Origin of the sequence: Sporosarcina cascadiensis (genome assembly GCF_009650995.1) — a bacterium.
Classification (GTDB): Bacteria; Bacillota; Bacilli; order Bacillales_A; family Planococcaceae; genus Sporosarcina; species Sporosarcina cascadiensis.
In genome coordinates this window covers 115,343-230,685 of record NZ_WHVV01000004.1, presented here as the reverse complement: position 1 = coordinate 230,685, position 115,343 = coordinate 115,343, and the positions used below count along the sequence as shown (strand labels likewise).

Genomic DNA, 115,343 nt, shown 5'->3' with positions numbered 1-115,343 from the left:
GGAGAGAATCAGTAGAAAACGAAAAATCCAGCTTTTTGAAGAGATTGTCCGTGTATTGCAGGAAAGTATCGATGCAGGGGGCAGCACGATTTCAGATTATCGTTCAGTGAATGGCAACGCAGGCACCATGCAGAACCGCCTGCATATGTACGGTAAAAAAGTTTGTACAGCTTGCGGAAAGCCTACAAGAAGCATACAGATAGCGGGAAGATCTTCTGTTTATTGCCCCGCCTGTCAAAAATAAGGGGTGGAAGATATGATCATTGGACTGACTGGCAGTATTGCGAGCGGAAAAAGTACGGTCGCAAACATGCTGCGTGATAAGGGTTACCCTATTGTTGATGCAGATGTTATTGCACGTGAAGTAGTTGAACCTGGTTCCCGTTTACTGGATGAAATTCAATCTGTGTTCGGCAAAGAAGTCATTCGGGAAGATGGTTCGCTTAATCGCGAGAAGCTTGGAAATGTGGTATTTGGTGATGAGAATAAGCGCCGCCGGCTGAATGAATTGATGCATCCCGCTATCCGCGGAGAAATGGTCAGACAAAAAGAACAATATATAGAACAGGGCTTCTCAACGGTCATTATGGACATTCCATTGTTGTTTGAAAGTAAACTACATTCGTATGTTGAAAAGATTCTGGTGGTCTCTGTTAGAAAGGAACTGCAAAAACAGAGGCTGATGGCCCGTAACAAGCTGAGTGATGAGGAAGCTGACGCACGAATCGCATCACAGCTCGACTTGGAGATCAAAGAACAGGGCGCAGATGCAGTCATCCATAACAATGGAACAATAGAAGAAACAGAGCAGCAATTAAACAGGATTCTTGCTAGTTGGCATGCGTAACCGATTCAAGAAATAACACATTGAGAAAATGCAGTGTCCCCGGAATGCGTGTAAATTCAACATAATTACTGTTCAGAAAATTTATTTTTTAAAATAAACTCCTAATAGTGTTGGCTTAGTCGTAATATATGTTATACTAATTAACGATAAAAGATAATAAGTATAACATACATGCAGGAGGATCCCTTTCATGACTACTACAATTGCAATTAACGGACTCGGCCGTATTGGACGGATGGTATTCCGTCAGATTATCAAGGAAGACGATGTTAATTTAGTTGCTGTAAACGCGACATATCCAGCTGAAACGATTGCTCACCTATTAAAATACGATTCTACTCACGGAGTGTTTGACGGCGATATTCAAGCCGAAGAAAATGCAATTATTGTAGACGGTAAACGTGTACAGCTGATCACGCAGCGTGATCCTTCAAAATTGCCGTGGAAAGAGCTCGGTGTTGATATTGTGATCGAATCAACAGGTGTTTTCAATTCACGCGAAAAGGCTGCACTTCACCTAGAATCGGGCGCTAAAAAAGTGATCTTGACAGCACCTGGTAAAAATGAAGATATTACGATTGTACTTGGCGTTAATGATGACAAACTAGATGTGGAAAAGCACAGTGTGATTTCGAATGCCAGCTGTACAACAAACTGTCTGGCGCCTGTGGCAAAAGTATTGAACGATGAGTTCGGTATTGTCAATGGCTTGATGACAACTGTACATGCTTATACGAATGATCAGAAAAACTTGGATAACCCACATAAAGACTTGCGTCGTGCTCGTTCATGTGGTGAATCTATTATTCCTACTTCCACTGGTGCGGCGAAAGCATTGTCCCTGGTGCTTCCAGAATTGGAAGGCAAGATTCACGGCCTAGCGCTGCGTATCCCCACTCCCAACGTTTCTCTTGTAGATTTAGTAGTGGATGTAGAACGTGACGTTTCAGTCGAAGAAGTGAACAATGCATTTTTAAAAGCTTCCAACGGATCCTTAAAAGGAATCGTTCGCTTCACAACAGAACCACTTGTATCAATCGACTTTAATACGACGACGGAATCTGCGACAGTTGACGGTCTTTCAACAATGGTGATGGGCGACCGGAAAATCAAAGTCCTTGCCTGGTATGATAACGAATGGGGCTACTCGGCACGGGTTGTTCAACTGACTAGAAAAGTAGCAGCTGCATTAAATAATAAAGTAATTTCCTAATAGCGCAACTACGCACTTCACCTTGAACGGTGAAGTGCTTTTCATTGTCCTCATATTGTTGTGCGGAGAGTTTCTGTTATAATGAACTTACCTAATAAGATTGCGGAGGAACCGACTATGTTATGTCCAGCTTGCCATTACAATGGAACACGTGTGATCGATTCACGTCCGGCGGAAGAAAACCGATCGATTCGCAGAAGACGTGAGTGCGAAAAATGCAGTTATCGTTTCACGACATTTGAAAAAGTAGAACATTCCCCGTTGATTGTAGTGAAAAAAGATTCAACACGAGAAGAATTCAGCAGTGACAAATTACTTCGTGGTTTAATCCGGGCATGCGAAAAACGTGCAGTGCCTGTCGAAAAACTGAAAGAAATTGTAGTTTCGATAGAAAAAGAGCTAAGAAGCTCGGGTGTTGTCGAAATCGAATCTGATCAAGTAGGGGAAATGGTAATGGAACGTCTTGTAGATGTGGATGAAGTTGCTTATGTGAGATTTGCTTCTGTCTACCGGCATTACAAAGATATCACGATTTTTATTGATGAATTACAGCGCTTGCAAAGCAGGAAAGACCGACGAGAGTAGGGATGATTTCCCTTCTCTGACCGTTGAAGGAGGCGATTGTCAACATGCTTTACACAGAACTGCAGCCTGTCGATTCCTTCCGGGTGAAGCTGACGCATCCCTTTTCAGCGTACGACCGGCAGATGATTACATTATTTTATCAGCCGCTGATCGGTTCAGAAGCCGTCAGCTTATTTCTGACGCTTTGGACAGATGCAGAAAATCAGGAGCCGCAAGAACATTCCCATTATTATTTGATGAATGTTCTTTCGTTTCCGCTGCAGAGGATTTTTCAAGCAAGAATTTCATTGGAAGCGATCGGGCTGCTTCGTACATATAAGAAACGCGATGAAAATGAAGCGCGTTCTTTTCTTTATGAATTGCTGCCGCCTTTAGATGCACCTTCCTATTTCAATGATCCATTGTTATCTACTTTTTTATTCAGTAAAATTGGAGAGAAGCCTTATCGTCAGCTGCGCAGCAGATTTCTGGCCGAAACGATTGAAGAACAGGAATATACTGATATTTCCCGTACATTTCTAGATGTATTCCAGCCTGCCAGAGGAGATCAGCAGGCTGTAGAAATCACCGCGGGGAGTCAATTTAAAGGCAAAACAACAGCGGATGGCATCCCTTTTCAGCAATATGATTTCAACTTTGAGTTATTTTACGCGGGACTTTCAGAACAGATGATGCCGAGAACTTCACTTCGGAGCATTTCCCAGGAAATGATTGCAAAATTGGCCTTTTTATATTCGCTTAATCCGCTTGACATGCAAAGTGTTGTCATGATGTCAATGGATGACAATCATACAGTGTCAGAAGAACGACTGAAAAGAGCAGCTTCTGAATTTTATAAAATGAACCGTTCAAAAAAGCCGCCAAAATTACAGACATCTTTCATCACAACCAAATCGAAAGAGTCTTCAAAGTCAGCTATGAGCAAGGAAGAAGAGTACCTTCATTATTTAGAGAACATCTCTCCGAAAGAGATGCTGCGTGATATGAATAACGGAAAAGAGCCTTTTGAAGTGGATCTTAAATTGGCGGAGACACTGATTATAACCCATGAACTGCCAGTGGGAGTAGTGAATGTCCTATTTCAGTATTTAAAGATTCGTAATGACGGAAAAATCACCAAAGGGTATGCTGAACGCATCGCTTCTCACTGGGCTTCAAAAGGTGTGCTGGATGCGAAAACGGCGATGAGGTTATCAAGAGAAGAGCATGATCAGTATCTGGCATGGAAAACGGAAGGTAAAAAGACTTCGAATAGAAAGCAAAAAACGACTAGAGAAGAACAAGTGCCCGAGTGGTTTTCTAAACGCAGTGAAAACAAGAAAAATCCGGAAGTGCCAGCTGATTTTGATGTAGAAGAAGAACGCCGCAAATTAATGAAAGAACTGGGCATAGAAGAAAACGAGGTGAAGTAAAATGGAACGAATTGGGGATGCCATGAAGCGAGTGGTGAATGCACCTTCATTGGCGTCGCGATATGATGAACTGCGTACAGAAGTACTTGAAGATCCTGCAGTGCAGCAGTTCATAAGCGAACATGCTGATGAGATTAACACAGAAGTGGTGAACCGCAGTTTAGGGAAACTGTATGAATTCACGACAGCCTCGCATAAATGCGACCGCTGCCCAAATCTTGGCGGCTGTATTAATGTTATGAAAGGTTTCGAACCGAAGTTAGTCATTTCGCAGCGCTTGATTGATTTAGATTACATTGTCTGTCCGACCAAGCAGCTTGACGATGAACGTCGAAATGTCTCGAAAATGGTCAACAGCATGTATATGCCGAAAGAGGTTATGGAAGCCCGGCTGTCAAATGTCGACTTTATTTCTGAAGACAGTCGTGTACGGGTGATGAGGGCTGCGAAAGATTTCCTGAATACGATAGATTCGACAGGGGAAGTACCGGATCGGGGATTTTATTTATATGGTGATTTCGGAATCGGAAAGTCTTTTATTTTGGGCGCCTTGGCCAATGAACTGGCTACACGCCAAGTACAGACGGTTGTTGTCTATGTACCGGAATTTCTGCGCGAAATGAAGCAGTCTATTCAAAATCAGACACTTGATGAAAAAGTGAATTTCGTTAAAAAAGCGCCTGTTCTTATGCTTGATGATATCGGGGCAGAAACGATGTCTACATGGACTCGGGACGAAGTGCTGGGTACGATTCTGCAATACCGTATGGCTGAAAAACTGCCTGTTTTCTTCACATCCAATTTCGATTACAACCAACTGGAACATCATCTGACCACTTCTCAGCGCGGAGAAAAAGAACCAATTAAAGCCGCGAGAATAATGGAGAGGATACGTATGGTCAGCCTGCCTTTCAAGCTGGGCGGGCAAAGCTGGCGTGATTGATCGGCTGTCTGGGATAATTCCAGCTAATTTGTGAAATGAAAGAAATAAGAAAATATGCTTGCATTTTCACGCAGAGTTTTCTATAATATGACTCAGTTCAATATAAAATTATCGAAATGCATCGAAGAGGACAATACTGAATTTTTCACCTTCCAGAGAGCAGGGGCACGGCTGAAACCCTTGCAGGCAGAAAATTACATTTACCGCCTCCGAGCAGCGTCAGTGAATTCAAGTAGCTGATGACGGTAACGGCCCGTTAGCCGATCGAAAGCTTCGTCTCTCCGAGTATTAGCGGACAGAAGGAAGAAGGGTGGAACCACGAGCTCAAGCCTCGTCCCTTTAGGGATGAGGCTTTTTTGCGTTCAAATTTTTAATTTTAAATAGGAGAGGGAGTTATACAGATGGCAGAAAACATTCATTTAACATTTCCAGATGGAGCAGTAAAAGAGTTTCCAAACGGTACAACAACTGAAGACATAGCTGGATCTATCAGCCCGGGGCTGCGTAAAAGCGCGCTAGCAGGAAAAATTGGAGATCAGCTGATCGACTTGAAGACACCGATTCATGAAGACGGGGAGATTAGTATTGTCACACCGACTTCTGATGAGGCTTTGGAAATTCTGCGACACAGTACGGCTCACCTGTTAGCACAGGCTGTTAAACGTAAATTCCCGGATGCAAAACTGGGAATCGGTCCGGTTATCCAAAACGGATTTTATTATGACATCGATTCACCGACGCCAATCACTGCGGAAGATTTACCTGAGCTGGAAAAAGAAATGAAGCGAATTATCGGTGAAAACTTACCGATTATCCGTCATGACGTTTCCCGTGAAGAAGCAAAAAAACGTTTTAAAGAAATTGATGACGAATACAAGCTTGAACTGCTTGAAGCTATTCCTGAAGGTGAACAAGTTTCAATCTATGAACAGGGTGAATTTTTTGACCTGTGCCGCGGCATTCACGTACCGTCAACAGGCAAGCTGAAAGAATTCAAATTGCTCAGTATCGCCGGTGCTTATTGGAGAGGGAACTCAGACAATAAAATGCTTCAGCGTATTTATGGTACAGCGTTCTTCAAGAAAGATGAACTGAAAGAGCAGTTGCACTTATTAGAAGAAGCGAAAGAACGGGATCACCGGAAAATCGGCAAGGAGCTTAATCTATTCACTAACTCCCAGAAGGTCGGACAGGGCTTGCCGCTCTGGCTGCCAAAAGGCGCAACGATCCGCCGTGTTGTTGAGCGCTACATTGTAGATAAAGAAGAAAAGCTGGGCTATCAGCACGTGTACACTCCGGTTCTCGGAAGCGTAGAATTGTATAAGACATCAGGTCACTGGGATCACTATCAGGACGGTATGTTCCCGGCAATGAGCATGGATAACGAAGATTTGGTTTTACGTCCGATGAACTGCCCGCATCACATGATGATTTATAAAAATGGCATCCACTCTTATCGTAACTTGCCGCTCCGCATAGCAGAACTCGGAACAATGCACCGTTACGAAATGTCAGGAGCTCTCTCCGGTCTTCAGCGGGTACGTGGTATGACGTTGAACGATGCTCATATTTTCGTCCGTCCAGACCAGATTAAAGAAGAGTTGAAGCGTGTAATTTTATTAATTATTGAAGTTTATAAAGACTTCAACATTAAGGATTATTCATTCCGCCTGTCATACAGGGACCCTGAAGATACAAAGAAATATTTTGATGATGATGAAATGTGGGAACGTGCACAGTTTATGCTGAAAGAAGCAATGGATGAGCTAGAACTTCCATATACAGAAGTAGAAGGCGAGGCGGCGTTCTACGGACCGAAGCTTGATGTACAGGTTAAGACAGCAATCGGTATGGAAGAGACTCTTTCTACTGCACAGCTGGACTTCCTGCTTCCTGAACGCTTTGATCTGACTTATATTGGGGAAGACGGAAAACAGCACCGTCCGGTCGTTATTCACCGCGGCGTAGTTTCTACTATGGAACGTTTTGTTGCCTTCTTAATTGAAGAATATAAAGGAGCATTCCCGACTTGGCTTGCACCTGTTCAGGTAGAAGTGATTCCGGTATCACCTGATGTGCATTTTGATTACGCCGAGCAAGTGAAAGAGAATTTAACGCTTGCAGGTTTCCGAGTTGACGTAGACAGCCGTGATGAAAAGCTTGGCTACAAAATCCGTGAAGCACAAGTTCAAAAAGTACCTTATATGCTTGTTCTTGGAGACAAAGAAGTCGAGGCAGGCGAAGTGAACGTCCGCAAATACGGAGAACAAAAATCGGAAGTCATGTCATTTGATGCGTTTTTAGAATTGATTCAAGAAGATGTGAAGAAGTAAGAGAATCGAACTCTTTTGAAGTAAAACGCGTAGCTATTAATAGCTGCGCGTTTTAACTTGAAGCGGTAAATTTGTTAGAATTATATAAAACAGTTGCTAAAGTTTAAATAATGCGGTATACTTATAAAGTTGAATTATTTCAAACATAAAAAGTGCTTATAACAACTTAGAGATTTCAAGTTGTTGACACTCAGTTCAATACATGATAGAGTAAATAAGGTTAACTGAATACAGTTTGTGGTATAAGAAGAGGCTACCCGCTTCTCACCTGATCGACGCAATGAAGTTGTTGGCAGGTTGGCACATAAGTGAATTACTATGCGTAACTGCATAGATTACTTACGCGGGTAGACAAATATCATTTGTCTACTTTTTTTATTTCGTAAAATGGATGGACCTATGGGAACCTAAAGTCGAGTCTTTCGACATACCCAAAACGTGTATTCACGAGACAATATTCGGAGGTGGATTACTATTAGCAAAGACATGTACGTAAATGACGGTATCCGAGCACGTGAGCTGCGCTTAATTGATCACAATGGTGAACAACTCGGTATCAAAACACGTAATGAAGCTTTAGAAATTGCTGCTCGAGTGAACCTGGACCTTGTTCTTGTCGCTCCACAAGCGAAGCCCCCAGTAGCTCGTGTTATGGACTATGGAAAGTTCAAGTTCGAACAGCAAAAGAAAGAGCGTGAAGTTCGTAAAAATCAGAAGATCATCAATATGAAAGAAGTTCGGCTTAGCCCGACAATTGATGAACACGATTTCCAGACGAAACTTCGCAATGGAGTTAAATTCCTGGAACACGGGGATAAGGTAAAAGCTTCTATTCGTTTCCGTGGACGTGCAATTACGCACAAAGAAATCGGACAACGAGTGCTCGATCGCTTTGCAGAAGCCTGCAAAGAAGTCGCAACTGTTGAAGTTAAGCCGAAAATGGAAGGCCGGAGCATGTTCTTAATACTTGCACCGCTTGCCGAAAAACAGTAACACGAACAATTTAGGAGGAACAGAACATGCCAAAAATGAAAACTCACCGCGGTTCCGCGAAACGTTTCAAAAGAACTGGATCTGGTAAATTAAAGCGTGGCCGTGCTTACACAAGTCACCTTTTTGCTAACAAATCTACGAAGGCTAAACGTCACCTACGTAAGTCTTCACTAGTTTCTTCAGGCGATTACAAGCGTATTCGTGAAATGCTAACAAACATGAAGTAATATCGGTAGAAAACTCGGCAACGAATTCTATCAACACACACTTACAGGATAAGCAGGAGGTAATGCACTATGCCACGCGTAAAAGGTGGAACAGTCACGCGCAAGCGTCATAAAAAAGTATTAAAACTAGCAAAAGGCTACTTTGGTTCAAAACATAGACTTTATAAGGTTGCTAACCAACAGGTAATGAAATCTTATAACTATGCATACCGTGACCGTCGTCAAAAGAAACGTGATTTCCGTAAACTATGGATTACACGCATCAACGCGGCAGCACGTATGAACGGTCTTTCATACAGCACATTAATGCACGGCTTGAAAGTAGCTGGCATCGATGTGAACCGTAAAATGCTTGCAGATCTTGCAGTTACAGATGCACAAGCATTTGCACAACTTGCAGAAACTGCAAAAAAGTCGGTTGCAAAATAAGATGAACTAAAATTACCGCTGTTGTTTTCATTCTTATATGAAACGACAGCGGTTTTTTCGTATGGGAGGAGTGAATCATTTGGCACAGACACTGATGATTTATATGGCGATCCTATCTATTTGGGCATTTGCATCGATGGGCTACGATAAGAATCAGGCGAAGAAAAGAAGGCAGCGTGTTCCCGAACGCAATCTTTGGCTTCTTGCGATACTCGGCGGGGGAGTCGGTTCGTATTTAGGTATGCAAGTTTTCCGCCACAAAACAAGAAAGACGGGATTCCGAATCGGTTTCTTACTGCTCGCTATGGCTGACATTGTGCTGATACTTGTTGCTTTAGGTGTTCGCCTGCCGAGTACCATAACTTATTAAAAAAGGAAACAGCCTGGATAAGCTATTTCCTCTCTGCACTATTCTGATTTCATAAGCTGCTCAATAGGATTCTTCCAATTGATCTCCGCATGGGGATAATTAGTTTTCACTTCAGATTCCAAGAAATGAAAATCTTCCTTGGTCATTCCTTGAAGTTTTGCTTCATTTTTCACCCAGATGAAAATGGAGACTACATCAAAAGAATCCGTTGTTGTGCCTAAATATTTTTCACCTTCAAACATGGCACCTTTATAGGTGATGAAGAAGTTTTTGCGGATATTTTTCACATCGTCAAAAAAATAATATTGCTCTTTTTCATATGCTTCATCCAATTTCCGCTTGGCATCTGTCAAATAGCGGATACCAGCATAAAACAGGTAAATCACCAGTGCGATGATGAATACGCGAATCAATAAAACCATGAAATCAACTCCTGCAAAGATATATTACACTACTTTACGGGCGAGCAATGCAAAAGGTTTCATTTAATAGCAAACAATCGGAGGGATTTTTGAAATGAAATTAAATCAGTTATTCGAAATGCAGCGGGCATTAGATACATACATACAGAAAAATCATCAGCCAGCCGAAACTTTTGATGAAAGAGGGTTGGCGCTGGCGGTCGAATTAGCGGAATTGGCCAATGAAACAAGATGTTTTAAATTTTGGAGCACAAAAGGTCCTTCAGAAGAACTTGTTATTTTAGAAGAATATGTGGATTCCATTCATTTTCTGCTATCATTGGGGATTGAAAAGGGTTTTGACGGTTTGGAAGAATGGCCGGCCGTTGCAGTAGATGAACAGAATCTAACGAAGTTATTTCTAAAAACAGGCCGTTCCATCTATACTTTTTTAGATGATCTGTCGTTTGAAAACTATCAAACGATTTGGGTAATGTACGGAGCGCTGGCAAAACAGCTGGGCTTTACTGAAGAACAAATTATCCAGGCTTATATAGATAAAAATGAAGAAAATTATGACCGGCAGAAAAATGGATACTGACGGACAGTACCCTGTTTGATATATTGCAGGTTTGATGATAAAATTATTTTCAACGTTGAATAATTTGATTTTAAAGTTAATTGGCAAAAGGGCTTTCTACATAATATTATTTAGGAAGAATGGTCATATGGGAGGGATTTCATTGAACGAATGGAGCAAGGACGATTTTGGGTTGCGATTGAAAGCATTAAGAGAACGAAGAGGACTGTCAATGATGGCTTTTGGTGCGGCGATTGGAACATCTGCAAGTCGGATTAAAGATTGGGAGCGGGGTAAAAATGCGCCGTCTGCAGCCTGGATTGCAAAAATATCCGAACGCTTTTCGGTTTCAACAGACGAATTAATTATGGGTGAAGTGACCTTTACTCCTTATATAAAAACAACTGGAAATACAGTGGAATCCCTGTATGATCGACTTCGTGAGACAATGAATGTGGAAGAAGCCGGCAAGTGGCCTACTGAAAGCGACCAAATGTATGCAGACATTGATTCACATAATAAAGAACGTTACCGCAGCGGGAAAGGCCGGCGACTCGCTGAAAAAGAATTGTTGGAACTTGTCATCAGACTGCCTAAAAAAGACGTGCTGGAATTAGTAGAGCTGGCTAAATATAAAAGACGAAATATATGACACAATGGGCATTTCGCTCATTGTGTTTTTTCAAGTATACAGATAATACAGAGTATGAAAAAGGTTCAATATACGATATGATAGTAGCGTATATAATCGCAGGGAGGATGAGTTGATTGAAGGCATTCGTTCATGAGAATGGTGAATTGAGGTTTACAGATATCGCAGAACCTAAAGCAGCTGAAGGTGAAGTCATTGTAGCTTTAAAAGCAGCAGGCTTAAACAGACGTGATACCAATATTCCGAGACGCAGGGGAGACGTGAAGGACCCACTCGTGCTGGGTTCTGACGGAGCCGGCATAATAGAATCTGTAGGTGAAGGAGTTAAGAATTGGAATGTCGGTGATGAAGTGATCATCAATCCGTCGCTTCGCTGGTTTGAAAAGAGTCATGCTCCTTCAGTAGATTTTGATATTTTGGGCATGCCGGATCATGGTACATTTGCAGAGAAAATATGCATTTCTGCTGAACAGCTGGAGAAGAAACCAGCCTATCTAACATGGGATGAGTCAGCTGTCATTGCGTTGGCGGGACTGACGGGATATCGGGCACTTGTCACGAAAGGACAAATCAAAGAAGGGCAGACTGTATTTATTCCGGGAGCCGGCAGCGGAGTGGCTACGTTTATCATTCAATTCGCTAAACAAATCGGTGCCCGCGTCATCGTCTCATCAAGAAGTGAAGAAAAGAGAGATCATGCCGTTACTATTGGAGCAGATCTGGCAATCGATACAAATGGCGACTGGCAGGAAGAATTGAAAAATGAAAGTATAGATCTTGTCATTGAGAGTGTGGGAAGAGCTACTTTTAACCGGTCACTTGATGTGCTGAAGCCGGGAGGACACATCGTAGTCTTCGGCGCAACAACAGAGGATACGGTGGATCTGAATTTGCGTGAGTTCTTTTATGGACAGTATACTCTGCTTGGGACGACTATGGGGAGTAGGGAAGAATTGCGTGAAATGCTTTCATTTATTGAGGAGTATAAAATCCATCCGGTCATTGATTCTGTCCTGCCTCTTTCGAAAACAGAAGAGGCGTTTTCAAAGTTGGGCGATAGTGTTCAATTTGGAAAAATCGTTTTACAGACAGAACAATGAAGTTCAGATTTGAACGGAAAGGCAGTGGAAGAAGTGACTGAGCAAGTAAAGATTATGTCAGACTTAGAAATTGCTTCTGGAGCAAAGATGCTACCAATTGAGGAAATTGCTGAAAGATCCGGTATACCTTCAGAGGCCCTGGAGTTATACGGGAAGTATAAAGCAAAACTGAATGTAGACTTGATTCCCAAAAGTACGAATCAGGCAAAAGTGATTCTGGTTACAGCAACAAGCCCGACCCCTGCCGGAGAAGGCAAATCTACGGTCACTGTCGGATTGGGCGATGCGCTGTCCCGTCTCGGCAACAAGACGATGATTACATTGCGTGAACCTTCATTAGGACCTGTTATGGGAGTAAAAGGCGGTGCAACAGGCGGCGGATTCTCTCAAGTCCTGCCGATGGAAGATATTAATTTGCATTTCACCGGAGATCTTCATGCCATTACAACAGCAAATAATGCGCTGAGTGCGATGATTGACAATCACTTACATCAAGGTAATTTGTTAAATATTGATCCTCGCCGTATTACCTGGAAACGTGTCATGGATATGAATGACCGTGCTTTGCGCCATGTAACTATTGGGCTGGGCGGACCTTCTCAAGGTGTCCCGAGAGAAGAAGGTTTTGATATTACAGTTGCTTCAGAAATTATGGCTATATTCTGCTTGGCATCAGATTTACAGAACCTGAAAGAACGCTTGGCTGACATTGTGATTGGCTACACATATGATAAAGAGGCTATTACGGTAAGGGATCTAAAAGTAGAAGGTGCTCTTGCTTTATTGCTGAAGGATGCCTTCAAGCCAAACCTCGTACAGACTATGGAAGGCACGCCTGCATTGATTCATGGCGGCCCGTTCGCAAATATTGCCCATGGCTGCAACTCGCTGATTGCAACAAACACTGCTAGAAGTTTAGCGGATTTTGTTGTCACTGAAGCAGGCTTTGGTTCAGATTTAGGCGCCGAGAAGTTCATGGATATCAAAGCGCGGATAGGGAAGTTCCAGCCGGCTGCAGTTGTATTGGTCACTACGATCCGTGCGCTGAAGATGCATGGCGGTGTTGCTAAAACTGAGCTGAAACAGGAAAATACGGCGGCAGTGGAACATGGCCTTGTGAACTTGGAAAAGCATGTGGAAACAGTGCGTGCGTTTGGCGTGCAGCCGGTTGTGGCGTTAAATCACTTCATTACAGACTCAGAGAGCGAACTGCAAATGGTTCAGCAATGGTGTGAGTCCAATCAAGTGAAAATAGCTTTGACAGATGTATGGGGAAATGGCGGGGCAGGCGGCGAGCAATTGGCGAAGGAAGTATTAAAAGCGATTGAAGAGCCCTGTAACTTTGCCCCGATTTATGATGTAGAGCAATCTGTGGAAGAGAAGATTACAGCGATCGTACAGAAAGTTTATGGCGGGCTCGGCGTTATCTTTACAGATCAGGCAATGAAAGATCTTGCTGAGATTGAAAAGAATGGCTGGGACTTATTGCCTGTATGTATGGCGAAAACACAATATTCATTTTCGGATGACCCCAAAAAGCTTGGAAAACCCACTGATTTCATGATTACTGTCCGAAAAATCCTGCCTAAGTTAGGCGCAGGATTCCTTGTCTGTTTAACAGGTGACATCATGACTATGCCGGGCTTGCCGAAACAACCTGCAGCATTAAATATGGATATAGATGAAAAAGGCAATGCAAAAGGTCTTATGTAAAATAGAGTAAAAAGCAAAGGGTTTTTAAACCTCTTTGCTTTTTTTTATGTAAATAAATCAAATTGGTGACAGTTGTAGAGAGTATCATTAGTAGGGGTTCCATGGAACTATACCTATGTTATAATCATAATATGTTTTCATAACTATAGGATAGTAAAGAGAGGTGAAGTGAACTGGATAAGTATTTTCGCACCAAGTTAACCATCATCCTCATTTCATTTACACTATTCCTGTCACTCATTATCGTCGTCGCAGATTATCATAAGCTGAAAATGAATGTGAATGCTAATTTAGAGAGACAGATTCAAGTGGCGGAAGATGAAATCATCACCAGTCTATCAACCATCGATAAAATCTATAACATTCTGGATGTGGACCGCGCTGCTATTATGGAAACCTACTCGCAGAAATTATTAGAAAAGTATGAGCAAAATAATGATTTTTCAACTTGGAACTATAAGCAGCTTGAAAAAGAAAGCGGAATGCAAATATTTATTATTAACGCGAAAAATGAAATTATAGAAAGCAGTTACCAAGATGATGTTGGATTAAACTTTGACGAATGCTGTAAAAACTTTGGAAAACTGCTGACTGAGCGTCGTCAGAGCGGAATTTTTTCTCATGATGCACTTGACGTTCAGCAGAATACCGGAGAATTTAAGAAATTCACCTATATGCCGACTCCGGATGGTGAATACCTGATTGAACTGGCTTATAATTTGGAAGATAAAATAGAATTCCAGGAATTTAATTTCATCGATACGACTTTGCGTCTCGAAGAGGAAAATGATCAGATTAAATCTATTAATGTCTATACGTCGCTTGGTTTATTGCTTGGAGACAGGCAATCGGAGCGGGAAGAAAAAATAGCACCGTCTCGTGAGGCTGTTTTTAAGGAAGCTTTCAGGGATTTCGAAGTAAAAGAAAAGATTTCCAAGGAAAACGGGCAGGTTTTGACTTATCGGTACATACCCTATAGAGCCGAGAAAGCAGAAGGGCTATCGACAAACAGAGTTGTAGAAATCGCATACTATGATGTACCTGTTGCCGGTGTTCTTGTTTCTTACAGAAATGAATTTATCTATCAAATTATCGCGATAAGTATGGTAACGATTATTCTTTCGATAATTATTGCACGTATGATTTCAAGGCCGGTTCATTTGGCTTTCCATGATGTGCTGACAGGCTTGAAGAACCGCGCTGCATTTGAGGATTCTGCAGTTGAATGGCTGCGCCGTAAGAAAGGGCCGCTGCAGTTTATGATTATTGATTTGGACAATTTCAAGTTGGTAAACGACTCTTTAGGGCATGGAGAAGGAGACCGGCTCCTCAGGCAGGCAGCTAAAATTATTGAAAAAGAAAGCGGCAGTGAAAATCTGTCTGCACGAATAGGCGGAGATGAATTTGTCGTTTTATTCTCCAGGCTGACTGAGGAAGAAGTGAAGGAGCGTGCTGAAAACATGCTCGGGTCAATGAGAGACTGCTTTAGTTATTTGGAGAAAGATGATATTCACTTATCGATCAGCATAGGAATAGCGATTGCGGATACGAAAGATACGATGCATACACTCTATCATAAAGCAGATGTAGCCTTGTATCACTCTAAGAAAAAAGGAAAGGATCAATATTCCTTGTACCATTATTTAGAGACCTGAAAAACGGTTATATGTGATGACTTTTTTCGTCTAATATTAAATGGTTCGTTTTTTAACAGACATTGCTTAATTGAATCAATAATATCCTGGACGTGTCAATGTAAGCATGTAACTCCTCCTAAACCGTTCACACGGTGTTTATCCCTTCATTTTCCAGCAAAACAAGGTGGAAAGAAAGTTTTTAAGATAAATCTGCTTCATAAATTGCCCCACTCCTATTAAATGAGGTAGGATAGAGGAAGCAAACTCTTTACAGAGCGGGAAGAAGGAGAAATTGAATGAATATAGTAAACGGCAAAGCACAAGAATTAGTAGATCCAACAGGAATTATCGAAGGTCAGAGATATGAATTTCTTTTGACAGTTAAACTGGATGAAGAAGACGAATTATTCAATGAAGACGGCACGGGACTGAAAGTGCTTTATTCGGTCAGAGACGGCCAGCGTAAAATGCTTACATACCAATTTTACGAATTGGCAACGGACAGTGTTTACGACGTGGAATGGGACGATGAAGAAAAGGCTGCAGTAGAGCAGTACTGCCTGACAAATTTTCCGGAGATGTAAAACAAAATAGATGTTTTTATTCACTAAATAGTAGATAATATAATTGGAATATATGCAGTAATCTCAGTAGTTTCACATTAATGAATTAGTTATAGGAGTGTTTTACATGAATGAAGAAATAGTGGATATCACGATTATCGGCGGCGGACCGACGGGATTATTCTCATCTTTCTATGCTGGTATGCGTGAAATGTCTGTAAAAATTATCGATAGTCTGCCACAGCTCGGCGGACAATTGATTGAGCTGTATCCGGATAAATATATCTATGATGTAGGAGGCTTCCCGAAGATTCTGGCAAAGGATCTTGTGGCGAACTTAGTTACACAGGCGCATTATGCCAAACCGGAAATTATCTTGGGAGAAGCAGCGGTTTCTGTAGAGAAGAAAGACGATTATTTCATCTTGACTACGGATAAAGGACAGCATCTCACACGTACAATATTATTGACTGCAGGAATCGGGGCATTCCAGCCGCGTAAAATCGGTTTGAAAGAAGAGCCTGTTTTTGAAGGAAAGACACTGCACTATGGCATTAAGGACCTTTCTTTGTTTAAGGATCAGAATATCCTCGTCTGCGGCGGAGGCGACTCTGCACTAGATTGGGCTCTGATGCTTGAAGATATCGCTTCCCAAGTGACACTCGTTCATCGCAGAGAACGTTTTACAGCTCATGAAACGAGCGTCAATCAGCTTCATAATTCATCGGTCAATGTATTGACTTCACATACTGTGAGCGAAATTCACGGCGACGGTGAAAAAATTGAGAAATTAATTCTGACTGAAAAAGGCGGGGACACAAAAGAGTTTGAAGTAGATCATGTAGTGGTGAACTACGGCAACATTTCTTCTCTCGGTCCGTTGAAAGAGTGGGGGCTGGAGATGGAGCGCAACTCGATTGTCGTTAATTCACGTATGGAAACCAACATCCCGGGCATTTTCGCAGCAGGCGATGTAACAACATATGACGGGAAAGTGAAATTGATTGCGGTTGGTATGGGAGAAGCGCCGATTGCGATTAGTCACGCTAAATCATTTATCGATCCAAAAGCAAAACTTCAGCCTTTGCACAGTACAAGTGTATTTGGCTAATATGAAAAGAAACGGCCTGTATGACTTGTTCATGCAGGCTTTTTTATATGCAAAATCAGTCTGAAGTTCATATAAATGAAACCCTTTATAACTAATCACGTATAGTAAGTAACGAGTTTCTAATACAGGGAGGGAATTAAATGAAGCAGCTGTATATCAAGCAAAAAGTATTCAGCATGGCGGGGAAATTTACAGTGAAAGATCAGAATGAACAGGATGTCTATTATGTAGAGGGGAGCTGGATGAAGTTTCCTAAAACTTTTTCGATAATGGATACGCAAATGAATGAAGTGGGACTGATCACCAAAAAAACGTTCAGTTTTCTGCCGACCTTTTTCGTTGAAGCAGAAGGGCAGGAGACAGTGACAATCAAAAAGCAATTTACTTTCTTAAAATCTGCTTACTCCATTGACGCGGCGGGGATTGAAGTTAGAGGCAACTGGTGGGATATGAACTTTGATGTTACACAAAACGGGGAAGTCATCGGGACAGTAGATAAGCAATGGTTTACATGGGGAGACAGTTATCAGATACAAATTATGAAGGAGGAAATGGAAACATTGATCGTAGCTTTAGTAGTGGCGATTGATTGTGCGAAAGCCGATCAGGCTGCATCCAGTTCTGCAGCTTCGATGTAAGGGCAGATTATGCAGATGAATAGAATGGGAATTGCTCGAAGAAACGGTGTACGGGTGGATATTCTAGTCAGAGTGCATCAGTGCCGGAAGTTCGTACATACTACGGTTGATAAGAGTCCAGGAGGGATCATTTTGAAAAAGGCTGTCTTTCTTGACCGGGACGGGGTCATCAATGAAGTTTTGACCGATCGGGTTAAATTTGTAAACCGTCCGGAACAGTTGTTTTTTCTGCCTGATACAGCAAAAGCAATCCGGATGCTGAATCAAGTGTTTGATTATGTATTTGTTGTCACCAATCAAGGCGGCGTAGGCTTGGGATTTATGAAAGAAAAAGAGTTACAGAAAATTCACAGCCATATGATTGCAGAACTTCGAAAAGAAGGCGCTGAAATCAAGGAAGCCGTTTATTGTCCGCATAAACCGAAATCAGGCTGCGCATGCAGGAAACCGAACAGTAAGCTCATTGAAGATCTTGCTGACAAATATGATGTGGAACTTGCTTCTTCTTATATGGTGGGGGATACGGACACGGATATTTTAGCCGGGAAAAAAGCTGGAGCCAGAACCGTATTCATTGGAAACAGTGATCCGCTTGCCGACGCAGTGTATCCTGATCTCCTAAGTGCAGCTGAATGGATTTTGAATGACAGTATGTGAAAAGGGGTTCGGTGATCTAAAATGAAACTGATCGGCAGACTTCCTTTTAATTGATTGATCTGCAGTTCGAGAGGGTAAAGGCTAGCAGGTGTACAATGCGAGGAGGATGGCAATGCCAGTACAAATTAAGCGGGCTTATGAGAAAGCTGATAAAAAAGACGGCATGCGAATTCTGGTGGATAGAATCTGGCCACGCGGTGTCAGTAAGGAAGAGGCGGAGTTGGATGAATGGCTGAAAGAAGTGGGTCCGAGCAAGGAACTTCGTAAATGGTTTAACCATGACGCCAATAAATATGAGCAATTTAAAAAGAAATATAAGCAGGAACTGAAAGAAAACAGCACACAGCAAGAAGAACTCGAAAAGCTGAAGGAATGGACAAAAGAACATAATAAAAATCTGACGCTTATATTCGGCGCGAAAGAAGAAAAGTACAACCAGGCAGCTGTCTTAAAGGAAATACTGGATCATCAGTAAACTTCCTAGCGAAAGGCAAGAAAGAGAAATCCCCTGCGCCTCACTGTACAGGGGATTTCTGTTTTATTGTTCTATCTTTACTGGATCAGCGACTTTAACTAGCTGCTTACCTAAATTTATTCCTTCGAAAAGACCAAGAAACGCTTCCGGAATTTTCTCGAAACCATTGACGATTGTCTCTTCATATTGCAGTTTTCCTTCTGAAAGCCACTTGCCTAATTCAGCTCCGGCAGTGCTGAAATCTGCTGAATAGTCACCAACCGTGAAGCCTTTCATTAACGCGCTTGTTTTGATCATTGCGGAATGAGGACGCGGGCCGAGGTCTTTTTCTGTCTTATTATAACCAGATATCGCTCCGCATAATGCAATACGCGCGTGGTTATTCAACAGTTCGAATACTGCATCTGTCACTTCGCCGCCAACATTATCAAAATATATATCAATTCCGTCAGCTGCTGCAGCTTTCAAGTCATCACGGAAACTGTCTTTTTTATAATTTACGGCTTCATCAAATCCCAGATCATTTTTCAGATAATCAATTTTTTCTTGTGAACCTGCAATCCCGATGATTTTCGCGCCTTTCATCTTGGCGATTTGACCGACAACTGAACCGACTGCTCCGGCTGCTCCCGATACTGCGACCGTTTCCCCTGCCTGCGGTTTACCAATATCCAACAAACCAAAATAAGCTGTCAGTCCGGTCATACCTAAAATGCCTAAATGTGCAGTAATCGGTGCTGCAGCAGGATCGATTTTACGAATGTCTTTCTCGGCGGCTGCAGTGTATTCAGCCCAATTCAGATTTCCTACAACAAAGTCTCCCGGTTTGAAAGAATCTGAATTAGATTCAATCACTTGGCCGACCACTCCGCCAACAATTACTTCGTGTAGTTTAAATGGCGGTATATATGATTTTACATCTTGCATACGTCCGCGCATATAAGGATCAACTGATACGTAAAGTGTCCGGACGAGCACTTCATTTTCATTGATTGAAGGCATCGGTCTATCGACAAAATCAAATGTTTCCATTGTCGGAAGTCCTTTTGGACGGTTTGCTAAATGAATTTCCTGCTGTGTTGGCTGTGTCATGTGAATTCCTCCAGTTTTCTTCGTATTCTTATCTTCAAGCTGTATACAGTAACAAGCACTCACTAAAAGTAAGTAGGTATTAAGGTTACTATTAGTAAGTTTCAATGTCAATCAGAAGGCACTTTACTGAAAAAACGTCCGTTGTGACTTCTTACTGGTCAGGATACATAATCTTTCCTGCAAATAAAATAATATCTGCCTCCTGCTCTCGGATAGTCAGGAAAAATGGACGATCGGCTCGCAATTTAAATGTCTCTGCGGGTGCAGATGCCTCAGATACTCCGACAGAAGTCACTGCAGCGGCTTCTGTGCCGTCTTCGTCGACCGACAGAAAGGTTTTCTGTTTTACTTCGCTTACAAACAGCGATTTGTTTTCCACAGTGAGTTTGCCAAGCTCTGCCTGATCACTAAATGCGCGCTGCATTCCCAATTCACTGAGCAGGCTGTTCAACACGGCTTCATATTCAAGTTCAAATTTAGGCAGTTGCACTGTTCCTGTCTGTTCCTCAAATGTCTCCATCCACATACGATGCTTTTCAGACGTCCAAGAATTCAAAAATGCATTGATATCGCTATTTTCTTTCGGTACATAAATATCCATAGTCATTTCACCTTTTCCATAAGGAAGTGATACTGCCTGGAATTCATCGTTTTCCATATAAGGCACAGTCTCCTGTAAACTCATAAACGGAACAGTCGCTTCGGAACCATCTTCCAGATGAAAGTTTCCATCAGCAGTGGCTGCTGGACTGAACGGGTAAGTCCAGTTTGCTTTAAAATATACGGCATTCATCAGGTACATTACCAAATTCCCTGGCAGCTGTGGTTCGACAATATCCTCAATTTTACCGTTAGTTGAATCCGATACCCATTGATTGATGCGTTCTGCAGATTTTCGTTTGCTGACATCAATTTCTTCGGCAGATCCCAAATAATAGTCATGAATTAGACGTTTAAAATCGTCTTGCAGTGTGTAGTTGTCATTAATCCACAAAGAATTAGCGATATGAACGGTTGTATCTTCATCCAGATTCTGAAGTCGGCCAAGCAGCGATGCATTTGCCCGGTTCAGTTCGACCGGTGACATTTCATTCGCCTGTATCGCCTGGACTATACCTTCACGTGTTTCTCCTTCAGCTCCGTTCTGCAACATGGACACGGCCATAAAGAGACTTACCGGTGACACGAATACATTCCCGTCGTCATTTGGTTCGGCATGCAAGTTCAGTTCCCGGGCAAGCTTCAGGGATGGATCAGATAACTTTTCAAAATCTCTTTCTTCAAATGAACCGGTGACCTCTTTCTGGTTTTTATTTTGATCTGCTCCTCTGCCGCAGGAGACAACTAAGAGCACTGCTAGAAGAAAGACGGAAAGAATCAATTTATAGGACATAAATTTCAGCTCCTTTACCCAGTTGTCGAATGATCGTGAAAGAAGTTACATAAACGGGTCAATAGATTTGCAAATGATTACGAAAATAGTAGACATTTTCTGAAAGGCGCCGTACAGTAGACTTATAAACAGACTGAAAAAGTCTTAGCTGTAAAGGAGCTAAATGGATGAAAAAGATATTGGTTGTGGAAGATGAACAATCCATTGTCACGCTTTTGCAATACAATTTAGAGCAAGCCGGGTATCAAGTGTACGTGGCACGTGACGGAAATACAGCAGTCTCCATGACATTATCGGAAAAACCTGATCTGCTGCTTCTCGATATTATGCTGCCGGGAATGGATGGGATGGATGTCTGCAAAACGCTGCGTCAGGAGAAAGTGCATACACCGATTTTGATGCTGACAGCCAAAGGTGATGAATTCGATAAAGTTCTGGGACTTGAACTAGGAGCTGATGATTATCTGACCAAACCTTTCAGTCCGCGGGAAGTCATGGCCCGTGTGAAAGCAATCCTCCGACGAATCGAACTGCAGGATTCGCTCTCCGTAAAAGAACCAGAAGAGCAAGTCGAAGTCAGGGCAGGGAAGCTCGTTATTTATCCTGAAAAAGTAGAAGCTTTCATGCAAGAAAAATTATTAGATCTAACACCGAAGGAATTTGAATTGCTGCTTTATTTGGTCCGCCATTCAGGTAAAGTCCTGCACCGTGAGCAATTGCTGGATGCCATATGGAATTATGAATACACGGGAGATTCACGTATCGTCGATGTTCATATTAGTCATTTACGCGAAAAAATCGAAACTGACACGAAAAATCCTGTTTATATCAAGACGATTCGGGGATTTGGTTATAAGTTTGATACACCTGCATTTTAATTGTTCTGTATACATAATAAAGTTAAGCTGCCCATAAAAAGGCAGCTTTTTTCTATCTATATAAGTTGTATTAAACTTTTTACATCGTAAGGAAGCTATGTTCTATCTACTCAGTTGATTGGAGTGCAAGTTGGCTCACCGCGGGCCCTCCAGAAAGCGTCCGCCTGGAACGGAAATCAACGGTACTAGGTAACTTATAGAATGCTTATTTATTAATTCCACTTATATATACAGAACATTTACACAACCTTTACGTTTCATCCATCATGGCTTAACATCCATAGATTACATTAGATATGCAGCTGAAAGTTGGCTGACAACCATACGAGTAATCGAGGAGGCACCATCAATGAAGAAAAGCAATCGATTTACATTGTTGGCATTTGTTTTACTATGCACGTGGGTAATGGCAGCCTGCAGTACAACGCAGGCAGATGGAAGTCAGGAAAAAGATAATTCCAATGCGACTGACTCAGCACCGGAACCGATTACAGCGGTAGGTTCGAGTGCATTGCAACCTTTAGTAGAAGCTGCTGCTCAGCAATACACAGCAGAAAATCCGGGTGCAGTCATTAATGTACAGGGCGGCGGCAGCGGCACCGGATTAAGCAAGATCAGTGAAGGTGCTGTTGATATTGGAAATTCTGATATTTTTGCGGAAGAAAAAGAAGGCGTGGATGCAAGTGCTTTGACAGATCACAAAGTGGCTGTAGTCGGCATGGGTCCTGTTGTTCATAATGAAGTGGGTGTAGAGAATGTCAGCACGGAAGAATTGATTGGAATCTTTACTGGTGAGATTACAAATTGGAGTGAGCTTGGCGGACAAGATCAGGACATCATCGTGATTAATCGTGCACAAGGATCAGGGACACGGGCTACATTTGAAGCATTTGCTTTACAGGGAAAAGAGCCTATTGAAGCACAGGAGCAGGACTCATCAGGGACTGTCCGTAAGATTGTCAGTGAAACACCCGGTTCAATAAGTTATCTGGCATTCTCGTATTTTGACGACTCTACAACTGCTCTGCAAGTCAATGGAGTGGAGCCGAATCAAGAAAATGTTGAAACGAATGACTGGGAAATCTGGGCGTATCAACATATGTATACAAATGGTCAGGCAAAAGGACTTGCGAAAGACTTAATCGTTTATATCCTGTCAGCAGACGTTCAAGAGCAACTGCTTCCTGAAATGGATTACCTGCCAGTGACAGGTATGAAGATTGAGCGGGATGCAGAAGGAAATATCACGGAAAAATGAAGCCATCCTATTGATTCCGCAGCTTGAAAGGAGAATAGATCTTGGCTAAATTATTAAAAGAGTCCGAGCATCCGCTATATCGTAAAAGTAATAAAATGCGTATGGAGAGGGCAGGCAAATGGATTACCTTTTTGTCTGTCGTTCTGACAGCAGCTATCACAGTAGCCATTTTGCTGCTCGTTTTCTCAAAGGGGCTTTCGACATTCGCAGTGAATAATGGAAGTTTGAAAGAATTCTTGACGGGCACAGAATGGAATCCCGGAAAAGTAAGTGAGATTGGGAAACCGATTATCGGAGCGCTTCCTTTCCTGGCAGGTTCATTGGCGGTGACAGGGATATCCGCTGTCATCTGTGCGCCGATCGCAATAGGTGCAGCAATATTTATGAGTGAAATATCGCAAAAAACAGGGAAGAAAATTATGCAGCCGGTAATCGAGCTGCTGGTGGGAATTCCTTCGGTTGTATATGGTTTTATCGGTTTAAGTGTAGTCGTTCCCCTGTTGCGGGAAGTATTTCCCGGGAGCGGTTTTGGGATCGCGGCTGGAACCATTGTTTTATCAGTCATGATTTTGCCGACTGTCACGAGTTTATCACTCGATGCAATCCAATCCGTCCCGCGTTCATTGCGGGAAGCATCTTTGGCACTGGGTTCGACGAGGTGGCAAATGATTTATCGAGTGGTCTTGAAAACAGCGAAGCCGGGTTTAATGATGGCGATAATTTTTGGGATGGCCCGCGCATTCGGTGAAGCACTGGCTGTTCAGATGGTTATCGGTAACGCTGCCGTTATTCCACATTCGCTATTCGAACCAGCTTCGACGCTGACGAGCATTTTGACGATGGGTATGGGTTATACGGTGATGGGGCAAGTGGAAAACAATGCCCTTTGGTCTCTTGCTCTCATACTTTTGCTAATGTCACTGTTCTTTACACTGGCGGTGCGGATAATAGGAAAGGGGAGGACTGTCCGATGAATGCCAAGAGAGCCGATCAACTCGCAACTGTCTGTCTGTATGCAATTGTCGGAATCATCGTTACGCTGCTTGCAGGATTGCTGGGATTCGTTTTTGTAAAAGGAATTCCTCAGCTCAGCTGGCAATTCATTACCTCTCCGCCGCAAATCTTCAAAGAAGGCGGAGGAGTAGGACCCCAACTGTTTAACTCGTTTTACTTACTCGTTCTGACCTTGCTGATTTCTGTGCCTGTGGCAATAGGCGCGGGTATCTACTTGGCGGAATATGCAAAAGACAATTGGCTGGTTCGCTGTATTCGGGTACTGATTGAAGTACTGTCATCTTTACCTTCAATCGTCGTCGGATTGTTCGGGTTTCTATTCTTCGTGTTGTATTTAGGATGGGGATTCTCTATTTTATCAGGCGCACTTGCACTTTCGGTGTTTAATTTACCACTGCTCGTGCGGGTAGTTGAACAATCGATCAGCAATGTTCCTAAACAGCAGAGAGAAGCTGGCTGGGCACTTGGTTTTTCGAAATGGGAGACAATAACGACCGTTGTTCTGCCCGCGGCTCTGCCGGGTATCGTGACTGGTGTCATTCTGGCTTCTGGACGTGTATTTGGTGAAGCGGCCGCGTTGATTTACACAGCAGGAATGAGCACGCCTGCAATAGATTTTACAGATTGGAATCCGCTATCGCCGGTTTCACCTCTCAATCCATTCAGACCTGCAGAAACAATGGCTGTACATATTTGGAAGATTAATGGTGAAGGTATTATGCCGGATGCATCTGCCATTTCAGATGGTGCTGCGGCATTGCTGATCATTTCTATTTTAGGATTTAATTTAGCGTCACGTTTCATTGGAAGATTGATGTTCAAAAAATTAAGCGCCGGTTAATGAGGAGGACGCATATGCAATCGATGGTATTACATCCTGCCGTTATGAAAACCAAATCGATGAGAGTTTCAGAGGGATCGGGTTTTGCAGCAAGCTCTGCACTGCAGACGAAAGAACTTTCTGTATTTTACGGCGAGCATCAGGCGGTAAATCAAGTCAGCATTTCATTTCGTAAGCAATCCGTCACTGCACTGATCGGTCCTTCGGGATGTGGCAAATCAACATTCTTACGCGCTTTGAACCGAATGAATGATGATATTGACCAATGCCGTGCAGAAGGAGAAATTTATTATGAAGGAATTGAACTGCATTCTGAACGCGTGAATTTGCATGAAGTGCGCAAACAGATCGGTATGGTATTTCAGCGGCCTGTGCCTTTTGCTAAATCTATTTTCAAAAATGTAGCATCAGGACCAATGCGCCATGGTGTGAAAAAGCAGTCAGAATTAGAGGAGATTGTAGAAGACAGTCTGAAGAAGGCAGCTTTATGGGATGAAGTAAAGGATCAATTGAATACATCTGCATTGCGGTTATCAGGCGGTCAGCAGCAAAGGCTGTGTATCGCAAGAGCACTGGCCATGCAGCCGAGTGTGCTGTTGCTCGATGAGCCTGCATCTGCGCTTGATCCGGTATCGACTGCGAAAATTGAAGAGCTGATTACTCAATTAAAAGCAGATTATACGATTGTCATTGTCACGCATAATATGCAACAGGCAGCCCGAATATCTGATGAAACAGCTTATTTCTACATGGGAAGAGTAGTTGAGCATGGCCAGACAGGACAAATCTTTACTAATCCATTGCATGAACAGACAGCTCATTATATCAATGGACGAATCGGATAGGAGGAAGGGAATGTCCCAGACAGCTGCACCAATAAAGATGCCGGCAATTCAAACAGAAGATTTGCAGTTCCACTATGATTCACTGCACGCGCTGAAAAACATCAATTTGAAGATTGAACGTAAACAGATCACCGCATTAATTGGACCGTCAGGATGCGGCAAGTCAACATTTCTTAGGACACTGAACCGAATGAATGATTTAATTCCGGGTATCCGTACGGAAGGTGGCATCTGGATTGACGGTGTAAATATTACCGATCGTTCAACAGATCCAGTGGACCTCCGAAAAAAAGTGGGCATGGTCTTTCAGCATGCTTCTGTGTTTCCTGGTTCAATTTACGAAAATATCGCCTTTGGACCAAGGATTCATGGCGTGAAAAGTAAAAGAGCATTAGATGATCTAGTAGAATCAAATTTGCGTTCTGCTGCTCTTTGGGAAGAAGTAAAGGATCAGCTTGGCAAACCGGCAGCCGGTTTATCAGGAGGGCAGCAACAGCGTCTGACCATCGCCAGAACCCTTGCAACCAAGCCGGATATCATTCTGATGGATGAACCGACTTCCGCATTGGATCCCATTTCCACAGCAAAAGTCGAAGAGCTTATCGAGTCTTTGAAAGAGCAATATACCATTGTCATCGTGACCCATAATATGCAGCAGGCCGCACGCATTTCCGATTTCACCGCTTTTTTTCTGAATGGGGAAGTGAAAGAGTTTGGAAGTACAGAAGCTGTTTTCTCACGTCCTGCCCATCAAGAGACAAAAGACTACATAGCAGGAAAGTTCGGCTGAATATTTATGTAATCAGCAGCAGACATTGATAGCAGTAAATATATAGAGTAAGTGGGAAGAGACCGTTTCCCTGCGTTCCAGGCGGACGCGTTCCGGAGGGCCCTCGGTGAGCCAACTGGTCGCTTCGCTCCCTTTAGTTGTCTCATCCTATCGGGCTGATCCTCCCGGAGTCGCCGCCTTCCACTCCGGTACACTGGCTGGTGTTTCAATACTTTTTTATGTGATTAGCAGTATGAGCATACTATTTTAGACTTTTATTATAAGTAAGGCATTTCACGCTCTATTTATCATTCTGCAAAGGCTTAGATTCTTGTGATCAATACGGTTGCATAGTCGAGAAACGAAAACCATACCAACTAAATCCACACTCTGTAAAAGAGCAGTATGACATACTTTCTTCAACACCAGCGAAGGCGCAACTGCGGGGTTAGCCGTGGCTATGAGACTGCTGGCACGCTCTTCGCCAGTAGGCTCATAGCGTAAGGCAATCCCCCAGCGCCGAAGCGGGTTCAAACTGCAAACTCACACTTCATTCAAAACTCCTGCAAAGTCGAGTAACGAAACTTGCACATACTAAATCCATACCCTGCCAAAATGCGGCAGGGTTTTCGCCATATGCACGTGACAGATTGCTTCTTTTTTTGTGTTGCCGTGAACAGAGCACTGGCGAAGAGATAAAGGAAAACAGCCAGTATCCATGAAGGAAACTGGCTGTCTGTTATTAAGAAATTTTTTCGCTTGAACGCAATTCTTCAATTTTTGCCATCCGTGCATCAAACTCATCAACAGTCAAATTATGTTCAACGAAATACCGGTTACGCGGATGCGTGCGGCACTCGTCTGAACAGCTGCGCATATAGAAATGCTCATTCTCTTCAGAACATAAAATTTTCGCGTTGCATTCAGGATTCGCACAGTTCACATAACGCTCGCAAGGTGTGCCGTCAAAATGATCGCGTCCAACAATTACATGTTCCACTTGGTTGATAGGAACTGCAATACGCTCATCAAATACATAACACTGTCCATCCCATAACTGTCCTTTGGCGACAGGGTCCTTGCCGTAAGAAACAATTCCTCCATGCAAGTGTGCTACATCTTCAAAACCCTCGCGTTTCAGCCAGCCTGTGAATTTTTCACAGCGGATTCCGCCTGTACAATAGGCAAGAATCTTTTTGCCTTCAAGTTGTTCCTTGTTTTCCAACACCCATTCCGGAAGATCACGGAAGTTTTCGATATCAGGACGGATTGCACCGCGGAAATGACCCAGATCGTACTCGTAATCATTTCGTGCATCTAAAACGACTGTATTTTCATCCTGCATTTGCTCTAAAAATTGATCAGGCTCTAAGTATTCACCTGTTAATTCCAGAGGATTGACATCATCAGGCAAACTGAGATTGACAATTTCATTTCGAAAGCGCACATGCATTTTCTTGAACGCATGGCCGTCTGCTTCGTCGATTTTAAACCAGATATCCGCAAAACGGGGATCAGCTTTCATATGCTCCATGTATGCGTCCGTCTGTTCGACCGTCCCGGAACATGTACCGTTGATACCTTCTGCACCAACTAGGATTCTGCCTTTTAAACCGTGTTCCTTACAAAATGCCAAATGCTGAGCTGCGAATTCTTCGGGCTCTTCAATTGTGACATATTTGTAAAATAATAAAATACGATATTCTTTCTTTTCCATTCTGATTACCGCCTTCTGTTTTCTCTTTGCAATAGATAACAGCCGAGATCGGTGTGTATCAAAGGGATTTAATCTCCCTTGTACTCGAATTTGCAAGAAACGAGCCTTAGGTATTATATCACAAATCAGTTTTCTGTAAAAGTGTTTATCCATTTAGCTGTAATTTTTCTTTTGAAATTGGCTGCTGAATTACAGTGAAATTCTTGTTTAGTTATATTTTTATTGTATACTGAGAACTAGACATATTTTTATAGATTTCGCTATAAAACTACCACAGTTGACTAATTTAGCTAGTAATCTTTTTAGTTAAAATGAAAACATTTTAATTTTTTAGCGGAACTTTGGAAAAATCAAAAAAAGGAGTCTTTCTATGAAATTTAAAAGAAGAAAACGCCGTTCACTATGGATAGATGTTGCGTTTTCAAGTGCAATTATGGCAATGACTGCTTTTGCGCTGCTGTTAATCTTCAATACATCAGACAGTTCAACAAGTGCCTCGCCTAATAAAATAAAAGAAGAACCCAAACCGGAAGTCTTGATTAATTCAAGTGATTCTAATTTTCCCGGTATAAAAATAGTGACAGAAACAACGAATGATCCGAAACAGCCTTTTGCAATTCAATATCCGCAAAGTGAATATGAAGAATTTAACAGCCGGATTTTAGAATACATAGATCAATGGAAAACACGCTATTTTGAGAATGACGAAAATCAGGATGCGTCTGCAAAAGAATTGAATATTTCATTTGAAACGGTTCAGAATCAATCAGGTAATTATTCTTTCGTAATACTTGCTGCGATTTCTACAAGTGAAACGGATATAGATTCAGAAATCCGTACATTCCATATTCAGCCGGAAACAGGCAAAGAAATTAAAATGGCGGACTTGGTGGGACAGGACGTGGAGAAACTGAAGCGTACTGCGAAAGTTGTTCGTGACCACATTTACCAGAATCCTGATTTTAAAGATGTTCTACTTCCTGAAAATGTTTGGCAGCCAACTGAGCCGCTTTGGAGAAATTATCAAAACTTCGCCTTAACCGATCAATCAGTATTGTTCTATTATGGAGCAGGCGTCTTTACGGAAGAATCAGAAGGTCCAGTCACAGTTGAAGTCCCTTTAGAAAAGTTAAATCCCTTCCTGGCTGCAGACTATCAGGTAGAAATAACGGAAAAGCCTGCAGGAAAAAAAGTGGCACTGACATTTGATGACGGTCCGGATCCGAAATCTACCGTAAGAATTCTCGAGACATTGAAAAAATACGATGCAAAAGCAACATTTTTCATGCTTGGAAGCCGTGTAGAATATTATCCTGAGATCGCTCAGCAAGTTGCTGAAGCAGGTCATGAACTGGGCAACCACTCATGGAATCACCCTTCATTGACTAAATTGCCGGATAAAAAGTTATATGATGAAGTGCAGGGAACGACCGATATCATCAAGCAGGTAACAGGTGAACCCGCAACTGTCTTCCGTCCGCCCTATGGTGCGGAGAATGAGCGTGTTAGAGCAATTACAAATCTCCCAGTCGTGTTATGGGATGTTGATACATTAGATTGGAAACATCATGATCCACAAAAACTGTTGGCTAAAGTGAAAGCACACACGCGAAACGGCAGTATCGTTCTGATGCATGATATTCATAAATCAACAGCTGACGGACTCGATTCTGTGCTCGCATATTTGCAGTCGCAGGGCTATACATTTGTAACAGTATCTGAACTTGAAAATTATTAAACTAAAGTTGTTTCATTGTTTTTCTTCTGACAATGGAACAACTTTTGTTTTGCGGCAGTCCTATTTAGCGGAAGCAGGACATACAGTAGTTGAAACCAGAATGTGAAAACAACTGAACGATGTAATTTACTGTAGACAGCGTGACATACTGTTAGGAATGAAATTCATTGGAGGAATAACGGGCATGGAATGGAGAAATTTATATCGAGGATTTTTAATGGGCATCAGTGACTTGATTCCCGGTGTAAGCGGTGGAACTATAGCATTTATATTAGGTATCTATGATCAGCTGCTGGTCTCAATCAGCGGATTTTTCAGTAAAGACTGGAAAAAACATATTGGCTTTTTGCTGCCTCTGGGAATCGGAATGGGAGCGACAATCATTTTATTCAGTAAAGTGATTTCTTATTTATTGAAGCATTATCATGAACCTACTCAGTTTTTCTTTTTAGGTTTGATAATCGGGGTGATTCCATTCATATCAAAACAGGCAGGACTGCGTAAGAATTTTAAACTGCATCATATTATTTTCATGATACTCGTTGCTGCAGCTTTGGCTTCTACAGCTTTTGTGAAGCCTCTAGAACCTCTATTAATCACTCATTTGACAATGAAATCAACAGTTATTTTGTTCTTTTCCGGCTGGGCGGGAAGTATGGCCATGCTGTTGCCCGGAGTCAGCGGTTCATTCGTTCTGCTGCTGATCGGAGTGTATTCGACTGTAATTACAGCTATTTCAGATTTTAACTTTCCGGTTATTATAGCTACAGGCTGCGGGATTATAGTTGGATTTATAGTAAGCAGTAAACTAATTCGTTTTTTACTGGGACATTTTCGTACAGGCATGTTCACAGTAATTATGGGCTTGATCATCGGTTCTATTTTTGTTATCTTCCCAGGAATTCCTGAAAGCGGAACGCCTTACGTCATGAGTATTATTGCAATCATTACAGGTCTGATTGTAGCCAATATTTTAAATGGAGTAGGGGAAAAGGCAGCATGAAAAACGCTTAGAGACCAAAAGTCTCTAAGCGTTTTTTATCGCCGATCAGTTATCCACGATTGTTGTGGTATTTTCGATATCTACGTCAGCCATTGGGATTCCAAGAGCTTTTGCAACACCTTCACCGTATTTTGGGTCTGCCAAGTAGCAGTGACGGATGTGTTTAATTTTGATTTCAACAGGAGCATCGCCCATATTGCGTGCGGTGTTGCCGAATAAACGCTCTTGTTCTTCTGTACTTAAAATATTGAACAACTTCCCGGGCTGTGTGAAGTAATCGTCATCATCTTCACGGAAGTTCCAGTTGTCCGCATCGCCATGAATTTTCAAAGGAGGCTCTTTGAAGTCCGGCTGTTCTTGCCATTCACCGTAGCTGTTTGGCTCATAGTGTGTGGTAGCGCCCATATTGCCGTCTACTCGCATCGCGCCATCACGGTGGAAACTGTGGAACGGACATTTTGGCGCGTTAACAGGAATCTGATGGTGATTGACGCCCAAACGATAGCGCTGTGCATCGCCATACGAGAATAAACGTCCTTGCAGCATTTTGTCAGGAGAGAATCCAATCCCGGGAACGATTGCTGCAGGGGTAAATGCTGCCTGCTCCACTTCTGCAAAGTAGTTTTCTGGATTGCGGTTTAATTCAAATTCTCCAACTTCAATTAAAGGGAAATCTTTTTTGTACCAGACTTTTGTCAGATCAAATGGATTGTACGGCATTTCATTTGCCTGTTCCTCAGTCATCACCTGAATATACATCTTCCATTTCGGGAAGTTGCCGTTATCGATGTTAGACAGCAAATCACGCTGTGAACTCTCACGGTCTGTAGAAATTGTTGCTGCAGATTCTTCATCCGTTAAATTATGAATGCCTTGCTGGGAACGGAAGTGGAACTTGACCCAGTGACGTTCATTATTTGCATTGATCATGCTGAATGTATGGCTGCCGAAACCATGCATTTCACGGAAGGAACGGGGTATTCCGCGGTCACTCATGATGATGGTAATTTGATGAAGCGCTTCAGGCAGGGAAGTCCAGAAATCCCAGTTATTTTTCGGGCTTCTCAAATTTGTTCTCGGATCACGTTTCACTGCATGATTCAAGTCAGGGAACTGCAGCGGGTCACGGAAGAAGAAGACGGGTGTGTTATTGCCGACTAAGTCCCAGTTGCCTTCTTCTGTATAAAACTTCAGGGCAAATCCGCGAATGTCGCGTTCTGCATCAGCTGCACCGCGTTCACCGGCAACAGTCGAAAAGCGTGCGAACATTTCTGTTTGCTTGCCAATCTCTGAAAAAAGTTTTGCTTTCGTGTACTTGGTAATGTCGTGAGTTACAGTGAAAGTGCCATATGCGCCTGAACCTTTCGCATGCATTCTGCGCTCCGGAATTACTTCACGATCGAAATGGGCCAGTTTTTCTAAAAGCCAGACGTCCTGTAAAAGAAGTGGCCCGCGCGGCCCGGCTGACATAGAGTTTTGGTTATCAACTACAGGAGCACCTGCAGCGGTTGTTAGTTTTCTTCTTTGAGAATTGTTTTCGTTAATTGACATTATGAATTCCTCCTGATTTATTCATTTACTACTTATAATCCTAATTATAGCAGACTGTTAAACAAAAGTGAACAGTTATTTATAATAATTATTACTTAGTAATGAATATCTCTAAATAAAAGTTATTTACTGATATATATTTCATCATAAATTGTTGCCGACTATTTGTCTAGAATAAGGAATTGTGCAACGAAGAATGAAAGATTGATGTATAATAACGAGAGAAATAGTTTGTCTGAAAGGAATGTTGATCAATGAAATCAGCGAGTAAAATGTTTTTGATGTTTACAGTCATTGCAGGATTGTTGTTAAGTGCCTGCAGTGAAGAAAAGAAAGAGATAGAAGATAAGCCCGAATTGGATAAACCCGTAGAAGAAGCAGTAAAGATTCCTGCACTGTCTGATGAAGGACTTTTCGAAGATTTACATAGTCGATTAACAAATGAAGGTTTTACAGTTAGCGAACCTCTGGAAGCTGATCCTGAACTTTTTGGGGCAGAAAGCGGAATGACCCTTCAAATAAATGGGGAAAAGCTGATGCCGCTGCACGTATATAAATTTGCTGATTCAGATGAGCGTCTATCTGAAGTAGATGAAACAGGTTATCTTCATATAACTGATGAAACGAAGAATGAACGGATTGCCGCCAAACGAAAAGAATCCTTCATTATATATTTGCATAAAGGGCATCCAGATTATGATGAAGTAATGGAACTGCTCGAAGACTTGTAAGAATTCAGCCTCATTTACATCTAACCGCCAATTTTATCCTCTATCCCTCATGTTTCAGCGGTAAATATGCCCTTGTTACAAAGCCGCCATAACTTACGTACATTTCTGACATAAGTTTGCAGCTTTGTAACAGGAACTCCGCACATTGTTCACGAACTAAATTTCGAACTGCGTTACGCTAGGTAATAGAAACAAGTTCGAAAGGAGCCCGTGAAAAATGGAAGAAGTCTTATTAGCCAGAATCCAATTTGCCTCCACAACATTATTCCATTTCATTTTCGTGCCGCTGTCTATCGGCCTGGCACTGATCATTGCGATCATGCAAACCATGTATGTAGTGAAAAAAGAAGAAATCTATTTGAAAATGACGAAGTTCTGGAGTGTGTTTTTCCTCATCAACTTCGCAATCGGCGTGGTGACCGGAATCATACAGGAATTCCAATTTGGGATGAACTGGTCGGCTTATTCAAGATTCGTCGGAGATATATTTGGCGCTCCGTTAGCAGTGGAAGCTTTACTCGCATTTTTCCTGGAATCCACATTTATCGGCATATGGATCTTCGGATGGAATAAATTGGCAAAGAAACTTCATTTAGCCTGTATTTGGCTGGTTTCTATCGGTACCGTTATGTCAGCATTCTGGATTCTTGCCGCCAACTCATTCATGCAAAACCCGGTAGGTTATGTATTGCAGAACGGACGCGCGGAAATGAATGATATTTTTGCATTACTGTCCAATGAAAAGTTATGGGTCGCATTTCCGCATACCGTTTTCGGAAGTTTTGCGACAGGTGCATTTTTCGTTGCGGGTGTAAGTGCATGGTATTTAATTAAGAAAAGACAAACAGATTTTTTCAAAAAGTCCTTGTCGATTGCACTGGTTGTCGGCATGATATCGGGACTCGGAATCGCATTCTCCGGTCACTCCCAGGCCCAATACTTAATGCATGCACAGCCAATGAAAATGGCCGCTGCAGAAGCGTTATGGGAGGATAGCGGTGATCCGGCCGCCTGGACGCTTTTCGCGAATATTGATGTAGAAAACCGAGAAACTACCGGACGCATAGACATTCCTTATATGCTCAGTTATCTGACATACAGTGAGTTCACGGGGAAAGTAGAAGGTATGAACAAACTGCAAAAGAATATGGAAGTCATCTATGGAGAGGGCGACTATATTCCGCCTGTTAAAACAACTTTTTGGAGCTTCAGAATCATGGTATTTACAGGCGGTATTCTATTAGGGCTCGGCGCATTCGGTCTGCTGCTCATGTACCGCAAAAAAATCACAGATTCCGTCTGGTTCCTGCGTCTGCTGGTTCCCGCAATATTCCTGCCGTTCATCGGAAACTCATTCGGCTGGATTATGTCTGAAATGGGTCGTCAGCCATGGGTGGTGAATGGCTTAATGAAAACAACTGACGGGATTTCACCTAACGTATCAGCGGGCCAGATTCTGTTCTCGCTAATCTCGTTCTCAACTATTTACACAATTCTCGGAATCATTATGGTCATTTTGTTTATAAAGTTCATCCAGCTTGGACCTGAAGAAAGACCGCAGGCTGATGTCTCCGCAAATGACCCGTTTGAAACAGGAGGTGCCGGACATGCCGTTAAGTGATATTTGGTTCATATTGATAGCAGTCCTGTTTATTGGGTTCATCTTTTTGGAAGGTTTCGACTTTGGGGTCGGAATGAGTACGAAGTTTTTAGCGAAAGACGATTTAGAGAAACGAGTAATTATGAACACCATCGGCCCGGTCTGGGATGCCAATGAAGTCTGGCTCATCACAGCGGGAGGGGCTATGTTTGCTGCATTTCCTCACTGGTACGCAACCGTCTTCAGCGGTTTCTACATGCCGTTCGTCATTTTGTTGCTCGCTCTGATTATCAGAGGTGTAGCTTTTGAATTCCGTGGAAAAGGCGATTCGGAAGCATGGGTGAAAACCTGGGACTGGGCAATTTTTATCGGAAGTATTCTGCCGCCGTTTCTGTTCGGTGTATTTTTCACCAGCTTGATACAAGGACTGCCGATTGACGGCGAGATGAATATGTATGCGACATTCACAGACTTCGTCAATGTCTACACTGTCATTGGAGGGGTTACATTCGTTGTGTTGTCATATCTGCACGGATTGCTGTTTATTAGTCTGAAAACAGTAGGCAGCCTGCGTGAACGTGCAAATGCAGCAGCGCTTAAAGTGTATGCATTGACCGGCGTTTTCATTCTGCTGTTTATGATTTTCACATACTTTGATACAAATGCCTTTACAGACCGCGGAGCAATCATCATTCCGATGTATGCCGCAGCAATTCTACTGTACGGTTTGCTGTTCTTCTTCCTGAAGACAAAGCGGGAAGGCTTAAGCTTCACGATGACAGGGTTAATCTTAATAATTGTCATGGCCAGCTTCTTCATCGTATTATTCCCGAATGTAATGATCAGCACGATGGATCCGGCGTTTAATATGTCGATTGCTGAGGCGGCGTCCGGAGAATACTCATTGAAAATCATGACCGTTGTCGCATTTACTATGGTGCCGATCGTTTTGGCGTATACAATTTGGAGTTATTACGTGTTCCGTAAACGATTGACAGGTGATAAGGAGCATCTAGAATACTAATGGATAAAAAATTGCTTCACTACAAAGGAAGTAAACAAGCGATGGCGTTGATTGGGCTGCTGACAGCAGTTCAGTCAATCGCCATTATTTTTCAAGCGATCTATTTAGCGCGGGCAATTACACAATTGTTCCAAGGTGCCGACGGAAGTGCTGCGCTTCGGTCTTTTGTGATATTTGCCGTCGCTAATAGTAGCCGTCACTTTATTCAGTGGGCAAAAGAACGGATCTCTTATAAATTTGCTGACCGCACATCGAAAGAATACGAGCAGCTGCTGCTTCGGAAAATATTTGATTTAGGCCCGCAGGCAGTGGGGAAATACGGTTCGGGGAATTTAGTGACTCTTGGCTTGGAAGGCGTGCCGAAATTTCGTAAATACCTGGAACTCCTGCTGCCGCGTTCTATGTCCATGGCTATCGTGCCGGTCGTCATTTTGGCGTATGTGTTTACGCAGGATAAAATGTCCGCTATTACCCTGTTACTTGTACTGCCGATTCTAATTATCTTTCTTATTTTGATCGGAATGGTTTCCAAGAAAAAAATTGACGAGCAAATGGATACGTACCGATTGTTATCACGTCACTTCGTCGACTCATTGCGGGGAATTGTTACTCTGAAATATTTAGGACGGAGCCGTGCGCATGAACGGTCGATAGCTGCGGTAAGTGACAAATATCGAATTGCGACAAACCGTTCATTGCGCTTTGCGTTTTTATCTTCATTTTCACTTGATTTCTTTGCAAGTCTCTCAGTAGCCGTCGTAGCGGTTGAGCTTGGTTTGCGTTTGATAAATGGTCAAATGCTGCTGGAACCTTCGCTTGCGATTCTGATTTTGGCGCCGGAATATTTCATGCCGGTACGGGAACTGGGTAATGATTTTCATGCCACAGCAGACGGGAAAGACGCCAGCGAACAAATCCATGCTATCTTGGATGAACCTGAAATCATGAAGCCGAAAGCCGTCATACCTATGAAGAAATGGGATGAAAACTCCAAATTGGAACTTAGGGATATAAAAGTCCAGATAGAAGGGCAGACCGTACTGGAAGGTTTGAATCTGCTCCTGCAAGGTCATACGAAAATAGGGGTAATCGGCCATTCAGGAGCTGGCAAGTCTACATTGATCGATGTATTGTCAGGCTTTACGGTACCGACTGACGGCCGTTTTGTAGTAGATGAAGGACCGCTCCCTCATTTAGCACTGGAGGAATGGCAGGATCAAGTCGCTTATATACCGCAGCACCCGACAATTTTTCCTGACACGGTAATAAATAATATTCGATTTTATGAACCTGATGCTTCACTGACAGAAGTACAGGAAGCGGCAAAACGGGTGGGGCTGGATCAGTTGATCGCTGCATTTCCAAACGGTTATGAAGAAAAGATCGGAGCGGGAGGACGTGTGCTGAGCGGTGGAGAAGAACAGCGGATTGCTGTTGCGAGGTCACTATTGCAGCGCCGTCAAATTTTATTGTTTGATGAACCTACTGCTCACTTGGATATTGAAACAGAGCATGAGCTGAAACAAATGCTTCTTCCACTGCTCGAAAACAAGCTCGTCGTATTCGCAACTCACCGTATTCATTGGATGCGGGAGATGGAAAGAATTATTGTACTGGAAAATGGAAAAGTCGTAGAGATGGGCTCGCATGATCAATTACTGCAGACCAACGGGGCGTATTGCAGATTACTGGAAGCACGCGGAAAGGGGCATGCCGTATGAATCTTTATCAGCGTCATATCTTTCCGTATGCCAGAAAGTATTGGAAAACGCTGTGGTCTACTGTCATTTTTGGAACATTGACCATTTTATCTGCCGCTATGTTAACTTTTGTATCCGGTTATTTGATTTCAAGGACATCAGAGAGGCCGGAGAATATCTTGCTCGTGTACATTCCTGTTGTCGCTGTACGCACATTCGGGATTTCACGTGCTGTGCTTCGGTATGTGGAACGGCTGCTTGGCCACAATGCAGTATTGAAAATCATTGCGGACATGCGTGTGCAGCTGTATCACGTGTTGGAACCGCAGGCACTGTTCATTCGTTCTCGCTTTCAAACAGGAGATTTACTCGGTACGCTGGCAGATGATATTGAACATCTACAGGATGTCTATATCCGGACATTATTCCCGACTGTCATCGGCTTGTTCCTATTCAGTTTTTCGGTGATCGTACTGGCTGTTTATGATTGGAAGTTTGCGATCATCATGGCGCTTTGTCTGGCAGTCGTTGCATTTGTCTATCCGATGGCTTCACTCTATTTAATGAAAAAGAATCAGCGGCAGTCGAAGAAACTGCACAGCCGTTTATACAATACGATGACAGAAGGAATATTCGGACTGCGTGACTGGATGATCAGCGGGCGGAAAGAACAATTTTTATCCTCATTTCACGAAGAGAGTCGTGCAAGTCATGAGATAGATAAAAAACTGGCATACTGGCAGCAGTCGCGAACGGCACAGTTGCAAATATTCTCAGGGCTTCTCGTTTTAGTGGTCGGCCTCTGGGCAGGTCAGCAAGCGGCGGACGGTTCTCTGATGCCAACTTACATTGCGGCATTTACGTTAGTGACACTGCCTATTCTAGAAGGAATAATTCCAATCTCTCACGCCATTGAACGCATGCCGGCGTATGAAGCTTCCCTGGAACGAATCCACCGTATTCACGAGCAGGGACCAATGAATGAGAAGCGGGCAATCAAAGCAGACGATGTGACTGATGTCACCATAGCACTTACCAATGCGGGTTATCGATATGAAGGGCGTTCGGAAGATGCTGTGCATGATGTCACATTGACGATTCGTCCAGGGGAAAAAGTAGCTGTACTAGGTAAAAGCGGTGCCGGAAAATCTACTCTCATTCAGCTGCTTCTGGGTACGATTGAGCCGACAGAAGGAACCGTTTTAATTAATGAACTTCCAGCTGCCAAATATGGCGACGACATTTTTGAAGTGATGAGTGTGCTCAATCAAAAACCGTATCTTTTTGCGACAACGGTTGAAAATAATTTGAAGCTGGGAAATTCATCAGCAACTGAAGGAGAAGTGCAGGAAGTTGCAAAACAAGTAGGCTTGTTTGACATGATCCAATCACTTCTTGCCGGTATAAAAACACAGATGGAAGAGACGGGACAGCGTTTTTCAGGAGGAGAGCGCCAGCGTATCGCACTTGGTCGGATTTTATTAAAGAATACACCAGTAGTCATTTTGGATGAGCCGACTGTCGGACTGGACCCTGTCACGGAATATTCATTAGTGAATACTCTTCATCAATCCCTTCAAGATAAAACTGTCGTCTGGATCACGCATCATTTGATGGGGATGGAGAAGATGGACAGGATCCTATTTATGGATGACGGGAAGCTGGTCATGGACGGTACACACCTGGAGCTGCTTGCTTCTAATGAACGATACCGTCAGTTATATGCATTAGATGAAGGATTAACATGATATTATAAACAGGCGTTTGCGATTATAGGGTAAGTGGAGAGAGATCGTCCCCCTGCGTCCCTGGCGGAAGCTTTCGGGAGGGCCCTCGGTGAGCCAAGCGAACAGCGAAGGGTTCGCTTTGCCGTATTTCTGTGTTCTTTGCAGAAATTAAGGCACCTGTCGGCGTACTTAGGTTGTCTTCCACTCCGGTACACTAGCTTGTTTAACAATAATTTTTATGTGAGTTCCAGTATGAGCATACTATTTGAGATGATTACGATAGGTGAGGCATTTCATGCTTTACTTATTATTCTGCTAAGGCTTGGATTCTTTTGATCAATACGTTACGCACTTTGCTAAAAATCAATATGATATTCTTTCTACATACCAGCGAAGGCGCAACTGCGGGGTCGGCCGTGGCTGTGAGACTGCTGGCACGCCTTTCGCCAGTAGGCTCACAGCGTAAGGCAATCCCCCAGCGCCGAAGCGGGTCCAAACTGCAAACTCACACTTCATTCAATCTTTCTACGAAGTCGAGCAACGAAACCGTGCTAACTAAATTCACGTCCTGCAAAAGAGCAGTATGACATACTTTCATTAACACCAGCGAAGGTGCAACTGCGGGGTCGGCCGTTGCTGTGAGACTGCTGGCACGTTCTTCGCCAGTAGGCTCATGGCGTAAGGCAATCCCCCAGCGCCGAAGCGGGTTCAAACTGCAAAATCACGCTTCGTTCAAACCTCCTGCAAAGTCGAGCAACGAAACCTCACATACTAAATCCATTCACTGGAAAACTCCTATTACAATTTGCTAGTTTTCATTATGAGTTGGCAACATATCCACTTTCCGGTAAAACGTACAGTATTTTCGTGACAAAGCCCTATTCATAGCTTACTGTAGTTATAGAAGTTTCATTATGCTGATTGGAGAGCAACAAATGAAAATGACGAAAAATAGCTGGCTGAAGATGATTTTGCCTCTTGTGATTGCAGGATTTCTGGTTCTGACAATCTCAGATTATCTTTCGACGAAAAAGGCATTAAAAATCCAGATAGAAGAAGAAACGATTGATATCCTAAACAGTTTCATTTCGGAAGTAGATACTTTTACAACGAGAAGAATTGGCGATGTTGAACTGATGGCAGATTACATACCATACATAGCAGAAGATAAAGAAGAAATTGCAAAGTTTTTAATAAGACAGCATGAAATTATGGATTACTTTTCTGCGCTTGGCTTTATCACACCGGACGGAAATATTATCGCAGACGACGGTTCAAAATTGGAAGTAACAAAAAAAGAGTCTTTCAAACGTGCGCTGCAAGGAGAAATTCTTATCAGTGAGGTATTTCCTTTAGCACAAGATCCGGAAATTAAAGTGTCGTCCATAGTGGTTCCGGCAGAAAATGAATCAGGAGAGGTCATTGGCGTATTATCAGGGCTAATTAATATTGAAGATATCATCAGAGATATTACGAACAGTTTTAATTTGCCTGGTGCGGTGTATTTTGTCAAGGACAGTGAGGTGGTTTACTCTTATCCTATAAACAGGCATACGGCATTTTCATATAAAGACCAACTGGAACAGATTGAAAGAGAAAAGTACGGGACCATTCTTATGAATGATTCAGGACATCTTCTCAAGTATGGCCAGACCGTTTCAGGTTGGACGGTGATAGCCGACTCTTTGGACAACCCAAAACTGGATGAACTATCAGCTGCCTTTATAAGAATGTTCTTGCTGGTATCCTTAATCGTGTCAGTCGGAATAATCATTTACTATTATATTTCTTATGTGGAAAAACAAGCAGATGTGGCTTTAAGAAAAGACTTATTGACTGGATTGCCAAACCGGTTAAAGCTCAGAGAGGATATCAACAGAAAAAATTCCGAATGGGCAAGGCAGAATCTTGCAGTTTATTTCATTCGGCTGGACCGCTTTTCTGACTTAATGAAAAAAGTGGGCTATCAGACAGCCGATCAGCTGTTGCAGAAAACAAGTGGATTACTGGATGAGTATGAGCGTAGAGGCCGTTTGTACCGAATCGATTCTGAGCAATTTTTATTTGTTATCGAGAGTGCTTGTCAAGAGGGGGCTATGGTAATCGGGGAAGAACTGGTGCAGCTACTTCGGCACAAAATTGTCGCACCCGACGATTCAAAAATCCATGCTTCGGTCAGTGTCGGTGGTGTAATGATCAGTCAAAATGCAAATGAAGAGACATTGGGAAATGGGGTCTATGCTTGTCAGGAAGCAAGCAAAGCGGGCGGCAATCAATTTCTCTTATACGATGAAGCAATGGACGTCCGCAATAAAGAACTTCGGAAAATGGCTCGCTGTCTAAGCAAAGCTCTTGAACTTAATGAATTCTACATGGTATATCAACCGATTTATAGTATTGATGAAAAGCGCATTGTCGGTTTTGAGTCATTGATTCGCTGGAATTCTGCTGAACTTGGTGAAATAGGCCCTTTTCATTTCATACCGCTTCTGGAAGAAGATGATGCCATAATTGAAACGGGGCGCTGGATTATGCGAACGGCAGCACTGCAGGCAATTGAATGGCGAAATGCTGGTTATGAACGGTTTACGATTAATGTCAATGTATCAGTCAAACAGTTGCATCACGCAGGATTTTTAGACGATGTGTATGAAATGCTGGAAGAAACAGGTGTCGATCCATCGATTCTAATTTTTGAAGTGACGGAATCGGTTATTGTGGATGATGTTGGTTCAGTGGTCCGTATTTTACAGACGTTGAATGAAATAGGCATTAAGACGGCAGTAGACGATTTTGGCACAGGATATTCATCCCTCTCATCCTTAACAACGCTGCCGTTCCAGTATTTGAAAGTAGATAAAGCATTCATTGATGACGTGGAGCGCAGAGAACCGGGTTCGGAGGCGATATTGAAAGGAATCATCCATATTGCGAAAGCACTCAATCAGACGACTGTACTGGAAGGCGTTGAAACACTTGAACAGCTGCAGTTACTGAAGTCTTTCGGAGCACAGCGCATTCAAGGTTATTTCATCAGTAAACCGCTTCGTGTGGAAGATGCGGTTCATCTGATTGGAAAAGAGATGGAGTGGTAGGTGAAAACAAGAAAAAGTGTCATCAAGCGAATATCTTGATGACACTTTTTTATATTTTTAAAAACGGCAGCTGAATGAAGTAGCCGAGAAGAACAAGAATGGTTGTTGAAATTATTATTCCAGGGATGGCGAACAGCATATAGCGCTGCACACTCATACCGCTCATTCCTGACACATAGCAAACGAAATGCCTCATGCCCGGAAGGAAATATCCGATAGTCACCGTCCATGAACCATATGCCATAAACCAACGCTCCACTTTTTGCATACGATGGGGGGAAAGAAACAGATAGCGGCCGAATCGCTGAATCAGCGGCTTGCCTAATTTCCTGCCGAGCATATAAGTGAACAATGTGCCGACCATGACGCCGCAAATAGTAAATAAAATTGCAAAAATAAAATGAAAAGTACCGGCGGATGCTAAGTAACCGGCGAAAGTCACAAGGAATTCGTCAGGCATCGGCAAACCGAAAATACCGAGCGCTAAAAAGATAAATATCGAAAAATATCCATAATGCGCTATATACTCTTGTATATGTTCCATCGAAAAACCTCATCTGCTTAGAATTGCCACTCTCCAATTTTATCACCTGTTCGCACTTCTGTAAAAGACAGATTTACAGGAAGCAGAGCTTTTTTGTTTTCGAAGAATAAAATAACAGTAGAGCCGAATGCAAAATGACCGAAATCTTCACCTTTGACACAGTCTTTGGAAGAATCTAAAATGCGTATACTATTAACGTTCAATGCACCTACTTTGACAACTGCCACACGTCCAAATGAGCTGTCGATTTCTGAAATGATGCGGTAATTCGACGAGAAGAGTTCCTCTTTGTATTTAATCCCTAAATCATTGACAGGATAAGATGCCGTACCAAGTGCATAGCGTTTCAGCAGACGTCCTGAAACCGGGTAATGAAAGTGATGGTAATGTCTCGGTGATAAATAGAACAGATAGTAGTAGCCATTTTCATAAGGCTGGGCTGATGCGGAATCGCCAAAAAGTTCTGTCAGACTGTATGCCTGTTCTTTTACAATAAACTTCTGCTGTTCACTGACAGGTCCTGCACAGCTTAAAACGCCGTCAACAGGCGACACAACAGCAGCAGGATCGGAATCTGCTGTTCTGCTGCCAGGCTGTAAAGAGCGAGTGAAAAAATCATTTAAACTTTTATATGAATACACTGGATATTCTGCTTCATGAAGTTGAATATCATAGAAAGAAGCAAAAGGCCTGATCAGCGGCTTGCTTATCCGGGAAGTTGTGAACTGTTTTAACATGGCAGAACTGACCGGATGTGACGTCAATTCGACAAAGGATTTAAAAATTTGTTTTTTCATCTTTTCAACCTTTCAAAAAAGTACTATAATAGGTTAGTTAAATAAGGAGGGATAATATGTTTTCATCCAGATATTTCGATTATACTAAAATAAAGTACCAACTGGCTAATATCATAACACTTTTTAATTTAAGTTTGGGAATTATAGCTATTATACTTGTTATGAAAGGTCACGGCCATATGAGTCTGACATTCATATTCTTGGCTGCTTTGTTTGATCGGTTCGATGGAATGGTGGCTAGACATTATCATACGGAATCTGCTTTCGGCAAAGAACTGGATTCACTCAGTGATTTAGTTTCATTCGGTGTGGCACCGGCCATATTGATTTATGATGTCGCACTTTCACAAACGCTGTGGATCGGTTTATCGGCAGTTATTTTCTACATTCTGGCGGGTGCTGTCCGTTTGGCCCGTTATAATGTTGAGGAGTTTGATGGCTCTTTCTATGGTCTGCCGATCACTGCCGCCGGAGTATTGCTGACACTCGGCTATTTTGCTGCACCGTACATCGCGGCACCGTATTTTGTGATTTTATTGTCAGTACTTGCCTGGTTGATGGTAAGCCGGATCCGCATAGCGAAAGTCTAATTCTGCGTCTTGCAAAGGTTCTCTTTGCAGGGCGTTTTTTCATATGACAAAACTTTCACTGCTTCTGTAATTCTGTTATGCTTAAGAAAAAGAAGAAGGAGTGGTCGATATGTCAGGACCGGCTTTAAGACAGCTTCATTCCCATCGGGCGATTCATGAAGGGGGCCTTTCCGGAGCTATTATGAAAACAGAAGATTTAGTGGAATATTTACAGCAGGGTGATCAGCAGATGGCCGGCAGAGCCTGTGATGAATTACTTGATTATTGGAAGACGAGAGTCATCAGTCACGCAGATGCCGAAGAAGAAGGACTTTACAAAGAAATCTTAAATGAAAATCCAGAACTTGAAAAAGATATTATTCAGCTGACCCGCGACCATGATTTAATGCGTCTGGCAGTACAGGATATTGACACTCTGCGTGAGGAAGACTCTGCCATAACTCCTGAGATCATGCAGAAGTTCTATGGTCTGATGGTAATCAATGAATTGCATAGCCGTGAAGAAGAGCGATTATTATTTACATCATAACAGCATGATAAAGTAGGAGGTGAGGATCGTTCGGAATCCATTAGATATACTGGAACAATATTTTGGCTATTCTGCATTCAGGGAAGGTCAGCAGCGTGTCATCGATCAAGTACTGAACGGTGATGATACACTTTGTGTAATGCCTACAGGGGGCGGTAAGTCAGTTTGTTACCAGGTGCCTGCACTGGCAATGGAGGGCACCGTTCTTGTCATTTCCCCGCTGATTTCCTTGATGAAAGACCAAGTAGATGCACTGCATCAGCTGGGTATTCCTGCAGCATACATCAATAGCACCCTGTCTTCAGAAGAATATTTCGGGACGATGGATAACGCAAGGGAAGGCATGTATAAACTATTATACGTTGCACCTGAACGGCTCGAGTCGGAGTCATTTCTAAATCAATTGCAGAAAATGAACATTCCTTTGATTGCAATCGATGAAGCTCATTGTATTTCACAATGGGGACATGATTTCCGTCCAAGTTACCGGAATATCCATCGTATTCTAGATTACTTGAACAGCCGGCCAATTATTCTGGCATTGACCGCAACAGCGACTCCGGAAGTGCAGGAAGATATTTGTCAGCAATTACAAATACCGCCTGAGAGCCGGGTAGTTACCGGTTTTGAACGAAGTAATTTAGTTTTTTCTGTTGTTAAAGGACAAAATCGTGATCAGTTTGTAAAAGATTATACAAAAAAGAATAATAATGAATCAGGTATTATATACGCGGCGACACGAAAAGCAGTAGAGCAGGTCTACACAACACTGCAAAAAAACGGCATTCCAGCAGCGAAGTATCATGCCGGCCTGCCTGATCAGGAACGTCAGATGCAGCAAGATCGTTTTATTATGGAAGAAGCGCGTGTCATGGTCGCAACGAACGCTTTCGGCATGGGGATTGATAAATCGAATATCCGCTACGTCATTCATTATCAGATGCCTAAAAACATGGAGAGCTATTACCAGGAAGCAGGCAGAGCAGGGCGTGACGGTCTCGACAGTGACTGCTATCTTTTGTTTTCATCACAGGACGTGCAGACACAGCGTTTTTTGATCGAGCAGTCTCCCGATCCTGCCCGCATTTCGAATGAAATAAAAAAAATGCAGGTAATGGTCGATTACTGTCATACTGAAGGCTGTCTCCAGAAGCACATTATCACATATTTCGGTGAAAAGGATACAGAGGACTGCAAACGCTGCGGAAACTGTACAGATACGCGCGAGCAGTTCGATGTCACAGTCGATACACAAAAAGTCCTTTCCTGCGTCATCCGCATGGGGCAGCGATTCGGCAAAACAATGGTTGCGCAAGTGCTGACAGGTTCGAAAAATAAGAAGATGCAGGAATTTGATTTTGAAAAACTGTCTACATACGGGCTGATGAAAGAACGCAAAGCTAAAGACGTAGCAGATTTTATTGAATTCTTGATTTCAGAGAATTATCTTCAAGTGGAGAGTGGCCCGTTTCCAATTATTTTCGTGACCGAAGAGGGCAAGGACGTTCTGCTTGGAAAGGTAAAAGTATGGCGCAAAGGCGAGATGGTTACGACAGTTATTGCGAAAGACGATCCGCTGTTCAATGAGCTCCGTTCACTCCGCCTGAAGCTTGCTCAGGAGGCAGGTGTGCCGCCATTTGTTATTTTCTCAGACAAAACTCTTCGTGATATGGTAGCAAAAATGCCCGCTACCGATGAAGAATTGCTGACCGTTCAGGGAGTAGGGCAAACAAAACTCGAGCGTTACGGAGATGTGTTTTTGGAAGTTATCGACTCATATTCCCACCAGCAAGCATAAAAGGAGCCTGACCAATCAATTATTGATTGGACAGGCTCCTTCTTTTTATTGAGTCGTTACTATCGAACTTGCATCTGTCTGCGAATCCGGCTTGTGGTTTTTCTTAGCTTCGATTTTTCGGCAAATCGCCACAAGCATATAGACAACGGGTGTATCAATCACCGCAACGGCAAATTTAAATACGTATTGTGCTGCAATCAGACCAAGTAACGCGGTAAATGGCATCGTACCATAAAAAGCGATCACAATGAAAATGACCGTATCGACAAGCTGGCTTGCCATGGTAGAGGCATTATTACGTATCCATAACTTCTTCTCGCCATGCTTTTCTTTAAGCTTATGGAAAATCGTTACATCCAAATTTTGACTGACAACATAAGCTGCCAGACTGGCAAGTGTAACGCGAAAGCCCGCTGAAAAAATGGTTTCAAATGCTTGCTGTTCTTCGTAAAAAGGTGCAGCAGGCAGATTAATAGCCAGCCAGATGAAAAACGTCGACAGCAATTGTACCAATAAACCAGTGAAAACGGTCTGACGTGCTGCTTCCTTACCATATGTTTCCGTCAGCACATCTAAAATGGGGTAGGTGCATACATAGACAACGGCTGCTGCCGGAAGCACAATCCAGCTGCCAAAGCTGACCAATTTGACTGCTAATATATTTGATAGAATGAGTAAACCGACAAAGGTTCCGCTTAAATAATATCTCATCGTCTGCTCACCGGTTATCCACTTTTTCAGGATAGAGATCATGCTGGAACAAACGCTGTTCAGCCATTCCTTCAAATTTCGTCCCCGGTTTTCCATAATTGCAATACGGGTCGATGGATAATCCGCCGCGCGGAGTGAACTTCCCCCACACTTCGATATAGCGAGGCTCCAAAAGATTCACTAAATCCAGCATGATAGAGTTGACGCAGTCCTCATGAAAATCGCCATGATTGCGGAAGCTGAATAAATAGAGTTTTAGCGATTTGCTCTCTACTAATTTTCGATCCGGAATGAAACTGATATAAATCGTTGCAAAGTCGGGCTGTCCTGTTTGAGGACATAAAGACGTGAACTCCGGGCAATTAAATTTTACGAAGAAATCCCGTTCATGATGTAAATTATCAATTGCTTCCAATAAACTTGGATTATACGAATAATCATAAACTGTTTTCTGATTCCCCAATAACGTTAAATCCTGCAGTGTTGCTTCATCTCTTCCTGTCATGTAAAAAACCTCCTGATTTATTGGTCAGGGAGGTTCATAGACGGGTTGAATTTACTAATCTATCTCAGCGAAAAAAGCGGCTGAAAATAAAAAAACGCCATGTATAGACATGGCGAAATTCATCATCCATAGTTTTTTATAGAGGGTCGCTATGAACCTCTCCCGGACGGGTTATTCTATTCTAGAGAAACTTTACTGGATTGTCGAAGTTTTGTCAACAGGCCGAATATCTTGCCGCAAGCCAATGATAGTAAAAATACCGGCAATCAATAAAACTCCGCTCGCCAACATGAAAGCATGATGGAATTCTAAATTCAGAAAACCGATTGCACTCGAACCAACGACCACGCCGAATGAAAAGAATGCATAAAAGAATCCGTACGCTTTTCCGCGTGATTCAGGAACTGTGGAGTCGATCAACAAGGAGTTAATCGAAGGGAACAGAAGGGCAAATCCTGTACCATAGACAACCATTGCTGTCATCATGAGTGATAAAGTATCCACTTGGGAAAGGAACAGCATACTGCCGCTCATCAAAAACAATCCAAAAGCCAATGTCAGCATAGGGCGCGCCTTATCAAATATCCGATTGACAGGCAGAAGGAAAATCAGCACTGCCACCAGGCCGAAAACACTCAGCAACATGCCAGTTGTTTTCGCATCATACTGCAGAAACTCCACTTTCAAGGGAAGGACCAGAGCAAGTACGCCTTGTGAAAACATCAAGAAGAATGCGCCGAGAAAAGCCCGGATAATTCCCGGATGTTTAAAGAATGCCAATGGTTTTACAGCTTTTTGAGCTTCTGTCTTTACCTTTCTGACATATGTAAAAGAGCGCAAGAAAATAAAAGCACCGATTGTCAAAAGTACCATGAAGACACCATTGATGGCCATGATCGTAACGACACTCGTTTTAACAGAAACAATTCCGCTGTATGCCGGTCCGAAAATGGCAGCTAATCCAACAAATGCTCCCGATATCGCAGCATTCCGTCCACGTTTTGAACGTTCAGAACCATTAGCCAGGAATGTAAACGCAGCCGGAATGATCAGCCCTTCTGTCAGTCCATGAAGGAACCGAATACCGATCAGCGTGGCAGAGCCTTCAATAAGCGCATAAGAAAACAACGACAAAGCGGAAGTTAGAAGTCCGACAAGAAGAATATAGAACGGTCCTCTGCGGTCAGTCAAAATGCCTGAGATGATGTTTCCGAAAATATTCGCAAATGAATAGATTCCGACAGACAGGCCCACAATGAACGAGGAGTCAACAAGTGAACTCGCAAAAGGGCTGATGACAGGAAGTTGCGAAAATAAATCAAAGAACGAGAAGAACACGATTAGATAGACAAAGAAGCGCATTTAAGATCCCTACTTTACAAATAATTCAACTATCCTCTATTTTACCATGAAACTAACTGAAATGAACGTAAATGCTTTGCGATAAATATTCGCAATCTTGCAACCTTCACGGTAAAATGAGAAAGGTAAATAAGAAAGCAGAAGGGAATGTGTTGTCTTGAATAATAAAATTCGAGTAGGAATTGCAGGATACGGTAATCTGGGACGCGGTGTAGAGTCTGCGATCAGTCAAAATGAAGATATGGCACTGGTGGGCGTATTCACCCGCAGAGAACCTGAGGATGTGCAATTATTGTCTGATCAAGTTCCCGTTCACAAATTAGACCAAATCGAATCATTTAAAGAAGACATCGATGTCCTGATATTATGCGGCGGTTCGAAAAATGACCTGCCTGAACAGGGTCCTGCATTGGCGAAGCATTTTACGACGGTAGACAGTTTTGATACACATGCGAAAATACCGGACTATTTTGCTGCAGTGGATGAGTCTGCCCAGTCAGCAGGGAAAACAGCCGTCATTTCAGTGGGCTGGGATCCGGGATTGTTCTCCATCAACCGTATGATGGGCGAAGCCATTTTGCCTGAAGGAGAAACATATACTTTTTGGGGCAAGGGACTGAGTCAGGGACATTCGGATGCAGTAAGACGGGTAGATGGCGTCAAGGCAGGCGTACAGTACACCTTGCCGGCAGAAGATGCAATGAACCGAGTACGCAATGGCGAACAGCCCGAACTTTCCACAAAAGAAAAACACACACGCGAATGTTATGTGGTTCTAGAAGAAGGGGCGAGCGAAGCACAAGTCCGCGAAACGATTAGTACGATGCCGGATTATTTTGCGGATTATGACACGACGGTGAACTTCATTACAGAAGAAGAGCTTCGCCGCGACCATGCGAAAATGCCGCACGGCGGATTCGTTATCAGAAGCGGTAAAACGGGTGACAACATAGACCAGGTGATTGAATTTTCATTGAAACTCGACAGCAACCCGGAATTTACTTCCAGTGTATTGGTCGCTTATGCAAGAGCTGCCCATAAATTACAGCAAAAAGGCGATATAGGCGCCAAAACGGTTTACGACGTTGCACCGGGACTGCTGTCACCTAAATCACCTGCAGAAATCCGCAAAGAATTGCTGTAAGATTTAGTGAAAGATAGTAAAGAGGAGGAAAACGGTTTATGAAACTGGATGAAACGTTAGAAATGTTGAAAGAACTGACAGATGCGCGCGGCATCCCGGGGAATGAAAGGGAAGCCCGTGAATCGATGAAAAAACATATCGAACCTTACGCCGATGAAATCGAATATGACGGGCTCGGCTCATTGATCGCAAGCAAAGCAGGCGATGTCAACGGACCGAAAGTGATGCTCGCCGGTCACTTGGACGAAGTCGGATTCATGGTCACAAGAATTGACGATAAAGGTTTTATTTACTTCCAGACAGTAGGAGGCTGGTGGTCACAAGTGATGCTCGCCCAGCGTGTATCCATCGTCACTGGCGCAGGGGAAACGATTACAGGCGTCATTGGATCGAAACCGCCGCATATCTTGACGCCGGAAGCACGTAAAAAACCTGTCGACATTAAGGATATGTTCATTGACGTCGGTGCGGTCTCTAAGGAAGAAGTTCTTTCATGGGGAGTACTTCCCGGTGATATGGCTGTGCCTTATTTTGAATTTACCGTCATGAAGAATGAGAACTTTTTACTCGCAAAAGCCTGGGACAATCGAATCGGCTGTGCCATTGCGGTAGAGGTCATGAAACAGCTGAAAAATGAAAAGCATCCGAATCGCCTGTACAGTGTAGGCGCCATTCAGGAAGAGGTCGGGCTGCGCGGTGCTAAAACGGCCGCCAATAAAATTCAGCCGGACATTGGTTTTGCAGTAGATGTTGGAATCGCTGGGGACACACCAGGCGTTACGGCGAAAGAATCTGTCGGCAATTTGGGAGACGGCCCTCAAATTCTTCTATATGATGCTTCTTTGGTTTCTCACAGAGGATTGCGCAACTTTGTGGTAGAAACTGCAGAAGAAATCGGCGTACCTTACCAATTTTCTACCATGGCAGGCGGCGGAACGGACGGCGGATCTATCCATGTCAGCGGAACGGGTGTACCGACGCTGTCGATCTGTATTCCAACCCGCTACATTCATAGCCATGCTGCTATCCTGCACCGCAAAGATTTTGAGAACACCGTCAAACTGCTCGTGGAGCTTATGAAACGTCTGGATTCGGAAACAGTTAAAAAGATTACATTTGAATAAGTGGATTTTAGAGAAAGCGGCGCCTTTTCGGCACCGCTTTTCCATATGTAAAATGTTATAAAAATTCATTTGACTTCATAATTATACATATGTATACTATTCCATACATACTTCAAATGGATGGCAGGGGAACTATACATGACAAAAATAAATTCCGAAAAATCACTTATCACACAAGAAAGCTTAAAAGGCCGCGACTTCTTGACACTGCTGGATTATTCCAGTGATGAAATTGCTTATTTATTGCAGCTTGCATATGATATGAAACAAGATACGCTGGCGGGAGTGATGCCGCCTTTATTGGCAGGCAAGACGCTTGGAATGATCTTTGAGAAACATTCCACACGCACACGGATTTCATTCGAAGTCGGCATGATTCACTTGGGCGGACACGGCATATTCATGAACGCGCGCGATTTGCAGATCGGCCGCGGAGAATCTGTGCATGACACAGGCCACGTGCTGTCAGAATTCCTTGACGGTGTAATGATTCGCGCAAAGTCGCATAAAATGGTCGAAGAACTGGCAGAGCATACATCCGTTCCGGTCATTAACGGCTTGACGGATATATTCCATCCATGTCAGGCGATGGCAGATTTATTGACGATAAAAGAAGTCAAAGGCGACTTGAAGGGTCTGAAGCTCTCGTATATCGGAGACGGTAATAATGTAGCACATTCCTTAGTTATTGCAGGTGCGCATATGGGGATGCATGTAGCAGTCGCGACACCGGAAGGCTATGAATATAATGCAGCTCTGCTTGAAAAAGCGAAGAAAATTGCCGAACAGAACGGCGGCAGCGTAATGGCGACGTATGATCCAATTGAGGCGGCTGCAGCGTCGGATGCAATCTATACGGATGTCTGGACGAGCATGGGACAGGAAGCGGAGTCAGCGAAGCGTTTAGTAGACTTTAAAGACTTCCAAATCAATGACCAGTTGGTAGGCCATGCCAACAAGGACTATGTGTTCTTACACTGTCTTCCGGCTCACCGTGAAGAAGAAGTGGCTGCTTCGGTAATTGACGGACCGAATTCTTACGTATTCCAGCAGGCAGGAAACCGACTGCACGCACAAAAAGCAATTTTAGCTTCATTATTATAATCAAATGAATGACCGGCTGCTTTCCGTTAGGTGTGGAAAGCAGCCTTTTTACATTGCAGCAGAACTTGATTTGCTATACTATTAGCAACCGATTTGGAGGGGGAAGCTATTTTGCTCACATATTTGCTAGTGTTTTTTGCGGCCGCGGTGCCAGGCATAGAAATCTTAGTGGCGGTTCCGCTAGGTATTGTTCGGGGGTTGCCGGTCCCCGTCGCTATTATATTAGGTTTTTTAGGTAATGCATCAACAATCATACTTGAGATTCTTATTTTTCAGAGGCTCAAAAATTGGTGGGAAAACAGAAAGAAAAGCGAAGTAACTAAGCTTTCAAAGAGGACGGTACGAGCAGAAAATATTTGGCGGCGTTATGGAATACCCGGCCTGGCTCTGCTTGGTCCAATTTTAATTGGCTCTCATTTAGCGGCATTTCTAGCACTTGCTCTCGGTTCTTCCAAAAAACAAACGGCAGTATGGCTATTCATCAGTCTTGCAGCCTGGTCTATAGTGTTTGGAACTCTGACTGCACTCGGAGTGGACGCATTTTTCTGGACACAAAATAAGTTTCAATAGATTCAATGTAGACAGAATAATCAGGTAATGTGTATACTCTATATAATGTACATTTTTTCATAGTAAGGCCAATCTGCGCATAGACTACATCCGGGAGTCCGTCCATCAACTTGCGCACATATTCTTTTCAGTGAATCTTGCAGGACAAGTAATTGATCAGTTGTTCAGACGATGGATTGATGATTTTCACTTTTATAAAAGAGGAGCGGATGGATATGATGCAGACACCACTTATTTTATCTTCATTTATCAGAAGAGCGGAACGATTTTTTCCTAATAAAATGGTGATTTCACGTACGGGTGAACAAACGATTCAGAGATTTACTTACAAAGAGTGGGCGAAAAGAACTCGAAAACTTTCCAACGCTCTAACTGATCTCGGTATGGAGAAAGGCACAAAGGTCGGCACATTTGCTTGGAACCACCACCGTCATTTAGAAGCCTATTTCGGTGTTCCTTGTACTGGAGCGATTCTTCATATGATCAATATCCGTCTGTCACCGGAACATATCGTCTATATTATTAATCACGCAGAAGATGAAATTTTACTAGTTGATGAAGAATTCTTTCCTCATTTAGAAAAAATGGCTCCCATGCTGAAAACGGTGAAACATTTTGTCATCATGAGCGATAGTAAAGAACTGCCTGAAACTTCACTTGAGAATGTGCATTCTTATGAAGCGTTGCTTGAAAAAGCTTCAGATGAGTATGATTATCCAGAAGACTTGGATGAAAATACTCCAGCTGGTCTATGCTATACATCTGCGACAACGGGGCAGCCAAAGGGCGTCATTTATACACACCGCGGATTAGTTTTGCATAGCTATGCACTTGGTCTGGCAGATGCAATGGGTATGAGTGAGCGTGATATTGCGATGTCGGTTGTGCCGATGTTCCATGTCAACGCATGGGGAATGCCGTTTGCGGGTGTATTTTTCGGTACAACTCAAGTATTGCCTGGACCAGGATTCAATCCAGCCGTGCTGTTAGATTTAATCGAATCGGAAAAAGTGACAATTACAGCCGGCGTGCCGACAATTTGGCTGGCAGTATTAAAAGAACTCCAGCAAAAACCGCGTGATCTTTCTTCTTTGCGCGGCATTGTCTGTGGCGGGTCAGCGTCACCGAAAGGCTTGATCCGGGCATTTGAAGAAGGATATAAGATTCCGTTTATCGTCGGTTATGGAATGACGGAAACGACTCCGCTGGTCAGTATGTCTGTACTAACTTCCTCGATGTCGGACTTGACGATGGACGAGCGAATCGATATGCGAGCTACACAAGGTCTGACGATGCCGGGACTGGATACGCGAGTTGTCAATGAAAACGGTGAAGTTCCATGGGATGGCAAAACGATGGGAGAGCTCACGATAAAAGGACCATGGATTGCGAGCGAATATTATAAAGACGAACGTACTGAAGAAGCTTTCAAAGACGGCTGGCTCTATACAGGAGACATCGCTGTGATGACACCGGACGGTTATCTGAAACTGACAGATCGTACGAAGGATCTGATCAAGAGCGGAGGAGAGTGGATCTCATCGGTAGATCTTGAAAACGCTCTTATGACACATGAGTCTGTCTATGAAGCAGCTGTTATTGCTGTGCCACATGAAAAATGGATGGAACGGCCGTTAGCCTGTGTCGTAGTAAATGAAAATGTAGCGGAAGATGACAATAAAAAAGAAGAACTGAAAGAATATCTAAAAGGCCAGTTTGCAAGCTGGTGGGTTCCGGATGAAATCCTCTTCGTAAAAGAAATTCCGAAAACTTCCGTAGGTAAATTCCTGAAAGCCGCACTTCGAGATCAGTTACAAGATCACTATGTAACCAAATAATACAGGCAGTAAAAAAGGGTCTGCACTAAAATCGGTTCTTGACAACTTGTCATGTCTGTATTGCGAAAATCATGCTGCAGTTAAAACCCGCTTCGGCGCTAGGGATTGCCTTATGCTATGAGCCTACTGGCAAAGAGTACGCCTCATTGCCTTAACTTTTATAAAGAGCGCAAAAGTACGGCAAAGCGAACCCCTCGCTGTTCGCTTTGCAACGGCCGACCTCGCATTTGCGCCTACGCTTTTGCTAGAAAATGTATGTCGTGTTGCCTTTTGGCAGAGTGTGAGTTAAGTTGGCGTGGATTCGTTTTTCGACTTTGTAAACACTTTGACCACAAGGATCTAAATCTTTGCAGAATGCTAAGTATTGCATGAAACGCCTTACCTATCGTAATAGTCTCAGATATTTCGCTCATACTGCCTTCTCGCGCAAAAAGTATTAAAACACCAGCCAGTGTACCTTCGTTACAGGCAACCTAAGTACGCCGACAGGTGCCTTAATTTCTGCAAAGGACACAGAAATACGGCCAAGCGAACCCTACGCTGTTCGCTTGGCAACGGTTGCATAACTCGCTTCGTGTGAGCCCGCGGCTAAAAAGACTCTGGGAGGATCAGCCCGACAGGTGAGGCAACTTGCGGCAGCGAAGCGAGAGAAGATGGCAGAAGGAACCCTGTATTGCCTTAATTTTTGCAAAGAGCGCAAAAACACGGCAAAGCGAACCCTTCGCTGTTCGCTTGGCTCACCGCGGGCCCGTAAGACAAGCGTCCGCCTGGAACGCAGGGAAACGGTCTTCTACCCACCTACCATTCTATACTGCGTAATCACAGTCAAATCCGTGAAATAGACTTTCAAGCACATGTTTTGGTTTAGAGTCGTAAAAAATCCCTCACTTTATTAATTCAAAGTGAGGGATTTTGTTCTGCTGATTACTGTGCCTTAGCAAATGCCTGAGATAATTCATTGGTCATTTGTTCTTTTTCTGTATCATCTGCACGCTTCCAAAGCTGTTCGAAAAACACACCCAGACCCGGCAGTAGATGCTCTTCACCGCGCTGAATTGCGTCATCAATCACACTGCGAACATCTGAAGAACTATTATCTGTCATATTGGCTGCAATCGCATCACGTATTTGAAAATCCATATTATCATCCTCCTGCACATATCTTTTCCCCGACAGTCGCTAAATATACTATCATTTGGTACACTAAAATAAAAAAGGATGTACTGCCTCTTGAATAAGCGTATCGAATCCACACAAAATTCATTAGTGAAACATTGGAAAAAACTTGTAACCATCAGGAAAGAAAGAGACCAGACGAAAGAGTTTCTTGTAGAAGGCTATCATCTCGTAGAAGAAGCTTTAAAACGGGGAGGCACTGTCATTCAGCTTTTAGTCAGGGAAGATATAGAGATTCCTGCTGATTGGCAGGCGTCTATTATTGAAATTACAGCCGCGGTTGCTAAGGAAATATCCGAAACAGAGCAAACACAGGGTGTCTTTGCCTACTGTAAACAGCCGCAATATGATGAAACCCAACAGAAGAATTGGACAAAACTTTTACTCATTGATGCTGTCCAGGATCCCGGAAATATCGGTACGATGATTCGCACGGCGGATGCTGCGGGACTTGACGGGGTGATACTTGGAAAAGGATGTGCCGATCCATATAATCCGAAGACCGTACGCTCTGCACAAGGCTCACATTTTCATATTCCTGTCATTCGAGCAGAGCTTGGGGAATGGCTGATTCATTTAAAAACTAATAATGTTTCCTTAATGGGCACAGGTCTGCACGAAGCGGTCTCTCTACATGACATAAAACCGCAGTCAGACTTTGCTTTGCTGGTCGGCAATGAAGGAAGCGGCGTAAATACTGATCTGCTTTCGCAAGCCGATCAAGTTGTAAAAATACCTTTATATGGTCAGGCTGAATCATTGAACGTAGCCGTTGCAACTGGTATTTTACTCTATAAACTGCGGACACACTGACTTCACTGTTGAAGGCCTTATCGGATTACGGTATACTATGAGATGAATCAAATAAAAAGCAATGACCGGGAACAGTACATGGAAAACACGTTTACAGGAATTTTACACCCCGACTGAAAGTGTAAAAAAACGAAGTCCCATCGAATTCACCCCGTGAGCTGCACGCCAGGACCAGCAATGTAAAGGCGTGCCGGCAAAGGACCGTTATTCCAATTCAAGTGATTTTGCATCATACTTTTTTAGATGCAAACTAATCAGGGTGGTACCGCGAAATCGACCTCGTCCCTTTTATAGGGGCGAGTTTTTTGTTTTTCAAAAACTATTATTGCGAACCGCCACTGAACTAAAGAGAGGAGTTATGGAACATGAAAGAACAACTGCATGAACTGAAAGAACAAGTCATGAGTAAAATCAAAGAATCAAACACCGTGAAAGAACTAAACGACGTACGAGTAGCCTATCTTGGTAAAAAAGGACCCATTACAGATCTGCTAAAAGGAATGGGGAAACTTCCAGCAGAAGAGCGCCCGAAAATGGGTGCACTCGTCAACGAAATCCGTGAAAGTGTTACTGAAATTCTTGAAGAGCGTAAGGAAATTCTCGAACAGCAGGCAATCCAGGAACAGCTTGATAAAGAATCCATCGACGTCACATTGCCGGGCCGTCCAGTAGAACTTGGCAACCATCATCCATTAACGCGGGTTGTGGAAGAAATTGAAGACTTCTTCATTAGTATGGGGTATGAAATCGCTGAGGGGCCAGAAGTAGAAAAAGATTACTATAACTTTGAAGCGCTTAACCTGCCGAAAGGTCACCCGGCCCGTGACATGCAGGATTCTTTCTATATTACAGAGGACATTTTATTGCGTACGCATACATCACCCGTGCAAGCTAGAACAATGGAAGCAAAAGAAGGAGCCGCCATTAAAATTATCTGCCCGGGTAAAGTGTATCGCCGTGACTCAGATGATGCGACACACTCTCATCAATTTACGCAGATTGAGGGATTGGTCGTCGGCGAAAATATTCGCATGAGTGATTTAAAAGGCACGCTTGATTTATTGGCAAAGAAATTATTCGGTGCAGATCGTGAAATTCGTTTGCGTCCCAGCTTTTTCCCATTCACTGAACCGTCTGTAGAGATGGATATTTCTTGCTTCAAATGCGGCGGATCAGGTTGTAATGTATGTAAGAAAACAGGGTGGATTGAAATTCTTGGAGCGGGCATGGTGCACCCCAATGTGCTTGAGATGGCCGGCTATAACCCTGAAGAGGTTACTGGTTTCGCGTTCGGTATGGGGCCGGAACGTATTGCAATGTTAAAATACGGAGTGGAAGACATTCGTCATTTCTATACAAATGACATTCGTTTTATTTCTCAATTCCACCGGGCAGAGGCGTAAGGAGGCGTAATGATGTTAGTATCAACAAATTGGTTAAGTAATTATATAGACTGGAATGAACTAAGCGCGGCAGAACTTGCAGAAAAGATTACGCGTGCGGGGATTGAAGTAGACGGCATTATCGACCGTTCATTTGGAATGGAAAATGTAGTGATCGGTTATGTAACGGACTGCGTAAAGCATCCGGAAGCAGATAAACTTCATATTTGCCAGGTGGATGTCGGGGGAGAAGTTACACAAATTATTTGTGGAGCGCCGAATATCGCAGCAGGTCAGAAAGTGATCGTAGCTCGTCCGGGAGCAACTTTGCCGGGCGGCATGAAGATTAAAAAGGCAAAACTTCGTGGGGAAGAGTCAAACGGCATGATCTGTTCACTCCAAGAGCTTGGAATTGAAGGGAAACTGGTTCCGAAAGCTTACGCAGAAGGCATTTACGTGTTGCCGGCTGAAGCTCCGGCAGGGGAGAGTGCATTATCACATCTGGGCCTTTATGATAAAGTATTGGAATTTGATCTGACACCGAACCGTTCCGATGCGCTAAGCATGCTCGGCGTTGCGTATGAAGTCGGTGCGATTCTGTCCAAAGACGTGAAACTGCCTTCCATTTCTTATGAAGTGTCATCTGAAAAAGCACAGGACTTTCTAAAGCTGACGGTTGAATCTCCCGAAGATAATCCGATGTATGTCGCGAAAGTCGTAAAGAACGTCAAAGTCGCTGAATCGCCTCAATGGCTTCAAAATACGTTGATGTCAGCAGGCATCCGTCCACATAATAATATCGTCGATGTGACGAACTATGTATTAATGGAATATGGCCAGCCGCTTCACGCGTTTGACTATGACCGTCTTGCAACAAAGGAAATCGTCGTACGACATGCAGATGAAGGCGAGAAAATGGTGACGCTGGATCAGGCGGAACGCACACTGAAAAGTAATCAGCTTGTTATCACAAATGGTAAAGAGCCAGTGGCACTTGCAGGCGTAATGGGCGGTGCGAATTCTGAAGTGCATGAAGGAACTGTGACAGTAGTCATCGAGTCAGCATATTTCGCCCCTGGATCTGTGCGTCAGACTTCCAGAGAAATCGGTCTTCGCAGCGATGCAAGCGCCCGCTTTGAAAAAGGTGTGGATCCGAACCGTGTAGCAGAGGCTGCAGAACGCGCAGCGCAACTGATGGCTGAACTGGCTGGCGGAGAAGTGCTGGAAGGTTCTGTAGTATTTGATGAACTGGATAAAACTTCAGAACGGATCATTTTGTCACCGGATTATGTCAACAACCGTCTGGGCATGAAGATCCCGATGGACGAAATGAAATCCATCATGGATCGTCTGCAAATCCCGACTGAAGCAATCAACGGCCAGCTCGTGATGGATATTCCTACGCGGCGTCAGGATTTACGAATTAAAGAAGACATGATTGAGGAAATCGCACGGCTTTACGGCTATGACGAGATTCCAAAAACATTGCCGGTTGTAGAAAGTACGCCGGGCGGTTTAACGCCATATCAGGCGAAGCGCCGAATTGTACGCAGATTTTTGGAAGCGGCAGGTCTTTCACAGGCTTTGACGTATTCATTGGCTTCACCGAAAGATGCACAGGCATTTGCGCTTGAAACAGCTCCTGTGACCACATTGCTGATGCCGATGAGTGAAGAGCGCAGTGTATTGCGCCAAAGCCTGATTCCTCACCTTCTGGATGCAGCTTCTTACAATATTGCACGCCGTAATGAATCAATTGCTCTGTATGAAACTGGTTCTGTTTTCTTAGGTATTGAAGAGGATGGACTGCCGAAAGAAGTTGAGCATGTCGCGGCAGTGCTGACGGGTAAATGGGTTCACCATGCATGGCAGGCAGAGACGAAAAAAGTTGATTTCTTCGTAATGAAAGGGATTGTGGAAGGGCTGTTTGAGCAGCTTGGACTGCTTGAACGTATCCAGTTCACAAAAACTTCTGTCGAAGGAATGCATCCCGGACGCACTGCGACTGTATGGCTTGGTGACCAGTCTGTAGGTATGATTGGACAAGTGCATCCAACAGTGCAGAATCAGCGCGATTTGCAGGAAACGTATGTGATGGAAATGAACTTGCGTGTCATTATGGAAACAGCGGCTGGAGAACTCTTCTACGAGCAGGTACCGCGCTATCCTTCCATGTCACGTGACATTGCGTTAGTAGTAGACCGTAATACATCTGCAGCCAATCTGCAGGCAATTATTAAGCAAGCAGGCGGTAAGTTATTGAAGCATGTTCAGCTGTTTGATTTGTATGAAGGTAAAAATGTAGAAGAAGGCAAGAAATCTTTGGCATTCTCACTGACTTACTTTGATCCTGAACGCACATTGACGGATGAAGAAGTTGTGAATACGCATAATAAGGTACTGGATGCTTTAACTGTTCAGGCTAATGCGCAGCTCAGATCGTAAAATAGGTACGAAAAACCGCAGCCCTCAGATTAATGAGAGTTGCGGTTTTCATGTTGGTGAAATTATTTCTTATAAACCAGCTTCAATGCTTTTTGTGTATTGGCGAAATGCGCTTTCGTGATAGATTGTAAAAAAGGTTCGCCTTTTTTACGAATGATCTGGCAGGCGACCTGATCCACTCTTGGGCCTGCTCCTTTAGGCAATGTCACGCCAGCCGTCACACTCAGCTGATCCATTTGTTCTAAAAATGCTACGCGGGCCAGAATGGATGCGGTCGCTACCGATACATGCAAATTTTCCGCTTTTGTTGAGAACAGCACTTTGTCCTGCACGATAGCCGGCTCATTCTTCAAGTGATTATAGTACACTTTTCTCTCAGCAAACTGGTCAATTAAAATATATTCGGGATACTCAGGCTTGATTTGATCCAGCACTTGCTGTAAGGCCTGGTTATGCAGGATAGCTTTAATCTTTCCCTGGGACCACCCTTTACTTTGAATTTCATTGTATTTGGTATTGTCGAGTGTCAGAACGCAATGCGGGACGACTTGTTTCAGATCTCCGGCAATTTGCTGCATATAGGTGTCGGTCAGCTGCTTTGAATCTTTCACACCCAGTTCACGTACGAGTTCAATCTTTTCACTGCTGATATAACATGCGGCTACTGTAATCGGGCCGAAAAAATCACCTGTTCCAGTTTCATCCGATCCGAGTACGGACATAACCGCAAATTTCTCGGGCAGGATATCGCCTTTTGTTCCGGAGCTTTTCGCATTCGCAACTGCCGGTGTTGAAGAAGTGCTCCATCGTGCAGCTTCACGTTCCGCACCGCCCCCCTGGAATAATACCTTGCCTGAACGATAGGCAGTGATAGAGGTATCAGCTGTTTTGGCAGCGAAAATTACTCCCGGTGCATTACGCGTGATTTTATCTTCCTCATAAAAATTCAGCACTTTTGGCATTTCTTTTTCTGTAAAAACGATGACTTGGTTACTCACTGGATCTTTCACTCGCTTTCTGAGAGGTTTTATTTATTAGTATACCTGAAATATACCTGTATAATGAATGTCGGTATGTTAAACTGCCTGTAATGTCATTATGAGACATTATTGATTCACAACCAATTGTTTTTCATGGTATGATTATGAACAGGGTTTTTTAGAGGAGGGCGGAATAGTGGCAGACAAAGAAAAGGCAAGAGTGGCAGTTGAAATTTATGGACAGACCTATACAATTATTGGCACAGAGTCGTCTGGCCATGTACGTCATGTAGCCTCGCTTGTCGATGATAGGATGCGGGAAATCAGCAAACGCAATCCCTACTTGGACAGTACAAAAATCGCTGTATTAACAACCGTTAATAGTGTGCATGACTACTTAAAATTAGAAGAAAAAGTGCAGCAATTAGAAGAAGAAGTGAAAAAGCTGAAGGGTAGAGAGGCTAGATATGATTGATTTACTGATAATTATTTTATTAGTCGGCGGTTTAATTACGGGTTTCCGACGCGGTCTGATTGTACAGCTCATTCATATGTTTGGGTTGATCGGGTCTATCATCGTTGCCTATATGTACTACAAACCACTGGCAGAAAAGCTGATCCTGTGGATCCCTTATCCAGGAGCGACAGCAGACGCAAAATTAAGCTGGACATTTGATCATTTAGATTTAGATATGACATTTTATCGTTTAATCGCATTTATCTTTATTTTTGTGGCAGTTAAATTGGTGCTTCAGCTAATTGGCTCCATGCTGGACTTTTTGAAACATTTGCCGGTATTAGGCTTTGGTGCGCGCTTGTTTGGTGCAGGTTTTGGATTTATTGAATTTTATTTCATCATTTTTTTCTTTTTGTCGATTCTGGCGATTCTGCCAGCCGAGGTCATCCAGAATTCCCTTCGCCACTCATTACTGTCAAAGGCGATGTTCGAACACACACCGATCATTTCATCGGCAATCAAAAATTGGTGGTTTGTTTACGCAGGCTGATGAAGTACATAAGAACTGACAGCTTCCCGTTTAGCGTGGAAGCTTTTTTAACAGAGTGAGGAGGGTATTGATTTGAATAAAAAGACCATTATACGTACATTTGAAAAAATCGCACTGTATATGGAACTGCTTGGAGAAAATCATTTTAAAGTAGCGGCATTCCGCAAAGCTGCTTCTGTTCTGGAATTAGATATGAGAAGCCTTTCTGAGATGGATGACATACTTTCACTGAAGGGTATTGGCAAAGGTACGGGAGCAGTTATCACAGATTTAATGGAAAACGGGTCATCTGAAGTGCTTAAAGAGTTAGAAAACCAGGTGCCGAAGGGCTTGATACCGATGCTGAATATCCCTGGTTTAGGCGGCAAAAAGATTGCCAAGCTAAGGCAGGCACTGAACATAGATTCAGTAGAATCATTGCGTCAGGCGTGCGTTGAGCAAAAAGTGAGCAAAGTACCGGGCTTTGGTAAAAAGACGGAAGAAAATTTACTGAGAGAAATTGAAGTCCTGGCAGAACGCTCAGGTAAAACACCAATTTGGCAAGTAGAAAAAGTAGTCGATTTCGTCGAAAAAGAATTACAGTTGATCGAAGAAATTGAAAAGTTTCATGTGGCCGGCAGCTATCGTAGACGCGAAGAAGAAAGCTCAGACGTTGATTGGATTCTGGTAACGGAACATCCTGCAGCAGTACGCGAAAAAATTCTTGCTGCACTGCCGGTTGAAAAAGTGATTGCCGGCGGGGATGCCAAACTGTCGATCTCCCTCGATACTGAAAATCCGATAGATGCCGATTTTCGTTTTGTGACCAATGAACAATTCGCTTCCGCATTGAATCACTTTACTGGATCTGCTGCGCACAATGTCCGCATGCGGCAGCTGGCAAAAAGCCGGAAGTTGAAGATCAGTGAGTATGGGGTAGAAGATGAATCGGGCAATGTACAGACCTTCGCTAGTGAAGAAGAGTTCTACGCTTATTTTGATTTGCCATTTATTCCGCCAAGCATTCGTAAAGACGGAACCGAAATTGACCGGGTGAATGAAATTTCACAGCTTGTGACACCGGAATTAATACGTTCTGATCTGCATATGCACACGACCTGGTCTGACGGCGGCTATTCAATAGAGGAGATGGTGGAAGCCTGCCGTGCGAAAGGTTACTCGCATATGGTCATCACCGATCACTCCCATTATCTAAAAGTGGCCAACGGGTTAACACCTGAAAGGCTGCTCGCACAAATAGAAGAAATTCGTACCGTCAGCTCAAAATTCGATGATATAGAAGTATTCTGCGGAACCGAAATGGATATTTTGCCGGACGGGACACTGGACTTTGAAGATGAAATCCTGCAACAGCTGGATTTTGTTATTGCATCTATCCATTCGAGTTTCAATCAGCCGCAGGAACAGATCATGGAACGGCTGCATTCTGCATGCAAGAATCCTCACGTTCACATGATTGCACACCCGACCGGCCGGATTATCGGACAGCGGGAAGGCTATAATCCTGACATGGAGCTGCTGATTAAGTGGGCTGGGGAGTACGGGAAAATATTAGAGGTCAATGCCAGTCCGTACCGTCTGGATTTGCGTACAGAGCATCTTCTTATGGCGAAGGAAGCGGGCGTCAATATTGCGATCAACACGGATGCGCATGCGACCGGGCAATTGGATTATATGCCGATTGGCGTAGAATATGCACAAAAAGCATGGCTGCCGGCTGATCAGGTAATCAATACATGGCCATTAGAAAAATTCATCAAAAATGTAATCCGTAGATGAAAGGAAGTGTAAGACATTGGAAAAACGTGTCTTAAAAACACTTGAATTTGATAAAATTATTCAGCAAGTGACTGCACATTGTACATCGTCAGCAGGCCGGTCGCATGTAGAGCAGCTCGTTCCATCCCATCAATTAGAGGATGTTCAGCGTTTATTGGAAGAAACAGATGAAGGACTGGCATTGCTGCGAATTCGGGGAAATGTGCCAATGGGCGGCATTCATGATATTCGTCCGCATGCCAAGCGTGCACAAATCGGAGCGATGTTAAGTGCAATGGAGTTAGTGGAAATTGCAGACACCATCCGTGCCAGCAGAATACTGCGTCAGTTTTTGGAAGCGGTGATTACGGAAGAAGAGATTTCGATTCCGCATTTAATTGGCCGCAAGCAGGCAATGCCTATCCTGACAGGTCTTGAACATGAAATCAATGCAGCGATCGACGATAACGGCAGGGTAATGGACAGCGCTTCTTCTGCATTACGATCTCTTCGGCAGGGTCTTCGTATACAGGAAAGCCGGGTTAAAGAAAGACTGGAAAGTTACACAAGAGGGAAAAACGCTTCCAAGATGCTTTCAGATGCCATCGTTACGATGCGGAATGACCGCTATGTGATTCCGGTAAAAGCGGAATATCGTTCTCATTACGGCGGTGTGATTCATGATATGTCCTCTTCAGGCCAGACGCTTTTCATTGAACCTGATGCGGTAGTTCAAGCCAATAATGAAATACGCAGTTTAAAGGTGAAAGAACAGGAAGAAATCGAGAAAATACTTCTTGCTCTGTCTGCAGAGGTTCAGGCAGTAGCACATGATTTATTTACATTGGTTCAGCTATTAGCCGAAGTAGATGTAATTTTAGCGAAAGCAAAATACGGCACTGCAAATAAATGTACGAAGCCCGAAGTCAATGGGGATGGCTATATGCGCCTTGCAAAAGCTCGGCATCCATTGTTGCCGATCGAAGAAGCGGTTGCGAATACGATCGAATTTGGTGACGAGATCACAACGATCGTTATTACAGGTCCGAATACTGGCGGTAAGACGGTGACATTGAAGACGGTAGGACTCTGCACACTGATGGCGCAGGCCGGATTGCCGATTCCTGTGCTGGATGGTTCAGAAATTGCTGTGTTTGATTCGATTTATGCTGATATCGGGGACGAGCAGTCAATTGAGCAAAGTTTGAGTACGTTCTCTTCCCATATGGTGAATATAGTGGATATTCTGAAGAAATTCGATGACCGTTCACTGTTATTATTTGATGAATTAGGTTCGGGAACTGATCCGCAGGAAGGGGCAGCTCTGGCAATCTCTATCCTGGACGAAGTGCATGGCAGCGGAGCACGTGTGATGGCGACAACACACTACCCGGAATTAAAGGCATACGGATATAACCGTCCGGGCGTGGCAAATGCCAGTGTTGAATTCGATATTGATACGCTGAGCCCGACGTACAGACTGTTAATCGGCGTGCCTGGACGAAGTAATGCTTTTGAAATTTCAAAACGGCTCGGATTGCATAACCATATTATTGACCGGGCAAAAAGTTTTACTGGAGAAAATCGGGGAGAAGTGGATTCGATGATCGCTTCACTTGAAACAAGCCGTGTGCAATCCGAAAAAGATGCGGAACAGACGCACGTTCTGTTGCTTGAAACTGAACAGCTGAAAAAAGAATTGAATGCCAAGCTTGCGGAATTTGAAGAGCAGAAGGACCGCTTAACTGAAGCAGCAAAAGAACGCGCGAAGAAAATTGTGGAACAGGCGAAAATTGAATCCGAAGCTGTCATCTCTGATTTGCGCGCCCTTCGTATGACGGCAGGAGCAAGTGTAAAAGAACATGAACTGATTGATGCGAAGAAGCGTCTGGAAGGTGCAGCGCCGGCGGAAAAGAAGAAGAAAGCAATTAAAGCCAAAGCAGCTCCCCGTCCGCTTCAGCCGGGCGACGAGGTGAAAGTACTGGCCTACGGACAAAAAGGTGTTCTGGTAGAAAAAGTTTCAGATAAAGAATGGGTCGTTGAAATCGGTATTTTAAAAATGAAATTACCTGAGTCCGGACTCGAATACATTAAGCCCGAAAAAGAGAAGAAACAAGTGATATCCACAGCGGTAAGAGGCCGTTCGGGTCATGTAAAGCTGGAATTAGATCTGCGGGGCGAACGTTATGAAGATGCGATTGCACGTACTGAAAAGTATTTGGATGATGCACTTTTATCCAATTATCACCAAGTTTCCATTATTCACGGCAAAGGGACAGGCGCACTGCAAAAAGGTGTTCAGCAATATTTGAAAAAACATTCCCGTGTAAATTCATACCGTTTCGGCGAAGCGGGAGAAGGCGGCTCCGGTGTAACAATCGTTGAATTGAAATAAAATGAAACCTTTCGGCACAGTCAATCGTAAGACAAGCAAGAGAACATAAAGAAGGTGCCGAAATTATGGATCATACGGGTTTTTGGAGTCACCCTTTAGTGGAAACAGCGGGTTATTTCAGCGTAGTTACACTATGCCTGATCGTCTCCATGGTATTATTTGAGGTCGTAACAAAATATAAAAACTGGGAAGAAATTCGAAAAGGCAATTTGGCTGTGGCGATGGCAACAGGCGGTAAAATTTTCGGTGTTGCGAATATATTTCGCTATTCCATTGAGCAGCACAACAGTCTGCCGCAAATGATGGGATGGGGACTGTTTGGTTTTACACTGCTCATCTTTGCCTATCTGCTGTTCGAATTCCTGACTCCGAAATTCAAAGTGGATGATGAAATACAGGCGGATAATCGTTCTGTCGGTTTCATCTCACTCTGTATTTCGGTCGGTCTGTCTTTCGTTATAGGAGCCAGTATTTCATAGGAGATAGCTTATTATGGAAAGATTGATTAAAATTTTGATTGCAGTCTGTATACTATTCGTTTTAGTTGGAGTGTATTGGCTTTTTACGAACACGCCTTGACTTTGGTCTGGTGTGTTTTTTGTTTCATTTTTTATTGCGCACTGAAGCATAATATCCTTACCGCATGCATGTAATAGAGTAGACGAAATCTTTCTATTTTGGGCTAAAGTAAAGCGCTTTCATATTTATCTTGTAAACTAAATGGTTTATCGATATACTAATGAACAAGGAATATTCAAACAATTAATTACAAGTGAAGGAGTTGTGAAGATGACACAAAAGCCTTGGTTGTCAACCTATCCACCTGAAATTCCGAGAACATTGGAATACGAACAAATTCCCCTGCAGGAATATCTAACGAGGTCGAAAAAGAACTATCCTGATAAAACTGCTATGCATTTTATGGGGAAAGATATTACATTTACAGAGTTTTATGAGTCAGCTTTAAAGTTCGCCGCCTATCTGCAAAAGCTTGGTGTTGTAAAAGGTGATCGTGTAGCAATTATGCTGCCGAACTGTCCTCAGGGTGCTATCGCATATTATGGTATTCTGTATGCAGGCGCAATTGTCGTTCAGACAAATCCCCTTTATACAGAACGCGAAATGGCTTATCAAATGTCGGATTCCGGAGCAAAAGTGATCATTACATTAGACATTCTATATCCGAGAGTCTCGAAAGCTATGAAGGCGACTTCATTGGAACATGTGGTTATTACTGGAATTAAAGATTATCTGCCGTTCCCTAAGAATCTTATCTATCCATTTATCCAGAAGAAAGAAAACGGTGTTACGGTCAAGGTGGAACATCGGGGGATTAATCATTTATACACAGAGATCATGAAATCCACTAAACCTGATCCAGATCATGTATCGTTTGAAAAAGACGATATTGCTCTTCTTCAATATACAGGCGGAACAACAGGACCTCCAAAGGGTGTAGAATTAACGCATGCCAATTTAATCAGCAATGCGGAAATGTGCAGCACATGGCTATATAAAACCGAAGAAGGTAAAGAAACAATTATGGGAATTCTACCGTTCTTCCATGTATATGGAATGACTACTGTGCTGATTTTCGCTGTAATGAAAAGCCATAAAATGATTTTGATTCCCAAATTCGATTTTAAGACAGCTTTAAAAGAAATAGATAAGCAGAAACCTACATTATTTCCGGGAGCCCCGACTATTTACATCGGCCTCTTAAATCATCCGGACTTGAATAAATATGATTTGTCTTCAATAAAGGCATGTATCAGCGGATCTGCCGCGCTGCCGATTGAAGTAAAGGAAAAGTTTGAAGAAGTAACAGGCGGCAAGCTGGTAGAAGGCTACGGACTGACAGAAACATCACCTGTTGTCTTATCTAACTTCGTTTGGGACGGACTCGAAAAAAGAGGTTCTATCGGTGTTCCTTGGCCAGACACGGATGCTTGTGTGCTGGGACCCGGTTCATCTGACTCCCTTCCGTTCGGTGAAATTGGGGAGATCGCAGTAAAAGGTCCTCAAATAATGAAAGGTTATTGGAATAGACCTGACGATACGGCAGAAACGTTCCGGGACGGCTGGTTACTGACAGGGGATCTTGGTTATATGGATGAAGACGGCTACTTTTTTATCGTAGACCGTAAGAAAGATATGATTATTGCGAGCGGGTTCAATATTTATCCTCGCGAAATCGAGGAAGTGCTTTATGAGCATCCGGGTATCCAGGAGTGTATCGTAGCGGGTGTGCCTGATCCATACCGTGGCGAAACGGTTAAAGCTTATATCGTATTAAAAGAAGGACATTCCGTTACAGAGAAAGAATTAGATACGTATTGCAGAAAACAGCTGGCGGCATTTAAAGTTCCAAAGAAATATGAATTCCGTGATGAGCTGCCGAAAACAGCAGTAGGTAAAATTTTACGACGTTCACTTGTCGATGAAGAGAGGAAAAAACTAACAGAAGGTAGTGATACATTAAAAACTTCTTAACAAAATACTTGACTGTAACTGAAAAGTTTACTATTATGAAAATATGAATGAATAATCATTCATATTTTCTTTTTTGGTGGTGAAAGATATTGAAACGGACAAAACCTAAATATAAACAAATCATTGACGCTGCAGTAATCGTCATTGCAGAAAACGGATACCACCAAGCTCAAGTCTCAAAGATTGCTAAAGAAGCGGGAGTGGCGGATGGAACCATCTATCTTTACTTTAAAAATAAAGAAGATATTCTGATTTCCGTCTTCCGGGAGAAAATGGCGATTTTTGTAGAGAACGTTAAAGAAATATTAACTAAAGACTTTTCCACCTCAGAGAAATTACGTGAGGTTGTTGAAAATCATTTCAGAGTGCTGCAGGATGATCCTCATTTGGCGATCGTCACCCAGCTGGAGCTTAGACAATCCAATAAAGATCTGCGTTTCCAAATCAATAATGTATTAAAGGAATATATGATCTTGTTGGATAATTTACTCGAAACAGGAGTGAAACATGAAGAGTTTTCTGTTGATTTGGATTTGCGTCTGGCCCGGCAAATGCTCTTCGGAACGATGGATGAAACAATTACTTCCTGGGTCATGAATGAACAGAAATACGATTTGGTCAGTCTCGCTCCGAGAGTCAGCAATATGTTATTACATGGATATCAGCAAAAATAAGGGTATACTATCAAAGGGGATGTAGTGGATGTCATTGATTAAGATGGAAAAGGATGGTCACATCGCTTTGGCGAAAATAGATCACCCTCCTGCGAATGCACTTTCTTCAAAATTAATCGAAGAAGTGGATCAACTCTTGACCAATGTAGAGAACGACAGTGAAATTCGAGTTGTCGTTTTATACGGAGAAGGAAGATTCTTCTCGGCAGGAGCAGATATTAAAGAATTTACGACAGTCAATACAGGTGACGCTTTCTCCGAGCTTTCGGGCAATGGCCAGAAAGTGTTTGAACGTTTGGAAAGCTTCCCTAAGCCTGTAATCGCTTCCATTCATGGCGCGGCGCTTGGCGGAGGTTTGGAATTGGCGATGTCTTGCCATATCAGATTGGTTACAAAGTCCGCTAAACTCGGCTTGCCTGAATTGCAATTAGGACTCATTCCCGGTTTTGCCGGTACACAGCGTCTTCCGCGTTTAGTCGGTGTCGCAAAAGCAGCAGAAATGATGCTGACAAGTGACCCGATTTCAGGCGATGATGCAGTGCAGTGGGGACTTGCCAATCATGCGTATGCAGATGAAGAGCTTATGGACGCTACGCTGGAACTGGCAAAGAAAATCTCTCTTAAAAGCCCTATTGCAGTGAAGCATGCGTTACATATGCTGTCCTTTACAAAAGACCGATCCTTCCATGATGGAGTTGAAGCAGAGGCGAAGTCATTCGGTGAAGTCTTTGTATCTGAGGATGCCAGAGAGGGAATACAAGCATTTATTGAAAAGCGTCAACCTACATTTACCGGAAAGTAATTATTGAATAGGAGGTTCTATTAATGAACATTTATGCATTGGTAAAAAGAACATTTGATACGGAAGAAAAAATCTCAATCTCAAACGGTGCTATTTCAGAAGACGGCGCAGAATTCATCATCAATCCTTATGATGAGTACGCTGTGGAAGAGGCAATTCAGCTGCGCGATGAACACGGAGGAGAAGTAACAGTTTTGTCTATCGGTGAAGAAGACGCGGAAAAGCAATTGCGTACAGCGCTTGCCATGGGTGCAGATAAAGCTGTTCTGATCGATGTGGAAGATGACATTGATGAAATGGATGAATTCACCTCTGCTAAAATTATCGCAGATTACTTGAAAGATAAAGATGCAGATATCATTCTGGCAGGTAACGTAGCAATTGACGGAGGTTCTGGTCAAGTCGGACCTCGTGTTGCTGAGCTGCTCGGTATTAACTATGTAACGACAATTACGGACTTGAAGATTGACGGAACTACAGTGACGGTGGTTCGTGACGTTGAAGGTGATTCTGAAACTATCGAAACGTCTCTTCCGTTGCTTGTGACAGCGCAGCAGGGATTGAACGAGCCGCGTTATCCATCACTTCCGGGAATCATGAAAGCAAAGAAAAAACCGTTGGAAGAGCTGGAATTCGATGACTTAGATCTTGAAGAAGACGATGTGGAAGCGAAAACGGAAACAATCGATGTATTCCTTCCTCCAGCAAAAGCAGCGGGCCGTGTACTTGAAGGGGAACCTGCAGACCAAGCAACTGAACTAGTAAAATTATTGCACTCTGAAGCGAAAGTAATTTAATTCATATAGAACCGTAATAGGAGGGACTACATTATGTCAAAGAAAATTTTAGTTTTAGGTGAAGCTCGCGATGGCGAACTGCGTAACGTGTCTTTTGAGACAGTTGCAGCAGCAAAAACAATTTCAGGCGGCGGAGAAGTTGTCGCTGTTTTAATAGGAGATCAAGTCCAGTCACTGGGTGAAGAAATGATTCATTATGGAGCAGACCGTGTTGTAACAGTTGAGCATCCTCATTTGAAGCATTATACACCGGACGGTTTTGGTCAGGCGTTTATGGCTGTATATGAAGATGAGTCACCGGAAGGAATCGTTTTCGGACACACAGCAATGGGTAAGGATCTATCTCCAAAGATAGCAAGTAAGCTGTCGGCAGGTCTGATTTCAGACGTTACGAAAATTGAAGGGGAAGGCGATGATGCGGAATTCATCCGCCCGATCTATTCAGGTAAAGCGTTTGAAAAAGTGGAAATCAAAGACGGTCTGCAATTCATCACAATTCGGCCGAACAACATTGAGCCGCTTGCACATGATGCAGGACGTTCTGGTGATATAACATCAAAAGAAGTGGAAATCAATAACTTGCGCTCTGTTATTAAAGATGTTGTAAGAAAATCAACAGAAGGTGTTGATCTTTCTGAAGCGAAAGTAATCGTAGCAGGCGGACGCGGAGTAAAAGGTACAGAAGGATTTGAACCTTTGAAGGAACTGGCAGACCTTTTGGGAGGAGCAGTCGGTGCGTCACGCGGTGCATGTGATGCGGATTACTGTGATTATTCATTGCAAATTGGCCAGACGGGCAAAGTTGTTACGCCTGACCTCTATATTGCAGCAGGAATCTCCGGTGCGATTCAGCACGTTGCAGGTATGTCCAACTCTAAAGTCATTGTAGCGATTAACAAAGATCCTGAAGCGAATATCTTTAAAATTGCTGACTACGGAATCGTAGGGGACATTTTCGAGATTATTCCAGTTATGATTGATGAAATCAAAAAACTTAAGTAAGCGAATTGAAGTGTAAGCATTTTTTTAGCCCCTATGATACCTCCATGATATAATGCAAATATAGTGGTAGATTAAAGGAGGAAATTACTAATGGCAATTATTAATGCAACAGATGCGAATTTTGCTGAAAACATTAAAGAGGGCGTAGTACTTGTAGATTTTTGGGCGCCTTGGTGCGGGCCATGTAAAATGATCGCTCCTGTGCTTGAAGAACTTTCGGGCGAAGTAGAAGGAAAAGCGAATATCGTCAAAGTAAACGTTGATGATAACCAGGCAACAGCCAGCCAGTTTGGAATTATGTCTATCCCGACTCTTCTTCTATTTAAAGATGGAGAAGTTGCAGAGAAGGTTGTCGGATTCCAGCCGAAAGAAGCTCTTGCACAATTAGTTGAAAAACACGCGTAATTACCAGAGACCGGGAGCTGATACAGCCACCCGGTCTTTTAGTAGGTGAAAATAATGAATGAAATTATTGAAAATAAGTTATCGATCCTCCCTGAACTGCCCGGCTGTTATTTAATGAAGGATCGTCAGGACACCGTGATTTATGTAGGAAAAGCGAAAGTACTGAAAAATCGTGTCCGCAGCTATTTCACAGGCTCCCATGACGGTAAAACACAACGGCTGGTCGGCGAAATTGAGGACTTTGAATATATCATCACCAATTCGGAAATCGAAGCGCTGATTCTTGAATTAAATATGATTAAGAAATATGATCCCAAATACAATATTATGCTGAAGGATGACAAAACGTATCCTTATTTGAAGATCACTAATGAGCGTCATCCGAAACTCATCATTACAAGAAAAGTGAATAAGAAATCGGGGAAATATTTCGGCCCGTACCCGAATGCGACAGCAGCACATGAAACGAAAAAACTGCTTGACCGTTTGTATCCTTATCGTAAGTGCCAAACCATCCCGGCACGTGCCTGTCTGTATTATCATATCGGTCAATGTTTGGCTCCCTGCATAAAAGAAGTGCCGGCGGAAGCCTATACCGAAATGATTGCTGACATCAGCCGATTTCTAAGTGGCGGCTATAAAGAAGTGAAGAAAGAATTGCAGCAGAAAATGAATGAAGCTGCTGAGCAATTGGAATTCGAACGTGCAAAAGAATACCGTGATCAGATCACAAACATTGAAACGGTTATGGAAAAGCAAAATATGAATGCCAACGATTTCACCGACCGGGATATTTTTGGCTATGCAGTCGATAAGGGCTGGATGTGTGTTCAAGTTTTCTTCGTCCGGCAAGGTAAGATGATTGAGCGCGATGTATCTATTTTTCCTGCCTATCAGGATCCTGAAGATGAACTGCTAACATTCTTAGGGCGTTTTTATGGAGAGGCACAGCATCTTCTGCCGAAAGAGATCCACCTGCCTGAAAGCGCCGACTTGGAACTTGCTCAGCAACTGCTGAATACCAATGTCTACGTACCGCAGAGAGGAAAAAAGAAAGAACTCGTTAAGCTGGCTAATAAAAATGCTGATATAGCGCTGAGTGCAAAATTCCAACTGATTGAACGGCAGGAAGAGCGGACAATTGGAGCCTGTGAAGAATTAGGGCGGGCCATGTCCATCAGCACGCCGCTTCGCATCGAAGCATTCGATAATTCACATACACATGGCGTAGAGCCGGTATCCGCAATGATTTCATTTATTGACGGCAGGCCGAACCGTAAAGATTACCGGAAGTATAAAACAAAAACTGCCGCTGCGCATGATGATTACGGTGCAATGCGTGAAGTAATCAGACGAAGGTACACACGTGTTCTGAAAGATCATCTGCCATTACCTGACTTGATAGTCATAGATGGCGGAAAAGGACAGATGGAGATTGCCAGGGAAGTTTTAGAAGATGAGTTAGGGTTAGAGATACCGATTGCAGGTCTGGCGAAAGACGATAAACATAATACTGCACAGCTGCTTTACGGTAATCCTCCTGAAATCGTTGCGTTAAAGAAAACAAGCGAAGCATTTTATTTGTTGCAGCGCGTTCAGGATGAAGTGCACAGATTTGCAATTACGTTCCACCGACAGCGCAGGGGTGCATCTTCTTTGACATCTTCATTGGATGGTATTGAAGGAGTCGGCCCTAAGCGCAAACAACAGTTATTAAAACATTTCAAAACGGTTAAAGCAATCCGCGAGGCGTCTGAAGAGCAACTGCAAGAAGCTGGATTGCCTGTAAAAGTGGCTGAAAAACTAATTGCACATTTTCAGCAGAGTGAACAGAAGGAAACCCCCTGACTTGAGCCGGGGGTTTCACAGTACAGATTTAGGATCACCTTTTACAATAAAATGTATGAATGATTCTTTTGGCATTTTTTCTCCGTAACACTCTGTTACATATCCATTTACTTTTTGATGCTGTTCAGCCAAAAAGCCGGCTTCGAGTGAGCAGGAACCTCCTGATAGCTCGAGCAGGCTGCTGTTATGTAAGATGTAGTGAATTTCGTGTTTTATTGTTTTGTCCATAGTGAGCTGCCCCCAGCCGGCTTCTTTAAAAAAAGCTGGCAGTTCTTCAAGGGACAGGACCGGGAACTTTCTGGCCATATCTTTTCCCAGCCAATAGAGTATTTCATCTTCATGTTTGCCCAGTAAAGTGGGCAGTAAATGATCCCGCATCAGGTTATAACCAAAGTTCGTGGCTTCTGTCTGTTGAGTATTCAATGGTTTACAATCCTTTCAAAAAAAAATTCTTGCAAGATCAGAGCAATTTTTGGAAAAATCACAATAAAGGATAAAAAATTGACAGCATCTTGACCTGCCACATACAGAGGAGTACAATGTACATGTTATCATATTGTACCACGAAGAGAGATACCGAGGAAGTGCAGCTATAGAGAGAATCTGCATTCATCAGGAAGATCTCAAAAATAAGGGAGGGTAAAAACTTGTCGAAAGAATCAGATTTTTTCATTCGCCGTCTACATTCGTTGCTCGGGGTTATTCCAGTTGGACTTTTTGTTGCCCAACACTTAGTCGTCAACCACTTTGCAACGCGCGGTGAAGAAGCATTCAACAATGCATCTAACTTCATGGGTAACTTGCCGTTTGTTACATTTTTGGAATGGTTTATTATCTATATACCATTAATGTTCCACGCTTTTTACGGGGTGTACATAGCATTTTCTGCCAAATACAACGTGGGCCATTACGGTACTTTCCGTAACTGGATGTTTACGCTTCAGCGTTTCACCGGTGTATTCCTTGTGATCTTTATCGCATGGCATGTGTACGAAACACGTATTCAAAAAGCGCTTGGCGCAACAGTAGATTTTAACATGATGGCGGATATCTTATCGAATCCACTCATGCTTGTATTCTACATCGCCGGTATTTTGTCTGCGACTTTCCACTTGGCAAACGGACTCTGGTCTTTCTGTGTCACTTGGGGTATTGCGCAGTCACCAAACTCACAAAAGATTGTTTCTTATATTACAATGATCGTATTCTTAGTGCTGTCAGTGATCGGTATTCAGGCACTTCTGGCATTTGTATAATTAACCAACTAATGAAATCATGAATAATTGAGGAGTGAAACAATAATGGCAAAAGGCAGATTGATTGTCGTCGGTGGGGGATTGGCCGGTTTAATGGCTACCATCAAAGCAGCAGAAGCTGGCACACCGGTTGACTTGTTCTCGCTGGTTCCAGTGAAACGTTCCCACTCCGTATGTGCCCAGGGCGGCATTAACGGTGCTGTAAATACAAAAGGTGAAGGCGACTCGGTCGATATTCACTTTGACGATACAGTATACGGCGGAGACTTTCTAGCGAATCAAAAACCAGTGCAGGCAATGACGGCAGCAGCTCCTGGAATCATCCACTTGCTTGACCGTATGGGCGTTATGTTTAACCGTACACCAGAAGGTCTTTTGGATTTCCGTCGTTTCGGCGGTACACTTCACCACCGTACAGCGTATGCAGGTGCTACTACTGGACAGCAGTTACTATATGCTCTTGATGAGCAGGTGCGATCCCATGAAGTATCGGGATTAGTACAGAAATATGAACACTGGGAATTCCTCGGAATCATTAAAGATGAAGAGGGAGTTTGTCGTGGAATCAAAGCACAAAACCTGAAGACAATGGAGATCCAGGCTTTCAAAGCGGATGCTGTCATCATGGCTACCGGCGGACCAGGAATCATTTTCGGTAAATCTACGAACTCTGTTATTAATACAGGTTCTGCTGCTTCTATCGTATATCAGCAAGGTGCATCTTACGCGAACGGCGAATTCATTCAAATTCACCCGACAGCAATTCCCGGAGACGATAAGCTTCGTCTGATGAGTGAATCTGCTCGTGGTGAAGGCGGACGGATCTGGACTTATAAAGACGGAAAACCTTGGTACTTCCTTGAAGAAAAGTATCCGGACTATGGTAATCTAGTGCCACGTGACATTGCGACACGTGAAATTTTTGATGTCTGCGTAAACCAAAAATTAGGTATCAACGGAGAAAACATGGTGTACTTGGACCTTTCTCATAAGGATCCACATGAATTAGACGTCAAGCTTGGCGGAATCATTGAGATTTATGAGAAGTTCACAGGGGACGACCCTCGTAAAGTACCGATGAAAATCTTCCCGGCTGTTCACTATTCAATGGGTGGATTATGGGTTGATGATCATCAGCAGACGAGTATTCCAGGTTTATTTGCAGCAGGGGAATGTGATTTCTCACAGCACGGTGCAAACCGTCTGGGCGCCAACTCCTTGCTTTCTGCCATCTACGGCGGTATGGTCGCTGGCCCGAACGCCATCGATTATATGAAGCATCTGAAGCGCACGGCTGATGAACTGCCAAATGATATTTATGATGCGGCAATTCAGGAAGAGCAGCAGAAATGGGAAGACCTGCTTAAAATGGACGGTACGGAAAATGCGTATGTTATCCATAGAGAGCTTGGAGAGTTAATGACGGATAACGTTACTGTTGTTCGTTTCAATGATAAGCTTAAAGCAACCGACGAGAAAATTGTTGAGCTGCTGGAGCGCTATGAAAATATCAGCATGACGGATACACAGCAATGGTCTAACCAGGGAGCTATGTTTACACGTCAGTTGAAAAACATGCTGTACCTTGCACGCGTCATAACGATCGGCGCATTAATGCGTGATGAAAGCCGCGGCGCACACTTTAAGCCGGACTTCCCGAATCGTGATGACGAGAATTTCTTGAAAACGACGATGGCGAAATTTGACGGAGTATCTGCTCCGATTATCACGTATGAAGAAGTAGATACTTCTCTAATTCCTCCACGTATACGCGATTATTCAGCGAAGAAAGGAGATTGACAAAAGTGAGTGAACAACAAACAGCAACGGCGACTAAAACAGTCGTGTTTGATATTCAGCGCCAAGATACTGCAACTTCTACCCCATATACAGAACGTTTTGAAGTTCCATACCGTCCGAATATGAACGTTATTTCGGCACTCATGGAAATCAGACGAAACCCTGTAAACGCAAAAGGTGAGAAAACAACGCCTGTTAACTGGGATATGAACTGTCTGGAAGAAGTATGCGGTGCTTGTTCTATGGTTATCAACGGACGTCCGCGCCAGTCTTGTACAGCGCTCGTAGACCAATTGACACAGCCGATCAAACTTGAGCCTATGCGTACTTTCCCTGTTGTCCGTGACTTGATCGTGGACCGTGAATTCATGTTTGATTCATTGAAACGGATTAAAGCTTGGGTTCCGATTGACGGAACATATGATTTAGGCGAAGGACCCCGTATGCCTGAGCGTAAGCGTCAATGGGCTTATGAATTATCTAAATGTATGACTTGCGGTGTATGTCTGGAAGCATGTCCAAACGTAAATGACAAGACAAACTTCATGGGACCTGCCTTAATGTCTCAAGTACGTCTTTTTAATTCACATCCAACTGGCGCTATGAATAAAGATGAGCGTCTGGCAACGGTTATGTCTGACGGAGGAATCACGGAGTGCGGTAACTCACAAAACTGTGTAGTTGCCTGCCCGAAAGGAATTCCTTTGACTACGTCAATCGGTGCAATTGGCCGAGCTACAACTATCCAAATGTTTAAAAACTTCTTCGGAAGTGACCATCAAGTAGACTGATTACAGTTAAGACGGCTTGCCTTTGCGGCAAGCCGTTTTTTACTTTGTGCAAAGTTGTTTGGAAAATATATATATGCTGAATTAGCGAATGGATGAAGTCATTGACGTAAAATGTTTTTTTGCTATAATAAAATAAATGAATATTCATTCAGTTGGGAGAAGGGGATGTTGGCATGAGAGCAAATTATATTGAGGACTTACAAACATGGGAGAGTGAATTCTCTTTCCATACAGAAATACCAGTGCGTTTTTCAGATACTGATATGTTTGGTCATTTGAATAATACAAAGGTTTTTGTTTACTTCGAAGACGCACGGATACAGTATTTACAAACCCTTACAAAAGTGATGGATGAGATGAAGCGGGATCCTGAAGTAATTCCGGTTGTTGCTGATTTGCAATGTGACTTTGTAAAACAAATATTCTTTGATGAAAAATTAAAGATTTTTGTAAAAGCCAATTCATTAGGGACGACATCTGTTGATCTTCATTATATGGGAAAGAATACTAAGAATGAAATCGTCTTTACCGGCAGAGGAACAGTTGTTCAGATTAACAAAGGAACCGGAAGACCGGTCGCCTGGTCTGAGGAAGAAAAGAAAGTGTTCCTTCAGTATGCTTAAAAAGCCTACACAGACGCGCCCCCGCTCACATATCCTAAGGTGAAAGCGTAAAGAGGAGGGGCGCATCTTGGATGAAATGCAGAATCGTTCTTTATTGACGAATCGAGAACGACAGATTTTCACATTACTCGTTGCTGATTTTACGACAAAAGAAATTGCAGGACAGCTGACGATCAGTGAAAAAACTGTTCGGAATCATATATCCAATACGATTCAGAAGCTGGGTGTATCAGGCAGAGCACAAGCTATCGTAGAACTGCTGCGGTTAGGAGAGTTAAAACTTAATTAAAGAGATCACTGTATCACGCCAAAACGTGGTTGATTGACAATAGGTGTATGCGGAATGCTTCACTCTCAGAATAATACATGTAAAACTATTGCGTTCATCAATGAAAAAGGTACAATGTAGAGACAGGAATCATTTCAGGGAGCTGATTTTTTGTCGAACGAACAAAAAAGCCTTTTACATGAGATTGCGCTGATGGAAAAAGACTTGCGCCATATTGCAGCAATTATAAAAGAGCAAGGACGTAAAATCCTAAAAAATTATACGATTACACCTCCTCAATTCAGTGCTCTTCAATGGCTGCTGGAGCATGGCGATATGACAATCGGTGATTTATCCAATAAAATGTTTTTGGCATTCAGTACGACTACAGATTTAGTTGACCGGATGGAAAGCAGTCAGCTGGTGAAACGCGTACGGGATGACAAGGATCGGCGAGTTGTTCGTGTTCATTTATTGTCCGAGGGTGAACGGATTATCGAGGAAGTTATAAAAAAAAGACAGCATTATCTGCAGGATGTCCTTATAAACTATGATGAAAAAGAAATTCATCAGTTTGCGACTCTGCTTGCCAAATTACATGAAGAGATGAAGAGAGATTGAGGGATTACAGTGAATGCACCTATTGGAGTTATTGATTCGGGAGTCGGCGGATTGACAGTTGTAAGAGAATTGCGTAAGTATCTGCCGAATGAACCCATTATTTACATTGGCGATGATGCACGTTGTCCATACGGGCCTCGGACTGCAGATGAAGTATTGCAGTTTACTATGGAGATGGTCAGCAGCTTGGCAGAATTAGGTGTTAAAATGCTGGTTATTGCTTGCAATACTGCCACGGCAGTTGCATTAGAGAAAGTACGAAGTCAGTTTTCTTTCCCGATAATCGGTGTCATACAGCCGGGGGCTCGCGCTGCGGTGAAAGCTTCAGTAACGGGAGAAATCGCTGTTCTGGGCACACTGGGTACAGTGAAAAGCGGAGCGTATGACCAAGCGATCCATTATCTTGAGCCGGAAGCTGCGGTGCATTCATTGGCTTGTCCGGAATTCGTTCCGATCGTAGAGAGCGGAGAATACCGTTCGTCTGCTGCGAAAAAGGTAGTGGATCAAGCGCTTCAGCCATTGCATGCAAGCTCGTTTGATACGGTAATTCTTGGCTGCACGCATTTCCCGCTGCTTCAAGAGCATATAGAAGAGCATTTTCATGGACAAAAACATATTATTTCATCTGCTGTGGAAACGGTCATTGACGTAGAAAGAATTCTGCGGGAACAGCAAATTGTTTCAGCTGGCGCAGAACTGCCTGTTTTTTATACGACAGGCTCCATCGAAAAGTTCCGGTCGATTGTCGAAGACTGGCTATGCATTCCGCAGCCTGATGTCCGTTCCATAACATTTTAAAAAAATTAGAACCCGAAAACAGTACTTGTTTTCGGGTTTTGACGTTCCTATGGTAAGATGGATTGAATGTTAAATTGATAAAAAGTCAATAATACAATAAAAACTGTACTTAAATGGAGGATATTTTATGAGACATGACGGCAGAGAAACTGAAGAGATTCGGACAGTAACGATTGAGAAGGATTATTTAATTCATCCGGAAGGCTCCGTTCTGATTTCGGTTGGCAATACGAAAGTGATTTGTACCGCAACCATTGAAGACCGTGTGCCTCCTTTCCTGCGCGGCAGTGGAAAAGGCTGGATTTCAGCTGAGTATTCCATGCTGCCACGGGCGACCGGCCAACGGACAATCCGCGAATCTTCCAGAGGGAAAGTTGGTGGTCGCACGATGGAAATCCAGCGTTTGATTGGACGTGCTTTGCGTGCAGTCGTCGATCTGGACGCGATTGGTGAGCGGACGATCTGGATCGATTGTGATGTGATTCAAGCGGACGGCGGGACTCGTACGTCTTCCATTACAGGTGCGTTTGTCGCGTTGGTGATTGCAGCCGATAAATTACAGATTGAAAAGAAACTGCCGACATTCCCGGTACGTGATTTTCTTGCTGCAACAAGTGTAGGCAAGCTGGCTGACGGTCAGCTAATTACCGATTTGGATTATGTGGAAGATTCTTCGGCAGATGTGGATATGAATGTTGTCATGACAGGAGCAGGTCAATTTGTCGAACTCCAGGGAACAGGAGAAGAAGCGACATTTTCCCGTGCTGAAATGAATGATTTACTGACGCTGGCAGAACAGGGAATCGAGCGACTGGTCGCGATTCAAAAAGAAACATTGGGAGAACTGGCGAATAAAGTCGGACAGCAGGCAGGCGCTGTACAATGAAAGAAATATTGATTGCGACGAATAATAAAGGCAAAGCAAAGGATTTTGAAGTGTTATTTCGGCCGCTTGGCATTACTGTTCTAACATTGAATGATTTAGAAGAACATATAGATGTGGAAGAGACTGGCGCAACTTTTGCTAAAAATGCGATTTTGAAGGCTGAGACTGTAGCAAAGCTCTTAAATAAAACTGTAATCGCAGACGACAGCGGCTTGGAAGTAGACGCACTGAACGGTGAGCCCGGCGTCTATTCTGCGCGCTTTGCAGGCGAGCCGAGTGACGATGAAGCGAATATTAATAAACTGCTAAGCAACCTGGATGGTGTGCCTTCAGCGGAACGTCAGGCGCGTTTTCGCTGTGTACTCGCAGTTGCAGGTCCGAATATTGACACTGTCTGTTTCTCTGGAAGCTGTGAAGGAATTATTGCTTCAGAGCGGAAAGGGACAAACGGATTCGGATATGACCCGGTCTTTTATGTGCCTGAAAAGAATTTGACAATGGCAGAGTTGTCGGGAGAAGAAAAAAGTGTTATTTCACATCGCGGTGCCGCGCTGGCTCAATTACAAGAGAATTTGCCGGCTTTATTGAAAACAATGGGAGAAAATATATGAAATTTATCGTCCTGAGTGATTCGCATGGCGATACGGTCACGGTTAAAGAAATTTCAGAATTGCCGGCTGACGGAATTTTTCATTGCGGTGACAGCGAATTGCCGGCTGATCACCCGCTGCTTACCAATTTGCACATTGTACGGGGCAATTGTGATCGTGATACACGTTTTCCCGCTTCATTAGCCGTGAAGGCAGGGGGCGAAAAAGTATTGATTGTGCATGGTCATGAACATAGCATCAAAAGTTCATTATTAGCTCTCTCATATGCTGCAGCTGAACAGCAGGCGACGATTGCATTATTTGGTCATTCTCACCTCTATGGTGCAGAAATGATTGAGGGTGTACTGTTCGTCAATCCAGGAAGCACTGCGCAGCCTAGAGGCGGCAGAGAAGCGACATATGCGGTCATCGAGACGGCAAATGAAAAGTATACGGTAGGTTTTTATGACATGCAGCACACATTAATCGATCAAACAGAACTTATAAAATAAGAAATATAAAATATAGTGTTGACTTTTAATAATGTCATGCCTATAATAGTTCTTGTGCCTGTGTTAGCAGGTATTTGTCTCAGTAGCTCAGCTGGATAGAGCAATGCCCTTCTAAGGCATCGGTCGGGGGTTCGAATCCCTCCTGGGACGTAATAAGAACAAGCAGAGAATGTTGGGGAAACCGGCATTCTTTTTTTTATGGTTTGCGCCAAAATATGTTCTTGACGACCTGTACCTAAGCTTTTCCAGAATACTAAGTATTGCATGAAACACTCTCTACAAGTCTAGTTTCCAGTAGTATTATAAAACAGTCTGATTTGTTCCCGTAAAAGAAACAATACAGTGAATTACCTTTGTTTGCTACTTATATACTCAAATGTCAGCGATGAGGTATACTGAATAAAACACAAAAAAGGAATGAAGAAAATGAGCAGTAATACCGAATTAACGTCAGAACAAACCGCAGAACTCTTATCAATATTGAAAAACCGTTTCGATAAAAATATGCATTTCCATCCAGAAATTGAGTGGACAGAAGTGCAGATAAAACTTGAAGCGAACCCCGATAAGCTCCGGATCCTTAATGAAATGGAAAATACAGGCGGCGAACCGGATGTTGTGGAGTATGATCGGCAAACAGATAAATATATCTTTTATGATTGTTCCGCGGAAACTCCTAAAGGGCGCAGAAGTGTTTGTTTTGATCACGAAGCCTTGGAATCGAGGAAGAAAAATAAGCCCGAAAACAGCGCAGCAAATATGGCTGCTGAAATGGGCATCGAATTATTGACGGAAGAACAATATCGTAAGCTGCAGAAATTGGACAGTTTTGATTTGAAGACTTCCAGCTGGGTGCAGACTCCTTCAGATATCAGGGAACAGGGCGGTGCGCTATTCTGTGACCGGCGCTTCGGACACGTTTTCTTATATCATAATGGAGCAGAATCCTATTATGCCGCAAGAGGTTTTCGTGGCTTGCTCAAAGTCTAATTCATAGCCGGCTGCGCCATGAGGTGAAAGGAGAAGCATCGCCTTTATACTTCATGGCTGTTTTTCGTCCTAAATCATGACTTCCAACCTTATACATATTTACTCACAATATCTCCCAGCTTTTATTTGCAGACTTAAAAACTCGCGTATACATTGTATAAACTCTTTGTGAAACGGACAAACTTTTTCCTAATGCTCTTTTAAAGTGTAACGAAAAGATATCGGGGTATATGACTATCAAATAGGAACATCTTTATTGAAGGAGGACATACCAATGAAAAGAAGTGCATCCACAGATCGTTTTCAGCCGCTCACTTCTGAAAACAGTCATAAAGGATTCGAAGTCACTGCTGATCTATATTGCTATACTATCCAAATCGTGAATGTGGTTTTCTATGGAAAGCCAGGGTCTGAAGATTGGGTGCTGATTGATACAGGAATGCCGAAAACTGGAGCAAAGATTATAGAAGTCGCCGCTGAACGGTTTGGCAAAGGTGTTCCGCCGAAAGCCATCATCTTGACACATGGCCATTTTGACCACATCGGAGGACTCATCGATGTCTTAGAGGAATGGAGAAATGTTCCGGTCTATGCTCATGAGCTAGAGATGCCGTTTATTACAGGTCGGCAGAATTATCCGGAACCCGATACAGGAGTGGAGGGCGGGATGGTCGCCAAAATGTCTTTCATGTTCCCAGTTGAAGCCATCGACATTGGAGAACGCGCACATATGTTACCGGCAGATCATACTGTACCCTTCATGCCAGGCTGGGAATGGATACACACTCCAGGTCATTCAGAAGGACATGTTTCGCTCTTTAGAGCATCAGATCAGGCATTGATCGCAGGAGATGCTTTTGTGACAGTAAAGCAAGACTCGCTTTACAAAGTATTCACGCAAGAACTGGAAATGAATGGACCGCCGCGTTATTTGACTCCTGATTGGGAGAGTGCGGAACAATCTGTCAAGGCCCTGGCAATTTTACAGCCAAAATTGGCAATTACGGGACATGGCGTGCCAGTTACAGAAACTGCTTGGTTAGAGGATGAGTTAAGCCGGCTGGCAAATAACTTTCAAGAATTAGCTGTTCCGGACCATGGCAAATTTGTTGATGATTGATCGCCGTTCCGATTGCAATTAAAGACTGGCGATGTCCACAGCATCACCGGATAAAGAGCTGATTATAACGAAATAACATTGTTTGTGATAACGACTCGGTTCAATCTCCAAATGAACGCGGGTCTTTTCAATCTTGGATCCTTTATTACGCAAGAATTGATAACCTCTCCCTCTAAGCAATAATCATGAACAAATTTCAAACTGCTCATGAAATAGACTGTCAAATATCCACTTTGGTAAAAAGCTTCAATGATGAATAACAATTGCGGATGAAAGGTTGCGAAAGAATTGGCTCAGAATAGAAGTTGTATCCACTAATCCTTCTTCTTTTTTTCTAGAGCAAAGAAATGGACTCTTCATCAGTTTACATATAAACTGATGAAGAAAGATATCCGAAACAGATAAAAAAAGGAGAACAACGCAATGAACCATCAATCGAACCGGTTAGATTTAATGATCTGGTTCCGCTTATCCAGAATTTACAATCAAAGTATCCGATTATCCAATCAACATCTAAAGAAGTGGGGACTGACGGCTGCTCAATTTGATGTCTTAGTGCAAGTAGGGATGCATAATAAAATTTCACAGCAAGAATTGGGCGAAAAACTGTTTGTGACAAAAGGTAATATTACGCAGCTGCTTCAGAAAATGGAGCGCATGGACTTAATTGAAAGAGAGCAGGACTGGAAAACGAAATATATTTCACTCACTGATGAAGGCAGAATGTTATTTCGGGAAGTTGTTCCGGTTCAAGAAGAATTCCAGGCAAGTCATTTTCAAAATTTGACTGTTGAAGAGAAAAAAGTTCTCAATGAGTTATTAAAGAAGTTAAAATCCGAGGAGGAGTAAATATGAGAATCAAAGGAATACACCATGTGTCAGCAATTACAGCAAATGCCAAAGAAAATCTGCACTTTTATACAGAAATCTTAGGTATGCGGTTAGTTAAGAAAACCGTCAATCAAGATGCACCGTCCATGTATCATTTATTTTATGCAGATGAAAAAGGAAATCCGGGTACTGACCTGACATTTTTTGAAGTTCCGCGTGCAGCGCAAACTCATCAAGGTACGAACAGCATATCGGTAACTTCTCTGCGCGTGCAAAATGATCAGGCATTAAATTATTGGAAATCACGTTTTGAAGAAATGAATGTGCCACATGGAGAGATTAAAGAACAAGCGGGCAGAATGACTTTAGCATTTACCGATTTTGAGGCACAGCGTCTGGTATTGGTGTCTGATGAAAACAACAAGGGTGAAAAAGCAGGTACGCCTTGGGACCAGAGTCCCGTTCCACAAGAATTCGGTATCACAGGAATCGGACCTTCCCGTCTGACTGTCGGGAATATAGCCGGAACTGTTTCATTGCTGACTGAAATCTTCGGATTCCATAAAAAAGGGCAATATCCTTCTGATGAGAATGGGCAGCCGGATATTCTCGTTTTTGAAACTGGTGAAGGAGGATCCGGCACTGAAATTCACTTAGAAGAGAGAACTGATCTACCGATAGAAAGACCCGGCCGCGGCAGCGTTCACCATATTGCCCTGCGCGTTGATAATGAGGAAGAATTATTGGAATGGATTGATAAGCTAAATAAAAATGGCATAATGAATTCAAGCTTTATTGATCGTTTTTATTTCCGCTCCGTTTATTTAAAAGACCCTAATGATATTACCATTGAATTAGCTACAGACGGTCCCGGTTTTGACACAGATGAATCTTTGGAGACTCTCGGAGAAAATCTGGCTCTGCCTCCATTTTTAGAAAGTCGGCGTGAAAAAATTGAGCAGCGTCTGAAGCCTTTATAATTGAAGGAGGTGCAAAAATGGAACATATTTTTTATCCAGCAGAAAATGCAAAAGGCACGCTGATCCTATTGCATGGAACAGGCGGGATGAACATAGTCTCCATCCTGTTGCGAGAGAGTTATCCAACGACATGAATTTTCTGGGCGTCCGCGGCAATGTGAATGAAAACGGCGCAAATCGTTTCTTTAAACGCATTGCGGAAGGTGTGTTTGATATGGAGGATTTACGATACAGAACAACCGAGTTGGCTGAATTCATAAAAACTGCTTCAGAAAAATATAACTTTTCTTTGGAAACGACTTTTTTATTGGGCTATTCTAACGGAGCGAACATCGCAGCAAATGCCATGCTGGGTGTGCAGAATATAGCAATTGGAGCTATACTGCTGCATGCAATGGTGCCTTCTAGAGACTCTGCAGACCTTTCATTAGCTGGAAAGCATATCTTCATGTCGGCCGGAACTTTTGACCCTTTAGTCCCTAAATTTGAGACAGAAGAACTTTATCAAATTTTTCAGGAAAAAGGTGCTTCTGCCACGATCAATTGGGAGCAAAGTGATCATAGAATTACTCATTCTGAACTGGCTGCTGCAGAGAAATGGCTCGCCAACATACAGGTAATTAGCTAAAGATTAGTCATCTGTGAGTCACTTCATTCGATATTTGAATGAAGTGACTTATTTTTCTGCTCGATAATAGTATTATTGTAATAGCAATCTATTGGAAGAGTAAAAGAAATAAATAGGTTGTCTTGCTTAATAATTGAGGAACGTTTATCATGTTAACTATATCTTTTTATTCTGAACATACCAACTGGTTAGTATGATAAGAAACTATGTACAAAAGATGTTCATCGGTTCTCGAAGAATTAAATGGCACGAACACACAGTTTTCAAGTGTTAATGCGAGGTTATCAAATAAAAGAAAAGAGGAAATGTTCATGGCGGTTTTAGATTTATTTAGTTTAAAAGGAAAAACGGCAATTGTAACAGGCGGCGGAAGAGGACTTGGTGCACAAATTGCCAGAGGATTCGCGGAGGCCGGTGCAAACGTTGTAGTTTGTTCGCGTAAAGTGGATTCCTGTATTGAAATGAGTGAGGAATTGGAGAAACTGGGGATCAAATCAATTGGTCTCGCCTGTGATGTTGCAAATGAAGAAGATGTGAAAAAAGTGGTTGAGGAGACAATAAAAGAATTCGGCCGAATTGACATTCTTGTCAATAACAGCGGTGCCACATGGGGGGCGCCGACAATGGAGATGCCGATACAGGCATTTCAGAAAGTGCTCAACGTCAATGTTACCGGAACATTTATCATGAGCAAAGAAGTTGGAAAAGTCATGATCAAGCAAAATAGCGGAAAAATCATCAATATTGCTTCCGTTGCCGGCCTTGGTGGAACACACCCCGATTTCATGGAAACGATCGGCTATAACTCCAGTAAAGGTGCGGTTATTACCTTGACTAAAGATCTGGCAGCAAAATGGGGACAGTATAATATTAATGTGAATGCAATTGCTCCGGGATTTTTCCCTACGAAAATGTCGTCCGTTACGATAGAAAATGGCCGAGATTATATCCTGGCAGGTACCCCGCTGAATCGTTTGGGTAATGAAGAGGATTTGAAAGGTGTCGCTGTATTTTTGGCATCCAAGGCATCCGATTATATAACCGGCGATGTGTTAGTCGTGGACGGTGGGATGAGCAGTCAGATTTAATTAGTGAGGATTACAGTGACAAAGATCAGATGATGTAAAAGGAGTGATATTAATGGTTAATAAAAAGCAGCTGTATCGCGGGGGAGCCTTTCTGTACCGGTCAACGCAAAAAGAGGAAATTTTTACGCCTGAAGAGTTTACTGATGAACATCATATGATTGCGAATACAGCAAAAAACTTTATAAAAAATGAAGTTCATCCAAAGAATGAAGAGATTGAACAGCAGGATTTTAACCTGGTCACATCTTTGCTGCAAAAAGCAGGTGATCTTGGTCTGCTTGCGCACAGTGTTCCTGAAAAGTATGGGGGGCTCGGTCTCGATAAGATTACTAAAGGGCTTGTCGGTGAGTGTTTGGGTTCTGCCGGAGGATACAGCGTAGCGCATTCAAATCATACATGTATAGCGACACTGCCGATCACTTATTTTGGAACGGAGTGGCAAAAAGAATATTACTTGCCGAAGCTTGCTTCAGGAGAATTTCTTGGTGCATACTGCCTAACAGAGCCGACTGCCGGATCGGATGCCTTATCGGCAAAAACTACTGCAAAATTAAACGAGGAAGGCACGCATTATATTCTGAACGGTTCGAAGGTATATATTACTAATGCAGCCTTCTCCGATACATTTATCGTTTATGCTAAAGTGGATGGAAACGCTTTCACTGGATTTATTGTTGAAAAAGATTTTCCAGGACTTTCACTGGGACCTGAAGAAAATAAAATGGGGATTAAAGGTTCCTCAACTAGAGCGGTATACTTTGAAAACTGTGAAGTACCGGTTCGAAATCTGTTAGGGGAAGTGGGCAGAGGTCACCATATTGCACTGAATGTACTGAATCTCGGCCGCTTTAATTTAGGATCGGCCACAATGGGGGCTTCGAAGTACAGTTTGAAATTAGCACTTGATTATACAAAGGAACGCAAGCAATTCAACAAAACTATTGCTGACTTTAGAGCGACACAAGAAAAGGTTGCAGATATGGCAATTCGGATTTACGCAGCTGAATCCCTTCAGTACAGAACTGCTTCTTATTTAGAAGATGCGCTTGGCGATGTAGAATATTCAGATGACCATCGTCTGATTGCAAATCGAATGATGGAGTATGCGGTGGAATGCGCAATTTGCAAAGTGTACGGCTCAGAAACGCTTGATCAAGTAGCTGATGAATCGCTGCAGCTGCATGGAGGATACGGGTATATGAAAGACTATCCGATCGAACAAGTCTATCGTGATTCACGAATTAACCGAATTTTTGAAGGCACGAATGAGGTGAATCGGCTGCTCATCCCGATGTCTTTATTAAGTCAGGCAGGTAAGGGGGATTTACCGCTGCAAGAACTAGTGGCAGGGGCAAACAAAGCATTGATGCAGCCTGTAAAGCTGTCAGGTACAGAACTTTCCAGAGAACTAGAAGCAGTTCATCTGATGAGGAATGTGTTTTTGCTGAGTGCCGGTCTGGCATATCAAAAATATGGTAATAGTATGGTGGATGAGCAGGAAGCACTTATGAATCTCGCAAATATTGCTATAGCGCTTTATGCAGCCGAATCGGCAGTGCTGCGAACAGTAAAATCTGCAGAAGCTTCGAAAGAGAAGGCTGACTTAAAAATAAAGATGGCCGAAGCACTGATTACGGACACTTTACTGAACGTAGAAATGATTGCAAGAAAACTGCTGCCGGAAGTAATTTCAGGCGACGCTAAAAGCGCGATAGTAAGCAATTTGTTGAAGAGGTTCAATGAGTTGTCAAGTGAAGGAACAGTTGAAACAAAACGTGCAATAGCAGCATCAATCTATCAAGCAGAGAACTATATTTCTTAAGGGGGAATGGATATGAAAGCAATTCAATGTGAAGAATACGGCGGACCTGAAGTACTGAAAGTTGTAAAAATCGATAAACCAGCTGTAGGTGACAGAGATGTGCTGGTGGAAATTAAAGCGATTGGCGTGAACTATGCAGATGTTGCCCGCCGTGAAGGAAGGTATGTCGTACCGACGCCTTTGCCTTTTATTCCAGGTGCAGAAGTGGCGGGAGTTATTACAGAAGTCGGGAAAGAAGTGAAGCGCTTCAAGCCGGGTATGCGGGTAGTATCGCTTATTGAATCCGCAGGGTACTCGGAATACGCAGCCATACCGGAAATGACGCTTGCTCCCATTCCGGACGGTGTAGAATTCACGGATGCAGTTGCACTGCCGCTTCAGGGACAGACAGCTTATCATATTTTGAAAACAATGGGCCGGCTTGAAAAAGGCGAGACTGTACTCGTGCATGCAGCTGCAGGCGGGGTAGGCGCGATTGCAGTTCAATTGGCGAAAATTTTTGGTGCCGGCAAGGTCATTGCGACAGCGAGCAGCGATGAAAAACTGGCACATGCAAAAGAAATGGGCGCAGATCATCTGGTTAATTACACAGAAGATGGCTGGGAACTGAAAGTCCGTGAACTGACCGGCGGTAAAGGTGTGGATGTGGCGCTCGAAATGGTAGGCGGCGATGTTTTCCGCAAGACGCTGAAATGCCTCGCGCCTTTTGGACGTCTGGTAGTGTTTGGCGCTGCGAGCGGTGAGCCTTCTCCTCTTCAAGCAGGCGAATTAATGCGGCGCAACCATTCAGTTATCGGATTTTTCTTGCCGCAGATTATGAAAAATTATGAGCTGTATCAAGCTAGCTTCAAAGAATTGCTCAATTATATCGAAAGCGGCGATCTGAAGCTGACAATCGGAGGAGTATTTGATTTAGAAGAAGCAGCGGAAGCCCAGCGTCAATTGCAGGGAAGAAAGACGATGGGGAAATTAGTGCTGACAACATAATCTTATAACAAAATTCTGCGCAGAGAGTCAGCAACAGCTTCCAGCGCAGTTTTTTTGATTGGGCAAGTAAAAGAAGCGGACGCGCCAAAGTGTTATCAAACCGCACCAACAACTCCTTGAAACGAACCAAAAACGATCTCCACCGAACATTACTCTAGCCGTGCCGCACCAACCCGCTCTTTCACCGAACCAAAACAGCTGATGACCGCACATTTCCTTCATAAGGTTTTGAAATGTGCCATAGAGCAGAAATAATGTTATACTTACCAAGTAGATTTTACAAGCAGGCAGGTGAAAGACAATGATCGAAGTAAAACTTTCTCCGCTCGGTGAAGGAGAATTCAATCGCGGAGTATTCGCGAAGCGTGATATCAAAAAAGGCGAGCTGATTCATGAAGCGCCTGTCATTTCCTATCCCAATGAACAACACGAACATATTGAAAAAACGGTGCTGGCCGATTATGCTTTTGAATACGGCGCCAACCATACTGCTGTCCTTCTGGGATATGGGATGCTGTTCAATCACTCGTATGAACCAAATGCTGATTACGAAATTAATTTTGACAACCATACATTTGATTTCTTTGCCCATACAGATATTAAGGCAGGGGAAGAAATTCTGATCAATTATAATGGCGATGTTGATGATAATGAACAATTATGGTTTAATGAAGATTACACAGGCACAGCGAATGACTAACGGAGATTGTGGACTTCGATTCGCAAGCGGGATCGGAGTCATGTCTCCTATTATATCAACTTGTCCCAGTAGCTCAGCTGGATAGAGCAACGCCCTCCTAAGGCGTAGGTCGGGAGTTCGAATCTCTTCTGGGACGTCATACAGACACCAATTCAAAGACAAAGCACCCTGCTGGGAGAGACAGGGTGCTTTGTTGTTTATTTTAATGAATGTAAAAGAAAAAGATACTTTTATCGTCTTAACTTCTAATTGTTATGTTAATGAAAATCTTTCAATTATAATCGCGTTTTAGTTTGAATAATTCCATTTCATTTTTAGCAGCCTTTTGATAAGTGAATTCTACTTCACCTTGAATATCCGATAATTTTTCTTTGACAGCAGTTACATCTCCATGCATCTTATGAACATCCAAAGTAAGACCTTCTAGTTTTGCGTCTGTTTCTGTTTGACGGCTGCGTATGGCCTTTATGATAAGTTTATTTTCATCAAGCTGGGATGTTACCTCGCCGAGTTGTGTTTTTACCTCAACAAGTTCTGAGCGCACTAACTGGATATCTTGTCCCATTCGATCAACGGCTTCTAGTTTTTGAAGTATCAAGTCTAGCTTCTTTTCCACGAGATCTCCTTCTTTCCGTTTTTATTCCTCTGAATAGTAACCTTATCTTATAATAATAACAGGAGCTGCCAGGTAAAGATATGGAGACATCAATAAACCAGAACTCGTGTTTTGATTATTCTGTTTTTAAGAGAATGTGACATGCATTCCCACATCAGCGACAGAGCTTCTCCGGCCCTAACACTCGCATTAGATATAACTACTATGAAATTCAATCGATAGCAAAGACAAAAAAAGAACACTAAGCGCCAAAATGCTAAGCGTTCTTTTCCTATTCACAAAGCGTGCGAACTTCTCCGGGTAAACAAACGTAAAATCCAATTAAACAGCGGCTCGATCAAATGTCGCTGCCAAATTACCAAAAATGCCACTGCAGTCGCGATAAACGCACCCATCAATACATCTGTCGGATAATGGACACCTGTATAAATACGCGATAACGCCATTAATCCCGCAAATACCAGCAGCACAGCGCCCGACTTCCTGCGTTTCCAAAAAAGCGCCAGGGCCAATGCAAAAGAGCCTGCGGTATGATTGCTCGGGAATGAAGGATCTGTATCGAGTTTATCGACAAGCATCGTCACGTCATGATTGACAAAAGGACGTTCGCGGAAAAATGACAGTTCAATGATCTTATCAATTCCGATAGTGATGACGGCAATGGTGAAGGCAAACAAGACAATTTTTCGATTGGCCCGGCGGTCTCCTAAACTCGTAAACCACAGCCACACAAAAAACAGACCGAATAAAAGTGGACCAAACTTCGTGAAAAATACGACAGACTGATCCAAAACCGCGCTATGCCCTGCAAATTTATTGATTGCTTCAAAAACCTTGAAATCTACACTCATATATTCCGTTCCCCACGTTCTGTTTCAGTTGAATAGTACTAATTATTTTGATTTGCATCCGATAAAAATTCTTTCAATAAGTCTTTATTCTGATCTAAGTCAGCATCCAGCACTTCTCCTACATTTACGCGTCTATCGATATAGGTGCCTTCTGCAGGAATACGCAATGTCTCCAGATCTTTTGATTTTCCACCGGTGAGCATGCCTTTACCGATCGTAAACAATGTCTTTCCGTCGACATTTGTATCGATATAAGGATCGATAACGCCAAGTAATTTAGGTAAATTGAACAGGGTATTCATGCTGACAGCTTCATCTTTCAGTTTCGATAATGCTTCCTGCTGGCGCTTGACACGTCCGAAATCGCTCTGAATATCATGGCGGAAACGTACATAGCCGAGCAGCTGATCGCCGTTCAAATGCTGTTCGCCGGGTTCGAGTGTCATGCCGATTCCGTGCGACATCGCGTAGGGGATATCGACTTCAATACCTTCCGGCGCTATCACGTCGACAATTTTAGAAAAGCCCTCAAAGTTTACAATGGCATAATATTGCACGTCCACATCGAAATTATGCTTTATGGTCTTTCGCACCAGCTCCGGTCCGCCGAGAAAAAAAGCGGCATTTAATTTTTGCATGCCGTATTCGGGAACTTCCACATATGTATCACGCATTAAAGAAACCAGTTTCACTTCATTTGTATCTTGATTATAATGACCGATCATCAAAGCATCTGAACGTGCTTCTTCTTCGTCAGCTCTCGCATCATTGCCGATTAAAAGAACGTTAATTTCCCCGAACTGTGCTTCTGCACCTTCAAACGGTTCAAATTTCATATTTTCCTTACTGTCGCTATCGCTTACTTTATCTTCATTAGCCATCGATACCCCATTATTATACTGGTAAGCAAAGTATCCCGCACCTGCCAGTAATAAAAACAAGAGAATAAGGAAAATGTTCCTGCGTCCTTTGTTCTTCTTCTTTTTCAAGAATTCACTTCTTTTCTCCACTTTCTTCACCTGCTCATCTGATTATGAATTTCTGGTTACAGCGTTTGAAGCAATCTGCACTGCGACTGCGTCATCGAGAAAGCCGATGGCGAATAAATAGTCCGGGATTACATCGATTGGTACAATGAAATACAGCAATGCGCTTCCGATAATCGCCAGCTCTTTCGTATTGCCGTTTTTCGTCTTAAACCGGTTGAATAAATATTTCATCTGGTCAATAAAAGGACCGATTCCTCCAGTGCTCTTCAGCTTTTCCTCAAATTCATGAAGTATACGTTCCTCACCATCTACCGTTTGAGAAAAAACTTCGTAATCGGTCAGCTGTTTTTCTACAGAAGAAATGGAAATGTTGGCAGAGAGCAGTTCCGAAGTATGTAAGAGCTGTTCAATTGTTTCATCATAAGCTGAAGTTGAATCTTTCTCATTATCTACAGGATAACCTGCCGATTCCAGCAACTTGGTCAATGGCAGATTCAGAACAGATGAAAACTGCTCCAGGTGATCAAGCGTTGCTTTTCGCTTATGGTTAATAATACGAGAGATCGTAGCTGTATCAATATTCGTTTGTTCACTTAACTTGCGCATGGATATAGACCGATTAGCCAGAGTTTCCCGCAATAACTGCCCAATAGTAATTTCAAGACTTTCTGACGCCATGAAAAGAGCCTCCTTTTAAAAGACATCAGTCAAAGATGTTTACCTATTTGTCTTCACTATAAAAAATAGTAAAGGAGTGTTGACAATTTGTCAACGTCTGCCGAAAACCGTATACTTTAGTCAGAGGGCAAACTGCAAAGGAAGTATCTTATGAATTTAAAGAGTTGCCGTTTCATTCTATAGGAATTTATAAAAGGAGGAGCCGTTATGCTGAAGAAATTCTTACTCCTGATCGCGGTGATTTTCGTACTGTCTGCCTGCTCGCAATCATCTGGCTCTGAAAAGGATTCAGCATCTGAGATCACGCTGAATACGATCGATGGGAAGTCAGTCAGTTTAGCTGATTATGAAGGAGAAAAAGTATACGTGAAATTCTGGGCGTCTTGGTGTCCCATTTGTCTTGCAGGCCTGGAGGAAGTCAATGCACTGGCTGGAGAAGACAATGATTTTGAAGTGCTGACTGTAGTTGCTCCTGATTATAATAATGAAATGGAAAAAGAAGATTTCATTGTTTGGTTTAAAGGACTGACTGGTGTAAATGATTTGCCGTTGCTGCTAAATGACGGAGGGAGCCTTGCGAAGGAATTCAATGTAAAAGGTTATCCGACATCTGCTTTCTTCGACAGAAGCGGGCAGCTGATCCGTTCGCAGCCTGGACATTTGTCTAATGAAAAAATAAAAGAGGCCATGGCTTTAATTGAGTAGAGAAAGGGGACAGAGAAGATGAAAATGAAGTATCTTGCGGTTTTATTGGGATTATTGCTGCTTGGCGGCTGTTCATTCGAAAACGCTAATACAAATACAACAGATTCCGGTACGGATACAGATTCACTGCGACAAGAACTCGCGGAGGTTTTGAACTCGCCATCTGATTCAAAATATCCTGCAAATCCGAATAAAGATTTGACATTCAATAAGGATAATCTCCAGGAAGTGTATTTGGCGGGTGGCTGTTTCTGGGGAGTAGAAGCATATATGGAGCGTGTGTACGGGGTATATGACGTCACTTCCGGCTACGCAAATGGTACAACGGAAAATCCGACTTACAATGAAGTGATCACAGGGAAAACGGGCCATGCAGAAACCGTGCATGTCCAATTCGATCCCGAACGAACTGATCTGGATAAAATATTGGACCATTTCTTTATGATTATCGATCCTACTTCATTGAATAAACAAGGAAATGATCGCGGCACACAATATCGTTCAGGAATTTTCTACAGTGATCCGGCTCAAAAAGCTATGATTGATGAGAAAGTAAAGAAGGAACAAGAGCAGTATAAAAAAGATATTGTGACAGAAGTTGAACCATTGACAAGCTACACATTGGCAGAAGACGAACATCAGGACTATCTTGAAAAAAATCCGAACGGTTATTGTCATGTTAAATTTGATACGCTGGAGGGCCAGGAAATTCCGTCTGTTATCGATGCAGCGGCCTATCCCAAGCCGAGCGAACAAGAATTGAAAGAAAAATTGACAAAAGAGCAGTATCAAGTAACACAGGGCGATAATACTGAAGCGGCGTTCTCTAATGAATATTGGGATACGTATGAAGATGGGATTTATATTGATGTAGCAACAGGAGAACCGCTTTTCTCAAGTGCTGATAAATATGATTCACAATGCGGCTGGCCAAGCTTCACGAAACCAATCATTCCCAAAGTCGTGACAGAGCATAAAGATAAGAGTTTCAATATGGAACGGATTGAGGTGAGAAGCCGGGCGGGTGACAGTCATCTTGGGCATGTGTTCCCAGATGGACCGAAAGATAAAGGGGGGTTACGTTACTGTATTAACAGTGCGGCCATTGACTTTGTCGCGCTTGAAGAGATGGAAGACAAAGGTTATGGCTATCTGACAAGCTACGTAAAATAATGTACAATAACAGTAATAGTAACTGAAGGAAAGGCAGCTCAGGCTCCCTTTCCTTTTTAACGATTTGAGATTGGATCGGGACTTTGTGAAGTGCCAAATAGAATGCTGCTGTAAAGCGAAACAACTATCACGGCATCTTAACAGAGTACTGCATCATAGTATGTAGTACGAATAAGAAAGGAATGAAAATATGAGAGAAATGGTTGCACGCTGCAGAGAGCTTGTGGAAACGATTTACATTCAATATGATGCGAGTCACGACCTAGATCATATTGACCGTGTAATGAAGAATGCAGAGAAGATTTTATTGAAAGAACCTGCAGCGGATAAACTGGTTGTACAATTAGCAGTTCTGCTGCACGATATTGAAGACGCGAAATATGAGGCAATGCATGAAGCGACGACGAATGAAATGCTGGATCAAATAGGAGCTTCTGCAGATCTTTCTGCAAAGGTACTGTCTGCTATCGAAAGTGTGTCATTCAATGGCGGGCACGCAAAAGAGATCACGTCCATTGAAGGAGCGATTGTCAGAGATGCCGATCGTTTGGATGCAATCGGAGCGATTGGAATCGCAAGGGCATTCGCGTTTGGCGGTGCCAGAGGAAGAAAGCTATATGATTTAGAGGAAGAAGCACGCAGAACAATGTCCGCTTCAGAGTACCGCGCAAAAGAAACGGCTTCTGTAACACATTTTCACGAAAAACTATTATTGCTGAAAGAGTTGATGGTGACGACTGAAGGAATGCGTCTTGCAGAAGAACGCCATGATTTTATGGTGTCTTTTCTGAAACAGCTTAAGAATGAAATCGAATAAAAATTATTGGTTTCACAATCTGAAAATTAGATTTCCTATTCTGAACTTTGTCTGATAGAATTGAGTTACTGAGCATACGATTCTATCCTATGAAGAAAAAGGTGAGTCCTTGGATAAAAATAATAAATTATTTGTCATTACATTAATTGCCATTGCACTATTTACATTAGGCGGCTTTGCCGTGCAAAAAGGTTTTATCACATTTTAGAGAAGTCCTTAGGTCCTTATAAATGACCTGAGGGCTTTTTATTCTGCAATCAAATGTTGACCTGCTGCATATAGTATAGGTAGCTGCAACGGAATTTTTCATGAAATTATTAAAAGGAGTGTTTCCATTATGTATAACCAGGAAGAGCGAACGATTACAGTTTTCGGAGAAGGTGCGATAAAGGCATCCCCTGACCGCGTGCAGATTGTTATATCTGTGAATTCGAGAGGAACGGAACTGCAGGAAATTCAGCGGGACAATGCCGACAGAATGAACCAGGTCAACAAAGCGTTGACAGCCGCAGGTATTTCACAAGATTCCATTCAGACGATAGATTACCAGATTCGTCCCGTATATGACTACTCGAATGGGGAACAGCGGTTTCAAGGCTATGAAGTGATTAACACGATCCGTATCACAAGTGATAACTTGTCCCGTGCAGGAGAACTTGTGGATTTGGCTGTAAAAAACGGCGCCAATCAAATTGGTTCGATAGAATTCAGCTTGCAGGACGAAGGTGAATATTATCAAAAAGCACTGGCACTTGCCCTGCAGGATGCAGAGAAGAAAATGATTACGATCGGTACAACATTGCAATTGCCGAACAAACCAATTCCAATGACAATAGAAGAGCAGCATGCTAATCAGCCGATCGCATTTCGGGCAGTTGCGATGGCAGATACAGTTTCCACACCTATTTCTTCCGGCACACTGACAATCAGTGCGAGTCTGCTAGTCAAGTATCAGATTGTCTGACGATGGGTGGCATACGTTTTGACTGTCTGCTACTATGAGATAAAAATGTTTGGAAAGAGGCGTCGCTAATGGATCTCTATTCATTATTAATGAGCGAGCGGTGGACGGGCAAGGTGCTGGCATAGGGCAAAATTTGAACACTGGCAACAACTATTCTTTTAAGAAGACTGAATATAGAGGACATGTGACGAGCCTGTTTTGCTTGTGGTAATTGGCGGAGAAGGCACGATTCGCGAAGTGTTGAATGGCATAATAGGATTCGAGCACGTTACGATCAGTATCATGAAAGCGAGTATAGGAAATGACTATTCCAGGGGATTTTCTGCTTTTCATGATATTACTGAAATTGAAACTTATTTAACGTGAAGTAGATGATAATTTCTTAAAAGTAAATATGAATTGCAAGCTTCTCGAATAACGGAAACGTTAGAGAAGTTTTTTTATTCATGTTGATGATTCAGTCAATATATTAACTAGTAAAAAAGTTGGCAGAATATGCGAACTGTGAAGTTTACTGTATTACTTTTGTAAAGGCATTTTTAGTACCTGTATTTCATATTCTGAAGTATCTTAGACTTACCTCATATATACAGTAAGTAAATTTTACTAATTCATAAACATTTCCGAAAAGTAAAAATGTAAGCATTTACAATTAGAAAATGGTATGTTATTTTGTATTTAGTCATAGACTATGATTAAATGAAAAGGAGAGTGAAGACATGGCGATGCTAGATTGGTTAGTAATTATTTTATTCTTTGTCGTAATGATAGTTATTGGATTTACTTCGTACAACAAAATTAGCGGGTCAAAGGATTTCTTCGTTGCCGGAGGAAAGTTGCCTTGGTGGTTATCCGGAATATCCCATCACGTCTCAGGTTACAGTGGTGCTGTATTTGTTGCATATGCTGCGCTAGCATATACTCACGGTTTTAGTATTTATATTTGGTGGGCATTAACTATTACCGTTGCTGTTATCACAGGAGCATACTTGATGGCTCCACGTTGGGCTCGCTTACGAATTAATTATGATATTGAGTCTCCCACTGAATATTTATCACTTCGTTATAATTTGCCTACCCAGCAGTTGATGGCTTGGTGTGGTGTGTTATTAAAACTATTTGATGTAGGAGCTAAATGGGCTGCTATAGGAATTCTGCTAAATGTTTTTACAGGTATTCCAATAATCTATGGAATTTTAGTATCAGGAATTGTTTCTCTTATCTATATTACAATCGGTGGATTATGGGCTGATGTTTGGACAGATTTTGCACAGTTTATCGTACAAATTGTTGCGGGTCTGGTTATGTTCTTTGTCGTAATGAATATGTTGGGTGGACCCAGTTCGCTTACAGGAATTTGGGCGCAATTACCGCAAGAAAACTCCATGTTGTTTAGAGAGCCATATACAGTCTGGTACGTCTTCTTCTACTTTTTCGTTGTATTCCTAAGCTACAATGGTGGAACCTGGAACTTGGCAACACGTTACATTTCTGCTCCTTCAGGTAAAGAAGCGAAAAAAAGCGGAATTTTATCAGGAGTGCTTTACCTTATCTGGCCATTGTTTTTATTTTTCCCGATGTGGGCTGCGCCTTTAATTCTGCCTGGCTTGGAAGATCCATCTAAACTATATGGTTTATTAGCTCAAGAATTATTGCCAGCAGGTTTGGTTGGGTTAGTACTAGCTGGTCTATTTGCTGCTACGATGTCAATGACTTCCTCTGATGCGAATACAATTTCGGCAGTTATTACACGCGATATTTTACCGGTTATGAATAAAAAGTATATTAATATGAGTCAGAAAGAGTCACTACGAATTGCTAGAATTACAACATTTACATTTACATTGATTACATTAGTTATTGGTATACAAGCTGAAAGTTTTGGTGGAGTATTAGGATTAATCATTTCCTGGTTCGGCGCACTAATTGGGCCTATCTCTATCCCGATGTTACTAGGTTTATTTCCACAATTTAAACATTCAGATTCAAAAGCTGCTATCAGTTCCATATTGGCAGGTTTACTCATGTTTGTACTTACAAAGTACGCATTCACACTGCCGCTATCATTATCAGTCGGATCACCGGTTCTAGTATCTGGAATCGTCTTTATCGGTATGGGATTACTAAACCGTAATACACCTGTCAAACCAGAAGTTGAAGCTCTTATTCAAGCTGTATCTAAAGATGATGTTAAAGCATAAGGGAAGTGATAGCATTGAATCGAGAAAAGTTATTGGCATTCTACACATCACAACTTAATGATAATTTTATACCCTATTGGGAATCAAAAATCGATGAACAATTCGGTGGTGTGTTCTCCTGTATTCAAAACGACGAAGACACTATACTCAGTCACAATAAGTATACTTGGTCTCAAGGCAGATTCTTATGGATGAACAGTCGATTGCTGCAATTGCGTGAAAGATATACATTAGCGGTAAATAAAAAATGGGAAAGATCTGCTCATAAAACGTATGAATTTTTGCAATCAAATGGTAAATTAGAAAACCAGCATGTTGTAAATGCAACAGAAGCAGATGGGACAAAGATAGATACAGAATTGGATGTAAGTATTTTTGCAGATTGTTTTTATATATTAGGCTATAACGCTTATGCAAACTATGTAAAAGATCAAACTATTTTTCATGAAGCGCTGGATACGTATCGATTGGTTAAAAGAAGAATAGAAGAGAATAACTTCAAATCTGAACCTTATCCAATTCCTGATAAATTTGAGTCTCATTCGATTCCTATGATTCTGATAAATGTAGCCGAAGAACTTTATGACACGGCTATCATTTTCGATGATCATTCTTCTTTAGAATTGAAGGAAGATATTAAAATTTATTTTATCAAGATTATGAAAGATCATTTTAATGGATCCAGAATCGTAGAAATGTTGCCTAAGAGAGACGAAGATAAAGATACGTTGCTCGCACGTCATGTAAATCCCGGTCATACTTTGGAGTGTGTATGGTTTTTGTCAGAATCACTTCATCATTTTACAAGTGAAGAGCAACGAAAATACGAAATTATGCTTCTTCAGTTAATTAAAGATACACTTGCAACTGGCTGGGATAAAGAATATGGCGGACTATTCAGGTTTGTAGATGAAAAAGGTGGAAAACCGGCTGGTCGTTTAATTCATGATAGATTTGAAGAACTAATTAATGACACATGGGAAACTAAGTTATGGTGGCCACATTCGGAAGCGCTTTATACTATTTTAAAATTCGCGTTAACATATGAAGATCAGGATTTATTGTTATGGTATGAAAAGCTAGAGTCCTATGTGTTTTCTACCTTTCCTTCATCTGAAGGAAAGGAATGGACTCAAATTAGAGATCGCTTTGGTCAACCAATTCGAAAAGTTGTTGCGTTACCCGTAAAGGATCCATTTCATATCGTACGCAACTTCTTGTTAATTCAACATCTTCTGAAAGGTGATGAAAAATGGAGGTAAGTACTCTCATTAAAGATATTACTCCAGAATTGCCTATTGGTTTAGCCGGATTCGCCCATAGGGAAGCATATACTGATTCAGTATATGCTCCGATTTTTTTAAAGCTATTTTTGTTTTCAGAAGGTAAACAAACAAAAATTATTGTTATAGCTGATTTGATATGGTGGGATGATAATTTTGTAAGTGAAACAAAAGATGAAATCTGTCGAAAATATAATATAAATGTACAGGATGTTATCTTTCACGCTACTCATAATCATTCAGGACCACAGACATCAGAAAAGTTTAGTGAGCAACTTGGCAAATATGATCAAAATTATGTGAGATGGTTAAAGAATGAAGTTCTTAGAAGTTTTGAATTACTCATTAAATCACCACGTATAAAGGTTACTTTAGAGGAATATATTGGGAAATCAGAAATTGGCGTGTATCGGCGAAAGATTGTGGACGGTTCCTGTTTGATGTTACCCAATTTGACTACAGAAATTGATGACACATTGACCGTCCTGCTTTTAAAGGATGTTAATCATAAAAACGTTGCAGGATTAATACATTTTAGTTGTCATCCAACCTGTACAGATGAAAATGCAGTGTCCAGTGAATATGTTGGAGTTTGCTGTGAAAAAGTCAGTCGTGAGCTAGATGGGATACCTGTAGCTTTTCTACAAGGTTTTTCTGGCGATATACGTCCTTGTCTTATAAATGATGGAACGTTTTACAGAGGACGGCTATCTGATATGAAAGCACTTGGTTTAAGGGTTGCAGAGGATGTCAGACGAATTCTAACCAGTCAACCTGCCATAGTAGAAGAATTCCAATTCTGTACTGAGAAGCTGACTCTACCTTTGCTTTTCACAAGAGCAACAAATGAACATGAAGATAGTACGCTGATGACAGAGTGGCGAAATTTAACGAAAAATGTGGCCGATGAACAAATGCTGAATATAACTTACTGGCGGTTATCAAAAGAAGTAGGGTTTATATTTTGTAATGCTGAAATGGTTCAAAGTTATGGGCAGAAAATTGCTGGTATAGATTCGACTGTTTTACCAGTTGCCTACAGTGATGGAATGATTGGTTATGTTGCAGATGAACTACAATTGGAAGAAGGCGGCTATGAATCCAATCAATTTATTTATTACTTTAACTTAAAAGGTAAATTAAATAGAAAAAGTGCACAGAAAGTTATTTCCAATTTAGAATGCTTGGTTAGGAGGAATATAAAATGAATGCAATTCTACAAGAAGGTATAAAAGGTACTCTCACCTATAGAGTATTTAAGTCTCGAGAAGAAATGGGTGAACATTCTGCAGATCTTGCAGCAAATAAGATTAAGGCTGCTTTAAACGAAAAAGATGAGGTTCGTGTAATTTTTGCATGTGCTCCATCCCAAAATGAGATGCTAAGACACCTAGTTGAAACTCCGGATATCGATTGGTCCCGCATCGTGGGTTTTCATATGGACGAATATATTGGACTTCCAGAAGATTCTACTCAATGGTTTAAGTTCTATATTGAAAATCATTTACTATCTAAAGTTTCGTTAAAAGAATTTCATTTTATTGATGGAACTAAATCTCCAGAGAAAATGATGGAGGAATATACAAGTTTATTGAATGAAGCTGAAATTGACGTTGTGTGCTTAGGTATCGGTGAAAATGGTCACATTGCTTTCAATGATCCACCAGTAGCTGATTTCAATGATCCGTTTATGATAAAAGAAGTGCAATTAGATCAATTTAGTCGCCAGCAACAAGTAAATGATGGTTGTTTTGAAACTTTGGATGAAGTTCCGACTCATGCGCTTTCCCTGACAATCCCCGCATTAATTAGGGCGAAAAGGATGGTTTGCACGGTGCCGGGCATTACGAAATCCCGAGCAGTCAAGGAGACATTATCTAATGAGATTTCTACAGATTGTCCTTCAACTATTCTTAGAAAACACAATGATGCTTATCTAATTATGGATAAATCTGCTTTTGGAGAATACTATGATTAAATTTAAAGGTAATACTCTTGAAGGAAAGTCAGTAGAAGTAACGATTGAGTCAGGTTTAATTAAAACTATAAAAGATATTAATTGGGATCCCACATTACTCACGATTGCACCGGGCTTAGTTGATATACAAATTAATGGATATAAAAGTCATGATTTTAATGCTGCTCCGCTAAGCGAAACTGATTGGGAACATGTTATTCAAGAATTACTGAATATAGGAGTAACCACTTTTTATCCGACGGTCATTACTAATAGTATTGAACGGCTGAACTATATTTTTCAAGAAAATGTAGACGTGTTATCAAAAAGACCAGATTTAGTTAAGCATATCGGCGGTTTCCATTTAGAAGGACCATTCTTATCACTGGAAGATGGACCACGTGGAGCGCACGAGAAATCTTTCATTAAAAAACCGGATTATGAAGAATTTCTCTCTCTCCAAAAATCCGCTAAAAAAATGATAAAAATTATTACGATGTCACCTGAGTGGGAAGGGTCTGACGCATTCATCAGATCAGTAGTTGCAGATGGAGTCAAAGTTGCAATTGGACACACGTCAGCAAATACAACGCAAATTCGGAATGCAGTAGAGTCTGGAGCAAGTATTTCAACACATTTAGGCAACGGGGCCCACGTTTTAATGAAACGGCATCCAAACTACATTTGGGATCAACTTGCAGAAGACGCGCTGTGGACAAGTGTAATTGCAGACGGCAATCATCTTCCGGAAAATGTAATAAAAGTTATGAAACGTGTAAAAGGTAAAAAGCTAATTCTAGTCAGCGATAGCGTAGCGTTAGCAGGTATGCCTGCCGGAAAATATCAAGCGTCTGTTGGCGGCTCTGTAACATTAACTGAAAGTGGCAGACTTCAATTGTCTGATCAACCTGAATTATTGGCTGGTTCAGCACAGAATTTATTACAAGGTATAGAGTTTCTTGTGAAAAATAATATTGATACTCTTGATGAAGCAATTAGAAGAAGCTCAATATTTCCAGCGAAGTTTATGGGGCTTGAATTTGAGGGCCTTAAGGTTGGAGCAAAAGCAGATTTAGTATTACTAAATACGTCAGGGACAGTTTTTGAGGTAGAGGTAGTATTTAAAGAAGGGATACTTAGGAAAGGAGAATTTTGAAATGTCTAAAATAATTGCTGATTATTATTCTGAGATCAAAAAGTATTTGGATGAAATAATAAAAACAGAGTCGGATCAAATAAAAAAAGCAGCTGAGATGGTGGCATCCCATATTAGTGATGATAAGATATTTTACGTATATGGACCAGGAGGACATTCAAACTTAGCATCACAAGAAGTATTTTTTAGAGCGGGTGGGCTAATGCACGCAAGTGCAATTTTAGATGAAGGAACATTATTAAGTGGCGGTGCACTCAGGTCAATGGCAATTGAAAGAACGCCGGGATATGGAAGGATTGTTATTGATGATTATAACTTGCAAAATGGCGATTTGCTCATCCTTACAAATGCTTATGGTATCAATGCAGCTACTATTGATGCTGCTTTGGAAGCGAAAGATCGTGGAGTTACTGTGATAAGTATCAGTTCATTTTCGCATGCAAATAATACACCAGAAAATCATCCTGCCAGACACCCGTCAAAATTAAATCTTCATAATATCAGTCATTTAAGTATTGATTCAAAAATACAAGTTGGGGATGCTGTAATAAATATAGAAGGACAAGAGCAAATGGTGGGTGCTATGTCTACATTTGCCAATGCTTTTATACTTAATGCCATTACATTAGAGACTGTTGAAATACTTGCTAGAAAAGGTATAAGTCCGCCAATTTGGAAGAGTGGGAATGCAACAGGCGGTGATGAATGGAATAATCAGTTTATATCACGTTTTAAGGGAAAGATAAGGAAATTATAAGCAGATCGGGTATAATGGAAGGAGAGGATTAAATAGAATTGGAGAAATTTCATGATAAAAGGAACTAGTTTTTTACGAGAGAAAAATAAAAGAAGACTTCTGGCTAAAGTCAGAGAACTAAATGAAACATCACGACAAGAATTGGTTAATTTAATGGGAGTAAGCAAAAATACGGTTTCTCTCATAGTTGATGAACTAATTAATGAAGGTATTATTGTAGAGAAAGGTAGTAAAGAACCAGGATTAAAAGGAAGACCGCCTATACGTATTCAAATTAATCGTGAAGGATATCGGGCGATTGGTTTTACTTTCAATCAATACGAACTCAAGTATATTGTAGTTGATTATTATGGTGATACAGTGGAAGAACGGACGATAAATTTAAATGGTACGGATCATGAATTAGTCTTGTCGAGAATAACTGAAATCATAGAGAGTCTTATAGCTAAATACAAATTAATAATAGGGATAGGAATTGGTGTCCCGGGTATCGTAGATGTCGATGAAAAAATGATCTTAACTTCAACATCCCTTAATTGGAAAGAGGTCTCTTTCAAGAAACTGAATGCATTTACCGTGCCAATCCATATCCACAACAGTGTGAATATGGGTGGTTTAGATGCAATGATTAGAAACGGATTTGTTGAGGATGAGGGCATTTTTTATATTCGTGTAGGTGAAGGAGTAGGCGGATCATATTTATATGGTAAAGAAATCATTTATGGCGCCAGCTGGACAGCAGGCGAGGTAGGTCATATTTCCATAGACAGCCAGGGACCTAAATGCCGTTGCGGTCAGGTTGGCTGTTTAGAAATGTTGATTAACCATCGCTCCGTAATTAACAAGCTGAAAAAAGAAGGAATTGAAATTGCGATGAAGGGAGAGGATTTATTTTTTACAGACGAACAATTGAAATCACTCAGTATTCAAAGCGTGATTGGTGAAAATGGAGCCTATTTAGGAAGAGCCCTTATTCAGATTATTCATCTGATTAATCCTAAGTATATTTTGATTGATAGTTCATATAATCAATTTGATGTTTTTAGTAAGCAATGTGAACATATGATAAATCAGCATACATTGCCTGCTTCTATCAGGTCTACTAAAATCACATTTGAAAATCAGCGAAATAGTCTTTGCAAAGGTTCTGCACTGGTTGCAATCTTATACTATGAAAATTATACAAACACTATTTAGATAAATTTAAATAAAAAATCTTTTAGGATTGACATCTCTTACAGTTGTCCTTTATGTTAGTTATAGATTTTTTATTTTTCTATTAATTTACTAAACCGGTTTAGTAAATGAGTCTGGAGGTGATTTATTTTGAAAGTTACCATGTTAGAAGTTGCGAAACAAGCAAATGTATCCAAAAGCACTGTCTCGCAATACATCAATAAAAGGTATGAATATATGTCTCCCGATACTAGGAAACGTATTGAACAGGCAATAGAGGAACTGGATTATGTTCCAAATTCGATTGCTAAAAGTCTTAAACAAAAAAAGACCAAGACAATTGGCGTAATAGTTGCAAATATTCTACATGAATTTTCTACTGAGATCATTCGCTCGGTAGGAAATGAATGTGATAAGAACGAATATCATATTTTTGTTTGTAACGCAGATGATGATCCAAAGAAAGAAAGAGGATATATCGACAATTTACTTGCAAGACAAGTGGATGGTCTCATTATTATTCCTACAGACGGCAATGGAACATATTATAGTGATCTATATAAAAGAAAGGTTCCTATCGTGTTTCTGGACAGAAAGACCACTACAACATCTTATCCAACCATAGTTTTGGATAATGAAGAAACTGCGAGGCTGGCAGTTGAACGTATTGTTCATGAAGGCAAAAAGAAAGTGGCTGTGGTGGGTACTTCTTTAGATAAATATATTAGTCCAAGGATTGAGCGTATTGAAGGTTACAAAAAAGCTTTAAAACACTACGGATTGAAGTCTGAGCCTTCATGGGTTATAGCTGAGGAACGTTTGAAGATTCAAATGGAATTGATCAAATTATGGGATTCACCTGGACAGAAACCTGATTCATTTTTCGCAATTAATGACATTGCACTAATTGAACTATTATACTTCGTGAAAAAGTTAAAAGCTGATGTACAGGAACAACTAACAATCGTGGCTGTTGATAATTCACCATTCCTAGATATATTACAAAGCAAAATATCGATTATTCATCAACCGACCCGATTAATGGGCGTGTCAGCTGTTGAACTTTTAATGCAAATGATAAACACAGACAGCATTGAAATCGAACAGCCTTTAAAGAAATTTACACCCACAATATCTAGTTAAAGAGGAGAGAGGGAAATGAGGCAATTCAGAGTGTTGACGATCGGTGATTCGATGATCACGATGACCCCGTTAAAAGAAGGCCCAATGAGAATGAACCATTATTTTGAGCGTAAAGTGGGAGGTGCTGAACTGAACTTTTCTATTGGGATGGCACGCCTCGGACTAACACCTTCCTTCATATCCAGGGTAGGAAAAGATGAATTCGGTCAGTATATTTTCAACTATTTAAGAGGTGAAGGAGTAGATGTTTCACAGATTGATTTCGTGGAAAATAAATCAACGTCTCTAAACTTCCGTGAAATTTTTAATAATGGTGACAGCCGAACTTATTATTATCGCACAAATGGGCCTATCTTATCGTTAGAACAGCAGCATTTAAAAGAAGAACACATTAAAGAGATGGATTTAATTCACCTTTCGGGAGTCTATTTGGCTCTCGATTCAAGTACGCTAGACATCGTTTTAAGAATAGTAGAAATAGCGAAGAAATACAATATACCCGTTTCATTTGACCCGAATCTTCGTTTGAAGTTATGGAGCATTGAAGAAGCTAGAGAAGCGTTTGAAAAGATTTATCCATTTGTTCAAATTTTCCTAACAGGGGAAGAAGAGATTGAACTGCTAATCGGGAGTGCTAATAAACCGGATATCGAAATCTTTACCGGGAAGCATACTATTTCTCATTTTGTGATGAAACGCGGTCATCGAGGTGCTTCATTATTTACAGATGGTGAATGGTACGATCGCGGGATTTACCAAGTTGATGCAGTGGATACCGTTGGAGCCGGTGACGGTTTTGATACAGGATTTATTTACGCCTATTTGAATCAATTAGAACCACTCGATATGCTGACCTATGGCAATGCTGCAGGAGCCCTCGTAACTACAGTTGTTGGAGATAATGAAGGACTGCCGTCACTGCATGAACTTGAAGCTTTTATAAATGGAACAAAGTCTATTGAAAGATAATTTTGGGAGGTTTTTAAATGGATTCAGTCATTAAAAGTATAGAAGAACAACGTGTCGTTGCGGTAATACGTGCAGATACTGCTGAAGAAGCAATAGCTATTATTGAGGGTGCGGTAGCAGGAGGGATTTCATTAATTGAGCTAACATACACTACTCCGGATGTAGCGGAAATATATGAAAAAACTCGCCATTTATCATTTACTTTTGGAGCTGGTACTGTAAATGATATTGAAACAGCAAAAGAAGCAGTTGAATTAGGAGCTGGATTTATTGTCAGTCCATATTTTGATCCTGAGGTTGCTGACTATTGTATGAATGTACAGATTCCTTATTTTCCAGGCTGTATGACTGTTAAGGAAATGATGATAGCAAAGAAAGCAGGAGCACCGATCATAAAACTATTTCCTGCAAATCATTTTGATTCATCGTTCATAAAAGCTGTGAAGGGTCCTTTACCTGATGTGAAGATTATGCCTACTGGCGGAATTGGGCTGCACAACCTTTCGGAATGGCTGCAAGCAGGGGCTATTGCTGTTGGAATTGGAAGCGATTTAAATAAAGCATATGCTGAAGGCGGAGTAGCAGCAGTTACTGATATTTCAAAAAAATATACAAGATTGGTGAAGGGAGTACAAGTCTGATGAAAATGACATTTCGATGGTATGGTGTTAATAACGACACAATTGAATTAAAGCAGATCAAGCAAATTCCTAATGTCGAAGGAATTGTATGGGCTCTTCATAAAAGGCCTGTAGGCGAAGTTTGGCCAATCGAAGAAATCGATGAAGTATTACAACATATCCAAGACAATGGATTTCATGGCGAGGTTGTAGAGAGCGTAAACGTACATGAAGATATCAAGCTGGGGTTAGACTCCCGTGCCCGTTATATTGAAAATTATAAAGAAACAATACGCAACCTGGGCTCCAGGGGTGTAAAGGTTATATGTTATAATTTCATGCCGATTTTTGATTGGACCAGGACTGATTTATTCTATCCGCTTGAAGACGGTTCCACTGCTCTTTTCTATGACCATTCAAAAATTACGAAGATGACTCCGTCTGAGCTTGTTGAAGAAGTTTCAAAGTCATCAAAACTGACTTTACCTGGTTGGGAAAAGGAAAAAATGGCTCAACTAAAAGAGTTATTTGAGCAGTATGAAAACATCTCTGAAGAAGACTTGTGGAGTAATTTGGAATACTTCTTATTAGAAATATTACCTGTGGCCGAGGAAGCAGGGATCAAGATGGCTATCCATCCAGATGATCCGCCATTTTCTATTTTCGGTTTGCCGAGGATTATGACAACTGAGAAAAGTGTAGAGCGTTTATTGCAGATTTCTCCATCTCCTTCAAATTGTCTAACTTTATGCACTGGTTCATTTGGTGCTCGTTCTGATAATGATGTAGTGGCATTGACCGAGAAATATTTAAAGAACTCTCCATTTACACACGTTCGCAATGTAAAACATTTTGAAGACGGAAGTTTTGTTGAAACATCTCATTATACAACTGATGGTTCAATTGATATAGCGGGCGTAATTAAGCAATACGCAGATCAGCAATATGAAGGCTACGTGCGACCGGACCATGGCAGACATCTATGGGATGAAGAATGCAGAGCGGGTTATGGTTTATACGACCGTGCACTTGGAATTATGTATTTACATGGACTTTGGGATGCTTACTCCAGAAAGAGAGGAAACTAATATGTATCCAATACACTCATATTTCAAAAATAAAACTGTGGTGATCACTGGCGGCAGTGGCATTTTATGTTCTGAAATGGCTCGTGCTCTATCAAAACAACAAGCTAATATTGTGATTTTAAATAGAACTTTAGAAAAAGGAGAGAAAATCGCAGATGAGCTTCGTTCACTCGGCGGGCAGTCGATGGCATTGTCTGTAGATATCTTAGATAAAGACTCGCTTTTAGATGCAAGAACGCAAATTCTAGATAAGTTTGGCGCTATCCATGTATTGATTAATGGTGCGGGTGGTAATCATCCAGATGCGATTACATTTGATGAATATTTCATTGAAAACAGTAAGGGAAATACATTCTTTGATTTAGACGAAACTGGATTCAAACAAGTCTTTGATACAAACTTCCTGGGAACATTCTTAGCTACCCAGGTCTTTGCTGAAGAATTGCTGAAAGTCGATCAGTCATCCATTTTAAATATTTCTTCTATGAGCGGGTATAGTCCTCTGACAAAAGTACCTGCATACAGTGCTGCGAAATCGTCAATAAATAATTTTACACAATGGCTGGCAGTGTATTTTGCCGGAACATCCATCCGAGTTAATAGTATTGCGCCTGGATTTTTCTTAACGGATCAGAATAGAGCTTTACTTACGAACGAAGACGGCAGTCACACAGATCGGGCAGAAAAGATATTAAGCCAGACACCTTTAAAAGAGTTCGGACAGCCTGATGATCTAATTGGCGCCATGCTCTTTTTGACAGATCCTCACTATTCAAGATTTATTACAGGAATCATCATTCCTGTAGATGGCGGTTTCTTAGCATACTCCGGTGTGTAACATCGATTAATAATTATCAAGGGCGAAATGTTGGTAACAAAAATAGACCTCAGACAATTCAAAAGGAATTGTCTGAGGTTTATTAGATTTTGGATTAGAATAAAATAGAATTAATTTTAAATATCATTTCTTGTAGATTCTCTAACTACAAGAGAGGAACGTAAAGAATATACCATTTTTTCATTTGTACCTTTATCTATTTGCATAATTAAGGTATTCACTAGAGACTGGGCAATACTATCATTTGAAACACCGACACTAGTTACAGGTACTTCCAGATTGCTCATTTGAGGAATATTATCGTATCCGATAATTGAGATATCTCTTGGAATATGAATGTTCTTTTCCTGAAGTCCTCTTATAACTCCTGATGTTATATCGTAACTTGAACATATAACTCCGTCGGGAAGATTCGTATCCTCTTCTAAAATCTCCTGAATGCAATTATAGCCGTTTATCCAATCGAGTCCTTTACTATTAAATACAGAGTGATCTATTTCAAACTTTTCAGTTGCATGGATAAAACTGTTTAATTTGGCCAGTTGCCGATCGTCCCGGCTGTCAGTATCACCAATAAACGCCAGTCTTTTGTATTTTCTTTCACTGAAAAACTGAACAGCCTGTGAAATTGCTCCTTCGTAATCTACATCTACAATTGAAAAGTTCTTTTGGGGCGAATTTACACCATATGCGATAATGGGTATATTTAAATGGTTTCCCGTAAAGTCAGTCATTGCCTGCTCATCAAAAGCGATGACCCCGTCCACTTGAAATCTTTGAAATTGCTGTAAGGAAATCTCAATTTCATCTATCGATAACAAAATGTTATATTCATTATGTTTAGCGTGTTCATTTATTTTCGAAATGATAGCTGCCGGAGCAATTCTTTCAAGCGTTGGCCAAATGACACCAATTGTTTTCGATTTTTTTTGTACCAGTCTTTGCGCTGCAAAGTTTGGTTGATAGCCTAATTCCTCAGCAATTTTAATAATTTTTTCTTTAGTAATCGGCTTTACCAAAGGACTGTCATTTAACGCTTTCGAAACAGTGGAATAGCTCACATTTGCTACTTTTGCTATATCTTTAATTGTCACAGCCATATGTCCTACCACAAATCCCCTCGTTCAATACTATACTGTTTTATATTCTAATACGATTCATATAACTGAATTAAGTGAATTTCAGATTCTCTAATTACAACAAAACTTACCATTGCTTTTCCATTTGTCGGAATAATCTTTTATAGTTCTTGCAATCTATCATATTATAACATATAATTAAAAATAATAATAACAACGTTGTTATTATTAATGAAAGCGTTTACTAATATTAGAAATGGGGGACTTGGTTTGAAAAAGTTTTGGTTATCTTTACTTGTTGGTTTGATAGCAGTCGTCATGGCAGCATGTGGTGGAGATGAAGGCAGTGAAGATGGGAGTGCGAGTGCAAGCGGGGAGAAGACTATTACGTTGAAAATGGCGGATAACCATCCAGATGATTATCCTACTGTTGTCGGCGATAAAGAGTTTGCACGTCTTGTTGAAGAAAAAACTGATGGCAAGTATAAGATTGAAGTCTATTCAGGAGGACAATTGGGCGATGAAAAAAGTGTCATTGAGCAGCTTCAGGTCGGTTCAATTGATTTATCCCGTGTTAACGTAAGCCCTGTATCTGAGTTTTCAGACCAAATTGGCGTTCTTGGACTGCCTTATTTATTTGAAGATGAGGATCACAAATGGGATATTTTGAATGGTGAGATCGGTGAAGAGTTATTGGAAAGTTTAGATGATGCGAAGCTTGTAGGATTAGCCTATTACGATTCTGGTGCACGAAATTTTTACAATTCCAAGCGCCCAGTTTCCAAACCAGCAGACATGAAAGGTTTGAAAATCCGTGTACAGCAATCTGATATCTTTATTGAACTTGTAAAGTCTCTTGGCGCATCCCCAACTCCTATGTCTTATGATGAAGTATATTCAGGAATTCAAACAGGAGTATTAGACGGAGCTGAGAATAATTTCCCGAGTTACTATTCTTCAAATCATTTTGAAGTTGCGAAATACTACACAATTGATCAGCATTCTAACGTTCCTGAAGTAGTTTTAGCTTCCGCTTCTCTATGGGATAAACTAGATGAAGATGCAAAAAAGGCTTTTAAAGAAGCTGCAATGGAATCACAAAAAGTTCAACGCGAAGCATGGGACAAGTTGACGGCAGATTCAGAAAAAGAAATTTTGGCTGCTGGAAATGAAATTACAGAAATAGATGACCCGGCTGAGTGGAGAGAAGCAGTACAGCCTTTATACGACAAGCATGGGGAAAAGTATAAGGAATACTTAGACAAGATAAAAAAATAAATTCATTCAGGAGTCAGCCCTCTGAACATGGGGGGCTGGCTCAAAGAATTAACTAATCAAGGTGTATTAGATTGGAATAGCTTTTTTAATTAAATAATTTTTTATATTGCGTTTTGACCAACCTTCAATACATACTTCTCAATTTGTAATTTAATAAAGTTTGTTTTTAAGATACTTCAGGCTGAATAATAATTTGAAACCGAAAATGTTTTTCCTGACTCATATGCTCTATATCCCTGTTCGTGTTATTGACAGCTCGGATTTTC

At 42.2% G+C, this 115,343-nt stretch carries 113 protein-coding genes, 2 tRNA genes, 1 riboswitch and 2 other annotated features (1 of these 118 cut by a window edge); of the genes, 97 read left to right on the top strand and 18 right to left on the bottom strand.

Annotated features, from left to right (window positions below; all coding sequences use genetic code 11):
• The 11 genes from mutM to GDZ68_RS06520 all read left to right on the top strand — a co-directional run.
• On the top strand, positions 1-244 hold the final stretch of the coding sequence (mutM, locus tag GDZ68_RS06570) for a bifunctional DNA-formamidopyrimidine glycosylase/DNA-(apurinic or apyrimidinic site) lyase (RefSeq protein ID WP_153721468.1). It extends 629 nt beyond the left edge of the window; 244 of the gene's 873 nt are visible here — the last part of the coding sequence; the start codon falls outside the window, past its left edge; the stop codon is at positions 242-244.
• A 12-nt stretch (positions 245-256) separates the two neighbouring features.
• Positions 257-847, top strand: coding sequence for a dephospho-CoA kinase (gene coaE / locus GDZ68_RS06565; RefSeq protein WP_153721467.1), 591 nt, complete (start codon positions 257-259; stop codon positions 845-847).
• 190 nt (positions 848-1,037) lie between these two features.
• Positions 1,038-2,060, top strand: a complete 1,023-nt coding sequence (locus GDZ68_RS06560) for a glyceraldehyde-3-phosphate dehydrogenase (RefSeq protein WP_153721466.1) — start codon at positions 1,038-1,040, stop codon at positions 2,058-2,060.
• A 117-nt stretch (positions 2,061-2,177) separates the two neighbouring features.
• Positions 2,178-2,645, top strand: a complete 468-nt coding sequence (gene nrdR / locus GDZ68_RS06555; RefSeq protein ID WP_153721465.1) for a transcriptional regulator NrdR — start codon at positions 2,178-2,180, stop codon at positions 2,643-2,645.
• A gap of 44 nt (positions 2,646-2,689) precedes the next feature.
• The gene (locus GDZ68_RS06550; protein ID WP_153721464.1) at positions 2,690-4,057 is read left to right on the top strand and encodes a replication initiation and membrane attachment family protein; all 1,368 of its coding nucleotides are present in this window, start codon (positions 2,690-2,692) and stop codon (positions 4,055-4,057) included.
• Position 4,058: 1 nt separating this feature from the next.
• The gene (dnaI, locus tag GDZ68_RS06545; RefSeq protein ID WP_153721463.1) at positions 4,059-5,000 is read left to right on the top strand and encodes a primosomal protein DnaI; all 942 of its coding nucleotides are present in this window, start codon (positions 4,059-4,061) and stop codon (positions 4,998-5,000) included.
• 112 nt (positions 5,001-5,112) lie between these two features.
• Positions 5,113-5,342, top strand: a binding site (T-box leader).
• A gap of 59 nt (positions 5,343-5,401) precedes the next feature.
• Positions 5,402-7,333 carry a threonine--tRNA ligase gene (gene thrS / locus GDZ68_RS06540; protein WP_153721462.1) on the top strand — a complete coding sequence of 644 codons (1,932 nt, stop codon included), beginning with the start codon at positions 5,402-5,404 and terminating at the stop codon, positions 7,331-7,333.
• A 486-nt stretch (positions 7,334-7,819) separates the two neighbouring features.
• A complete protein-coding gene (gene infC / locus GDZ68_RS06535; protein ID WP_153721461.1) occupies positions 7,820-8,326 on the top strand; it encodes a translation initiation factor IF-3 in 507 nt (168 codons plus the stop codon).
• Positions 8,327-8,352: 26 nt separating this feature from the next.
• Positions 8,353-8,553, top strand: a complete 201-nt coding sequence (gene rpmI, locus GDZ68_RS06530; RefSeq protein WP_085131191.1) for a 50S ribosomal protein L35 — start codon at positions 8,353-8,355, stop codon at positions 8,551-8,553.
• 69 nt (positions 8,554-8,622) lie between these two features.
• Entirely contained in the window at positions 8,623-8,982 is a 360-nt protein-coding gene (gene rplT / locus GDZ68_RS06525; RefSeq protein ID WP_081242223.1) for a 50S ribosomal protein L20, read from the top strand.
• A 79-nt stretch (positions 8,983-9,061) separates the two neighbouring features.
• On the top strand, positions 9,062-9,352 hold the full coding sequence (locus GDZ68_RS06520) for a DUF1294 domain-containing protein (protein ID WP_228551027.1): 291 nt from the start codon (positions 9,062-9,064) through the stop codon (positions 9,350-9,352).
• A gap of 38 nt (positions 9,353-9,390) precedes the next feature.
• On the opposite strand, the gene GDZ68_RS06515 is transcribed toward GDZ68_RS06520, so the two are convergent.
• A complete protein-coding gene (locus tag GDZ68_RS06515; protein ID WP_153721459.1) occupies positions 9,391-9,774 on the bottom strand; it encodes a sigma-w pathway protein ysdB in 384 nt (127 codons plus the stop codon).
• A gap of 94 nt (positions 9,775-9,868) precedes the next feature.
• Here GDZ68_RS06515 and GDZ68_RS06510 point away from each other — a divergent pair, with 94 nt between their 5' ends.
• The 10 genes from GDZ68_RS06510 (at position 9,869) to GDZ68_RS06465 (ending at position 18,879) form a co-directional block, all read left to right on the top strand.
• Positions 9,869-10,354 (top strand): dUTP diphosphatase, encoded by a 486-nt coding sequence (locus GDZ68_RS06510; protein WP_153721458.1) that lies wholly within the window; start codon positions 9,869-9,871, stop codon positions 10,352-10,354.
• Between the two features lie 142 nt (positions 10,355-10,496).
• Positions 10,497-10,985, top strand: coding sequence for a helix-turn-helix domain-containing protein (locus tag GDZ68_RS06505; protein WP_194841084.1), 489 nt, complete (start codon positions 10,497-10,499; stop codon positions 10,983-10,985).
• A gap of 116 nt (positions 10,986-11,101) precedes the next feature.
• Positions 11,102-12,085 (top strand): zinc-binding dehydrogenase, encoded by a 984-nt coding sequence (locus GDZ68_RS06500; RefSeq protein WP_153721456.1) that lies wholly within the window; start codon positions 11,102-11,104, stop codon positions 12,083-12,085.
• 54 nt (positions 12,086-12,139) lie between these two features.
• The gene (locus GDZ68_RS06495; RefSeq protein WP_153721511.1) at positions 12,140-13,798 is read left to right on the top strand and encodes a formate--tetrahydrofolate ligase; all 1,659 of its coding nucleotides are present in this window, start codon (positions 12,140-12,142) and stop codon (positions 13,796-13,798) included.
• A gap of 278 nt (positions 13,799-14,076) precedes the next feature.
• Positions 14,077-15,453, top strand: a complete 1,377-nt coding sequence (locus GDZ68_RS06490; protein ID WP_194841083.1) for a GGDEF domain-containing protein — start codon at positions 14,077-14,079, stop codon at positions 15,451-15,453.
• Between the two features lie 278 nt (positions 15,454-15,731).
• Positions 15,732-16,019 (top strand): DUF6509 family protein, encoded by a 288-nt coding sequence (locus GDZ68_RS06485; protein WP_153721454.1) that lies wholly within the window; start codon positions 15,732-15,734, stop codon positions 16,017-16,019.
• 106 nt (positions 16,020-16,125) lie between these two features.
• Positions 16,126-17,109, top strand: coding sequence for an NAD(P)/FAD-dependent oxidoreductase (locus GDZ68_RS06480; RefSeq protein WP_153721453.1), 984 nt, complete (start codon positions 16,126-16,128; stop codon positions 17,107-17,109).
• A gap of 140 nt (positions 17,110-17,249) precedes the next feature.
• Complete coding sequence (locus GDZ68_RS06475; protein WP_153721452.1) at positions 17,250-17,747, top strand: LURP-one-related/scramblase family protein; 498 nt, start codon at positions 17,250-17,252, stop codon at positions 17,745-17,747.
• A gap of 132 nt (positions 17,748-17,879) precedes the next feature.
• A complete protein-coding gene (locus GDZ68_RS06470) occupies positions 17,880-18,404 on the top strand; it encodes a D-glycero-alpha-D-manno-heptose-1,7-bisphosphate 7-phosphatase (RefSeq protein WP_153721451.1) in 525 nt (174 codons plus the stop codon).
• A 112-nt stretch (positions 18,405-18,516) separates the two neighbouring features.
• Positions 18,517-18,879, top strand: a complete 363-nt coding sequence (locus GDZ68_RS06465; RefSeq protein WP_153721450.1) for a DUF488 domain-containing protein — start codon at positions 18,517-18,519, stop codon at positions 18,877-18,879.
• A 63-nt stretch (positions 18,880-18,942) separates the two neighbouring features.
• Here the strand turns inward: GDZ68_RS06465 and GDZ68_RS06460 are convergent, their stop codons facing one another.
• Both GDZ68_RS06460 and GDZ68_RS06455 read right to left on the bottom strand, forming a co-directional pair.
• A complete protein-coding gene (locus GDZ68_RS06460) occupies positions 18,943-19,971 on the bottom strand; it encodes an NADP-dependent oxidoreductase (protein ID WP_153721449.1) in 1,029 nt (342 codons plus the stop codon).
• 151 nt (positions 19,972-20,122) lie between these two features.
• Positions 20,123-21,364, bottom strand: a complete 1,242-nt coding sequence (locus tag GDZ68_RS06455; RefSeq protein WP_153721448.1) for a serpin family protein — start codon at positions 21,362-21,364, stop codon at positions 20,123-20,125.
• Positions 21,365-21,531: 167 nt separating this feature from the next.
• On the opposite strand from GDZ68_RS06455, the gene GDZ68_RS06450 reads away from it, so the two are divergent.
• The 6 genes from GDZ68_RS06450 to pstB (GDZ68_RS06425) all read left to right on the top strand — a co-directional run bounded on the left by GDZ68_RS06450 (position 21,532) and on the right by pstB (GDZ68_RS06425) (position 26,990).
• Complete coding sequence (locus GDZ68_RS06450) at positions 21,532-22,242, top strand: response regulator transcription factor (RefSeq protein ID WP_153721447.1); 711 nt, start codon at positions 21,532-21,534, stop codon at positions 22,240-22,242.
• Between the two features lie 349 nt (positions 22,243-22,591).
• Positions 22,592-23,500 (top strand): phosphate ABC transporter substrate-binding protein PstS family protein, encoded by a 909-nt coding sequence (locus GDZ68_RS06445; RefSeq protein WP_153721446.1) that lies wholly within the window; start codon positions 22,592-22,594, stop codon positions 23,498-23,500.
• Between the two features lie 95 nt (positions 23,501-23,595).
• Positions 23,596-24,474 carry a phosphate ABC transporter permease subunit PstC gene (gene pstC, locus GDZ68_RS06440; RefSeq protein WP_153721510.1) on the top strand — a complete coding sequence of 293 codons (879 nt, stop codon included), beginning with the start codon at positions 23,596-23,598 and terminating at the stop codon, positions 24,472-24,474.
• Entirely contained in the window at positions 24,471-25,355 is an 885-nt protein-coding gene (pstA, locus tag GDZ68_RS06435) for a phosphate ABC transporter permease PstA (RefSeq protein ID WP_153721445.1), read from the top strand. Before pstC ends, pstA begins: the two co-directional genes overlap by 4 nt.
• Before the next feature lie 44 nt (positions 25,356-25,399).
• Complete coding sequence (gene pstB, locus GDZ68_RS06430; protein ID WP_153721509.1) at positions 25,400-26,200, top strand: phosphate ABC transporter ATP-binding protein PstB; 801 nt, start codon at positions 25,400-25,402, stop codon at positions 26,198-26,200.
• Positions 26,201-26,210: 10 nt separating this feature from the next.
• Positions 26,211-26,990 carry a phosphate ABC transporter ATP-binding protein PstB gene (pstB, locus tag GDZ68_RS06425; protein WP_304625197.1) on the top strand — a complete coding sequence of 260 codons (780 nt, stop codon included), beginning with the start codon at positions 26,211-26,213 and terminating at the stop codon, positions 26,988-26,990.
• Between the two features lie 721 nt (positions 26,991-27,711).
• On the opposite strand, the gene trhO is transcribed toward pstB (GDZ68_RS06425), so the two are convergent.
• On the bottom strand, positions 27,712-28,686 hold the full coding sequence (gene trhO / locus GDZ68_RS06420; RefSeq protein ID WP_153721444.1) for an oxygen-dependent tRNA uridine(34) hydroxylase TrhO: 975 nt from the start codon (positions 28,684-28,686) through the stop codon (positions 27,712-27,714).
• A gap of 370 nt (positions 28,687-29,056) precedes the next feature.
• On the opposite strand from trhO, the gene GDZ68_RS06415 reads away from it, so the two are divergent.
• On the top strand, positions 29,057-30,424 hold the full coding sequence (locus GDZ68_RS06415; RefSeq protein WP_153721443.1) for a polysaccharide deacetylase family protein: 1,368 nt from the start codon (positions 29,057-29,059) through the stop codon (positions 30,422-30,424).
• Positions 30,425-30,608: 184 nt separating this feature from the next.
• Positions 30,609-31,427, top strand: a complete 819-nt coding sequence (locus GDZ68_RS06410; protein WP_194841082.1) for a DUF368 domain-containing protein — start codon at positions 30,609-30,611, stop codon at positions 31,425-31,427.
• A 45-nt stretch (positions 31,428-31,472) separates the two neighbouring features.
• Here the strand turns inward: GDZ68_RS06410 and GDZ68_RS06405 are convergent, their stop codons facing one another.
• Positions 31,473-32,978, bottom strand: coding sequence for a catalase (locus GDZ68_RS06405; protein ID WP_153721441.1), 1,506 nt, complete (start codon positions 32,976-32,978; stop codon positions 31,473-31,475).
• Positions 32,979-33,232: 254 nt separating this feature from the next.
• Here GDZ68_RS06405 and GDZ68_RS06400 point away from each other — a divergent pair, with 254 nt between their 5' ends.
• The 6 genes from GDZ68_RS06400 (at position 33,233) to GDZ68_RS06375 (ending at position 42,855) form a co-directional block, all read left to right on the top strand.
• A complete protein-coding gene (locus GDZ68_RS06400; RefSeq protein WP_153721440.1) occupies positions 33,233-33,709 on the top strand; it encodes a hypothetical protein in 477 nt (158 codons plus the stop codon).
• A gap of 217 nt (positions 33,710-33,926) precedes the next feature.
• Positions 33,927-35,330 carry a cytochrome ubiquinol oxidase subunit I gene (locus tag GDZ68_RS06395; RefSeq protein WP_153721439.1) on the top strand — a complete coding sequence of 468 codons (1,404 nt, stop codon included), beginning with the start codon at positions 33,927-33,929 and terminating at the stop codon, positions 35,328-35,330.
• The gene (gene cydB / locus GDZ68_RS06390) at positions 35,317-36,333 is read left to right on the top strand and encodes a cytochrome d ubiquinol oxidase subunit II (RefSeq protein WP_153721438.1); all 1,017 of its coding nucleotides are present in this window, start codon (positions 35,317-35,319) and stop codon (positions 36,331-36,333) included. The genes GDZ68_RS06395 and cydB overlap by 14 nt, the downstream gene beginning before the upstream one ends.
• The gene (gene cydD / locus GDZ68_RS06385; RefSeq protein ID WP_153721437.1) at positions 36,333-38,054 is read left to right on the top strand and encodes a thiol reductant ABC exporter subunit CydD; all 1,722 of its coding nucleotides are present in this window, start codon (positions 36,333-36,335) and stop codon (positions 38,052-38,054) included. The genes cydB and cydD overlap by 1 nt, the downstream gene beginning before the upstream one ends.
• The gene (cydC, locus tag GDZ68_RS06380; protein WP_153721436.1) at positions 38,051-39,781 is read left to right on the top strand and encodes a thiol reductant ABC exporter subunit CydC; all 1,731 of its coding nucleotides are present in this window, start codon (positions 38,051-38,053) and stop codon (positions 39,779-39,781) included. The genes cydD and cydC overlap by 4 nt, the downstream gene beginning before the upstream one ends.
• 914 nt (positions 39,782-40,695) lie before the next feature.
• Entirely contained in the window at positions 40,696-42,855 is a 2,160-nt protein-coding gene (locus tag GDZ68_RS06375; RefSeq protein ID WP_194841081.1) for a bifunctional diguanylate cyclase/phosphodiesterase, read from the top strand.
• A 49-nt stretch (positions 42,856-42,904) separates the two neighbouring features.
• On the opposite strand, the gene GDZ68_RS06370 is transcribed toward GDZ68_RS06375, so the two are convergent.
• Together GDZ68_RS06370 and asd are read right to left on the bottom strand one after the other, a co-directional pair.
• Positions 42,905-43,399, bottom strand: a complete 495-nt coding sequence (locus GDZ68_RS06370; protein WP_153721434.1) for a DedA family protein — start codon at positions 43,397-43,399, stop codon at positions 42,905-42,907.
• 17 nt (positions 43,400-43,416) lie between these two features.
• Positions 43,417-44,196 carry an archaetidylserine decarboxylase gene (gene asd / locus GDZ68_RS06365; RefSeq protein ID WP_153721433.1) on the bottom strand — a complete coding sequence of 260 codons (780 nt, stop codon included), beginning with the start codon at positions 44,194-44,196 and terminating at the stop codon, positions 43,417-43,419.
• Between the two features lie 56 nt (positions 44,197-44,252).
• On the opposite strand from asd, the gene pssA reads away from it, so the two are divergent.
• From pssA to recQ, 3 genes are all read left to right on the top strand, one after another.
• Positions 44,253-44,786, top strand: a complete 534-nt coding sequence (gene pssA, locus GDZ68_RS06360) for a CDP-diacylglycerol--serine O-phosphatidyltransferase (RefSeq protein WP_153721432.1) — start codon at positions 44,253-44,255, stop codon at positions 44,784-44,786.
• Between the two features lie 109 nt (positions 44,787-44,895).
• The gene (locus GDZ68_RS06355; protein WP_153721431.1) at positions 44,896-45,315 is read left to right on the top strand and encodes a hemerythrin domain-containing protein; all 420 of its coding nucleotides are present in this window, start codon (positions 44,896-44,898) and stop codon (positions 45,313-45,315) included.
• 25 nt (positions 45,316-45,340) lie between these two features.
• Complete coding sequence (recQ, locus tag GDZ68_RS06350) at positions 45,341-47,113, top strand: DNA helicase RecQ (protein ID WP_153721507.1); 1,773 nt, start codon at positions 45,341-45,343, stop codon at positions 47,111-47,113.
• 45 nt (positions 47,114-47,158) lie between these two features.
• On the opposite strand, the gene GDZ68_RS06345 is transcribed toward recQ, so the two are convergent.
• The 3 genes from GDZ68_RS06345 to GDZ68_RS06335 form a co-directional block, all read right to left on the bottom strand.
• The gene (locus GDZ68_RS06345; RefSeq protein ID WP_153721430.1) at positions 47,159-47,824 is read right to left on the bottom strand and encodes a queuosine precursor transporter; all 666 of its coding nucleotides are present in this window, start codon (positions 47,822-47,824) and stop codon (positions 47,159-47,161) included.
• 7 nt (positions 47,825-47,831) lie between these two features.
• Complete coding sequence (queF, locus tag GDZ68_RS06340; protein WP_153721429.1) at positions 47,832-48,329, bottom strand: preQ(1) synthase; 498 nt, start codon at positions 48,327-48,329, stop codon at positions 47,832-47,834.
• A 122-nt stretch (positions 48,330-48,451) separates the two neighbouring features.
• Positions 48,452-48,495: riboswitch (PreQ1 riboswitch) on the bottom strand.
• Positions 48,496-48,521: 26 nt separating this feature from the next.
• A complete protein-coding gene (locus GDZ68_RS06335; protein WP_153721428.1) occupies positions 48,522-49,691 on the bottom strand; it encodes an MFS transporter in 1,170 nt (389 codons plus the stop codon).
• Between the two features lie 157 nt (positions 49,692-49,848).
• Between GDZ68_RS06335 and GDZ68_RS06330 the strand changes: the two genes are divergently transcribed.
• The 5 genes from GDZ68_RS06330 (at position 49,849) to GDZ68_RS06310 (ending at position 55,471) form a co-directional block, all read left to right on the top strand.
• Positions 49,849-50,835 (top strand): diaminopimelate dehydrogenase, encoded by a 987-nt coding sequence (locus tag GDZ68_RS06330; RefSeq protein ID WP_153721427.1) that lies wholly within the window; start codon positions 49,849-49,851, stop codon positions 50,833-50,835.
• A gap of 38 nt (positions 50,836-50,873) precedes the next feature.
• Positions 50,874-51,959 carry a M42 family metallopeptidase gene (locus GDZ68_RS06325; RefSeq protein WP_153721426.1) on the top strand — a complete coding sequence of 362 codons (1,086 nt, stop codon included), beginning with the start codon at positions 50,874-50,876 and terminating at the stop codon, positions 51,957-51,959.
• A gap of 138 nt (positions 51,960-52,097) precedes the next feature.
• Positions 52,098-53,063: an ornithine carbamoyltransferase gene (argF, locus tag GDZ68_RS06320; RefSeq protein ID WP_153721425.1), complete on the top strand. Its 966-nt coding sequence runs from the start codon at positions 52,098-52,100 to the stop codon at positions 53,061-53,063.
• Positions 53,064-53,174: 111 nt separating this feature from the next.
• Positions 53,175-53,633 (top strand): small multi-drug export protein, encoded by a 459-nt coding sequence (locus GDZ68_RS06315; protein ID WP_153721424.1) that lies wholly within the window; start codon positions 53,175-53,177, stop codon positions 53,631-53,633.
• 215 nt (positions 53,634-53,848) lie between these two features.
• Positions 53,849-55,471, top strand: a complete 1,623-nt coding sequence (locus tag GDZ68_RS06310) for a long-chain fatty acid--CoA ligase (RefSeq protein ID WP_153721506.1) — start codon at positions 53,849-53,851, stop codon at positions 55,469-55,471.
• 924 nt (positions 55,472-56,395) lie between these two features.
• Here GDZ68_RS06310 and sspI read toward each other — a convergent pair.
• A complete protein-coding gene (gene sspI / locus GDZ68_RS06305; protein ID WP_153721423.1) occupies positions 56,396-56,611 on the bottom strand; it encodes a small acid-soluble spore protein SspI in 216 nt (71 codons plus the stop codon).
• Positions 56,612-56,689: 78 nt separating this feature from the next.
• Between sspI and GDZ68_RS06300 the strand changes: the two genes are divergently transcribed.
• From GDZ68_RS06300 to pheT, 3 genes are all read left to right on the top strand, one after another.
• Positions 56,690-57,460 (top strand): TrmH family RNA methyltransferase, encoded by a 771-nt coding sequence (locus GDZ68_RS06300; RefSeq protein ID WP_153721422.1) that lies wholly within the window; start codon positions 56,690-56,692, stop codon positions 57,458-57,460.
• Positions 57,461-57,512: 52 nt separating this feature from the next.
• Positions 57,513-57,750 (top strand) — a binding site (T-box leader).
• A 75-nt stretch (positions 57,751-57,825) separates the two neighbouring features.
• Positions 57,826-58,863, top strand: a complete 1,038-nt coding sequence (pheS, locus tag GDZ68_RS06295; protein WP_153721421.1) for a phenylalanine--tRNA ligase subunit alpha — start codon at positions 57,826-57,828, stop codon at positions 58,861-58,863.
• A gap of 12 nt (positions 58,864-58,875) precedes the next feature.
• Positions 58,876-61,287: a phenylalanine--tRNA ligase subunit beta gene (gene pheT, locus GDZ68_RS06290; RefSeq protein ID WP_153721420.1), complete on the top strand. Its 2,412-nt coding sequence runs from the start codon at positions 58,876-58,878 to the stop codon at positions 61,285-61,287.
• Between the two features lie 62 nt (positions 61,288-61,349).
• On the opposite strand, the gene rnhC is transcribed toward pheT, so the two are convergent.
• Entirely contained in the window at positions 61,350-62,285 is a 936-nt protein-coding gene (gene rnhC / locus GDZ68_RS06285; protein WP_153721419.1) for a ribonuclease HIII, read from the bottom strand.
• Positions 62,286-62,463: 178 nt separating this feature from the next.
• Between rnhC and zapA the strand changes: the two genes are divergently transcribed.
• The 12 genes from zapA to uvrC all read left to right on the top strand — a co-directional run bounded on the left by zapA (position 62,464) and on the right by uvrC (position 75,448).
• Positions 62,464-62,742: a cell division protein ZapA gene (gene zapA, locus GDZ68_RS06280; RefSeq protein ID WP_153721418.1), complete on the top strand. Its 279-nt coding sequence runs from the start codon at positions 62,464-62,466 to the stop codon at positions 62,740-62,742.
• Entirely contained in the window at positions 62,735-63,274 is a 540-nt protein-coding gene (locus GDZ68_RS06275; RefSeq protein ID WP_153721417.1) for a CvpA family protein, read from the top strand. Before zapA ends, GDZ68_RS06275 begins: the two co-directional genes overlap by 8 nt.
• A 72-nt stretch (positions 63,275-63,346) precedes the next feature.
• On the top strand, positions 63,347-65,053 hold the full coding sequence (gene polX / locus GDZ68_RS06270) for a DNA polymerase/3'-5' exonuclease PolX (protein ID WP_153721416.1): 1,707 nt from the start codon (positions 63,347-63,349) through the stop codon (positions 65,051-65,053).
• Positions 65,054-65,069: 16 nt separating this feature from the next.
• On the top strand, positions 65,070-67,427 hold the full coding sequence (locus GDZ68_RS06265; RefSeq protein WP_153721415.1) for an endonuclease MutS2: 2,358 nt from the start codon (positions 65,070-65,072) through the stop codon (positions 67,425-67,427).
• Positions 67,428-67,492: 65 nt separating this feature from the next.
• The gene (locus GDZ68_RS06260) at positions 67,493-67,906 is read left to right on the top strand and encodes a DUF350 domain-containing protein (protein ID WP_153721414.1); all 414 of its coding nucleotides are present in this window, start codon (positions 67,493-67,495) and stop codon (positions 67,904-67,906) included.
• A 310-nt stretch (positions 67,907-68,216) separates the two neighbouring features.
• A complete protein-coding gene (locus GDZ68_RS06255; RefSeq protein WP_153721413.1) occupies positions 68,217-69,920 on the top strand; it encodes a long-chain-fatty-acid--CoA ligase in 1,704 nt (567 codons plus the stop codon).
• Between the two features lie 89 nt (positions 69,921-70,009).
• Positions 70,010-70,594, top strand: a complete 585-nt coding sequence (locus tag GDZ68_RS06250) for a TetR/AcrR family transcriptional regulator (protein WP_153721412.1) — start codon at positions 70,010-70,012, stop codon at positions 70,592-70,594.
• 28 nt (positions 70,595-70,622) lie between these two features.
• Complete coding sequence (locus GDZ68_RS06245; RefSeq protein WP_153721411.1) at positions 70,623-71,396, top strand: enoyl-CoA hydratase; 774 nt, start codon at positions 70,623-70,625, stop codon at positions 71,394-71,396.
• 23 nt (positions 71,397-71,419) lie between these two features.
• The gene (locus tag GDZ68_RS06240) at positions 71,420-72,193 is read left to right on the top strand and encodes an electron transfer flavoprotein subunit beta/FixA family protein (RefSeq protein ID WP_153721410.1); all 774 of its coding nucleotides are present in this window, start codon (positions 71,420-71,422) and stop codon (positions 72,191-72,193) included.
• Between the two features lie 33 nt (positions 72,194-72,226).
• Positions 72,227-73,195 (top strand): electron transfer flavoprotein subunit alpha/FixB family protein, encoded by a 969-nt coding sequence (locus GDZ68_RS06235; RefSeq protein ID WP_153721409.1) that lies wholly within the window; start codon positions 72,227-72,229, stop codon positions 73,193-73,195.
• A gap of 90 nt (positions 73,196-73,285) precedes the next feature.
• Positions 73,286-73,600 carry a thioredoxin gene (trxA, locus tag GDZ68_RS06230; protein WP_153721408.1) on the top strand — a complete coding sequence of 105 codons (315 nt, stop codon included), beginning with the start codon at positions 73,286-73,288 and terminating at the stop codon, positions 73,598-73,600.
• 54 nt (positions 73,601-73,654) lie between these two features.
• Positions 73,655-75,448 carry an excinuclease ABC subunit UvrC gene (uvrC, locus tag GDZ68_RS06225; RefSeq protein WP_153721407.1) on the top strand — a complete coding sequence of 598 codons (1,794 nt, stop codon included), beginning with the start codon at positions 73,655-73,657 and terminating at the stop codon, positions 75,446-75,448.
• Positions 75,449-75,463: 15 nt separating this feature from the next.
• On the opposite strand, the gene GDZ68_RS06220 is transcribed toward uvrC, so the two are convergent.
• Positions 75,464-75,871 (bottom strand): YslB family protein, encoded by a 408-nt coding sequence (locus tag GDZ68_RS06220; protein ID WP_228551026.1) that lies wholly within the window; start codon positions 75,869-75,871, stop codon positions 75,464-75,466.
• 224 nt (positions 75,872-76,095) lie between these two features.
• On the opposite strand from GDZ68_RS06220, the gene GDZ68_RS06215 reads away from it, so the two are divergent.
• The 21 genes from GDZ68_RS06215 to GDZ68_RS06115 all read left to right on the top strand — a co-directional run bounded on the left by GDZ68_RS06215 (position 76,096) and on the right by GDZ68_RS06115 (position 92,875).
• Complete coding sequence (locus GDZ68_RS06215) at positions 76,096-76,704, top strand: succinate dehydrogenase cytochrome b558 subunit (protein WP_153721406.1); 609 nt, start codon at positions 76,096-76,098, stop codon at positions 76,702-76,704.
• A 45-nt stretch (positions 76,705-76,749) separates the two neighbouring features.
• Positions 76,750-78,504: a succinate dehydrogenase flavoprotein subunit gene (sdhA, locus tag GDZ68_RS06210; RefSeq protein ID WP_153721405.1), complete on the top strand. Its 1,755-nt coding sequence runs from the start codon at positions 76,750-76,752 to the stop codon at positions 78,502-78,504.
• On the top strand, positions 78,501-79,295 hold the full coding sequence (gene sdhB, locus GDZ68_RS06205) for a succinate dehydrogenase iron-sulfur subunit (protein ID WP_194841080.1): 795 nt from the start codon (positions 78,501-78,503) through the stop codon (positions 79,293-79,295). Before sdhA ends, sdhB begins: the two co-directional genes overlap by 4 nt.
• A gap of 173 nt (positions 79,296-79,468) precedes the next feature.
• Positions 79,469-79,918, top strand: a complete 450-nt coding sequence (locus tag GDZ68_RS06200) for an acyl-CoA thioesterase (RefSeq protein ID WP_153721403.1) — start codon at positions 79,469-79,471, stop codon at positions 79,916-79,918.
• Positions 79,919-79,994: 76 nt separating this feature from the next.
• Complete coding sequence (locus tag GDZ68_RS06195; RefSeq protein ID WP_153721504.1) at positions 79,995-80,207, top strand: helix-turn-helix domain-containing protein; 213 nt, start codon at positions 79,995-79,997, stop codon at positions 80,205-80,207.
• 192 nt (positions 80,208-80,399) lie between these two features.
• Entirely contained in the window at positions 80,400-80,807 is a 408-nt protein-coding gene (locus tag GDZ68_RS06190) for a MarR family winged helix-turn-helix transcriptional regulator (protein WP_153721503.1), read from the top strand.
• Positions 80,808-80,816: 9 nt separating this feature from the next.
• Positions 80,817-81,605 (top strand): glutamate racemase, encoded by a 789-nt coding sequence (racE, locus tag GDZ68_RS06185; RefSeq protein WP_153721402.1) that lies wholly within the window; start codon positions 80,817-80,819, stop codon positions 81,603-81,605.
• A 127-nt stretch (positions 81,606-81,732) separates the two neighbouring features.
• A complete protein-coding gene (rph, locus tag GDZ68_RS06180; protein WP_153721401.1) occupies positions 81,733-82,491 on the top strand; it encodes a ribonuclease PH in 759 nt (252 codons plus the stop codon).
• Positions 82,488-83,102, top strand: coding sequence for an XTP/dITP diphosphatase (locus tag GDZ68_RS06175; protein WP_153721400.1), 615 nt, complete (start codon positions 82,488-82,490; stop codon positions 83,100-83,102). The genes rph and GDZ68_RS06175 overlap by 4 nt, the downstream gene beginning before the upstream one ends.
• Positions 83,099-83,593: a metallophosphoesterase gene (locus GDZ68_RS06170; RefSeq protein WP_153721399.1), complete on the top strand. Its 495-nt coding sequence runs from the start codon at positions 83,099-83,101 to the stop codon at positions 83,591-83,593. Before GDZ68_RS06175 ends, GDZ68_RS06170 begins: the two co-directional genes overlap by 4 nt.
• A gap of 76 nt (positions 83,594-83,669) precedes the next feature.
• Positions 83,670-83,743, top strand: a tRNA-Arg gene (locus GDZ68_RS06165).
• A gap of 267 nt (positions 83,744-84,010) precedes the next feature.
• Positions 84,011-84,583: a DUF4256 domain-containing protein gene (locus GDZ68_RS06160; RefSeq protein ID WP_153721398.1), complete on the top strand. Its 573-nt coding sequence runs from the start codon at positions 84,011-84,013 to the stop codon at positions 84,581-84,583.
• 274 nt (positions 84,584-84,857) lie between these two features.
• Positions 84,858-85,703, top strand: a complete 846-nt coding sequence (locus GDZ68_RS06155) for an MBL fold metallo-hydrolase (protein WP_153721397.1) — start codon at positions 84,858-84,860, stop codon at positions 85,701-85,703.
• A gap of 423 nt (positions 85,704-86,126) precedes the next feature.
• A complete protein-coding gene (locus GDZ68_RS06150; RefSeq protein WP_153721396.1) occupies positions 86,127-86,552 on the top strand; it encodes a MarR family winged helix-turn-helix transcriptional regulator in 426 nt (141 codons plus the stop codon).
• 2 nt (positions 86,553-86,554) lie between these two features.
• On the top strand, positions 86,555-87,514 hold the full coding sequence (locus tag GDZ68_RS06145) for a ring-cleaving dioxygenase (RefSeq protein WP_153721395.1): 960 nt from the start codon (positions 86,555-86,557) through the stop codon (positions 87,512-87,514).
• Between the two features lie 130 nt (positions 87,515-87,644).
• Positions 87,645-88,142, top strand: coding sequence for an alpha/beta hydrolase (locus GDZ68_RS06140; RefSeq protein ID WP_228551025.1), 498 nt, complete (start codon positions 87,645-87,647; stop codon positions 88,140-88,142).
• Positions 88,143-88,453: 311 nt separating this feature from the next.
• Positions 88,454-89,230 carry an SDR family oxidoreductase gene (locus GDZ68_RS06135; RefSeq protein WP_153721394.1) on the top strand — a complete coding sequence of 259 codons (777 nt, stop codon included), beginning with the start codon at positions 88,454-88,456 and terminating at the stop codon, positions 89,228-89,230.
• Between the two features lie 52 nt (positions 89,231-89,282).
• Positions 89,283-91,052: an acyl-CoA dehydrogenase family protein gene (locus GDZ68_RS06130; RefSeq protein WP_153721393.1), complete on the top strand. Its 1,770-nt coding sequence runs from the start codon at positions 89,283-89,285 to the stop codon at positions 91,050-91,052.
• Positions 91,053-91,064: 12 nt separating this feature from the next.
• Positions 91,065-92,039, top strand: a complete 975-nt coding sequence (locus GDZ68_RS06125) for a quinone oxidoreductase family protein (protein WP_153721392.1) — start codon at positions 91,065-91,067, stop codon at positions 92,037-92,039.
• Between the two features lie 301 nt (positions 92,040-92,340).
• Positions 92,341-92,739: an SET domain-containing protein gene (locus tag GDZ68_RS06120; RefSeq protein ID WP_153721391.1), complete on the top strand. Its 399-nt coding sequence runs from the start codon at positions 92,341-92,343 to the stop codon at positions 92,737-92,739.
• A 62-nt stretch (positions 92,740-92,801) separates the two neighbouring features.
• Positions 92,802-92,875, top strand: a tRNA-Arg gene (locus GDZ68_RS06115).
• A 135-nt stretch (positions 92,876-93,010) separates the two neighbouring features.
• On the opposite strand, the gene GDZ68_RS06110 is transcribed toward GDZ68_RS06115, so the two are convergent.
• The 4 genes from GDZ68_RS06110 to GDZ68_RS06095 form a co-directional block, all read right to left on the bottom strand.
• Complete coding sequence (locus GDZ68_RS06110; protein WP_153721390.1) at positions 93,011-93,355, bottom strand: hypothetical protein; 345 nt, start codon at positions 93,353-93,355, stop codon at positions 93,011-93,013.
• Positions 93,356-93,630: 275 nt separating this feature from the next.
• A complete protein-coding gene (locus GDZ68_RS06105; protein ID WP_153721389.1) occupies positions 93,631-94,206 on the bottom strand; it encodes a phosphatase PAP2 family protein in 576 nt (191 codons plus the stop codon).
• A 38-nt stretch (positions 94,207-94,244) separates the two neighbouring features.
• A complete protein-coding gene (locus tag GDZ68_RS06100) occupies positions 94,245-95,216 on the bottom strand; it encodes an LCP family protein (protein ID WP_153721388.1) in 972 nt (323 codons plus the stop codon).
• Between the two features lie 21 nt (positions 95,217-95,237).
• Positions 95,238-95,873, bottom strand: coding sequence for a DUF1232 domain-containing protein (locus tag GDZ68_RS06095; RefSeq protein WP_153721387.1), 636 nt, complete (start codon positions 95,871-95,873; stop codon positions 95,238-95,240).
• A gap of 207 nt (positions 95,874-96,080) precedes the next feature.
• Between GDZ68_RS06095 and GDZ68_RS06090 the strand changes: the two genes are divergently transcribed.
• The 17 genes from GDZ68_RS06090 to GDZ68_RS06010 all read left to right on the top strand — a co-directional run bounded on the left by GDZ68_RS06090 (position 96,081) and on the right by GDZ68_RS06010 (position 112,720).
• Positions 96,081-96,578 carry a redoxin family protein gene (locus GDZ68_RS06090; protein WP_153721386.1) on the top strand — a complete coding sequence of 166 codons (498 nt, stop codon included), beginning with the start codon at positions 96,081-96,083 and terminating at the stop codon, positions 96,576-96,578.
• Positions 96,579-96,596: 18 nt separating this feature from the next.
• Positions 96,597-97,751: a peptide-methionine (R)-S-oxide reductase MsrB gene (gene msrB / locus GDZ68_RS06085; protein ID WP_153721385.1), complete on the top strand. Its 1,155-nt coding sequence runs from the start codon at positions 96,597-96,599 to the stop codon at positions 97,749-97,751.
• A 190-nt stretch (positions 97,752-97,941) separates the two neighbouring features.
• Complete coding sequence (locus tag GDZ68_RS06080) at positions 97,942-98,568, top strand: HD domain-containing protein (RefSeq protein WP_153721384.1); 627 nt, start codon at positions 97,942-97,944, stop codon at positions 98,566-98,568.
• Between the two features lie 337 nt (positions 98,569-98,905).
• The gene (locus tag GDZ68_RS06075; RefSeq protein WP_153721383.1) at positions 98,906-99,532 is read left to right on the top strand and encodes an SIMPL domain-containing protein; all 627 of its coding nucleotides are present in this window, start codon (positions 98,906-98,908) and stop codon (positions 99,530-99,532) included.
• Positions 99,533-99,736: 204 nt separating this feature from the next.
• Positions 99,737-99,898, top strand: coding sequence for a hypothetical protein (locus GDZ68_RS06070; protein WP_228551029.1), 162 nt, complete (start codon positions 99,737-99,739; stop codon positions 99,896-99,898).
• A gap of 353 nt (positions 99,899-100,251) precedes the next feature.
• Positions 100,252-101,733 carry a sodium:solute symporter family protein gene (locus tag GDZ68_RS06065; RefSeq protein WP_153721381.1) on the top strand — a complete coding sequence of 494 codons (1,482 nt, stop codon included), beginning with the start codon at positions 100,252-100,254 and terminating at the stop codon, positions 101,731-101,733.
• Positions 101,734-101,747: 14 nt separating this feature from the next.
• The gene (locus tag GDZ68_RS06060; RefSeq protein WP_194841079.1) at positions 101,748-102,995 is read left to right on the top strand and encodes an AGE family epimerase/isomerase; all 1,248 of its coding nucleotides are present in this window, start codon (positions 101,748-101,750) and stop codon (positions 102,993-102,995) included.
• Positions 102,986-104,224 (top strand): hypothetical protein, encoded by a 1,239-nt coding sequence (locus GDZ68_RS06055; protein WP_153721379.1) that lies wholly within the window; start codon positions 102,986-102,988, stop codon positions 104,222-104,224. The genes GDZ68_RS06060 and GDZ68_RS06055 overlap by 10 nt, the downstream gene beginning before the upstream one ends.
• Positions 104,221-104,994: a glucosamine-6-phosphate deaminase gene (locus tag GDZ68_RS06050; RefSeq protein ID WP_153721378.1), complete on the top strand. Its 774-nt coding sequence runs from the start codon at positions 104,221-104,223 to the stop codon at positions 104,992-104,994. The genes GDZ68_RS06055 and GDZ68_RS06050 overlap by 4 nt, the downstream gene beginning before the upstream one ends.
• Positions 104,987-106,129 (top strand): N-acetylglucosamine-6-phosphate deacetylase, encoded by a 1,143-nt coding sequence (locus GDZ68_RS06045; protein WP_153721377.1) that lies wholly within the window; start codon positions 104,987-104,989, stop codon positions 106,127-106,129. Before GDZ68_RS06050 ends, GDZ68_RS06045 begins: the two co-directional genes overlap by 8 nt.
• A 1-nt stretch (position 106,130) precedes the next feature.
• Positions 106,131-106,886, top strand: coding sequence for a sugar isomerase domain-containing protein (locus tag GDZ68_RS06040; protein WP_153721376.1), 756 nt, complete (start codon positions 106,131-106,133; stop codon positions 106,884-106,886).
• Between the two features lie 51 nt (positions 106,887-106,937).
• A complete protein-coding gene (locus tag GDZ68_RS06035; RefSeq protein ID WP_153721375.1) occupies positions 106,938-108,083 on the top strand; it encodes an ROK family transcriptional regulator in 1,146 nt (381 codons plus the stop codon).
• A gap of 129 nt (positions 108,084-108,212) precedes the next feature.
• Positions 108,213-109,205 carry a LacI family DNA-binding transcriptional regulator gene (locus GDZ68_RS06030; protein WP_153721374.1) on the top strand — a complete coding sequence of 331 codons (993 nt, stop codon included), beginning with the start codon at positions 108,213-108,215 and terminating at the stop codon, positions 109,203-109,205.
• A 15-nt stretch (positions 109,206-109,220) separates the two neighbouring features.
• Entirely contained in the window at positions 109,221-110,174 is a 954-nt protein-coding gene (locus GDZ68_RS06025; RefSeq protein WP_153721373.1) for a sugar kinase, read from the top strand.
• A gap of 17 nt (positions 110,175-110,191) precedes the next feature.
• Complete coding sequence (gene eda, locus GDZ68_RS06020) at positions 110,192-110,815, top strand: bifunctional 4-hydroxy-2-oxoglutarate aldolase/2-dehydro-3-deoxy-phosphogluconate aldolase (RefSeq protein ID WP_153721372.1); 624 nt, start codon at positions 110,192-110,194, stop codon at positions 110,813-110,815.
• Positions 110,815-111,882 carry a mannonate dehydratase gene (gene uxuA, locus GDZ68_RS06015; protein WP_153721371.1) on the top strand — a complete coding sequence of 356 codons (1,068 nt, stop codon included), beginning with the start codon at positions 110,815-110,817 and terminating at the stop codon, positions 111,880-111,882. Before eda ends, uxuA begins: the two co-directional genes overlap by 1 nt.
• Before the next feature lies 1 nt (position 111,883).
• Positions 111,884-112,720, top strand: coding sequence for an SDR family oxidoreductase (locus GDZ68_RS06010; protein ID WP_153721370.1), 837 nt, complete (start codon positions 111,884-111,886; stop codon positions 112,718-112,720).
• A 116-nt stretch (positions 112,721-112,836) separates the two neighbouring features.
• On the opposite strand, the gene GDZ68_RS06005 is transcribed toward GDZ68_RS06010, so the two are convergent.
• Positions 112,837-113,814 carry a LacI family DNA-binding transcriptional regulator gene (locus tag GDZ68_RS06005; RefSeq protein ID WP_194841078.1) on the bottom strand — a complete coding sequence of 326 codons (978 nt, stop codon included), beginning with the start codon at positions 113,812-113,814 and terminating at the stop codon, positions 112,837-112,839.
• Between the two features lie 216 nt (positions 113,815-114,030).
• On the opposite strand from GDZ68_RS06005, the gene GDZ68_RS06000 reads away from it, so the two are divergent.
• Positions 114,031-115,077 carry a TRAP transporter substrate-binding protein gene (locus GDZ68_RS06000; protein ID WP_153721368.1) on the top strand — a complete coding sequence of 349 codons (1,047 nt, stop codon included), beginning with the start codon at positions 114,031-114,033 and terminating at the stop codon, positions 115,075-115,077.
• The last annotated feature ends 266 nt before the right edge of the window (positions 115,078-115,343 follow it).

What these genes read in the sequence shown, in the direction of transcription:
- coaE (WP_153721467.1), top strand. Translation starts at nt 257, where the DNA reads ATGATCATTGGACTGACTGGCAGTATTGCGAGCGGAAAAAGTACGGTC.
- GDZ68_RS06560 (WP_153721466.1), top strand. Translation starts at nt 1,038, where the DNA reads ATGACTACTACAATTGCAATTAACGGACTCGGCCGTATTGGACGGATG.
- nrdR (WP_153721465.1), top strand. Translation starts at nt 2,178, where the DNA reads ATGTTATGTCCAGCTTGCCATTACAATGGAACACGTGTGATCGATTCA.
- GDZ68_RS06550 (WP_153721464.1), top strand. Translation starts at nt 2,690, where the DNA reads ATGCTTTACACAGAACTGCAGCCTGTCGATTCCTTCCGGGTGAAGCTG.
- dnaI (WP_153721463.1), top strand. Translation starts at nt 4,059, where the DNA reads ATGGAACGAATTGGGGATGCCATGAAGCGAGTGGTGAATGCACCTTCA.
- thrS (WP_153721462.1), top strand. Translation starts at nt 5,402, where the DNA reads ATGGCAGAAAACATTCATTTAACATTTCCAGATGGAGCAGTAAAAGAG.
- infC (WP_153721461.1), top strand. Translation starts at nt 7,820, where the DNA reads ATGTACGTAAATGACGGTATCCGAGCACGTGAGCTGCGCTTAATTGAT.
- rpmI (WP_085131191.1), top strand. Translation starts at nt 8,353, where the DNA reads ATGCCAAAAATGAAAACTCACCGCGGTTCCGCGAAACGTTTCAAAAGA.
- rplT (WP_081242223.1), top strand. Translation starts at nt 8,623, where the DNA reads ATGCCACGCGTAAAAGGTGGAACAGTCACGCGCAAGCGTCATAAAAAA.
- GDZ68_RS06515 (WP_153721459.1), bottom strand. Translation starts at nt 9,774, where the DNA reads ATGGTTTTATTGATTCGCGTATTCATCATCGCACTGGTGATTTACCTG.
- GDZ68_RS06510 (WP_153721458.1), top strand. Translation starts at nt 9,869, where the DNA reads ATGAAATTAAATCAGTTATTCGAAATGCAGCGGGCATTAGATACATAC.
- GDZ68_RS06495 (WP_153721511.1), top strand. Translation starts at nt 12,140, where the DNA reads ATGTCAGACTTAGAAATTGCTTCTGGAGCAAAGATGCTACCAATTGAG.
- GDZ68_RS06485 (WP_153721454.1), top strand. Translation starts at nt 15,732, where the DNA reads ATGAATATAGTAAACGGCAAAGCACAAGAATTAGTAGATCCAACAGGA.
- GDZ68_RS06480 (WP_153721453.1), top strand. Translation starts at nt 16,126, where the DNA reads ATGAATGAAGAAATAGTGGATATCACGATTATCGGCGGCGGACCGACG.
- GDZ68_RS06475 (WP_153721452.1), top strand. Translation starts at nt 17,250, where the DNA reads ATGAAGCAGCTGTATATCAAGCAAAAAGTATTCAGCATGGCGGGGAAA.
- GDZ68_RS06465 (WP_153721450.1), top strand. Translation starts at nt 18,517, where the DNA reads ATGCCAGTACAAATTAAGCGGGCTTATGAGAAAGCTGATAAAAAAGAC.
- GDZ68_RS06460 (WP_153721449.1), bottom strand. Translation starts at nt 19,971, where the DNA reads ATGACACAGCCAACACAGCAGGAAATTCATTTAGCAAACCGTCCAAAA.
- GDZ68_RS06455 (WP_153721448.1), bottom strand. Translation starts at nt 21,364, where the DNA reads ATGTCCTATAAATTGATTCTTTCCGTCTTTCTTCTAGCAGTGCTCTTA.
- GDZ68_RS06450 (WP_153721447.1), top strand. Translation starts at nt 21,532, where the DNA reads ATGAAAAAGATATTGGTTGTGGAAGATGAACAATCCATTGTCACGCTT.
- GDZ68_RS06445 (WP_153721446.1), top strand. Translation starts at nt 22,592, where the DNA reads ATGAAGAAAAGCAATCGATTTACATTGTTGGCATTTGTTTTACTATGC.
- pstC (WP_153721510.1), top strand. Translation starts at nt 23,596, where the DNA reads ATGCGTATGGAGAGGGCAGGCAAATGGATTACCTTTTTGTCTGTCGTT.
- pstA (WP_153721445.1), top strand. Translation starts at nt 24,471, where the DNA reads ATGAATGCCAAGAGAGCCGATCAACTCGCAACTGTCTGTCTGTATGCA.
- pstB (WP_153721509.1), top strand. Translation starts at nt 25,400, where the DNA reads ATGAAAACCAAATCGATGAGAGTTTCAGAGGGATCGGGTTTTGCAGCA.
- pstB (WP_304625197.1), top strand. Translation starts at nt 26,211, where the DNA reads ATGTCCCAGACAGCTGCACCAATAAAGATGCCGGCAATTCAAACAGAA.
- trhO (WP_153721444.1), bottom strand. Translation starts at nt 28,686, where the DNA reads ATGGAAAAGAAAGAATATCGTATTTTATTATTTTACAAATATGTCACA.
- GDZ68_RS06415 (WP_153721443.1), top strand. Translation starts at nt 29,057, where the DNA reads ATGAAATTTAAAAGAAGAAAACGCCGTTCACTATGGATAGATGTTGCG.
- GDZ68_RS06410 (WP_194841082.1), top strand. Translation starts at nt 30,609, where the DNA reads ATGGAATGGAGAAATTTATATCGAGGATTTTTAATGGGCATCAGTGAC.
- GDZ68_RS06405 (WP_153721441.1), bottom strand. Translation starts at nt 32,978, where the DNA reads ATGTCAATTAACGAAAACAATTCTCAAAGAAGAAAACTAACAACCGCT.
- GDZ68_RS06400 (WP_153721440.1), top strand. Translation starts at nt 33,233, where the DNA reads ATGAAATCAGCGAGTAAAATGTTTTTGATGTTTACAGTCATTGCAGGA.
- GDZ68_RS06395 (WP_153721439.1), top strand. Translation starts at nt 33,927, where the DNA reads ATGGAAGAAGTCTTATTAGCCAGAATCCAATTTGCCTCCACAACATTA.
- cydB (WP_153721438.1), top strand. Translation starts at nt 35,317, where the DNA reads ATGCCGTTAAGTGATATTTGGTTCATATTGATAGCAGTCCTGTTTATT.
- cydD (WP_153721437.1), top strand. Translation starts at nt 36,333, where the DNA reads ATGGATAAAAAATTGCTTCACTACAAAGGAAGTAAACAAGCGATGGCG.
- cydC (WP_153721436.1), top strand. Translation starts at nt 38,051, where the DNA reads ATGAATCTTTATCAGCGTCATATCTTTCCGTATGCCAGAAAGTATTGG.
- GDZ68_RS06375 (WP_194841081.1), top strand. Translation starts at nt 40,696, where the DNA reads ATGAAAATGACGAAAAATAGCTGGCTGAAGATGATTTTGCCTCTTGTG.
- GDZ68_RS06370 (WP_153721434.1), bottom strand. Translation starts at nt 43,399, where the DNA reads ATGGAACATATACAAGAGTATATAGCGCATTATGGATATTTTTCGATA.
- asd (WP_153721433.1), bottom strand. Translation starts at nt 44,196, where the DNA reads ATGAAAAAACAAATTTTTAAATCCTTTGTCGAATTGACGTCACATCCG.
- pssA (WP_153721432.1), top strand. Translation starts at nt 44,253, where the DNA reads ATGTTTTCATCCAGATATTTCGATTATACTAAAATAAAGTACCAACTG.
- GDZ68_RS06355 (WP_153721431.1), top strand. Translation starts at nt 44,896, where the DNA reads ATGTCAGGACCGGCTTTAAGACAGCTTCATTCCCATCGGGCGATTCAT.
- GDZ68_RS06345 (WP_153721430.1), bottom strand. Translation starts at nt 47,824, where the DNA reads ATGAGATATTATTTAAGCGGAACCTTTGTCGGTTTACTCATTCTATCA.
- queF (WP_153721429.1), bottom strand. Translation starts at nt 48,329, where the DNA reads ATGACAGGAAGAGATGAAGCAACACTGCAGGATTTAACGTTATTGGGG.
- GDZ68_RS06335 (WP_153721428.1), bottom strand. Translation starts at nt 49,691, where the DNA reads ATGCGCTTCTTTGTCTATCTAATCGTGTTCTTCTCGTTCTTTGATTTA.
- GDZ68_RS06325 (WP_153721426.1), top strand. Translation starts at nt 50,874, where the DNA reads ATGAAACTGGATGAAACGTTAGAAATGTTGAAAGAACTGACAGATGCG.
- argF (WP_153721425.1), top strand. Translation starts at nt 52,098, where the DNA reads ATGACAAAAATAAATTCCGAAAAATCACTTATCACACAAGAAAGCTTA.
- GDZ68_RS06310 (WP_153721506.1), top strand. Translation starts at nt 53,849, where the DNA reads ATGATGCAGACACCACTTATTTTATCTTCATTTATCAGAAGAGCGGAA.
- sspI (WP_153721423.1), bottom strand. Translation starts at nt 56,611, where the DNA reads ATGGATTTTCAAATACGTGATGCGATTGCAGCCAATATGACAGATAAT.
- GDZ68_RS06300 (WP_153721422.1), top strand. Translation starts at nt 56,690, where the DNA reads ATGTACTGCCTCTTGAATAAGCGTATCGAATCCACACAAAATTCATTA.
- pheS (WP_153721421.1), top strand. Translation starts at nt 57,826, where the DNA reads ATGAAAGAACAACTGCATGAACTGAAAGAACAAGTCATGAGTAAAATC.
- pheT (WP_153721420.1), top strand. Translation starts at nt 58,876, where the DNA reads ATGTTAGTATCAACAAATTGGTTAAGTAATTATATAGACTGGAATGAA.
- GDZ68_RS06275 (WP_153721417.1), top strand. Translation starts at nt 62,735, where the DNA reads ATGATTGATTTACTGATAATTATTTTATTAGTCGGCGGTTTAATTACG.
- GDZ68_RS06260 (WP_153721414.1), top strand. Translation starts at nt 67,493, where the DNA reads ATGGATCATACGGGTTTTTGGAGTCACCCTTTAGTGGAAACAGCGGGT.
- GDZ68_RS06255 (WP_153721413.1), top strand. Translation starts at nt 68,217, where the DNA reads ATGACACAAAAGCCTTGGTTGTCAACCTATCCACCTGAAATTCCGAGA.
- GDZ68_RS06245 (WP_153721411.1), top strand. Translation starts at nt 70,623, where the DNA reads ATGTCATTGATTAAGATGGAAAAGGATGGTCACATCGCTTTGGCGAAA.
- GDZ68_RS06240 (WP_153721410.1), top strand. Translation starts at nt 71,420, where the DNA reads ATGAACATTTATGCATTGGTAAAAAGAACATTTGATACGGAAGAAAAA.
- GDZ68_RS06235 (WP_153721409.1), top strand. Translation starts at nt 72,227, where the DNA reads ATGTCAAAGAAAATTTTAGTTTTAGGTGAAGCTCGCGATGGCGAACTG.
- trxA (WP_153721408.1), top strand. Translation starts at nt 73,286, where the DNA reads ATGGCAATTATTAATGCAACAGATGCGAATTTTGCTGAAAACATTAAA.
- uvrC (WP_153721407.1), top strand. Translation starts at nt 73,655, where the DNA reads ATGAATGAAATTATTGAAAATAAGTTATCGATCCTCCCTGAACTGCCC.
- sdhA (WP_153721405.1), top strand. Translation starts at nt 76,750, where the DNA reads ATGGCAAAAGGCAGATTGATTGTCGTCGGTGGGGGATTGGCCGGTTTA.
- GDZ68_RS06200 (WP_153721403.1), top strand. Translation starts at nt 79,469, where the DNA reads ATGAGAGCAAATTATATTGAGGACTTACAAACATGGGAGAGTGAATTC.
- GDZ68_RS06195 (WP_153721504.1), top strand. Translation starts at nt 79,995, where the DNA reads ATGCAGAATCGTTCTTTATTGACGAATCGAGAACGACAGATTTTCACA.
- GDZ68_RS06190 (WP_153721503.1), top strand. Translation starts at nt 80,400, where the DNA reads ATGGAAAAAGACTTGCGCCATATTGCAGCAATTATAAAAGAGCAAGGA.
- rph (WP_153721401.1), top strand. Translation starts at nt 81,733, where the DNA reads ATGAGACATGACGGCAGAGAAACTGAAGAGATTCGGACAGTAACGATT.
- GDZ68_RS06175 (WP_153721400.1), top strand. Translation starts at nt 82,488, where the DNA reads ATGAAAGAAATATTGATTGCGACGAATAATAAAGGCAAAGCAAAGGAT.
- GDZ68_RS06170 (WP_153721399.1), top strand. Translation starts at nt 83,099, where the DNA reads ATGAAATTTATCGTCCTGAGTGATTCGCATGGCGATACGGTCACGGTT.
- GDZ68_RS06160 (WP_153721398.1), top strand. Translation starts at nt 84,011, where the DNA reads ATGAAGAAAATGAGCAGTAATACCGAATTAACGTCAGAACAAACCGCA.
- GDZ68_RS06155 (WP_153721397.1), top strand. Translation starts at nt 84,858, where the DNA reads ATGAAAAGAAGTGCATCCACAGATCGTTTTCAGCCGCTCACTTCTGAA.
- GDZ68_RS06150 (WP_153721396.1), top strand. Translation starts at nt 86,127, where the DNA reads ATGAACCATCAATCGAACCGGTTAGATTTAATGATCTGGTTCCGCTTA.
- GDZ68_RS06145 (WP_153721395.1), top strand. Translation starts at nt 86,555, where the DNA reads ATGAGAATCAAAGGAATACACCATGTGTCAGCAATTACAGCAAATGCC.
- GDZ68_RS06140 (WP_228551025.1), top strand. Translation starts at nt 87,645, where the DNA reads ATGAATTTTCTGGGCGTCCGCGGCAATGTGAATGAAAACGGCGCAAAT.
- GDZ68_RS06135 (WP_153721394.1), top strand. Translation starts at nt 88,454, where the DNA reads ATGGCGGTTTTAGATTTATTTAGTTTAAAAGGAAAAACGGCAATTGTA.
- GDZ68_RS06130 (WP_153721393.1), top strand. Translation starts at nt 89,283, where the DNA reads ATGGTTAATAAAAAGCAGCTGTATCGCGGGGGAGCCTTTCTGTACCGG.
- GDZ68_RS06125 (WP_153721392.1), top strand. Translation starts at nt 91,065, where the DNA reads ATGAAAGCAATTCAATGTGAAGAATACGGCGGACCTGAAGTACTGAAA.
- GDZ68_RS06120 (WP_153721391.1), top strand. Translation starts at nt 92,341, where the DNA reads ATGATCGAAGTAAAACTTTCTCCGCTCGGTGAAGGAGAATTCAATCGC.
- GDZ68_RS06105 (WP_153721389.1), bottom strand. Translation starts at nt 94,206, where the DNA reads ATGAGTGTAGATTTCAAGGTTTTTGAAGCAATCAATAAATTTGCAGGG.
- GDZ68_RS06095 (WP_153721387.1), bottom strand. Translation starts at nt 95,873, where the DNA reads ATGGCGTCAGAAAGTCTTGAAATTACTATTGGGCAGTTATTGCGGGAA.
- GDZ68_RS06090 (WP_153721386.1), top strand. Translation starts at nt 96,081, where the DNA reads ATGCTGAAGAAATTCTTACTCCTGATCGCGGTGATTTTCGTACTGTCT.
- msrB (WP_153721385.1), top strand. Translation starts at nt 96,597, where the DNA reads ATGAAAATGAAGTATCTTGCGGTTTTATTGGGATTATTGCTGCTTGGC.
- GDZ68_RS06080 (WP_153721384.1), top strand. Translation starts at nt 97,942, where the DNA reads ATGAGAGAAATGGTTGCACGCTGCAGAGAGCTTGTGGAAACGATTTAC.
- GDZ68_RS06075 (WP_153721383.1), top strand. Translation starts at nt 98,906, where the DNA reads ATGTATAACCAGGAAGAGCGAACGATTACAGTTTTCGGAGAAGGTGCG.
- GDZ68_RS06065 (WP_153721381.1), top strand. Translation starts at nt 100,252, where the DNA reads ATGGCGATGCTAGATTGGTTAGTAATTATTTTATTCTTTGTCGTAATG.
- GDZ68_RS06055 (WP_153721379.1), top strand. Translation starts at nt 102,986, where the DNA reads ATGGAGGTAAGTACTCTCATTAAAGATATTACTCCAGAATTGCCTATT.
- GDZ68_RS06050 (WP_153721378.1), top strand. Translation starts at nt 104,221, where the DNA reads ATGAATGCAATTCTACAAGAAGGTATAAAAGGTACTCTCACCTATAGA.
- GDZ68_RS06045 (WP_153721377.1), top strand. Translation starts at nt 104,987, where the DNA reads ATGATTAAATTTAAAGGTAATACTCTTGAAGGAAAGTCAGTAGAAGTA.
- GDZ68_RS06040 (WP_153721376.1), top strand. Translation starts at nt 106,131, where the DNA reads ATGTCTAAAATAATTGCTGATTATTATTCTGAGATCAAAAAGTATTTG.
- GDZ68_RS06035 (WP_153721375.1), top strand. Translation starts at nt 106,938, where the DNA reads ATGATAAAAGGAACTAGTTTTTTACGAGAGAAAAATAAAAGAAGACTT.
- GDZ68_RS06025 (WP_153721373.1), top strand. Translation starts at nt 109,221, where the DNA reads ATGAGGCAATTCAGAGTGTTGACGATCGGTGATTCGATGATCACGATG.
- eda (WP_153721372.1), top strand. Translation starts at nt 110,192, where the DNA reads ATGGATTCAGTCATTAAAAGTATAGAAGAACAACGTGTCGTTGCGGTA.
- uxuA (WP_153721371.1), top strand. Translation starts at nt 110,815, where the DNA reads ATGAAAATGACATTTCGATGGTATGGTGTTAATAACGACACAATTGAA.
- GDZ68_RS06010 (WP_153721370.1), top strand. Translation starts at nt 111,884, where the DNA reads ATGTATCCAATACACTCATATTTCAAAAATAAAACTGTGGTGATCACT.
- GDZ68_RS06000 (WP_153721368.1), top strand. Translation starts at nt 114,031, where the DNA reads ATGAAAGCGTTTACTAATATTAGAAATGGGGGACTTGGTTTGAAAAAG.